Origin of the sequence: Tamlana sp. s12 (assembly GCF_016767215.1) — a bacterium.
GTDB classification, from domain to species: domain Bacteria; phylum Bacteroidota; class Bacteroidia; order Flavobacteriales; family Flavobacteriaceae; genus Pseudotamlana; species Pseudotamlana agarivorans.
Map to the genome: position 1 here is coordinate 1,960,829 of NZ_CP068547.1, position 115,343 is coordinate 2,076,171.

Annotated in this window: 103 protein-coding genes, 5 tRNA genes, 3 rRNA genes and 1 pseudogene (1 of these 112 cut by a window edge); 63 read left to right on the top strand and 49 right to left on the bottom strand. The window is 35.3% G+C overall.

Going from position 1 to position 115,343, the window contains the following annotated elements:
• A protein-coding gene (locus JJL45_RS08555; RefSeq protein ID WP_068602886.1) for a DUF502 domain-containing protein crosses the window boundary here: on the top strand, positions 1-16 show its 3' portion. It extends 599 nt beyond the left edge of the window; the window shows 16 of its 615 coding nt (coding positions 600-615); its start codon lies off the left edge, out of view; it ends in the stop codon at positions 14-16.
• A gap of 85 nt (positions 17-101) precedes the next feature.
• Here the strand turns inward: JJL45_RS08555 and JJL45_RS08560 are convergent, their stop codons facing one another.
• From JJL45_RS08560 to JJL45_RS08575, 4 genes are all read right to left on the bottom strand, one after another.
• Entirely contained in the window at positions 102-740 is a 639-nt protein-coding gene (locus tag JJL45_RS08560) for a DUF937 domain-containing protein (protein WP_068602885.1), read from the bottom strand.
• A 146-nt stretch (positions 741-886) separates the two neighbouring features.
• Complete coding sequence (locus JJL45_RS08565) at positions 887-1,837, bottom strand: D-2-hydroxyacid dehydrogenase (protein ID WP_067150707.1); 951 nt, start codon at positions 1,835-1,837, stop codon at positions 887-889.
• 182 nt (positions 1,838-2,019) lie between these two features.
• On the bottom strand, positions 2,020-3,084 hold the full coding sequence (gene serC, locus JJL45_RS08570) for a 3-phosphoserine/phosphohydroxythreonine transaminase (protein WP_068602884.1): 1,065 nt from the start codon (positions 3,082-3,084) through the stop codon (positions 2,020-2,022).
• A 76-nt stretch (positions 3,085-3,160) separates the two neighbouring features.
• Entirely contained in the window at positions 3,161-4,219 is a 1,059-nt protein-coding gene (locus JJL45_RS08575; RefSeq protein WP_068602883.1) for an acyl-CoA reductase, read from the bottom strand.
• A gap of 67 nt (positions 4,220-4,286) precedes the next feature.
• On the opposite strand from JJL45_RS08575, the gene JJL45_RS08580 reads away from it, so the two are divergent.
• The gene (locus JJL45_RS08580; RefSeq protein ID WP_068603129.1) at positions 4,287-4,640 is read left to right on the top strand and encodes a 4Fe-4S dicluster domain-containing protein; all 354 of its coding nucleotides are present in this window, start codon (positions 4,287-4,289) and stop codon (positions 4,638-4,640) included.
• Positions 4,641-4,718: 78 nt separating this feature from the next.
• Here the strand turns inward: JJL45_RS08580 and JJL45_RS08585 are convergent, their stop codons facing one another.
• A complete protein-coding gene (locus tag JJL45_RS08585) occupies positions 4,719-6,188 on the bottom strand; it encodes a carboxypeptidase-like regulatory domain-containing protein (protein ID WP_068602882.1) in 1,470 nt (489 codons plus the stop codon).
• 180 nt (positions 6,189-6,368) lie between these two features.
• Here JJL45_RS08585 and ychF point away from each other — a divergent pair, with 180 nt between their 5' ends.
• Together ychF and JJL45_RS08595 are read left to right on the top strand one after the other, a co-directional pair.
• Entirely contained in the window at positions 6,369-7,463 is a 1,095-nt protein-coding gene (ychF, locus tag JJL45_RS08590; protein ID WP_067150719.1) for a redox-regulated ATPase YchF, read from the top strand.
• Positions 7,464-7,584: 121 nt separating this feature from the next.
• Positions 7,585-8,073 carry an SRPBCC family protein gene (locus tag JJL45_RS08595; protein WP_068602880.1) on the top strand — a complete coding sequence of 163 codons (489 nt, stop codon included), beginning with the start codon at positions 7,585-7,587 and terminating at the stop codon, positions 8,071-8,073.
• 69 nt (positions 8,074-8,142) lie between these two features.
• Here the strand turns inward: JJL45_RS08595 and moaA are convergent, their stop codons facing one another.
• From moaA to JJL45_RS08645, 10 genes are all read right to left on the bottom strand, one after another.
• Complete coding sequence (moaA, locus tag JJL45_RS08600; RefSeq protein ID WP_068602879.1) at positions 8,143-9,150, bottom strand: GTP 3',8-cyclase MoaA; 1,008 nt, start codon at positions 9,148-9,150, stop codon at positions 8,143-8,145.
• 89 nt (positions 9,151-9,239) lie between these two features.
• Entirely contained in the window at positions 9,240-10,151 is a 912-nt protein-coding gene (gene moaCB, locus JJL45_RS08605; RefSeq protein WP_067150728.1) for a bifunctional molybdenum cofactor biosynthesis protein MoaC/MoaB, read from the bottom strand.
• 357 nt (positions 10,152-10,508) lie between these two features.
• Positions 10,509-10,862, bottom strand: a complete 354-nt coding sequence (locus JJL45_RS08610; protein ID WP_202664099.1) for a four helix bundle protein — start codon at positions 10,860-10,862, stop codon at positions 10,509-10,511.
• 107 nt (positions 10,863-10,969) lie between these two features.
• Entirely contained in the window at positions 10,970-11,413 is a 444-nt protein-coding gene (locus JJL45_RS08615; RefSeq protein WP_202664100.1) for a molybdenum cofactor biosynthesis protein MoaE, read from the bottom strand.
• Positions 11,414-11,542: 129 nt separating this feature from the next.
• Entirely contained in the window at positions 11,543-12,637 is a 1,095-nt protein-coding gene (gene moeB / locus JJL45_RS08620) for a HesA/MoeB/ThiF family protein (protein WP_242521378.1), read from the bottom strand.
• 113 nt (positions 12,638-12,750) lie between these two features.
• Positions 12,751-12,984, bottom strand: coding sequence for a MoaD/ThiS family protein (locus tag JJL45_RS08625; protein ID WP_202664102.1), 234 nt, complete (start codon positions 12,982-12,984; stop codon positions 12,751-12,753).
• The gene (locus JJL45_RS08630; RefSeq protein ID WP_202664103.1) at positions 12,968-13,555 is read right to left on the bottom strand and encodes a molybdenum cofactor guanylyltransferase; all 588 of its coding nucleotides are present in this window, start codon (positions 13,553-13,555) and stop codon (positions 12,968-12,970) included. Before JJL45_RS08630 ends, JJL45_RS08625 begins: the two co-directional genes overlap by 17 nt.
• The gene (locus tag JJL45_RS08635) at positions 13,556-14,296 is read right to left on the bottom strand and encodes a sulfite exporter TauE/SafE family protein (protein ID WP_068602873.1); all 741 of its coding nucleotides are present in this window, start codon (positions 14,294-14,296) and stop codon (positions 13,556-13,558) included.
• Between the two features lie 265 nt (positions 14,297-14,561).
• The gene (locus tag JJL45_RS08640) at positions 14,562-14,900 is read right to left on the bottom strand and encodes a winged helix-turn-helix domain-containing protein (protein ID WP_202664104.1); all 339 of its coding nucleotides are present in this window, start codon (positions 14,898-14,900) and stop codon (positions 14,562-14,564) included.
• 12 nt (positions 14,901-14,912) lie between these two features.
• Complete coding sequence (locus tag JJL45_RS08645) at positions 14,913-16,091, bottom strand: molybdopterin molybdotransferase MoeA (RefSeq protein ID WP_202664105.1); 1,179 nt, start codon at positions 16,089-16,091, stop codon at positions 14,913-14,915.
• A gap of 181 nt (positions 16,092-16,272) precedes the next feature.
• On the opposite strand from JJL45_RS08645, the gene JJL45_RS08650 reads away from it, so the two are divergent.
• The 18 genes from JJL45_RS08650 (at position 16,273) to JJL45_RS08735 (ending at position 35,066) form a co-directional block, all read left to right on the top strand.
• Positions 16,273-16,509, top strand: a complete 237-nt coding sequence (locus tag JJL45_RS08650) for a hypothetical protein (RefSeq protein WP_068602870.1) — start codon at positions 16,273-16,275, stop codon at positions 16,507-16,509.
• A 7-nt stretch (positions 16,510-16,516) separates the two neighbouring features.
• Positions 16,517-18,844: a molybdopterin-dependent oxidoreductase gene (locus tag JJL45_RS08655; RefSeq protein ID WP_202664106.1), complete on the top strand. Its 2,328-nt coding sequence runs from the start codon at positions 16,517-16,519 to the stop codon at positions 18,842-18,844.
• A gap of 2 nt (positions 18,845-18,846) precedes the next feature.
• Positions 18,847-19,545: a multiheme c-type cytochrome gene (locus JJL45_RS08660; RefSeq protein ID WP_067150762.1), complete on the top strand. Its 699-nt coding sequence runs from the start codon at positions 18,847-18,849 to the stop codon at positions 19,543-19,545.
• Between the two features lie 7 nt (positions 19,546-19,552).
• Positions 19,553-20,161 (top strand): cytochrome c3 family protein, encoded by a 609-nt coding sequence (locus JJL45_RS08665; RefSeq protein ID WP_068602868.1) that lies wholly within the window; start codon positions 19,553-19,555, stop codon positions 20,159-20,161.
• A gap of 38 nt (positions 20,162-20,199) precedes the next feature.
• Entirely contained in the window at positions 20,200-21,345 is a 1,146-nt protein-coding gene (locus tag JJL45_RS08670; protein ID WP_068602867.1) for a 4Fe-4S dicluster domain-containing protein, read from the top strand.
• 148 nt (positions 21,346-21,493) lie between these two features.
• The gene (gene dsrP, locus JJL45_RS08675; RefSeq protein ID WP_202664107.1) at positions 21,494-22,726 is read left to right on the top strand and encodes a sulfate reduction electron transfer complex DsrMKJOP subunit DsrP; all 1,233 of its coding nucleotides are present in this window, start codon (positions 21,494-21,496) and stop codon (positions 22,724-22,726) included.
• Between the two features lie 136 nt (positions 22,727-22,862).
• Complete coding sequence (locus JJL45_RS08680; protein ID WP_068602865.1) at positions 22,863-23,612, top strand: Crp/Fnr family transcriptional regulator; 750 nt, start codon at positions 22,863-22,865, stop codon at positions 23,610-23,612.
• A 193-nt stretch (positions 23,613-23,805) separates the two neighbouring features.
• Positions 23,806-24,219: a globin family protein gene (locus JJL45_RS08685; protein ID WP_068602864.1), complete on the top strand. Its 414-nt coding sequence runs from the start codon at positions 23,806-23,808 to the stop codon at positions 24,217-24,219.
• A gap of 19 nt (positions 24,220-24,238) precedes the next feature.
• Positions 24,239-25,048, top strand: coding sequence for a DUF3365 domain-containing protein (locus tag JJL45_RS08690; RefSeq protein ID WP_068602863.1), 810 nt, complete (start codon positions 24,239-24,241; stop codon positions 25,046-25,048).
• Positions 25,049-25,163: 115 nt separating this feature from the next.
• Positions 25,164-25,616 carry a hypothetical protein gene (locus JJL45_RS08695; protein WP_242521379.1) on the top strand — a complete coding sequence of 151 codons (453 nt, stop codon included), beginning with the start codon at positions 25,164-25,166 and terminating at the stop codon, positions 25,614-25,616.
• A 7-nt stretch (positions 25,617-25,623) separates the two neighbouring features.
• Positions 25,624-26,652, top strand: a complete 1,029-nt coding sequence (locus JJL45_RS08700) for a ferredoxin--NADP reductase (protein WP_068602861.1) — start codon at positions 25,624-25,626, stop codon at positions 26,650-26,652.
• A gap of 20 nt (positions 26,653-26,672) precedes the next feature.
• The gene (locus JJL45_RS08705) at positions 26,673-27,380 is read left to right on the top strand and encodes a cytochrome c3 family protein (RefSeq protein ID WP_068602860.1); all 708 of its coding nucleotides are present in this window, start codon (positions 26,673-26,675) and stop codon (positions 27,378-27,380) included.
• A 320-nt stretch (positions 27,381-27,700) separates the two neighbouring features.
• Positions 27,701-29,095 (top strand): CmpA/NrtA family ABC transporter substrate-binding protein, encoded by a 1,395-nt coding sequence (locus JJL45_RS08710; RefSeq protein WP_068602859.1) that lies wholly within the window; start codon positions 27,701-27,703, stop codon positions 29,093-29,095.
• Positions 29,096-29,122: 27 nt separating this feature from the next.
• A complete protein-coding gene (locus JJL45_RS08715) occupies positions 29,123-30,229 on the top strand; it encodes an ABC transporter permease (protein WP_067150796.1) in 1,107 nt (368 codons plus the stop codon).
• 87 nt (positions 30,230-30,316) lie between these two features.
• On the top strand, positions 30,317-31,165 hold the full coding sequence (locus JJL45_RS08720; RefSeq protein ID WP_068602858.1) for an ABC transporter ATP-binding protein: 849 nt from the start codon (positions 30,317-30,319) through the stop codon (positions 31,163-31,165).
• 8 nt (positions 31,166-31,173) lie between these two features.
• A complete protein-coding gene (locus JJL45_RS08725; protein WP_067150866.1) occupies positions 31,174-32,007 on the top strand; it encodes an ABC transporter ATP-binding protein in 834 nt (277 codons plus the stop codon).
• Positions 32,008-32,157: 150 nt separating this feature from the next.
• On the top strand, positions 32,158-33,432 hold the full coding sequence (locus JJL45_RS08730) for an alginate export family protein (protein WP_068602857.1): 1,275 nt from the start codon (positions 32,158-32,160) through the stop codon (positions 33,430-33,432).
• Positions 33,433-33,530: 98 nt separating this feature from the next.
• A complete protein-coding gene (locus JJL45_RS08735; protein ID WP_068602856.1) occupies positions 33,531-35,066 on the top strand; it encodes a YifB family Mg chelatase-like AAA ATPase in 1,536 nt (511 codons plus the stop codon).
• 127 nt (positions 35,067-35,193) lie between these two features.
• Here JJL45_RS08735 and JJL45_RS08740 read toward each other — a convergent pair whose 3' ends face one another.
• A complete protein-coding gene (locus JJL45_RS08740; RefSeq protein ID WP_068602855.1) occupies positions 35,194-35,760 on the bottom strand; it encodes a DUF5004 domain-containing protein in 567 nt (188 codons plus the stop codon).
• 213 nt (positions 35,761-35,973) lie between these two features.
• Here JJL45_RS08740 and JJL45_RS08745 point away from each other — a divergent pair, with 213 nt between their 5' ends.
• The 7 genes from JJL45_RS08745 (at position 35,974) to JJL45_RS08775 (ending at position 45,762) form a co-directional block, all read left to right on the top strand.
• Positions 35,974-37,095: a DUF2891 domain-containing protein gene (locus tag JJL45_RS08745; RefSeq protein WP_068602854.1), complete on the top strand. Its 1,122-nt coding sequence runs from the start codon at positions 35,974-35,976 to the stop codon at positions 37,093-37,095.
• A gap of 32 nt (positions 37,096-37,127) precedes the next feature.
• Positions 37,128-38,357, top strand: a complete 1,230-nt coding sequence (locus tag JJL45_RS08750) for an Nramp family divalent metal transporter (RefSeq protein ID WP_068602853.1) — start codon at positions 37,128-37,130, stop codon at positions 38,355-38,357.
• Positions 38,358-38,359: 2 nt separating this feature from the next.
• Positions 38,360-39,097, top strand: coding sequence for a 5-oxoprolinase subunit PxpA (gene pxpA, locus JJL45_RS08755; protein ID WP_068602852.1), 738 nt, complete (start codon positions 38,360-38,362; stop codon positions 39,095-39,097).
• 2 nt (positions 39,098-39,099) lie between these two features.
• Positions 39,100-39,828 (top strand): 5-oxoprolinase subunit PxpB, encoded by a 729-nt coding sequence (pxpB, locus tag JJL45_RS08760; protein WP_068602851.1) that lies wholly within the window; start codon positions 39,100-39,102, stop codon positions 39,826-39,828.
• Complete coding sequence (locus JJL45_RS08765) at positions 39,821-40,663, top strand: biotin-dependent carboxyltransferase family protein (protein WP_068602850.1); 843 nt, start codon at positions 39,821-39,823, stop codon at positions 40,661-40,663. Before pxpB ends, JJL45_RS08765 begins: the two co-directional genes overlap by 8 nt.
• Positions 40,664-41,116: 453 nt before the next feature.
• Positions 41,117-44,173, top strand: coding sequence for a SusC/RagA family TonB-linked outer membrane protein (locus JJL45_RS08770; RefSeq protein WP_068602849.1), 3,057 nt, complete (start codon positions 41,117-41,119; stop codon positions 44,171-44,173).
• A 20-nt stretch (positions 44,174-44,193) separates the two neighbouring features.
• Positions 44,194-45,762 (top strand): RagB/SusD family nutrient uptake outer membrane protein, encoded by a 1,569-nt coding sequence (locus JJL45_RS08775; protein ID WP_082935899.1) that lies wholly within the window; start codon positions 44,194-44,196, stop codon positions 45,760-45,762.
• A 95-nt stretch (positions 45,763-45,857) separates the two neighbouring features.
• Here JJL45_RS08775 and deoD read toward each other — a convergent pair whose 3' ends face one another.
• From deoD to clpB, 4 genes are all read right to left on the bottom strand, one after another.
• Positions 45,858-46,556, bottom strand: coding sequence for a purine-nucleoside phosphorylase (deoD, locus tag JJL45_RS08780; RefSeq protein ID WP_068602848.1), 699 nt, complete (start codon positions 46,554-46,556; stop codon positions 45,858-45,860).
• An 11-nt stretch (positions 46,557-46,567) separates the two neighbouring features.
• A complete protein-coding gene (gene deoC, locus JJL45_RS08785) occupies positions 46,568-47,233 on the bottom strand; it encodes a deoxyribose-phosphate aldolase (protein ID WP_068602847.1) in 666 nt (221 codons plus the stop codon).
• Positions 47,234-47,365: 132 nt separating this feature from the next.
• Positions 47,366-48,127 carry a deoxyribose-phosphate aldolase gene (gene deoC, locus JJL45_RS08790; RefSeq protein ID WP_068602846.1) on the bottom strand — a complete coding sequence of 254 codons (762 nt, stop codon included), beginning with the start codon at positions 48,125-48,127 and terminating at the stop codon, positions 47,366-47,368.
• Between the two features lie 347 nt (positions 48,128-48,474).
• Positions 48,475-51,081 carry an ATP-dependent chaperone ClpB gene (gene clpB / locus JJL45_RS08795; RefSeq protein WP_068602845.1) on the bottom strand — a complete coding sequence of 869 codons (2,607 nt, stop codon included), beginning with the start codon at positions 51,079-51,081 and terminating at the stop codon, positions 48,475-48,477.
• 238 nt (positions 51,082-51,319) lie between these two features.
• Here clpB and ytxJ point away from each other — a divergent pair, with 238 nt between their 5' ends.
• The 3 genes from ytxJ to JJL45_RS08810 all read left to right on the top strand — a co-directional run bounded on the left by ytxJ (position 51,320) and on the right by JJL45_RS08810 (position 52,974).
• Complete coding sequence (gene ytxJ / locus JJL45_RS08800) at positions 51,320-51,715, top strand: bacillithiol system redox-active protein YtxJ (protein ID WP_068602844.1); 396 nt, start codon at positions 51,320-51,322, stop codon at positions 51,713-51,715.
• 10 nt (positions 51,716-51,725) lie between these two features.
• Entirely contained in the window at positions 51,726-52,148 is a 423-nt protein-coding gene (locus JJL45_RS08805; protein ID WP_082935898.1) for a gamma-glutamylcyclotransferase, read from the top strand.
• Between the two features lie 91 nt (positions 52,149-52,239).
• On the top strand, positions 52,240-52,974 hold the full coding sequence (locus JJL45_RS08810) for an ion transporter (protein ID WP_068602842.1): 735 nt from the start codon (positions 52,240-52,242) through the stop codon (positions 52,972-52,974).
• 95 nt (positions 52,975-53,069) lie between these two features.
• Here the strand turns inward: JJL45_RS08810 and fahA are convergent, their stop codons facing one another.
• On the bottom strand, positions 53,070-54,356 hold the full coding sequence (gene fahA, locus JJL45_RS08815; protein ID WP_068602841.1) for a fumarylacetoacetase: 1,287 nt from the start codon (positions 54,354-54,356) through the stop codon (positions 53,070-53,072).
• Between the two features lie 199 nt (positions 54,357-54,555).
• Between fahA and glyA the strand changes: the two genes are divergently transcribed.
• Positions 54,556-55,827, top strand: coding sequence for a serine hydroxymethyltransferase (gene glyA, locus JJL45_RS08820; RefSeq protein WP_068602840.1), 1,272 nt, complete (start codon positions 54,556-54,558; stop codon positions 55,825-55,827).
• Between the two features lie 124 nt (positions 55,828-55,951).
• On the opposite strand, the gene JJL45_RS08825 is transcribed toward glyA, so the two are convergent.
• The 6 genes from JJL45_RS08825 to JJL45_RS08850 all read right to left on the bottom strand — a co-directional run bounded on the left by JJL45_RS08825 (position 55,952) and on the right by JJL45_RS08850 (position 62,317).
• Entirely contained in the window at positions 55,952-56,443 is a 492-nt protein-coding gene (locus tag JJL45_RS08825) for a flavodoxin family protein (RefSeq protein ID WP_068602839.1), read from the bottom strand.
• A gap of 82 nt (positions 56,444-56,525) precedes the next feature.
• On the bottom strand, positions 56,526-58,088 hold the full coding sequence (locus JJL45_RS08830; protein ID WP_068602838.1) for a hypothetical protein: 1,563 nt from the start codon (positions 58,086-58,088) through the stop codon (positions 56,526-56,528).
• A 134-nt stretch (positions 58,089-58,222) separates the two neighbouring features.
• The gene (locus JJL45_RS08835; protein ID WP_068602837.1) at positions 58,223-59,245 is read right to left on the bottom strand and encodes a UDP-glucose--hexose-1-phosphate uridylyltransferase; all 1,023 of its coding nucleotides are present in this window, start codon (positions 59,243-59,245) and stop codon (positions 58,223-58,225) included.
• Between the two features lie 15 nt (positions 59,246-59,260).
• Positions 59,261-60,409 carry a galactokinase gene (gene galK, locus JJL45_RS08840; protein WP_068602836.1) on the bottom strand — a complete coding sequence of 383 codons (1,149 nt, stop codon included), beginning with the start codon at positions 60,407-60,409 and terminating at the stop codon, positions 59,261-59,263.
• A gap of 12 nt (positions 60,410-60,421) precedes the next feature.
• Positions 60,422-61,312, bottom strand: coding sequence for an aldose 1-epimerase (locus tag JJL45_RS08845; RefSeq protein ID WP_202664108.1), 891 nt, complete (start codon positions 61,310-61,312; stop codon positions 60,422-60,424).
• A gap of 12 nt (positions 61,313-61,324) precedes the next feature.
• Positions 61,325-62,317 (bottom strand): GntR family transcriptional regulator, encoded by a 993-nt coding sequence (locus JJL45_RS08850; protein WP_068602834.1) that lies wholly within the window; start codon positions 62,315-62,317, stop codon positions 61,325-61,327.
• 134 nt (positions 62,318-62,451) lie between these two features.
• Here JJL45_RS08850 and JJL45_RS08855 point away from each other — a divergent pair, with 134 nt between their 5' ends.
• The 4 genes from JJL45_RS08855 (at position 62,452) to map (ending at position 66,083) form a co-directional block, all read left to right on the top strand.
• Positions 62,452-64,080, top strand: coding sequence for a sodium/sugar symporter (locus tag JJL45_RS08855; RefSeq protein ID WP_068602833.1), 1,629 nt, complete (start codon positions 62,452-62,454; stop codon positions 64,078-64,080).
• A gap of 194 nt (positions 64,081-64,274) precedes the next feature.
• Positions 64,275-64,348, top strand: a tRNA-Arg gene (locus JJL45_RS08860).
• A 92-nt stretch (positions 64,349-64,440) separates the two neighbouring features.
• The gene (locus tag JJL45_RS08865) at positions 64,441-65,163 is read left to right on the top strand and encodes a hypothetical protein (protein ID WP_068602832.1); all 723 of its coding nucleotides are present in this window, start codon (positions 64,441-64,443) and stop codon (positions 65,161-65,163) included.
• A gap of 155 nt (positions 65,164-65,318) precedes the next feature.
• Positions 65,319-66,083: a type I methionyl aminopeptidase gene (map, locus tag JJL45_RS08870; protein ID WP_068602831.1), complete on the top strand. Its 765-nt coding sequence runs from the start codon at positions 65,319-65,321 to the stop codon at positions 66,081-66,083.
• Positions 66,084-66,299: 216 nt separating this feature from the next.
• Here the strand turns inward: map and JJL45_RS08875 are convergent.
• Positions 66,300-66,372, bottom strand: a tRNA-Lys gene (locus JJL45_RS08875).
• Positions 66,373-66,514: 142 nt separating this feature from the next.
• Here JJL45_RS08875 and JJL45_RS08880 point away from each other — a divergent pair.
• Positions 66,515-67,036 carry a shikimate kinase gene (locus JJL45_RS08880; protein WP_067150918.1) on the top strand — a complete coding sequence of 174 codons (522 nt, stop codon included), beginning with the start codon at positions 66,515-66,517 and terminating at the stop codon, positions 67,034-67,036.
• Here the strand turns inward: JJL45_RS08880 and JJL45_RS08885 are convergent.
• Both JJL45_RS08885 and JJL45_RS08890 read right to left on the bottom strand, forming a co-directional pair.
• A complete protein-coding gene (locus tag JJL45_RS08885; protein WP_067150915.1) occupies positions 67,028-67,531 on the bottom strand; it encodes a phosphoribosyltransferase family protein in 504 nt (167 codons plus the stop codon). The genes JJL45_RS08880 and JJL45_RS08885 overlap by 9 nt on opposite strands.
• 38 nt (positions 67,532-67,569) lie before the next feature.
• The gene (locus tag JJL45_RS08890; RefSeq protein ID WP_067150912.1) at positions 67,570-67,959 is read right to left on the bottom strand and encodes an RNA-binding S4 domain-containing protein; all 390 of its coding nucleotides are present in this window, start codon (positions 67,957-67,959) and stop codon (positions 67,570-67,572) included.
• A 171-nt stretch (positions 67,960-68,130) separates the two neighbouring features.
• Here JJL45_RS08890 and JJL45_RS08895 point away from each other — a divergent pair, with 171 nt between their 5' ends.
• Positions 68,131-69,120, top strand: coding sequence for an FKBP-type peptidyl-prolyl cis-trans isomerase (locus JJL45_RS08895; protein ID WP_068602830.1), 990 nt, complete (start codon positions 68,131-68,133; stop codon positions 69,118-69,120).
• Between the two features lie 57 nt (positions 69,121-69,177).
• On the opposite strand, the gene JJL45_RS08900 is transcribed toward JJL45_RS08895, so the two are convergent.
• Positions 69,178-69,795, bottom strand: a complete 618-nt coding sequence (locus JJL45_RS08900; RefSeq protein WP_317191920.1) for an outer membrane beta-barrel protein — start codon at positions 69,793-69,795, stop codon at positions 69,178-69,180.
• Between the two features lie 194 nt (positions 69,796-69,989).
• Here JJL45_RS08900 and tgt point away from each other — a divergent pair, with 194 nt between their 5' ends.
• The 6 genes from tgt to JJL45_RS08930 all read left to right on the top strand — a co-directional run bounded on the left by tgt (position 69,990) and on the right by JJL45_RS08930 (position 76,942).
• Positions 69,990-71,120 carry a tRNA guanosine(34) transglycosylase Tgt gene (tgt, locus tag JJL45_RS08905; protein WP_068602829.1) on the top strand — a complete coding sequence of 377 codons (1,131 nt, stop codon included), beginning with the start codon at positions 69,990-69,992 and terminating at the stop codon, positions 71,118-71,120.
• 5 nt (positions 71,121-71,125) lie between these two features.
• Positions 71,126-72,202, top strand: a complete 1,077-nt coding sequence (locus tag JJL45_RS08910) for an LptF/LptG family permease (protein WP_082935897.1) — start codon at positions 71,126-71,128, stop codon at positions 72,200-72,202.
• Positions 72,203-72,492: 290 nt separating this feature from the next.
• Positions 72,493-73,446, top strand: coding sequence for an acetyl-CoA carboxylase carboxyltransferase subunit alpha (locus JJL45_RS08915; protein ID WP_068602827.1), 954 nt, complete (start codon positions 72,493-72,495; stop codon positions 73,444-73,446).
• A 168-nt stretch (positions 73,447-73,614) separates the two neighbouring features.
• Positions 73,615-75,168: a replicative DNA helicase gene (gene dnaB, locus JJL45_RS08920; protein WP_068602826.1), complete on the top strand. Its 1,554-nt coding sequence runs from the start codon at positions 73,615-73,617 to the stop codon at positions 75,166-75,168.
• Between the two features lie 68 nt (positions 75,169-75,236).
• Complete coding sequence (locus JJL45_RS08925) at positions 75,237-76,493, top strand: asparagine synthetase B (RefSeq protein WP_202664109.1); 1,257 nt, start codon at positions 75,237-75,239, stop codon at positions 76,491-76,493.
• Positions 76,494-76,519: 26 nt separating this feature from the next.
• Positions 76,520-76,942, top strand: coding sequence for a secondary thiamine-phosphate synthase enzyme YjbQ (locus tag JJL45_RS08930; protein WP_068602824.1), 423 nt, complete (start codon positions 76,520-76,522; stop codon positions 76,940-76,942).
• 1,001 nt (positions 76,943-77,943) lie between these two features.
• Here JJL45_RS08930 and rplT read toward each other — a convergent pair.
• From rplT to thrS, 4 genes are all read right to left on the bottom strand, one after another.
• Positions 77,944-78,288 carry a 50S ribosomal protein L20 gene (gene rplT / locus JJL45_RS08935; protein WP_067150884.1) on the bottom strand — a complete coding sequence of 115 codons (345 nt, stop codon included), beginning with the start codon at positions 78,286-78,288 and terminating at the stop codon, positions 77,944-77,946.
• A gap of 174 nt (positions 78,289-78,462) precedes the next feature.
• Positions 78,463-78,660 carry a 50S ribosomal protein L35 gene (gene rpmI, locus JJL45_RS08940; protein WP_067150881.1) on the bottom strand — a complete coding sequence of 66 codons (198 nt, stop codon included), beginning with the start codon at positions 78,658-78,660 and terminating at the stop codon, positions 78,463-78,465.
• Positions 78,661-78,750: 90 nt separating this feature from the next.
• Positions 78,751-79,296 (bottom strand): translation initiation factor IF-3, encoded by a 546-nt coding sequence (gene infC, locus JJL45_RS08945; RefSeq protein ID WP_262509421.1) that lies wholly within the window; start codon positions 79,294-79,296, stop codon positions 78,751-78,753.
• Between the two features lie 35 nt (positions 79,297-79,331).
• Positions 79,332-81,266 carry a threonine--tRNA ligase gene (gene thrS / locus JJL45_RS08950; protein WP_068602822.1) on the bottom strand — a complete coding sequence of 645 codons (1,935 nt, stop codon included), beginning with the start codon at positions 81,264-81,266 and terminating at the stop codon, positions 79,332-79,334.
• 1,098 nt (positions 81,267-82,364) lie between these two features.
• On the opposite strand from thrS, the gene JJL45_RS08955 reads away from it, so the two are divergent.
• From JJL45_RS08955 to JJL45_RS08995, 9 genes are all read left to right on the top strand, one after another.
• Positions 82,365-83,885: ribosomal RNA gene (locus JJL45_RS08955) — 16S ribosomal RNA — on the top strand.
• Positions 83,886-83,975: 90 nt separating this feature from the next.
• A tRNA-Ile gene (locus JJL45_RS08960) sits at positions 83,976-84,049 on the top strand.
• Between the two features lie 174 nt (positions 84,050-84,223).
• A tRNA-Ala gene (locus JJL45_RS08965) sits at positions 84,224-84,297 on the top strand.
• A 213-nt stretch (positions 84,298-84,510) separates the two neighbouring features.
• A 23S ribosomal RNA gene (locus JJL45_RS08970) occupies positions 84,511-87,336 on the top strand.
• Positions 87,337-87,490: 154 nt separating this feature from the next.
• Positions 87,491-87,598 (top strand): 5S ribosomal RNA (gene rrf, locus JJL45_RS08975).
• The 16S, 23S and 5S rRNA genes sit together here with 3 tRNA genes alongside, the layout of an rRNA operon.
• Positions 87,599-87,735: 137 nt before the next feature.
• Positions 87,736-87,808 (top strand) — tRNA-Lys (locus tag JJL45_RS08980).
• A 457-nt stretch (positions 87,809-88,265) separates the two neighbouring features.
• Positions 88,266-88,673, top strand: coding sequence for a VOC family protein (locus JJL45_RS08985; RefSeq protein WP_317047674.1), 408 nt, complete (start codon positions 88,266-88,268; stop codon positions 88,671-88,673).
• Positions 88,674-88,692: 19 nt separating this feature from the next.
• Entirely contained in the window at positions 88,693-88,995 is a 303-nt protein-coding gene (hpf, locus tag JJL45_RS08990; protein WP_068604564.1) for a ribosome hibernation-promoting factor, HPF/YfiA family, read from the top strand.
• Between the two features lie 27 nt (positions 88,996-89,022).
• Positions 89,023-89,175, top strand: coding sequence for a hypothetical protein (locus JJL45_RS08995; RefSeq protein WP_202664110.1), 153 nt, complete (start codon positions 89,023-89,025; stop codon positions 89,173-89,175).
• A 93-nt stretch (positions 89,176-89,268) separates the two neighbouring features.
• On the opposite strand, the gene JJL45_RS09000 is transcribed toward JJL45_RS08995, so the two are convergent.
• Together JJL45_RS09000 and gntA are read right to left on the bottom strand one after the other, a co-directional pair.
• Positions 89,269-89,862 (bottom strand): DUF1989 domain-containing protein, encoded by a 594-nt coding sequence (locus tag JJL45_RS09000; protein WP_068604562.1) that lies wholly within the window; start codon positions 89,860-89,862, stop codon positions 89,269-89,271.
• Between the two features lie 7 nt (positions 89,863-89,869).
• Positions 89,870-90,547, bottom strand: coding sequence for a guanitoxin biosynthesis heme-dependent pre-guanitoxin N-hydroxylase GntA (gene gntA / locus JJL45_RS09005; RefSeq protein ID WP_068604560.1), 678 nt, complete (start codon positions 90,545-90,547; stop codon positions 89,870-89,872).
• A 276-nt stretch (positions 90,548-90,823) separates the two neighbouring features.
• Between gntA and JJL45_RS09010 the strand changes: the two genes are divergently transcribed.
• Positions 90,824-91,360, top strand: a complete 537-nt coding sequence (locus JJL45_RS09010) for a hypothetical protein (protein ID WP_068604558.1) — start codon at positions 90,824-90,826, stop codon at positions 91,358-91,360.
• 9 nt (positions 91,361-91,369) lie between these two features.
• On the opposite strand, the gene JJL45_RS09015 is transcribed toward JJL45_RS09010, so the two are convergent.
• The 3 genes and pseudogenes from JJL45_RS09015 to JJL45_RS09025 form a co-directional block, all read right to left on the bottom strand.
• Complete coding sequence (locus JJL45_RS09015; protein WP_068604556.1) at positions 91,370-92,218, bottom strand: SDR family oxidoreductase; 849 nt, start codon at positions 92,216-92,218, stop codon at positions 91,370-91,372.
• Positions 92,219-92,242: 24 nt separating this feature from the next.
• The gene (locus tag JJL45_RS09020) at positions 92,243-92,524 is read right to left on the bottom strand and encodes a SemiSWEET transporter (RefSeq protein ID WP_068604554.1); all 282 of its coding nucleotides are present in this window, start codon (positions 92,522-92,524) and stop codon (positions 92,243-92,245) included.
• A gap of 19 nt (positions 92,525-92,543) precedes the next feature.
• A pseudogene (locus tag JJL45_RS09025) lies at positions 92,544-94,678 on the bottom strand (catalase).
• A gap of 411 nt (positions 94,679-95,089) precedes the next feature.
• Here JJL45_RS09025 and JJL45_RS09030 point away from each other — a divergent pair.
• From JJL45_RS09030 to JJL45_RS09040, 3 genes are all read left to right on the top strand, one after another.
• Positions 95,090-95,257 carry a lmo0937 family membrane protein gene (locus tag JJL45_RS09030; protein WP_157614146.1) on the top strand — a complete coding sequence of 56 codons (168 nt, stop codon included), beginning with the start codon at positions 95,090-95,092 and terminating at the stop codon, positions 95,255-95,257.
• 331 nt (positions 95,258-95,588) lie between these two features.
• The gene (locus tag JJL45_RS09035; RefSeq protein ID WP_068604575.1) at positions 95,589-96,884 is read left to right on the top strand and encodes a PQQ-dependent sugar dehydrogenase; all 1,296 of its coding nucleotides are present in this window, start codon (positions 95,589-95,591) and stop codon (positions 96,882-96,884) included.
• A gap of 49 nt (positions 96,885-96,933) precedes the next feature.
• Positions 96,934-99,201, top strand: a complete 2,268-nt coding sequence (locus JJL45_RS09040) for a TonB-dependent receptor family protein (protein WP_242521380.1) — start codon at positions 96,934-96,936, stop codon at positions 99,199-99,201.
• Between the two features lie 47 nt (positions 99,202-99,248).
• Here the strand turns inward: JJL45_RS09040 and JJL45_RS09045 are convergent, their stop codons facing one another.
• From JJL45_RS09045 to JJL45_RS09060, 4 genes are all read right to left on the bottom strand, one after another.
• Positions 99,249-101,465, bottom strand: a complete 2,217-nt coding sequence (locus JJL45_RS09045) for an FUSC family protein (protein WP_068604550.1) — start codon at positions 101,463-101,465, stop codon at positions 99,249-99,251.
• A gap of 196 nt (positions 101,466-101,661) precedes the next feature.
• Positions 101,662-102,270, bottom strand: coding sequence for a DUF4468 domain-containing protein (locus JJL45_RS09050; protein WP_068604548.1), 609 nt, complete (start codon positions 102,268-102,270; stop codon positions 101,662-101,664).
• 179 nt (positions 102,271-102,449) lie between these two features.
• On the bottom strand, positions 102,450-103,259 hold the full coding sequence (locus JJL45_RS09055; RefSeq protein WP_068604546.1) for a hypothetical protein: 810 nt from the start codon (positions 103,257-103,259) through the stop codon (positions 102,450-102,452).
• Positions 103,260-104,252: 993 nt separating this feature from the next.
• Complete coding sequence (locus JJL45_RS09060) at positions 104,253-104,603, bottom strand: helix-turn-helix domain-containing protein (RefSeq protein ID WP_068604544.1); 351 nt, start codon at positions 104,601-104,603, stop codon at positions 104,253-104,255.
• Positions 104,604-104,762: 159 nt separating this feature from the next.
• On the opposite strand from JJL45_RS09060, the gene JJL45_RS09065 reads away from it, so the two are divergent.
• The 5 genes from JJL45_RS09065 to JJL45_RS09085 all read left to right on the top strand — a co-directional run bounded on the left by JJL45_RS09065 (position 104,763) and on the right by JJL45_RS09085 (position 108,279).
• Positions 104,763-104,996 (top strand): hypothetical protein, encoded by a 234-nt coding sequence (locus tag JJL45_RS09065; protein ID WP_068604542.1) that lies wholly within the window; start codon positions 104,763-104,765, stop codon positions 104,994-104,996.
• Between the two features lie 124 nt (positions 104,997-105,120).
• Positions 105,121-107,451 (top strand): DUF5906 domain-containing protein, encoded by a 2,331-nt coding sequence (locus tag JJL45_RS09070; protein ID WP_068604539.1) that lies wholly within the window; start codon positions 105,121-105,123, stop codon positions 107,449-107,451.
• Between the two features lie 24 nt (positions 107,452-107,475).
• Positions 107,476-107,727, top strand: coding sequence for a hypothetical protein (locus tag JJL45_RS09075; protein ID WP_068604537.1), 252 nt, complete (start codon positions 107,476-107,478; stop codon positions 107,725-107,727).
• Positions 107,718-107,939, top strand: a complete 222-nt coding sequence (locus JJL45_RS09080) for a hypothetical protein (protein WP_068604536.1) — start codon at positions 107,718-107,720, stop codon at positions 107,937-107,939. Before JJL45_RS09075 ends, JJL45_RS09080 begins: the two co-directional genes overlap by 10 nt.
• 4 nt (positions 107,940-107,943) lie before the next feature.
• On the top strand, positions 107,944-108,279 hold the full coding sequence (locus JJL45_RS09085) for a hypothetical protein (protein ID WP_068604534.1): 336 nt from the start codon (positions 107,944-107,946) through the stop codon (positions 108,277-108,279).
• A gap of 13 nt (positions 108,280-108,292) precedes the next feature.
• Here JJL45_RS09085 and JJL45_RS09090 read toward each other — a convergent pair whose 3' ends face one another.
• From JJL45_RS09090 to JJL45_RS09110, 5 genes are all read right to left on the bottom strand, one after another.
• Positions 108,293-111,499 (bottom strand): type ISP restriction/modification enzyme, encoded by a 3,207-nt coding sequence (locus tag JJL45_RS09090; protein WP_068604532.1) that lies wholly within the window; start codon positions 111,497-111,499, stop codon positions 108,293-108,295.
• 284 nt (positions 111,500-111,783) lie between these two features.
• Positions 111,784-112,317 carry a hypothetical protein gene (locus JJL45_RS09095; protein ID WP_068604530.1) on the bottom strand — a complete coding sequence of 178 codons (534 nt, stop codon included), beginning with the start codon at positions 112,315-112,317 and terminating at the stop codon, positions 111,784-111,786.
• Positions 112,271-112,924: a hypothetical protein gene (locus JJL45_RS09100; protein ID WP_068604528.1), complete on the bottom strand. Its 654-nt coding sequence runs from the start codon at positions 112,922-112,924 to the stop codon at positions 112,271-112,273. Before JJL45_RS09100 ends, JJL45_RS09095 begins: the two co-directional genes overlap by 47 nt.
• Complete coding sequence (locus JJL45_RS09105; RefSeq protein WP_068604526.1) at positions 112,917-113,684, bottom strand: TIGR04255 family protein; 768 nt, start codon at positions 113,682-113,684, stop codon at positions 112,917-112,919. The genes JJL45_RS09100 and JJL45_RS09105 overlap by 8 nt, the downstream gene beginning before the upstream one ends.
• 267 nt (positions 113,685-113,951) lie before the next feature.
• Entirely contained in the window at positions 113,952-115,307 is a 1,356-nt protein-coding gene (locus JJL45_RS09110; protein ID WP_202664111.1) for a hypothetical protein, read from the bottom strand.
• Positions 115,308-115,343: the final 36 nt, after the last annotated feature.

The following is a 115,343-nucleotide window of genomic DNA, read 5'->3' on the forward strand; positions in this document are numbered from 1 at the left end:
TTTTTCAAAAAAATAAATCGGAGCTGGTAATTAAGATATAAAAAAAGCTGTGCGAATCAAAAATTGTATCACACAGCTTTTTTCATTTATAATAGATTGGATTATTTTCCGCCAAATAAACCGCCCAATACTCCTCCAAGGCCACCTTTATTTTTATCACCACCAAGCATCATACCGGCCACATCATCAATAACGCTACCATCACCATCGGCATCTAGCATGCTTTCTAAGAAGTTTTGTTCATGTCCTGAATCGTTTCCTGCTAATAGACCTCCTAAAAGGCTTCCCATATCATTTGGAGTGTTTACATTTTGTTGCCTAGTTTGCTTGCCTAACAAACCCATTAATAGAGGTGCTGCTATTTTCAAAATCTGACTCACGGAATTGGAATCCATACCAGATTTAGCTCCTAGGGTATTCTCAATGTGTTGTTGTTTAGATCCTAAAACATGACCTAAAATGTTTCCGCCGTCATTAATAACATCGGCGTTTACTCCACCTTCAAATAAACTACCTAGATTATCTAGAATACTGCCGTCATGTTTGCTGTTTAAAGCATTCATAAGTCCTTCGGCACCTTGAGGAGAATTGGCATTACGTTTCATGGCAGCAGTTAATAAGGGTAGTGCCATGGTTAAAACATCTTGTGTTTTGTTTTGAGGTTGGTTCGTTTCGCCAGCTACGCCGTTTACAATGGATTTACCGAGGTCGCTGTTTAATAAATCTAATATTCCAGACATGATTTTAAAGTTTAATGGATTAATTTAATATATAGGTTTAAGGTACAAAAAAAAGTCCCAACCATAAGGTCAGGACTTTTTAATATCATTTAGAATTTTAAAAAAGGTTTTATTTATTTAATAAAGCTCACCCTTTTGATAAAATATTATCCAAGAATACTAATAATTTGCTCAGCTAACTCGGTTCCAATACGGTCTTGCGCTTCGTTAGTTGCAGCACCTGTATGTGGTGTTAATGATAATGCAGGGTTCATTAAAAGTTGAATTTCTGGCTTAGGTTCTTTTTCAAAAACATCTAAAGCTGCTCTAGAAACTTTTCCGCTTTCAAGAGCTTTTACTAGTGCTACTTCATTAACTACACCACCACGAGCCGCGTTAGCGATAATAACACCATCTTTCATGATGTTAAATTCTGCTTCGTCAATTACGTAGTTATCTTGAGCAGGAACGTGTAACGAGATGAAATCAGCTTGTTTTAAAACTTCTTCTTTAGAAATCGTTTCAATTTCGAAGTTTACGGTTTGTCCGTCGAAAAATTCTAATTCTAAATTAGCTTTTTCTAAGAAAGGATCGAAAGCAACAACTTTCATTCCGGCACCTAAAGCCACTTTAGCAGTTGCTTGACCAATACGACCAAAGCCTAAAACACCTAAAGTTTTTCCTTTTAACTCGGTTCCTTTAGCGTAAGCTTTCTTTAAACCTTTAAAGTTTTGATCACCTTCTAGTGGCATATCTCTATTAGAGTTATGTAAGAAACGTGCTAATCCATAAAAGTGTCCGAATACTAACTCGGCAACCGAGTGCGAAGAGGCAGCAGGCGTGTTAATAACACTAAGTCCTTTTTCTCTAGCGTATTCAACATCAATGTTGTCCATTCCAACACCACCACGACCAATAATTTTTAATCCTGGACAAGCGTCTATTAAGTCTTTACGTACTGTTGTAGCACTTCTAACTAATAAAACAGTGATGTCTTTTTCGTTAATATAATTAATTAATTGTTCTTGGGCTACCGTGGTAGTAATGACTTCGAAACCACCTTTTTCAAGTGCGTCGATACCACTTTGAGAAATCCCGTCGTTTGCTAATACTTTCATTTTTCTAAGTTAAAAGTTAAAAGTTAAAAGTTAAAAGTCCTTTAAACGAACGATAAACCATTCAACTTAAAATTAAATTTTATTTTGTTCATTCCCACGAAGGTGGGAATCTTAATATATTTATTTTTTTTGTTAGCTTAAAGCGTTTTCCACTTTCGTGGAAATGAAAAAGCAAACTATAATTACGCTTTGGCTTCTAATTCGCTCATAACCTCTACAAGAGCTTTTACGCTATCTAAAGGAAGTGCGTTGTACATTGAAGCTCTATATCCACCAACACTTCTGTGTCCGTTTACACCGCTAATTCCAGCTTCTTTAAGCATGGTTTCAAAAGTGTCTTTTAAGCTTTCATCAGTTAAGTTGAAAGTCGCATTCATTGGCGATCTATCTTCCTTAGCAGCGAAACCTTTAAATAATGGATTTAAGTCAATTTCAGAATACATAACCGTCGATTTCTTTTCATTTTCTGCTTCGATACCAGCAATACCACCTAAACCTTTTAACCACTCTAAAGTTAACATAGAGGTGTAAACAGGAAATACAGGAGGTGTGTTGTACATACTACCTGCTTTAATGTGTAATTGGTAATCTAAGATAGAAGGAATATCGCGAGATACTTTTCCTAAAATTTCATCTTTAACAACAACAAGCGTTGTTCCTGCAGGACCCATGTTTTTTTGAGCTCCAGCATAAATTAAAGAGAATTTTGAATAGTCCATAACACGAGAAAAGATATCACTACTCATATCGCATACTAAAGGTGCGTTAGTTTGAGGAATGTCTTTAAATTGTGTTCCGAAAATGGTATTGTTTGATGTGTAATGTAAATAATCTAAATCTGAAGGAATTTCGAATCCTTTAGGAATATAGTTAAAGTTGGCATCGGCAGACGAAGCTACTTCGATAATCTCACCTACTTTTTTGGCTTCTTTTATCGCTTTACCGCTCCAAGCTCCAGTGTTTAAATAACCTGCTTTTTTATTTAAAAGGTTTAATGCCGTCATTAGAAACTGTGTACTTGCTCCACCTTGTAAAAATAATGCGGTATAACCTTTTCCTTCTAACCCTAAAAGCTCTAATGCTAAAGCTCTTGCGTTTTCCATAATTTCAACGAAGTCTTTGCTTCGGTGAGAGATTTCAATTAAGGATAAGCCACTATTATTATAATCTACAATTGCTCCAGAAGCTTTTAATAAAACTTCTTGTGGTAAAATACTAGGTCCTGCACTAAAGTTATGTTTTTTCATTTTTCTTGGTAAAAATTAAGATGTAAAGGTCTTAATTAATTCCATATTTTTAATTAAAAATTCTTTAAAAGTTTGGTCAAATCGCTAATAAAAATTCAACGGAATCTACATCATCTGCATAATCCCAAAGTTGGGGTGTTTGAGTGGCTCCAAACGGGATTTCATTTTTTGTAAATCCGTTAGACACAATGCATTGAATTTGCTGTTTATTTGCATTTAGTTTTTCTTCTAAAAGGGCTTTATTTTCGTAATATTCATAGAAAACAGTCGCTATAGGTGAAGCTAAACTTTCGTCTTCTTTAATCATGAAAAATCCATTTTCTAGCATGTCAAATTCACTCATTAAATACACAGCTTTATTATAGTCGTAATTATTGGCGTATTTGGCTTTTTCGATAATAGGATGCCAATGATAGAGGCCTTCAAAAAAAGCATCGAATGTATAGTCTTTTGGGACGTATATTTTTGATACATTACGACAACCCAAACCATAATATCTGAAAATGTCTTCAGCAAGATTTTTTAAATCGTCTTCGGATTCTTCGCCACTAAGTACGGCAACCGAATTTCTGTTGTTTCGTATAATAGAAGGTTTGTCTTTAAAATAATATTCAAAATAACGCGCTGTGTTATTACTACCTGTTGCAATTACAGCATCGAAATTTTCTACCTTACCTTCAGTAAAAGTGATACAGCCTTTAAATTGGGGTTCTACATATTCAAGATATTTTGCTAAGTAGGGCAGGAGGTGTTTATCATTAGATGATTGTTTTACCAATACATGATGCCCGCTAATTAATACCGATAAAAAATCATGAAACCCCACCAAAGGAATATTTCCAGCCATGATAATAGCTACTTGTTTTGGTGTGATATTTTCAATGATATAAGGTTTTAACCAGGTATTAATATTTTCAAGGGTTAAAGCATCGGCCCAAGATTTTAAAGCAAAGCGTATGTTTTCTTGAGTAAACCAACCATTGTGTTCTTCTGCTAATTTTAATTGATGTTTAAAGCCGTCGAAGAAAATATCGTTATGTTCAACAATATGATCCTTTTGGATAACTTCGTTAGAAAATTGCCTTAAAAAATCTCCTAATTTTATAAAAGCATTAATTCTTTCTTGTAATTGCATTCTGAATTTGGTTATGAAAGGTTTAGGCGTTATTTTTGCTGTTGCAAATTTAGAAAGAAAAAACGCTATGGCAATTATAATAACAGACGAATGTATAAATTGTGGTGCATGTGAACCGGAATGCCCGAATACGGCAATTTACGAAGGGGCAGATGATTGGCGCTACAAAGATGGTACTAGTTTGGATGGAAAAGTAGTATTAACAAACGGAACAGAAGTTGATGCCGACGAGGCTCAAGAACCTATAAGTGATGAGGTTTATTACATCGTTCCAGATAAATGTACAGAATGTAAAGGGTTCCATGATGAACCACAGTGTGCTGCAGTATGTCCTGTAGATTGTTGTGTTCCTGATGATGATCATGTGGAAACAGAAGACGAATTATTAGCGAAACAACGCTTTATGCACCCTGATGGGTAGAGCGATGTGCCGTTACAACATATCAAAAAAAGGTCTCAAGCATTGTTTGAGACCTTTTTTTTTGTGTTAAGTTAAAAGTTAAGGATTAACATTAAAGTTTTTCATCTCATTAAGCGGTTCTAGAATTTCTTCATTTCCCCAAAAGCTTTTATCAAAGGCGTCTAGTTGTGTGTACTCAATGGCTTTATTTTGTTTCATATTTTGGAATTCTTCGGAAGTTAAATTAGAATGGGACGTGAAAAGGATTTCCTGTTTAAAACGATTATCACCTTCCAGCCTACAACTAAATCTTACTTTGTATCTATCGCTACTGTTTTCTATAAATTTTACATCTCTATTAGCATAGAAATAACTGCCATAATTATGTTTTATATACTTTGGTTGGTAAAGGTTATGGTTGTTTTTTTCGAATATAATCGTGCCGTTGCTAATGGAATGGATGTACTTTAGACCTAAAAGGAATTTGAAATTTATTTTTTTACCGTGTCGATCTTCATAAAAATCGTAATCGACTTGGGTAATAGCAAACGAGTCGCCATTTATATAAATTAAGCCCGTGTATTTAGCTCTTTCCTTACTTGGTGTAAATTGTATAACATAGGTAAGGGTCTCGTTAAATGTGGTTGTTTTAAGTGTGTAATCGTATAATTTCGGGTTTATTAATTTGTCTATAAACGAGTTTTTATAAAAAAGGGCACGTCGTAACGTTTTTCTGGTAGAGCTGTTTAAAGCATTTAATTGATATTCTTTTTTTTGAAGATCTTGAACCTTGTCGTCGTTCAAATCGAGAGAATCTTCGAGCTTAAAAAAGCCTGATTTTATTTTGTAGGTTTTTGAGCTGTCTAAGTATTTCAGTACGATGCGTTGTGATTTTTCTTGAATGTCATCGAGTGAAAAGTTATTCTTAGAATCTAAGATTTTGGTAGCTTTACTAGCTTCTATTTTGGTGCTGTCCTTGTTCAAAACATATAAACTCCCTTTAAAATCTTCAAATTGAATGATGTTCCCCTCCTTGACTTCTTTAGCCATGGCTTCCAATTCGCGATTCGCAGATTGTAAATTTCGTTTTTTAATATGTGAGGCTTTTTCAATTTCAAAGTCTAGCTTTTTAAAATCGGCATAATTGGTCGTACGACTGAAAATACCATGATTAATGAGATGGTTTTTATAGTTTGAGCTGATGTTTTCTCGAACCTTAGCTATAATACTCTCGGCGTTTAGGGGTTTATTACTAATAATAACTTCATCCAATTGATTAATAGCTGTTTTTAATTCAATAATAGCATGTTCGGTTTTTATCTGGTCTACCGGAATTGTTTTTTGTTCAAAACCCAAACATGAAATGGTAAGTGATGTTATAGAATCGCTTATAATAAGGGTGAAAAAGCCTTCTTCATTAGAAATAACACCTGTATTTACATTGGTTTTTACCGTGGCATAGGGAATGGCTTTTTTATCGTCTTCAGCTACAATTTGAGCACTAAAATTTTGAGAATAGCTTATGAAACTAGTCACGTTAAGTAGGAGAAGAAGCAATAAATATTTCATTGAAACTAGTTTATAGGCATTCAGCAATTAAAGCTTAAAATTGTTACAAAAAATAATAAAGGAATTAACTACATTTGCACTCGCAAAACAAGTTGCTATCTAGTTAGTAACTTCTTGAGCTAAATTATTATTTAAAAAGAAGATTTCCGATGTCTCGGAAATAAAAAATACATTTTTCAAATGAAAGCAGGTATAGTAGGATTGCCAAACGTAGGAAAATCAACATTATTTAATTGTTTATCTAATGCCAAAGCGCAGAGTGCTAACTTTCCGTTTTGTACTATAGAGCCTAATATAGGTGTTGTAAACGTACCAGATCCTCGTTTAGAGAAGTTGGAAAGCTTGGTTAATCCAGAGCGTGTGCTTCCTGCTACCGTAGAGATTGTAGATATCGCAGGTTTAGTAAAAGGCGCTAGTAAAGGTGAAGGTTTAGGAAATCAGTTCTTAGCTAATATTCGTGAAACTGATGCTATTTTACACGTTTTACGTTGTTTCGATAACGATAATATTGTTCACGTTGATGGTAATGTGAACCCTATTCGTGATAAAGAAACGATCGATATGGAGCTGCAATTGAAAGATTTAGAGACTGCTGAAAAGAAGTTAGATAAAGTGAAGCGTGCTGCTAAAACAGGAAATAAAGAGGCTCAAAAGGAAGAAGCTGTTTTATTAAAAATTAAAGCAGGTTTAGAGGCCGGAACATCGGTGCGAGCTTTAGAATTTTCTGAAGAAGATTATGAGGATTTTGTAATACCATCGCAGTTTATTACCGATAAACCTGTAATGTATGTATGTAATGTCGATGAAGGTGCAGCTGTTACAGGTAACGCTTATGTGGAGCAAGTTAAAGAAGCTGTTAAAGATGAAAATGCCGAAGTACTTGTTTTGGCTGTTGGTACGGAAGCAGATATTAATGAATTAGAAGACTACGAAGAGCGCCAAATGTTCTTACAAGACATTGGTTTAGATGAAGCTGGATCGGCGAAACTAATTCGTGGGGCGTATAAATTATTAAACCAACAAACGTATTTTACAGCAGGTGTGAAAGAGGTTCGTGCTTGGACGGTTGATATAGGAGCTACCGCACCTCAAGCTGCTGGTGTGATCCACACTGATTTTGAAAAAGGATTTATTCGTGCCGAAGTAATTGCTTATAACGATTATGTAGAGTACGGTAGTGAAGCTAAAGTTAAAGAAGCTGGTAAAATGCGTGTTGAAGGAAAAAATTATATCGTTAAAGATGGCGATGTCATGCACTTCTTATTTAACGTATAAACTAAACGTTAAGTTAACGGGAATTTTATGTAAAGTTGGTGGGTTCGAGTCAAGTTCTATTTTTTCTCTAATGGAATTTGACTATGTTTGCGCACCAAATATTTTAGAACCAACCAACTAAATGCCAACCATCGTTCTTGAGTCGGAGATACATTCCGATATTAAAACCTGCTTTGATTTAGCAAGAAGCATCGATATGCTTAAAGAATCTTTAAAGCAGACTAAGGAAATTCCTATTGCTGGAAAAACTACAGGACTCATTTCTGAAGGGGAGTGGGTGAGTTGGGAAGCCAATCATTTGGGTGTTGTTCAGCACTTAACTTCAAAAATTGTAGCGTTTGAAAGTCCGTATTATTTCGTAGATGAAATGGTTTTAGGTGCTTTTAAATCCTATCGTCACGAGCATCGTTTCAAAGAAAAGAATGGTATCACCATTATGACGAATACATTCCATTTTGAATCACCGTTAGGTATTTTGGGGAGAATAATCAATAAGTTATTTCTAAAGCGGTATATCACCAACCTTTTGAAGACGAGAAACAAAATGCTAAAGTTTGTTGCCGAAAGTGAAAACACTCTAGATTTTCTTCAAATGATTGGTAAGGGGTAGGTTTATTATTATTGATTCTGATTTTTAAGTGTTTATGTTGTTGAGTCAACAGTTTATCTCATGCTAAAATCATCCTCCAATAGCCGTCATACTCCTGTTATTAGTATGCAATTCCGGTTCTTGAAGTTTTTTTAAGGTATCCATACCACCGCGGACTTTCAATTTAGCCCACACCGCTTTTTGAATCACAGGTTCAATAGGTTTTCCAGCACGTAGCGTGGTTAATAAATCCGATTCGGTTGAAGAAAACAAACAGTTTTTAAGTTGGCCGTTTGCTGTTAAACGCAATCTGTTACAAGAATCGCAAAACGGATTGGTAACCGAGCTTATAATAGCAAAAGAACCTTGATAGCCTTTAATTCTATAGTTTTTAGAGGTATCGTTAGGCGCATCTTGTAAGCGTTCTACTTCGTCTTCCGCGAAAGCGTCGTGAACATAACGCATCACTTCAGCATAAGAAATCATTTTGCTCATATCCCATTTGTTGCCATCAAAAGGCATGAATTCTATAAAGCGCACCGAAACAGGTAAATCTTTGGTGAAGTTGATAAAATCGATGATTTCATTTTCATTAAAACCTTTCATTAAAACGGCATTAACCTTTAAGGTAAAGCCTTCTTTAACTAAAAGTAAAATGTTGTTGTACACCTTTTTAAACTCATGACGGCGTGTAATGTGTTTAAATTTACCTTCATCTAAAGAATCTAAACTTACGTTAATTTTATTAACGCCATTGGCCTTTAATACATCAATGTATTTGTCGATAATCACCGCATTGGACGTGATAGAAAGTTCTACCGGTAAAGTGGCGAGTTTTTCCAAAATAATAGGAATGTCTTTTCTAATTAAAGGTTCGCCACCTGTTAATCTAATTTTGGTAACGCCGTTATCTACAAAAGTTTTGGCGATTTCGTAAATCTCCTCATAAGTCATTAAGCTACTTTTCGGAGATAACTTTACACCTTCTTCTGGCATGCAATAGGTACACCTTAAATTACAGCGTTCGATAAGTGATATGCGCAAATAAGCGTGATCTCTACCGTGTGAATCTTGTAATATTTTTGAAACTTCTGTCATACTATAATTTAATGATTTTTACTTTAACCAACAACCAACAACCAACAACCAACAACCAACAACCAACAACCAACAACCAACAACCAACACTAATCGTGTCTAGCTCCCTTCAATATTCTAAAACTATGCAAAACCCCAGGGAAAATAGCATCCATTGATTCTTTAGCCCCGTTAGTCGATCCAGGAAGCGCCAAAACTAACGTGTCTGAAATCGTGCCAGCAACACTTCTTGAAAGCATGGAAAACGGCGTACGTTCTTGTCCGTAACCACGAATGGCCTCTTCAATTCCTGGTATGCGTCTGTCTAAAATTGGAAGTAAAGCCTCAGGTGTAACATCTCTACCCGAAAGCCCTGTGCCTCCCGTGTAAATCACCATATCGATACCTTGTTCTTGGTAGTTTTTAGCTTTTTGCTGAATGATGTCTTTTTCATCAGGGATAATCACGTATTCCGATATTTTAACCCCAGATTCTTCAAGCTTTTTAATAATGGCTTTTCCAGCTTTATCTTCTTTATGTCCCGCCGAAATGGTATCACTACAAACCACAACAGCTGCGGTTAAATCTTTACGGAAGCGGTCTTTAAAATCAGATTTTCCACCTTTTTTATTAAGGAGTTTGATGGCGTGAATTTCAATGCCTTTATCAATAGGTTTAAGCATATCATACATGTTAAGCGCTACAACACTTGCACCATGCATAGCTTCCACTTCAACGCCTGTTTTATAGATGGTTTTCACGGTAAAAATCACCGAAATCTCCAAACCATTGATTTCATATTCAACGCCTGTAAACTCTATAGGTAAGGGGTGGCAATCAGGCAAAATATCTGGCGTACGTTTTACGCCCAAAAGCCCTGCAGCTTTACTCATAGCAAATACATGCCCCTTAGGAACCGTATCGTTTTTTATAGCTTCTATAGTTTCTGGTTTACTAACTTTTACCACAGCTTGTGCTACCGCTGTACGTAATGTTGTGTTTTTATGTGTGATATCGACCATTTCGGGATTGATTAATTATTATTTTTTATTGATTATTTGTGTTTGCTGGTATTCTAGAGACCTCAAAGTTAGTTTTTAATTTTCGTGACTTTATTTAGAAGAGTTCTCTGTTTAATTTTAGAATTAAGTTCTGGCTTAAATGAGTTCTATTTAAAGAGTCAACGAGATGATATTTTTTTAATTTATTTTTTATTGATTATTTGTGTTTGCCGTTTTTCTAGAGATCTTAAAGTTTGTTTTTAGTTTTTGAGATTTTATCAAGTTTAGTTCTCTGTTTTATTCTTGAATTAACTATTGACTTAAAGCGAATTCTATTTAAAAATTATACATATTGCCCCTTTTTCTGATTCATTATTTTTATTGCCTATTTATGCTTGCTGTTTTCCTAGAAGCCATAAAGATTGCTGTTAATTCTCGTGATTCTTTCAAGATGCATTCTACGCTTTCTTTCTGAATTAAATTTTCATCTAAAGCAAATTCGATCCAAAAATTCGATTCATCAACTTCTTCAATTACGATACTTATTTTGGAAATAAAACTAGCTTTTGATTGAGCAATACAAGTCGCTCTATAATTTGCTGCAATAGATGTAGAACATCTAATTAATTGCCCTTTTATATGATTTGCTAAATAATTGTTAGGGAATTGTCCTGTGATTTTAATGCAATTATGTGCAAAAATTTTAGTTCTATTTTTTAAGGCTTCCTTCATAAATAATCATTTTTTTTCAGGGTTTTAGTGGAATAATCAATAATCAATAAAAAATAATCAAATCCTTAAGGGTTTCAATGGAATAATCAATAATCAATAAAAAATAATCAATTATTAACCTTCCATTTGTGACTGTCATCCTCAAAAATTTCTTTTCCAAAAACAGGAACATCGGCTTTAATGGCTTCAACGATGAATTCTAGGGCTTCAAAAACTACTTTTCGTCTTGGTGAGGACACAAATACGAATAAGCATATTTCGCCTGCTTTTACAGTGCCTAAACTGTGGTAAATGTGCATGCAGGTTAAATCAAATTTCTCGAAAGCAGCTTCACGAATGTCGTGGAATTTCTGATTCGCCATATCCTCGTAAGCTGTGTATTCTATGGCAGAAACGGTTTTTCCGTCAATCTCATCGGCGCGAACTTGTCCGAGGAAAATATTGTGGGCGCCAATGCTTGTTTTTGTTTGGTGTTTGTAAATAGAATTCCCAATAAAATCGGACGTTATTGCGCCTTCTTGAAATACGTTTTTAGGTTTTTTTGGTTCCATAATGTATGTTTTTCAGATCTTCTAGGTTTTAAAAACCTAGAAGGTTTTATTATTATATATTTTATGATGGTATATTTTTTTCAGACCCTTCAAGTTTCAAAAACCTGAAGGGTCTTGTTATTATAAATTTTATGATTTCACTGATTTAGCCTCCAATTGCTCATTCAAATAATCATTAATTTCCGCAGCGCCTTCAATCAGACTAAAACAATTAGTAATGCCCAATTCTTGAAGGCGTTCTACAGCATGTTCGCTACGTATTCCTGCTTGACAAAAAACATAAGCCTTTTTGGAAGGATCAATGTTGATGTATTCTTCTTCTAATTCTGATAACGGTACATAGGTTACAGGAATAGCTTCAACTTTTGGTTGTTCGTGGTCTTCTCGTACATCGATAAATTGCATGTCATCTCCTAATGAAACATCGTATATTGAAATGTTTTCCGTTTGTACTTCACAGCCTATATTGATGTGTTGCTTTTGAAAATTGGCTTTGTCGTTTAAAACCGATTCAATGGCGCTTTCCGAACGGTTGATTTTTAAAATCGTGTTTTGAAGCGTTAATGCATTGTAGCATAAAAGTTGTCCTGAAAGCACGTTACCAATCCCTAAAATAATTTTTAAGACTTCGTTGGCTTGCATGGTGCCTATAATGCCTGGAAGCACGCCTAAAACACCAATTTCAGAACAGTTGGGAACAGCGCCTTTTTCCGGCGGATTAGGGAAAAGACAGCGGTATGAAGGGCCGTTTTGATAATTAAATACCGAAACCTGACCTTCAAATTTAAAAATAGAACCAAAAACGAGTGGTTTGTTGGTGATTACGCAGGCATCGTTTACTAAATAGCGTGTTTCAAAATTATCGGAACCATCTACAATAATATCGTACTGTTCGAAAAGCTCTAAAGCATTTTGATGTGTTAAGCGCTCAGGGTAGGTGTTTATGGTAATATCAGCGTTTAAATCGGATAAACGTTCCTTAGCCGCAAGTGCCTTATTTTTACCTATAGAAGCGCTGCCAAATAAAATTTGACGTTGTAAGTTTGATAAGTCTACCGTATCAAAATCGATGATGCCAATGGTGCCAACACCAGCTGCTGCGAGGTATTGCAAGATTGGGCAACCTAAACCGCCAGCACCAATAGCTAATACTTTGGCTTTTGATATTTTATCTTGTCCTTCCTGACCAATTTCTGATAAAATGATATGTCTGTTGTATCTCATTTTCATTCCTGCGAAGGCAGGAATCTCTTCCTACCTAATTGTGATTTATATTTTTACTTTTCCAGACCTTTCAGGTTTATAAAACCTGAAAGGTCTTTAATAACCGTTATAAATTACCCGCCCGCAAAAGGAGGTAACAATGCAATTTCTTGTCCGCTTACAATAGCATCCGTAGCAACCAATTCCTGATTCTGGGCCACTTGAAAATCTTTGGTTTTCAAAGCTTCATATTTAGCATACAAAAGCGTTAAAAGCTCCGAAATTTGTTTCCCTGAAAATTCTAAAGTTTCTTCGCTTATTTGTGTGACTTCAGCAATAAGTCCGAAATATTTAATGGTTAAAAGCATGTTTCAATTGTTTAAGTTCTTCTTGTGTGTTTACATTCATAGTACTTTGCTGTTCTTCTTCCGTATTTAAAACCACATTTTTAACTTTACAGTTATTCACGGCAATACGTAAGCGTCTTTCATTATTTTCAACTAAATTCTTAAAAATAGGCGCACAGCGCTTGTGATACATAGCAATGAGTGGCATGGATTTATTGTTGCTTTCAATTTGAATGATATCGAAATCGGTATCCATATTCTGTATAAGCTTTTCTAAAATAGATGTTTTAATCAATGGAATATCGCAACTTAAAACCAAGTTGTAATCGGTTTTTGAAGCTTCTAATCCAGCGGCAATACCTGCTACGGGTCCCGCATTTTTAATATTATCACTAACCCTTTTATAGTTTAAAGCATCGTGAGATGCATGGTCTGAAACAATGATAATTTCAGAAACCAAAGGCTTTAAGGCATCAATACTGTATTGCATGAAGGGTTTTCCGTTAAGGCTTAAAAAACCTTTATCGGTACCCATCCGACTACTTTTTCCGCCAGATAAAACAAGGCCTGTTATGTGTTTTTTATCTATCATTTATGTGAAAAATAATTTAGCACAAGCTATAATGAGTACGAAGGCTAAAATGTATCGTAATTTGGTGTTATTAATTTTTTTACTGCCGTAATAACCGCCTAAAACGCCACCAATTAAGGCGATGGCGACTAATAAAAACGATTCTTTTTCAATAGTTACGCCACTGCTTATTTGTCCGATTAGACCAGCTGCAGAATTCACCCAAATAAAAAGGGCAGAAACGGCTGCGGCTTCCTTCATTTTACCCCAATGCAAGAGTAAAATAACAGGCGTTAAAATAATGCCGCCACCAATACCAATCAGTCCTGAAAAGAAACCGATAATTCCACCAACAACTAAACCTTGCCAAAGCTTAACTTCTTTAATTTTGTCGTTTTCTTTCCCGAATACATTCAGCATTTTTAGAATGGCAAAAATTAATAAAACGGCTAGAATTTTTTTATAAATAGATGCATCAACCTCAATAGTGCCTCCCAAAAAAGCCAAAGGAATAGAAGCGATGGCGAAGGTTATAAATAGTTTTTTATTGAAAAAACCGGCCTTATAATAGTAGTAAAATGAAATCCCTGCAACAAATAAATTAAGCAATAAAGCGGTAGGCTTCATGGTTTCTGGAGCAAATGAAAACAAAGCCATAAGCGCCAAATAGCCACTCGCACCACCGTGCCCCACACTTGAGTATAGGAAAGACACAATGGGTAGGATTGCTAGGAATATGTATATGTTTTCGGTTTGGAGCATGTTTTTTGAGTTTCAAAGTTTCAAAGTTTCAAAGTTTCAAAGTTTCAAAGTTTCAGAGTTTCGAAGCTTCAGAGTTTCAAAGGCTCAAAGAAATGTTTGGGCTTTTTATCTTAGTGTCTCTGCAGCTTTGCGGCTTTGTCACTTTGCAACTATTTCTCAATTCAACTTTAATCTTATTTTTATTTCTTCTATTCAACGTTTATATTATGTTGTAACTCTGTAACTTTGTGGCTCTGCAACTTTGAAGCTCAACAGAGAAAGTAACTCAAAGCAACTCCAACTTCTCCATCTGTTCATCTAAAAAGTTCCAGCAATTCTGATTGATTTCATCAAAGGTTTTAATGAGTGCTTGTCCGTAGGGAGTGAGTGCTACACCGCCGCCGCCTTTACCCCCAATGCTATTTATGGTTACTGGTTTTTTAGCCGATTTATTTACCGAATCCAATAGATGCCATGCTTTTTTATAAGACAGGTTTAAAGCCTTAGCGCCTTTTGAAAGCGATCCCGTTTCATGAATGGCTTTTAATAAATGCACGCGGCCTTCACCTAATAGGACATTATTATTAGATTCTATCCAAATGCGGCTTTTTATTTTATAACTCATGTGAAAAAGGGTTTAGTTTGGTAAAAGAATCACGTTCACTTTATCGTTTTCTGAAATTACATTCAGTTTCCCAGGCATAAACACTAAGGCGTTGGAAAGTGCAAAGGTGTGGAGCATGGATGAATTCTGACCTTCTAAGATATCAACCTGACCATTATTATAAATCGCCTTTAAAAATTGAGGTCTATCACCACGTTTATTAAATGTAGATCTTGAAATTCCTTCTGTACGAGATAATTCCAATTCATGGCGATTCATAAATTGTTGTAAAGCGATATACACATACACATAGAAACAGGTTAGGGCAGCGGCAGGATTTCCTGGTAAGGCAAAAATTTGAGTGGCTCCTTTTTTTCCGTAGAAAAGTGGTTTTCCTGGTTTTTGAGCTACCTTATAAAAGTGTTCTTCAACTTCTAGTTCCTTTAAAGCTTTGCCAACAAAGTCGTAATCGCCTACTGAAATGCCTCCGGTTATAAGCACCAAATCATTTTCATCAACCGCTGCTTTTAGCGTTGATACGGTTTGCTTATAATCGTCTTCCACTTTATAAGAAGTGATGTCGTAAAACTTTAAGTTGTAAAGCGCGCTTAAAAGCATTTTAGAATTACTCTCGTAAATTTTGCCGTAAGTCAGGTCTTGACCAGGTTCTATAAGTTCGTTACCTGTGGTAACTAGTGCTATTTTAGGTTTTCTATAAACATTAACATGGGTAATCCCTAGTGATAGTAAATAGCCAATAGCTGCTGGAGTTAATTTGGTGCCTTTTTTAAGGGCGATATCACCCGTTTTAACCTGTTCGCCAAGCGGACGAATATTCAGCTCTAAATCAATTTGATGCTCAATTTGGATTGTTTTTCCGTGATTTTCTACTTTTTCCTGCATCATCACAGCATTTGCCGTATCGGGAACTGCAGCACCTGTAAAAATGCGAACTGCTTCGCCGGGTTTTAAGGTCGGATTTAAAGCATCACCAGCTTTAATTTCACCAATCAATTGGTAAGTTAAATCATCATGAAGATGTAACGCATAACCATCCATGGCCGATTGTCTAAAAGGCGGCATGCTTATAGGTGATTTTACATCTTCAAAAAGTATATAGCCTCCAGCTTTTTCTACGGACTTATTACAGCTTTCAGGTAGCGAATTGCTGTTGTTTTTAACTATTGAAATGGCTTCAGAAATAGAAATCATACAGTTTGTTTTCGTTATGTCTTTGCAAATATAACGAAAATTTAAAAGTACGTATCGTATGATTCTTTTGAAGGTGTATTATTTAGATTTTGTCTAAATAATTGAGAATATGATAATTGTCATGTTTTATTTTGCTAATTTAATAGAGTTTTAAACTCAATTTTAACAAAATGCTAATGCTATGCCGATAAAAAGTTATTTAGCTTATCCCCAAGACGGTAAAAAGGATGTTTTAATTTCCGAACTGCTAAATATTTCTTACTGCGACGTCATTCCTTCAGAGAATGAAGACCTCATTATAGTGGTAACCGATACCGAAAATCAAAAACAAGACGATACTTTAAAAGCAACCATAGAAGGCCTAGATAGTTTAAAACTTTTGGCTATGGTTTCTGGCTTCAATACACCAAAAAACTAATTGTATTATGCACGATACTTTATTAAACCGACGAAACTTTATTAAAAAAATGGCCATCATGTCGGCTATGACAGCCGCAGCAACGATGTTCCCAGGCATTATTTTTGCAGATGAACAGGAAAAGAATTTACCTGAAGGAGGTGATTTGGAATGGAAAAAGGGACCTTGTCGTTTTTGCGGTGTTGGTTGTGGTGTTTTAATTGGGATTGATAAGGGCAAGGCTGTTGCTGTTAAAGGTGACCCTAATTCGTCAGTAAACAAAGGTTTGTTATGTGTGAAGGGCTATCACCAAATTATGTGTATTCAGGCCGAAGATCGTTTAACACACGCACTGGTAAAGAAAAATGGTAAATATGTTCAAACACCTCTAAATGAAGCTTTAGATATTGTAGCTAATAAAATGAAGGAGACCATGGATAAACATGGTAAAGATGCTGTGGCTATGTATACGTCTGGGCAATCTACTATTCCTGAAGGCTATGTGGCTTCGAAACTCATGAAAGGTGCTATCGGGACAAACAATCTCGATTGTAATGCGCGTTTGTGTATGGCAAGTGCTGTAACGGGGTTTTTAACCACTTTTGGGGCCGATGAGCCTATGGGCTGCTATGAAGATATCGATCACGCCGATTATTTCATCACTTGGGGTAATAATATGGCAGAAATGCACCCTGTATTGTTCTCAAGAATGTTGGAAGAGAAAAATAGGCGTGGGGCTAAGATTATTGATTTCGCAACCAGAACGACGCGATCTAGTATGGCTTCTGATAGATCTATATTGTTTGAACCTCAAACCGATTTAGCAGTTGCTAACGCGATTTGTTATGAGATTATAAATAACGGTTGGGTGAATAAGGCATTTGTAGAAAATCATGTGAATTTCAGCAAGGGCTTAACGAATATAGGTTATGGTTTAGAAGATAATTTTGCATTTACTGATAAACCAACTAAAATCGATTTTGAAGATTATAAAGCGTTTTTGGAGGATTATACGCCTGAAAAAGTAGCGAAATATTCTGGGGTCTCCGTAAAGGACATCAAATTTTTAGCTGATATATATGGTGATCCTAATAAAAAAGTAGTCTCATATTGGTGTATGGGTATGAATCAACACACCCGTGGAACGTGGATCAATAATTTAGTATACAACATCCATTTATTAACAGGGAAAATTTCCCAGCCAGGTAATGGTCCGTTTTCATTAACCGGACAACCTTCGGCCTGTGGTACAGCCAGAGAGGTTGGTACATTCACTCATAAATTACCTCATGGCGTAGTAACCAACGCTAAGGATAGAGCCTTAGCAGCGAAAATATGGAAGGTGCCGGTTGAAAGAATTCCGTCGAAACCTACATACCATGCTACCGAAATGTTTAGAGCGGTAGATCGGGGCGATATTAAGTTTATTTGGACTCAGGCTACCAATCCGTTGGTGTCCTTACCTAAAACAAGTCGTTACCGTCCTGGCATGGAGAAGGAATCTTGTTTTGTGGTGGTTTCAGATGTGTTTCCTACACCAACTTCCGATGTGGCCGATGTGATTTTACCAGCGTCTTGGCATATCGAAAAAAGTGGTCTCTATGGAAATTCGGAACGCAGAACACAGCATTGGGATAAAATGGTTGATGGCCCTGGTGAAACAACTCCAGATGCTTGGATGTTTATTGAAGTTGCTAAACGCATGGGCTATGGTGATTTATTTCCATATAGTCGAGAGAATCATGTTGAAGAGATTTTTAACGAATACAGACAGTTTCACGAAGGGGCAAAACACGGTATGGCACCGTTAGAGGTTCTTAAAAGAGAATCGGGGGTTATTTGGCCATACGTAGATGGGAAATCGACACAATGGCGCTTTAATTCTAAGTATGATCCGGCTTGCGATCCTAAAAAAGATTTTGATTTTTACGGAAAACCAGATGGTCGAGCTGTTATTTGGCAGCGCCCGTATGAGCCCGCTCCAGAAGTTCCAGATAGCGAATATCCTTTCTGGTTAAATACAGGACGTGTTATAGAACATTGGCATACAGGCTCCATGACCCGCCGAATACCCGTATTGCATAAAGCCATGCCACATGCTTATGTAGAACTGCACCCCGATGATGCCGCTCGTTTAGGGATTGTTAATGGTGAAAAGTTAAAAGTGACATCACGACGTGGCTCTTGTGTTTTACCGGCTTCTATTAACGAAAGAGGCTTGCCAACAAAAGGACAGGTTTTTGTGCCGTTTTTTGATGAAAATATGCTGATTAACGATGTGACTTTAGATGCTTTTTGTCCGATTTCTAAAGAACCCGATTATAAAAAATGTGCTGTTAAAGTTGAAAAAGCTTAGTCATGAGAAAAAGGTTAGGTATCATATCGTTTTTCGTTCTGCTCTTTGTAGCCTTTATTGCTATTTGGGGTTATAGTTATCAAACAGGTCTCGAAGAGGCTTATATTCCTCTTGAAACCAATGAGCATATAACGGCTATTCCTTCGGAAACAGGTGTTTTTAAACGCGCCGAGTTTGCCTTAGATTATGCCAATATGCCTATTGATGAAACCCACCAAAGGTCTATAGAAGATTATTATGATAATAGAGCCTTTCACGGGGCACCACCAAGTATTCCACACCCTGTTGCTATCGAGCGTAGTATGGGAGAAAATGTGTGTTTAAAATGTCATCAAAACGGTGGTTATGTCGATAAATTTTCAGCTTATGCTCCGGTAACGCCGCATCCAGAGATGGTGAATTGCAGACAATGTCATGTGGCTCAAAAGACTGAAAAGGTATTCAAACCTAATCATTTTGAAAAGGTAAAAGCACCTGCTGTAGGTGTGAACAATGCACTAACTGGGAGTCCGCCAATTATTCCACATCAAATTCAAATGCATGAAAATTGTTTGTCATGTCATGGAGGACCAGGGGCGCCTAAAGAAATTAGAGTCACACATCCCGAGCGGATTAATTGTAGGCAATGTCACGTGCCTAACAACAAAGAAATGACCGATATAGGAACTTTTAAAAGAGCGAATACTAATGCTGTGCAATAGATATATTATGAATAGAATCCTTTTAAGCTTTGTTTTATTAGTCAGCTTTTTTTCGTGTAAGCACGGGGAAGGTGAATACCATGGGGTTATCGAAAAGATAAATGCTGAAGGCGAACATTATAAAGGAACTTCCATTTCATCTGAAAAATATTTAGAAGATATGGAGATGTTACAAATCACTGAAGGTGGACATACCTTTTTAATACCCGAACGTAAGGGGCAAATTCGATCTTATGCTTGTACCGAATGTCATTCGAAACCTTTAGAAGATATGCATAGTGAAGCCATGAAAAAAGCACACTGGGATATTAAAATAGTTCACGCCAATGAAAATACCATGAATTGTGTGACGTGCCACAATCCTAATAATATGAATGAGTTAAAAAGTCTAACAGGGAGAGATATCGATTTCAATAAAAGTTATCAATTATGCAGCCAATGTCACACCAAGCAATTTGAAGATTGGAAAGGTGGCGCGCATGGAAAACGCCTTGGAGGTTGGGCACCACCAAGAGCTGCAATGACCTGTGTAAATTGTCATAACCCACACAAACCACACTTCGAGTCTAGGTGGCCAGCACGTTTTAATACCACTGTGGACGAAGAGCGTAAATAATAAACGAACCAAACAAGGATTATAAAAACATTTAAACTATGAGCACTAACAAAAAGTGGTATTCTTTAAATTTTGGTAGAAATAACGAAAAGTCGTCTGGCGCTTGTGGTTGCGGTAAAACTTCGGGTGGATGCGGTTCTCATGGAGCCAAAGGACATCAGGAACCAGATGTTAATCAAATGACAGACCAAGAGTTTGCCGAAGCTGCTATAAACGCGTCCATTGGAGAGGAAACTAAAAAAGATGGTTTTGATCAGGTTTTTGATGTGAAAATGGATAGACGTACAGCCTTTAAAAAATTAACGGCGAGTTTATTAATTGGAGCAGGTGCCGTAAGCACATCTTGTAGTGTTATAAGTGGAGATGATAGTAAGGAAAAGGCACAAATAGACTGGGAAGAGCAGTTTAAAGGGAACTATAAGTTAATGTCGGATGATGAAAAAAGTGCTACGGTCGATCGTTTGATGCGTTCTTATGAGTTGCGTACCGGTAAAAACTTAAGCATGTCTTCAAAAAATGCCGAAGAAGACGTGTTGTTTGGCTATGCTTTTAATATTTCAAAGTGCCAAGGGTATATGGATTGTGTGAATGCTTGTGTTGAAGAAAACAATCAAGATCGTAATTCGGAAATGCAATACATACGAATTCATGAAATGAAAGATGGTCAAGGCTTTAATTTTAATGAAGCCGACGATAATTATTATCATGAAGTACCTGCCGAAGGACACTTTTATATGGGAACACAGTGTTTTCATTGCGATAATCCACCATGTGTTGAGGTGTGTCCTGTACAAGCCACTTGGCGCGAAGCTGATGGTTTAGTGGTTGTTGATTACGATTGGTGTGTTGGGTGTCGTTATTGTATGGCTGCTTGTCCTTACGATGGCCGCCGATTTAACTGGAGTAAACCAGAAGTGCCAGAGGAAGAGGTTAATCATAATCAGCACTATTTAGGTAACCGTATGCGTAAAAAAGGCGTTATGGAAAAATGTACTTTTTGTGTGCAGCGTTCGCGTGCAGGGAAAAATCCTGCTTGTGTTGAAGCTTGTCCAACTGGAGCACGTGTTTTTGGAAATTTATTAGATCCTAAAAGTACCATTCGATGGGTTTTAGAAAATAAAAAAGTATTTCGATTAAAAGAAGATTTAGGAACAGAACCGAAGTTCTGGTATTTCATGGATTAGAGTGTTGTGGAATCGTTTAATTGTTGAACTGTTTAATCGAATACTTCGGTTTAGGCAATAAACATTCACTAAAAAATTAATAGAGCAGAGTCGATTAAACAAATAAACGATTAAACGAATAAACATTTAATAAAGTATAATTAGAAACATGAGTGTATTTAAAGTTTTTGGAAGTTTAGTTAAGGATAGTCTAGCGACCATCACACGTGGTTCTTTACGATACCATATTTGGATGGGGGCATTAACCTTTGTGATGTTAGTGGGGATGTATTGTTATTCTATTCAGTTATCTGAGGGCTTGAGTGTTACTGGGATGAGCGATCGTGTGAGTTGGGGCTTGTATATCTCTAATTTTACCTTTTTAGTAGGGGTCGCCGCGGCGGCAGTCATGCTTGTTATGCCCACTTATGTTTTACATGATGTAGATTTTAAGCAAGCTGTTTTAATTGGCGAAGGGCTTGCGGTTGCAGCATTAATTATGTGTTTGGCCTTTGTGGTTGCCGATATGGGAGGGCCATCGGTTTTATGGCACATGATTCCCGGAATAGGTGTGTTTAATTTTCCCAATTCCATGCTCACATGGGACGTAATCGTACTTAATGGTTACCTGTTTTTAAATATTACCATACCACTCTATATTTTATTTAGACATTACCAAGGTAAGGAAGCGAAATCTAGCGTTTACGTGCCTGGCACCATTTTATCGGTATTTTGGGCTGTTGGAATTCACTTAGTTACCGCCTTTTTATATCAAGGATTGCAGGCGCGTCCGTTTTGGAATAATGCGCTTTTAGGGCCACGATTCTTAGCATCGGCTTTTGCTGCAGGACCAGCACTCATTATATTGGTATTGGCTATAATTAGAAATTTCACCGCCTTTAAAGTGCAGGATAGAACACTAAGAAAAATTGCTATGGTAGTAACTGTAGCCGCTCAAATCAACTTAATTATGTTGATTTCGGAGTTGTTTAAAGAGTTTTATGCACCAACTCACCACAGTGAAAGTGCTTATTATTTATTCTTCGGATTGCATGGGAAAGATGCCTTGTTACCTTGGATTTGGACCGCCATTCCTCTGAATGTTCTAGCTACCGTGTTGTTGACTTTTCACAAGCTCAGAAATAACTTTAAAGTGTTATTCTTTTGTTGTTTTATACTTTTTATTGCCATTTGGATTGAAAAAGGCTTTGGTTTAATTGTGCCAGGTTTTATTCCTGGGCCTTATGGAAAAATTGTGGAATACACCCCAACTGGTATTGAAATAGGTGTGACTTTAGGAATTTGGGCCATGGGAGCTTTTATTTTTACCATTCTTGCAAAAACCGCTATTGGAATTGAATTAGGCGAGTTGAGGTACAAGGGAAAAAGTAAAAACGTTTGATATTTCTGAATATAAAGCATCTAAAACATCAATTGAATAATTTCGGTTGGTGTTTTTTGTTATACTCTTAAAAATAAGGGGTTTGTTTATAGAACTAAGTATTATTACTTACTTTTGAAGGAGATATTAGTTCTATATGCCTTTAACACCTTCACATACACATTCTAAAAATAAAGCACTTAGCAGCGTCTCTTGTGCGTCATGTGAAAATGTGAATTGCATCATTCATAGAAGTCTACGTGGTAATAGCGATGCTGAATATATTAAAAGCAAAAGTACATTAAGATGTAAAAAAGGACAGCAATTTGTCATGGAGGGTGCTCCTGTAAATGGTCTGTTTTTTATTTTAAAAGGTGTTGTTAAAGTATTCAGAACAGGTATAAACGGACGAGAGCAAATCGTACGTTTTGCAAAGGAAGGCGAGATTGTTGGTCATCGTGGATTTGGTACCGAAGAGTATTATTCTATCGGAGCTATTGCTTTAAAAGATACGGTTTTGTGCTATTTTTCAAAGGATGTACTTCAAGAAGCCTTGCTTGAAAATCCTTCGTTTGCTTATGACATGATGCTGTTTTATGCCAATGAATTAAACCGTAGTGAGAACAAGGTAAAGTCTATTTCTCAAATGACCGTTCGTGAGCGTGTTATTGATACCTTGTTGTATATCCATAGAAAATTTGGTGATCTCCGCGGATTTATAAACTTACCCCTTAGCAGAAAGGAATATGCCGATTACGCAGGTACTACCGAAGAGCAGGTTATTCGTGTGCTTTCAGCTCTCAAAAAAGAAAAACTAATCAGCACGCAAGGCAAGAAAGTAGGTATCAATGATGCTCAATTACTTAAAAAAGAGATTAGTGAGCACAATTTCTTCTTAGATACTTAGTTTTTAAAACTTTACGTTTAATAAACTCATAAATAGGATTTTTCTATTAAAAACTGTGTTTTCGTAGTTTTTATACTGTTATAAAAGATGGTTTTCTACTGTTTTATAACATGATAATTTAGAGTTTCAACTTATACATTTGTTACAAATAAGTATTAATACTTATTTAATTTAACCTAACAAACTATAAAATATGGAGCCAAAAACAATTACACTAGTTCAAGATTCTTTTGCTAAAGTGAAGCCAATCGCATCGACTGCAGCTGAAATTTTTTACAAGAAACTTTTTGAATTAGATCCCCAGTTAAAACCACTATTTCCTAGTGATAAAGAAGCCATGAGTACGCAGGGAAATAAGCTCATGACCATGCTTGGTGCGGCTGTAGCTGGATTAAATAATTTAGATGCCTTAATCCCTGTTTTAAAGGATTTAGGTAAACGCCACGTAGGTTATAACGTAAAACCAAGTCATTACAATACGGTGGGTGAAGCGCTTCTTGATACGCTTGCTGTTGGTTTGGGTGATGATTTTACCCCCGAAGTTAAAACGGCCTGGGCAACGGTATACGGTACCATGTCTGGCGTTATGATCGAAGCCGCTTATTAATTAACAAATCTTAAAGCTTATGAAAGTAATAACTACCTATATAATTATATGTTTTTCAGTGTTAATCGTGTCTTGTGGAGGTGTTCCAGAGGAAAAATCGGAGTCTGCTGGCGAAGAAAAAGTCTTTGCTGTTGATGAGGTTTTAGAAATGGTATCCAAAGAAAACGATGTTACCCGAACCTTGTATACCAAAGCTATTGTTGGTACAGGAAAACTTCAAGGTATGAAGTTTGATGAAGACTGGCGTAAGGATGATGTAGAAGCAGGGCCGCTACCAGCCCTGTTTTTAAGAGGTGTGGCCTCAAGTATTAGAAAAGGTCCTGTGCCACTAGGCTTGTATTTAGGTTCGGATTTCCCAGTAAATGCTGCTAATAAATTTGAAGGCAAGCAAGCCGATTTATTTCAGAAAATAAAAAAGGATCAGAAACCAGAATTTTTTTATGATGAAGAACAAAAGCTGCATACCGCTATGTTTGCCGATTTAGCGAGTGCCGATGCTTGTGTAACTTGCCACAATAAACATCCTCAAACCACAAAAACCGATTGGAAATTAGGCGATGTTATGGGGGCAACCACTTGGCAGTATCCTAAAGACTCGTTAACCTATAAAGAGACGGTTGCTGTTTTAAATGCTTATGCTAAAGGTACTGTAGATATTTATATGGCATACTTAGATGAAGTTGAAGATTTTAAAACCAGCGAGAAACCAGAAATCGGAGACAAATGGCCTGAAGACGGCAAGTATCTGCCATCTGCTGAAGTGTTTTTAGATAGTGTTAAAAAGCTGTCTTCCTATGAAACTATGAAGCATTTAATGGTGTCGAAATAGGGCGTAAATCCTTAATTGACTGTCCTTTTTTTATGGATTAAAGGGAAGAACCTATCGCATATTTAATAAAAAAATCATCTAAATATTTATGGTCGTCATTAATAAATCCACGCTAGTGGGATTGATACTATTATGTGCCTACCTCTTGCAATATTTTTTGAATTTGCAGTGGGCATGGTTGTTTGAGCTTCAGCAACAAGAGTTATTCAAACGTTGGTCGGGTCTTGTGTTGGCTTTGTTTATCGCATTCCAATGGCTTTTAACTTTCACTAGGGTTATTAAAAAACTTCGAAAGCACGCCATGACAACACAAAGCATGCATAAATGGATTGGAGCCATCAGCCCTTTAATATTTTACATACACAGTATGACTTTTGGTTATGGATATTTGCTCATGTTATCATATATATTTTTCACAAATACACTCATTGGATATTTCAATTTAGATGTTATAAAAAATAATAGCGATTTATTGTTTAAAAGTTGGATGATTGTTCACGTAGCATTATCCATAATAGTTACCATAATCATGGTATTTCATATCACGATGGTATTCTATTATAAATAAACTAGATATGAAATTACTTATAAAAGATATTATTAAAGAAACCAATGATGCCGTAAGTCTGTGTTTTAAAAACGGAAATTTCTTTAAAAAGTTAAAGTATAAACCAGGACAATTTCTAACTATTCATGTACCTATTGATAAAACGGTTCATAAACGGGCTTACTCCTTTAGTAGTAATCCTTATACCGATAAAGATTTAAAAATAACCATCAAAAGAGTTGAAAATGGTTTGGTTTCCAATTTTGTACACGATTATTTAAGAGTTGGAGACAAGTTGGTGGTTGATGATCCTGCGGGGTCATTTTTGGTTGAACCTCAGGTGCATGAACGAAACCAATATGTATTGTTCGCTGGTGGTAGTGGTATTACGCCCATGTTTTCAATAGTGAAATCTATTTTATCTGAAGAAAAACAGTCTAAAATATTATTGGTGTATGCCAACCAAAACACGGAGTCCATTATTTTTCATGAAGAAATTAAAGCCCTAGAAGTTAGTCATTCAGATCATTTTAAAGTTGAGCATATTTTGTCTTCTGTTGATGAGTCAAAAGAAAATTACCATTCAGGTTTAATCAATGCAGGCTTGTTAATCAAAATATTCGCTAAACACCAACTAGATTTTGCCGACCATGTGTATATGATTTGTGGCCCTTCAGGTTATATGGAAAAAGCTAAAGAGCTATTAAAAAATCAAGGCGTCACAAGAGAACAAATAAAAATTGAAGTTTTTAAGGCAGCACCTGTTAAAGTTACTGGTAAGAATCTAGTTAGTGACGTCACTTTAAAAATTAATGGCGATATAAAACAATTTAAGGCTAGGGGGGATCAATCGATATTACAACAAGCCATGTCTGAAAATATTGTGATTCCCTATTCTTGCCGTTCCGGTATGTGTTCCACTTGTAAAGCCCAGTGTGTTTCGGGAGAAATAACCATGACCGAGGGACATCTATTATCTGATGAAGAGGTCTCTCAAGGTCAAATTTTAACCTGCGTGAGTTACCCTGCAAGTGAAGAAGTTATGATCGAATTTTAATTATCAAAAAAACAAATGACATGTTTAAAGTAAGTCCGTTGCGAAAAAGACAAGTTATAGGAAGTGTTATAGGTGTGGTTCTGGGGGCTGTGATGTTTTATGTTTTAACCTTAGATTCAACTGAGCATTATGTGTCTATAGGACCGATGAATACGGGGCATCAGGAATTATCATGTTTTGCTTGTCATGCCGATGCTAGGGGGAATCTCCTTCAGCAAATACAATCAAACATATCGCATGCTGTTGGAGCTCGGGAAGATGGTGTCGATTTCGGAACCCAAGATGTAACAGTAGATAATTGTATTCAATGTCATGATCGGGCAAACGATAGGCATCCTACACACCGTTTTAAGGAGCCTCGATTTAAAGATGCTGTTAAAGAAATAAATGCTACCACTTGTATAACCTGTCATACCGAACACCAAGAAGAGCGCGTTTCGGTAGCCTCGATCGATTATTGTAAAAATTGTCATCAAGAATTGGAAGTTGAAAACGATCCTCTAGATATCTCTCACAAAGCTATTATTGCTAAAAAAGATTGGTTCACCTGTATTCAATGTCATGATTTTCATGGTAATCACCGTTACGATGTTCCAGAAAAAATGTCGGATACCATTCCTTTAAAACAAATTCAACAGTATTTTGATGGAGGAGCAGATCCTTATGGTGATAATAAAAAGTACAAAGCACTCTCTCAGGAAGCTTGGCTAGAATCTTTAGAAAAATAATATCATGAAAATTTTTCTACGTATTTATAGGTGTTCATGCTATAATTATAGTAGGTTTTAAGTACTTAATTTAAAAAACTACGTATTTATCAAGAAAATTAGAAGCATTACTTAGTAATTTAAGTAATGCTTTTTTTGTATACTTAAGAGTTTATTTCGCTGTTAATCAAGTTTTTATGATTGCTTTATGTGTTTTGGCAGGTTTATTACTGTTAAAAAAGAGGATTGTACATGTGTAATCACATGATCTGTCACGTAGACTACTTATATATTTGTCGTGTATAAGTATTAATACTTAGTTTAATCAAAATCAAACACAGATGAAATCATTATTCAAAAAATCAACATTAATCTTACCAGTAGCAGTTTTACTGTTTTCTTGTGGTAATAAAGAGAAGAAGCAAACGATTGCCGAAAACGTTGTTGCTGAAACTTCAAAAACAAAAACATTAGATATTGAAAAGCCACAATTAACTTTTGGTTTTATCAAATTAACAGATATGGCACCTTTAGCGATTGCTAAGGAAAAAGGTTTTTTCGAGGATGAAGGTTTATTTGTGTCTGTTGAAGCACAATCAAACTGGAAAAATGTTTTAGACCGTGTAATTGACGGACAATTAGATGGTTCGCACATGTTAGCAGGACAGCCAATTGCAGCTGGTGCAGGATTTGGAAGACAAGCGAAATTAGTAACTACCTTTTCAATGGATTTAAATGGAAACGGGATCACAGTTTCAAACGATGTTTGGTCTAAAATGAAGCCAAATGTACCTACCGATTCAGATGGTAAGCCAGTACATCCTATTAAAGCAGATGCTTTAAAACCAGTGATTAACGAATATAAAAACTCTGGAAAGCCTTTTAAAATGGGTATGGTATTCCCGGTATCAACACATAACTATGAAATTAGATATTGGTTAGCAGCAGCAGGAATTAACCCTGGTATGTACACAGCCGATAACGTACAAGGACAAATTGATGCTGAAGTTTTACTTTCTGTAACGCCTCCGCCACAAATGCCAGCAACTTTAGAAGCAGGAACCATTTACGGATACTGTGTAGGTGAACCATGGAACCAGCAAGCGGTTTTTAAAGGTATTGGAGTGCCAGTAGTTACTAACTATGATATCTGGAAAAACAATCCTGAGAAAGTGTTTGTAATGACTGAGAAGTTCATCGAAGAAAACCCAAATACAGCTATCGCTGTTACTAAAGCCTTAATTAGAGCAGGAAAATGGTTAGATGAGCCAAGCAATAGAGCTGAAGCTGTAAAAATCTTATCAATGTCTCAATACGTAGGAGCCGATGAAGCCGTAATCGCAAACTCTATGACAGGTACTTTCGAATTTGAAAAAGGAGATAAGCGTGAGATGCCAGACTTTAATGTATTCTACAAGTATAACGCCACCTATCCATTCTACTCAGATGGTGTATGGTTCTTAACTCAAATGCGTCGTTGGGGACAAATTCCTGAAGCGAAGTCAGCAGATTGGTATTCTGAAACCATTAAAGATATTTACAGACCAGATGTTTGGAATAAAGCAGCAAAACTTTTAGTAGAAGAAGGTCATATTCCAGCAGGAGATATCCCAACTACCGATGGTTACAAACCAGCAACAACAGATTTTATAGACGGAAAAGTATATGATGGTAAAGATCCAATTTCATATATCAACAGTTTCTCAATAGGAAATAAAGATAAAGCAGTACAGTAATTAGTTAGACATTAAAATTTTAGAATTATGAAGCAAAGTATAACATTAGAAAAAGTATCCAAATTCATGGGATTCGGTTTTTTAACAACCTTAAAAGATTTATTTACAGGAAAACTAGAGAAGGAAGATTTTATCAACTTCTTACGTAAAGTTGTCGTACCTCTTGCTTCTATTCTATTATTTATTGGACTGTGGCAGTTGGGTGCAGAGGCGCTTTACAACCGTGAAGCCGAATATAAAATTCAAACGGCTTTAACCGACCAAGGTCCAGAAGCTGCCGAAGCGATGAAAGCCTGTATTGCCTCAGGCGATGTTAGTTGTCAGCCAAACACTTTACCATCGCCTGGTCAAGTATGGGATTCTTACCAATCGTTGTTAAGAGATCACCAAATTATTAGAGCTGATAAAGCGGCATTTATTGAAAAAACAGCGGCTTTAAACGAAAAGCGTATTGCTGCAGGAAAAGACCCCATTACCTATACGGGTAGACCATCATTTATCGATCAAATTGTAATGAGTTTAAAAACGGTATTCGCAGGGTTCTTATTAGCGTTATTTATTGCGATTCCAATCGGAATTCTAATCGGATTAAGTCCAACATTAAAAAGTGCTTTCAACTGGTTTATTCAAATTTTTAAACCTGTGTCTCCAGTAGTGTGGTACTTATTAGTGTTTATGATTGTAAAAACGATTTTAATCGATTCAACCGAAGATAGTTCGTTCATCATCTCATTCATAAGTGTAGGATTTTGCTCGATGTGGGCCACTTTAGTAAACACAGCAATGGGTGTGGCATCGGTAGATAAAGATTATATCAATGTTGCCAAAGTATTGAAATTAGGACCTGTACAAAAGGTGTTTAAGGTGATTTTACCATCGTCTTTACCACTAATTTTCACCGGACTTAAAATTACATTATCTGTAGCTTGGATGGTATTAATTGCAATCGAATTATTAGCACAGAGTCCAGGTTTAGGATTATTTGTTTGGGAAGAATTTCAAAATGGAGCAAACGATTCAAATTCAAAAATTATTGTAGCCATGTTTGTTATCGGAATCATCGGATTCTTATTAGACCGCATCATGTTAACCATTCAAAACTGGGTGTCATTCAATAAATCGGAAGCTATTTAAAGGGATGTGGAATCGTTGAATTGTTTATCGTGTAACTGTTAAACAATTCAACAAATAAACGAATCAGCAAATAAACACATAAAGAAAATGGCATACTTAGAATTAAATAATATATACAAATCTTACGGTCAAGGCGACGCAGAAACCGAAGTGCTTTCAAACATCAACTTAACTATTGAAGAAGGCGAGTTTGTAGCCATCGTAGGGTTTACAGGAAGTGGAAAAACAACGTTAGTAAATTTAATAAACGGACTTATTCAGCCAACAAGCGGTGAGGTTTTATTTAAAGGCGAGCCTGTCGTAGGAACCAGTCATGAACGTGGTGTGATTTTTCAAAATTACTCGCTATTGCCATGGTTAACCGTAGGACAAAATATTTACATGGCCGTTAAGGAAGCTTTTCCGAAGAAAACAAAAGTAGAGCTAAATGAAATCGTAAAAGATTATGTTGACATGGTGGGGTTATCACATGCGATTAATAAACGTCCTGGTGAATTATCTGGTGGTATGCGTCAGCGTGTTGCCGTAGCCAGAGCCTTATCGATGAAACCAGAAATGATTATTATGGATGAACCTCTTGGTGCTTTAGATGCCTTAACACGTGGAAATCTTCAAGATGAAATTTTAAATATCTGGGGAAAAGATAAACGTACTGCCTTATTAATTACCAACGATGTGGATGAAGGTATTTACATGGCCGATCGTATTATTCCGCTTAAACCAGGTCCAAAAGCCACTCTAGGGCCAGAATTTAAAATTGATATAGAGCGTCCTCGTGATAAAACCGAGATGAATGATAATGCCAATTTTAAGGAAACTAGAAATGCGATTATCGAGTACTTAATGGAGATTGGAAACGATCGTAAAGCAGAAGCTCAAGAAGCTATTGTATTACCAGAATTAGAACCAAAAAGTTTTGTTGGACGCTTTAATTAATGAGAGATATGACTACAAATATTATAGAAAATACGCCAAAAAGAGTGATTACAGAAGCTGAAGTTTTTCCTTCATCTGAAGTGATGTTAGATTTAAAAAACTTAAAGAAAGTTTACCCAACACCTAAAGGAGATTATGTGGTGTTGGAGGATTTAAATCTTCAAATTAAAAAGGAAGAATTTGTTACCATTATTGGGCATTCAGGTTGCGGAAAAACAACCATGTTGTCGATGATTGCAGGATTGAATCCTATTTCTGGCGGCCATATTTCAGTTTTAGGAAAGCATATTACAGGACCAGGACCAGATCGCGGTGTGATTTTTCAAGCGCCTAGTTTAATGCCTTGGATGACGGCCCTTCAAAATGTACTTTTAGGAGTAGATCAAGTTTTTCCTCATGCTACCAAAGCCCAACGTCACGATATTGCGAAATACTATTTACAGAAAGTAGGCTTAGAAGATGCTTTTCATAAAAAAGCAAGTGATTTATCGCAAGGGATGCAACAACGTGTTGGTATTGCCAGAGCTTTCGCTATTAAGCCTAAAGTGCTTTTACTAGATGAGCCTTTCGGGATGTTAGATTCTTTAACACGTGGTGAACTTCAAGATATTCTCATTGAAATCTGGAATAAAGAAAAAATTACGGCGGTTATGATTACCCATGATGTGGATGAGGCTATTTTTCTTGCCGATCGTGTCGTGATGATGACCAGCGGACCTAAAGCTAAAATTGGGGATGTTTTAAATATCGATTTCGAAAGACCTCGTACTAGAAAATCGGTACTTGAGCACGACGATTATTACACATACCGAAAGCATTTAATCGATTTCTTAGAGCATTAATAAAATACTTCTAAATTTTCAATACAAATTATCAAATCTAAAATATAGCGATTGTTTCAATCGCTGTGTTTTAGTATCTTTAAACTGCATAAGTTTAAGTTAGTTAACAAATAAAAAACCAAAAATCAAATCAAACTTAAAAACAAACACATGAGAAAACAATACTTAATTTTGGCGCTATTTTTAGCATCTATACAGTGGGCACAAGCACAATTTTCATTAGATGGCGAATTGAGACCCCGTACAGAATACCGTCATGGATTCGGATCTTTAATTCCAGAAAATGTAGAGCCAGGATACGGAATTTCTACCAGAGTAAGGTTAAATGCAGGCTATAAAACAGATCATTACAAAGTATTTGTTAGTCTCCAAGATGTTTTTGTTTGGGGAGAAAACCGACAAATCAAACCAGAAGATGCTAATAATTCATTTTCCATCTTTCAAGCTTGGGCAGAAATTAAATTGGGTGAAGGCTGGTCTACCAAATTAGGTCGTCAAGTTTTGTCTTACGATGATCAACGTATTCTAGGAGGATTAGATTGGGCGCAACAAGGTCGTAACCATGATGCAGGATTAATTAAGTACAAGAAAAATGATTTTGCTGTAGATGTGGCTTTAGCTTTTAATCAAGATTATTCAGATCCAACAGGTTTTCAATCCGTAGGGAATGAGTATAATACTTCTGGATTTTTCTCTTATAAAACCATGTATATGGCGCATTTAAGTCAGAAATGGGGTGCTTTTTCAGGAAGTTTATTATTAATGAACAATGGTTTCCAAAATGATGCTATTGGTCTAAATGATATCGCTAACTTACAAACTATGGGTGTGCATTTAAAATATGGTAAAAAGGCTTTTTCTCTTGCAGCAAATCTATATCTACAAACAGGAGAAGCGATTTACGGAGCGGGATATCAAGATGTAAAAGGCGGTTTCTTATCTAGTTTAGATTTCGGATTTAAAGCCTCAGATAAAATTAAGTTAGGTGTTGGAGCAGAAATTATTAGTGGTGATGATAAAAGCAGTACTGAAGAAACTGGTGCCTTCTTTCCTTTATATGGAACCAATCATAAATTCAACGGTTTTATGGATTACTTCTACGTAGGGAACCATGCGAATACTGTTGGTTTGATAGATGTTCACGCAAGTGCTAATTTTACATTTAACGAGAGCTCTAGTCTTTTGGTAAAAGTTTTAAATTTCCATGGAGAGCAAGCTTTACCTAGTGGTGAAAAATCACTTGGAACTGAGGTTGATTTAGTGTTTTCTAAAGCATTTAAAGGTTATGCTTTAAAAGTAGGGTACTCGCAAATGTTCGCGGCCGATGGTATGTATGAATTAAAGAAAGTTCCAGAAGCTGATGCGGCTAAGGTTCAAAACTGGGCTTGGGCGATGTTAGTTTTTAAACCTAAGTTTTTAAACTAAACCATAACAAATTATTTAATGATCGAAATCCCGCTTTGGCGGGATTTTCTGTATTTATAGAAATACTTTTCTTACATTTGAGCTGTTAATTTTTAATTATGCTTAAAAAAGTATTTGCGAGCGCCGTGTTTGGCGTTGAGGCTTCAACCATTACTGTTGAAGTGAATGTTGATGGTGGTATCGGTTATCATTTGGTAGGACTACCCGACAACGCCATTAAAGAAAGTAATTTCCGTATTGCTGCGGCGCTTCAAAATAATGGTTATAAAATCCCCGGAAAAAAAATAACCATAAATATGGCACCTGCCGATTTGCGGAAAGAGGGTAGCGCTTACGATTTAACTTTAGCCATAGGTATTTTAAGCGCTTCAAATCAAATTAAAGCCGAAAACTTAGAGCAGTATTTGATTATGGGGGAATTGTCTTTAGATGGCAGTATTCACCCTATAAAAGGTGCACTTCCTATTGCGGTTAAGGCTCGTGAAGAAGGTTTTAAAGGGTTTATTTTACCTAGTTCTAATGCTAAGGAGGCTGCTATAGTTGATAATTTAGAGGTTTATGGCGTAGATAATATCAAACAAGTTATCAATTTCTTTGATGAAGGCGAACCGCTAGAACAAACCATTATTAATACCCGTGAAGAGTTCAATAAAAGGTTAGAGTTTCCAGAATTCGATTTTAGTGATGTAAAGGGTCAAGAAAGTATCAAGCGTTGCATGGAAATTGCGGCTGCAGGAGGTCACAACATCATTTTAATCGGCCCTCCGGGTGCGGGAAAAACCATGTTGGCTAAACGTTTGCCAAGCATATTGCCTCCAATGACGCTTCATGAAGCTTTGGAAACTACTAAAATTCATTCGGTGGTTGGTCGGGTGAAAGACACAGGGTTAATGGCGCAACGGCCCTTTAGGAGCCCACATCACACGATATCAAACGTCGCCTTGGTCGGCGGCGGAAGTTACCCACAACCTGGAGAGATTTCATTATCGCATAACGGGGTCTTATTTCTAGATGAACTCCCAGAATTTAAACGTGAAGTTTTAGAAGTGATGCGTCAACCGTTGGAAGATCGAGAGGTTACCATTTCACGAGCAAAATTTACGGTAACTTATCCGTCTTCATTTATGTTGGTAGCCAGTATGAACCCAAGTCCTGGAGGTTATTTTAACGATCCCAATGCACCTGTCACTTCGAGTCCTGCCGAAATGCAAAGGTATTTAAGTAAGGTTTCAGGACCTTTATTAGATCGTATTGATATTCATATCGAAGTAACCCCAGTACCTTTTGAAAAGCTATCTGATGAACGCAAAAGTGAAACGTCTGTAGAGATTAGAAAACGAGTAACAGAGGCTCGAGTGATTCAAACTCAGCGTTTTTCAGAATCTGAAACTGTGCATTATAATGCCCAAATGAATAGCAAACAAATTAGGAAATACTGTGGGTTAGACGGGGCTTCAAAGGAATTACTAAAAACGGCCATGGACCGATTAAATCTTTCAGCAAGAGCCTACGATCGTATTTTAAAAGTATCCAGAACTATTGCCGACTTAGAAGGTTCAGATAGTATTAATGGTACTCATATTAGTGAGGCTATTCAATATAGAAGTTTAGATCGCGAAGGTTGGCTGGGCTAATAAAAAAGCGACTGCCTAACAGTGAATATAACTTCAGCTGTTAGGCAGTCGCTTTAGTTATGGGTTTGTGAGATAAACCCATTTTGCCTTCCTAAGTGTATTGTATTATCAAAAAAAATAACTGGTCTTACTCAGCTTCTTCTTCCTCTACATCTTCCCCTGCAGATTTTGCATAGGTAGTTGTGATTTTTAGAGTCATCTCCTCGTCGTTAACATCGGTAAAAACTACAGTGTTTTCTACAGTAAACTCTGTGTTTTCTTCATTAAGTTCAAGAGCTGTACGCGATTCTACACAATTAGAAAGGATAGTTAACATATTTTCGTCACTTAATTTCCAAGTGCCTTCAACTTTTTGTTGGTCATCACAATCTGCTGCATTTAAACCTACTTCGAATATGTAAGCTCTATCCGATTGGAAATCATGAACAGCGTCTTGTTGACATTCATCATATTGAGCGAAAATATCTGTGCTTGGGTTGTCGGTATCATCATCAGTTAAATCAATTTCTTCATCTGCAACAATGCTTTTTAGAATCCATTCACCAGCAAATGCTGTTTCATGTTCTGTTAAATCTCCTGTTATTTCTTCTTGACATACCATATCATTATCGTCGTTGTTATCGCAACTAAAAATTAAGCCACTTATTAAACATAGAGATACGATACTTTTTACTGCTAAAATTGATTTTTTCATGATTTTGGGTTTTTAATTTGTTTGATTAAGAGATGTGAGATTTTATGATTAGTTGCGTGAAAAAATCAAAAAAAACGAATAAAAAATGTAACTATTTTAGCTTTAGAGTATTAAAAGTGTAAATTTTTTAGAGTAATTCATTGAAAACCTATATTATTTCTTTAATAATATGTTTTAATTTAATAGTTTCGGCTTTTAAACTTTTTTACGCTTATGAAATATTTATATACTTTACTGGCTATGGCTATATTTTTGGGATGCCAATCCTCAAAAAAGAAAGAGGAAGTGATCGCTACAACCACGCTACCAGAAGTTGCTATTGCAGAAGTTCCAAAATTAGACCTTTCTCATGCAAATAAATTGGCTGAGTTGCCTTTACACTGTATTAATATTGAATATCCTAACCGATTGTCTCAAACCCTTGGGGCTGATAAGGATTTAAAAGCGCCTCATGTTTTGCATCCCGCATTTTATGGTTGTTTTGATTGGCATTCGGCAGTTCATGGTCATTGGAGTTTGGTAAGTTTATTAAAAAACTTTCCTGATCTAGAAGACGCCGATCAAATTAAGCAGCGTTTGCTAAACAACATATCTAAGGAAAATATAAAAGCTGAAGTGGCTTACTTTCATGGAAAGCATAATAAAAGTTACGAGCGTACTTATGGTTGGGCTTGGTTGTTAAAATTAGCTGAAACATTACATACTTGGGATGATGAGACGGCAAGAACCCTAGAAGCTAACTTACAGCCCTTAACCGATTTGATAGCTGATAAATATATCGAGTTTTTACCAAAATTAAACTATCCTTTACGTGTAGGAACGCATCCTAATACAGCATTTGGATTATCTTTTGCATACGATTATGCCGAAGCAGTAAACCACGAAGTGCTTAAATCAGCCATCGCCGAACGTGCTAAATCGTTTTATATGAATGATGAAAATTGTCCGATGAGCTGGGAGCCTAGCGGAAGTGATTTTTTATCACCATGTCTTGAAGAAGCAGCGTTAATGAAACGTTTACTGTCTAAAGATGAATTTTTAGTGTGGATAGATAAATTTCTGCCAGAACTTAAAAATAAAAACTACAATTTAGAACCCGGAAAAGTGTCTGATAGAACCGATGGTCATTTGGTACATCTAGATGGGGTGAATTTTTCGAGAGCATGGAATTTTTATAAAATTGCTGAAGACTTACCAGAGTTTAATCATCTTAAAAATATAGCCAACCAAAGCATCAATTATTCTTTACCTAGTATTTTTGAAGATAGTTATGAGGGCGGACATTGGTTAGGAAGTTTTGCTATTTATTCCCTAAACGCTGTTTCTAACAATTAAACCAATAAAATAGTTAACACCCAAACATCCATTTGAAAAACTGGTTTAAAAATATTGGCCCAGGTCCTTTGGTAGCAGCTGCGTTTATTGGCCCTGGTACCGTGACTGTATGCACATTAGCTGGTGTAGGATTTGGTTTTTCCTTATTGTGGGCTATGGTTTTGTCTATTTTGGCAACTATTGTTTTACAGGAAATGTCGGCTAGATTAGGTATTATTTCTCAAAAAGGGTTGTCGGAAATTATTCGCGATGAAATAAAACATCCTGTAATAAAAGTATTGGCTTTACTTTTAATACTCTCGGCCATCGTTATTGGGAATGCCGCCTACGAAGCCGGAAATATAAGTGGTGGCGTTTTGGGTTTAGAGGCTATTATCGGTAAAAAAAGTTTGGCTATAGGAGGTTTCTCTTTAAATGGTTTAAGTGTTTTAATTGGAGTCATTGCTTTTTCGTTATTGTACATGGGCAATTATAAAATTCTTGAACGGGTTTTAGTGGCTTTGGTAACTTTAATGAGTTTGGCTTTTCTGCTTACAGCCGTTATTACAAAACCAAATCTAGGCGAAGTTTTTAAAGGTGCCTTCATTCCAAATATTTCAAAAGAAAATTTACTCACGGTTATCGCTTTAATAGGAACTACGGTGGTGCCCTATAACTTATTTTTGCACGCCTCATTGGTTAAGGAGAAGTGGCAAAAACCTACCGATTTAAAATATGCCAGAAAGGATACCATTGTAGCTGTAGTTTTAGGCGGAATGGTATCTATGTGTATCATGATTTCGGCAGCATCCATTCAAGCGACTGAGGTACACAGTGCTGTAGATTTAGCAAAAGGTTTAGAGCCTTTGTTTGGGTGTTTTGCTAAATACTTTTTAGCCATAGGCTTGTTTGCCGCTGGAATTACAAGTGCCATTACGGCCCCATTAGCCGCTGCCTTTGTGATGAGTGGTTGTTTGGGCTGGAAAAGCGATATGCGCACCATAAAATTTAAAAGTGTATGGGGGAGCATTATTATTTTAGGGGTTCTGTTTTCTTCGTTAGGCATAAAATCCATTGAGATTATAAAATTTGCTCAGGTTACTAATGGTGTTTTATTACCTATAATTGCAGGGTTTTTAATTTGGGTAATGAATAAATCTGCCGTATTAGGCGAACATAAAAACAGTTTTAAACAAAATGTATTAGGTGCTATTGTTTTAATTATTAGTATCTTGTTGTCTGTTGCTACCTTAAATAAGGTGTTCGATTTAAATATTTTTTAATCATGCAAACCCGTATAGATCTTAATGCCGATGTTGGCGAAGGCCTTGGCAACGAAGCCGAGCTCATGCCTTTCATTTCCTCTTGTAACATTGCTTGTGGTGGTCATGCTGGTGATATTGAAACCATGACTATAGTGTCTCGATTAGCAAAAAAACACGGTGTTAAAATAGGGGCACACCCCAGTTTTCCTGATAAAGATCATTTTGGAAGAAAAGCTATAGACATGCCTAGTGTAGCCCTGTACACCTCTATTAAAAATCAAATAAAAGATTTAATTCGAATTTTAGAGGCCGAACATCTGCACCTTCATCATGTGAAGCCTCATGGCGCTTTGTATAATTTAGCTGCTGTAGATGAAAAAATTGCTCAAGTGATCATTGAAGTTATGAAATGTTTGATGTTACGAGTACATTTGTATGTGCCTTATAATTCGGTAATCGCTAAATTGGCTATTGAAAACCGAATTCCAATTATGTACGAGGCCTTTGCAGATCGTAATTATAATGCCGATTTAACATTGGTTTCTAGAAGCGATTCAAAGGCTTTGATAAGTGATTCTGATACCATGGTTGATCATGTTTTTAATATGATTTCCACTGAAAAAGTAAAAACCATTACTGGCGATTTTCAATCTATTAAAGCGGATACTTTTTGTGTGCATGGCGATAACCCTGAAGCCTATCATTTAATTTCTAACCTAACAAAGCAGTTAAACGCTAAAGGCATTCAAATTATTTAAAAATGAGTTTTAAGCTTTCGTACAAACCCTTTGGTGAACAAGGGATTTTGGTGGAATGGCCAAATCAAATTTCAGAGTCTATTCTGGAAGATGTGTTAGGTTTTAAATCAAAAATTGGAATTGCTGATGATACCGATATTGCTGAGGTGCGAACAGCTTATCAATCCTTGTTGATACTATTTTATACACCCGTTAATTTTCAGAAAAAAATAGAAGTTTTAAAGAACATTTATACTTCAGCTGAAAACGAAGAACAAAGAACGTCACAGCTTTGGCGAATTCCTGTTTGTTATGAAGATTGTTTTGCTTTAGATTTAGAGCACCTATCAGAAGTAAAAAACATAACGAAATCAGAAATCATTAAACGCCACACGCAAGTCATTTATACCGTTTATTTTATTGGGTTTTTACCCGGATTTTTATATTTGGGCGGTTTGGACGATACCCTAAGTATGCCAAGAAAATCGACGCCTAGATTGGCAATAGAAAAAGGTGCTGTTGCCATTGGCGGAAACCAAACAGGTGTGTATCCATCCGAAAGTCCTGGAGGTTGGAATATCATTGGGAAATCTCCCATTCCTTTTTTTGATAAAAAGTTAAATCCCCCTTGTTTTGCATCACCCGGTGATCGTATTCAGTTTTATGCTGTGAATTTAAAAGAGTTTAATGATATAAAAGTATTGGTTGATGCTGGCGTGTATCAAATAGAAAGTGAGGTGACCATTGATTAAGGTTTTAAATAGCGGATTGTATTCTAGTATTCAAGATCTGGGTCGTTATGGGTTTCAGAAATATGGAGTGCCGTATTCTGGAGCTATGGATAAACAAGCTATGCTATTCGCTAATACGATTCTCGTAAATGCCGAAGACTCTGCAGTTTTGGAAATGACCATGCTTGGTGCTAAACTAGAATTTCAATGCGACACCTTTATTTGTATTTCGGGAGCCGATATGCGTGCTAAATTAAATGGTACGCGTATTCCTAATTATAAAATGATAGCGGTAAAAGCTGCCGATGTATTAAGTTTTTCATCAGCAATTGGCGGAATAAGAACGTATTTGGCGGTTAAAGGCGGCTTTAAAACCGATGTGGTTATGCGTAGCCGAAGTATGTATCAGGGCGTTACTCATAGCCATGTGATTCAAGACGACGATTTGCTGGCTATTGAACCTCAATCAGATCAAAGTTATCCTAAAAATGCACGTTTAAAAATAAGTAAAGATGATTTTCTTCAAAGTCAACTAGGCGTTTTCAAAGGGCCAGAATTTGATTTATTGTCTGAAGCACAACAGAAACTACTAATAGGAAAACCATTTACTATATCTAAAAATAATAACCGAATGGCCTACCAGTTGGAGGAACCTATAGTAAACACTTTAGAGCCCATAATAACAGGGCCTGTTTTACCGGGTACGGTGCAATTAACACCTTCTGGCAATTTAATTATTTTAATGAGAGACTGCCAAACTACAGGCGGCTATCCTAGAGTGTTACAGTTGAATCAAGAAAGTCTTAATTGCCTTGCACAAAAATATGCTAGTCAAATTATAGTCTTTGCTTTATAGTAAGGACGTGTTTTGGGATTACCATGTGGGAATTGCGTAGCACTTCATGCTACATGGTATAGGACTGCTGTCTAAAAACACGCTTAATCTCTGCCACTTAAATATCATCTTTTTGTCAACTTTCCTTTGGTTTTATTAGTCCTGTAATAAAAAAGTTACAATTTAAAATTTAACAATTTTTTAAAGTAAGATTAACAATTTAGTTATTCTTAGTTCGGGTAATAAGCTATTCCCTAACCATGAATGTATTAAAGGAACTGTCGTGATGGGAAAAATGTCTTCAATTTATTGTTATATCTAGATTTTTTCGAGTTGATTTTTAGATTTCTTTAAAATTCATTGTGATTTTAACATAATAATAACATATATTAGCATCGCCAAATTGGTGCACCAATTTAAAAAACCAGATTGGTTTACCATAACTAAGTATTTATTAACAAAAAAAATTAACAAATGAATTTAAAAACTAAACTAGCTTTAATGTTAATGATGATATTTAATATATCATTGTTTGCGCAGGACGGATACCAGGTGTCCGGTACTGTAACAGATGAGAACAACACACCCATTCCTGGTATCAATGTTATCATTGCTAAAACAACAACAGGAACAGCAACAGATTTTGATGGAGGGTTTCAATTAGAGGTGAAGCCAGGGGATGTACTTCAATTTTCTTATATTGGATATGTTTCGCAAAGTGTTAAAATTACAGGTCAAAAAACCATTAGTGTTGTAATGGCTGAAGACACTAGTCAACTTGATGAAGTTGTAGTTGTAGGATATGGTGCTCGTAAAAAGAGTGATATTACAGGAGCGGTTTCTTCTGTAAAATCTGAAGAATTAACAGCGTTTCCTGTATTAGATGCTTCACAAGCCTTACAAGGTCGTGCAGCAGGTGTTGATGTACAAACTAACAATGGTGGTGAGCCAGGTGCGCCTATCAGTATTAAAATTAGAGGTAACACTTCTATTAATGCTAGTAGTAATCCACTTATCGTTGTAGATGGATTCGTAGGGGCTAACATGCCTCAAGCTGGAGACATCGCTTCAATGGAAGTATTAAAAGATGCTTCTGCAACAGCAATTTACGGTTCACAAGGTGCGAATGGTGTAATCATGATTACCACTAAAAAAGGTAAGAGTGGTAGACTAAGTGTAGAATTAAACTCTACGTATTCTGTACAAAATACATCTAACCGTTTAGATTTATTAAATGCTGATGATTTTGCTGATTACCAAAATCAAATTAGAGTAAATCAAGGTAACACTAACGCATATGTACAAGATGCTTATGATACTGATTGGCAAGATATGATTTACAGAACAGGTGGAACTGCTAACCACCAGTTGTCTTTTTCAGGTGGTACAGATAAAGCACAATTTTATGCTTCAGGTACTTATTATAACCAAGATGGTATTTTAGTAAATTCAGGTTACGAAAGAATTACTTTCTTAACTAATGTAGATGCTCAAGTTACTGATAAATTAAAGTTAGGTGTAAACTTAACAGGTGGTATTAGCCAAAAAACTGGTGTAACTACACAATCTAACGGTTCGGTAACTGTAGGAGGTGATGACGTTGTTACATTAGCAATGCGTTTTGCTCCAGACAAAGGTGTGTATAACAGCGATGGTTCTTTTTCAACCAATGATAAAATTGGTGATGAAGTAGATAACCCATATGCGGTTGCAACTCAAAGAGATGACGATACTGAAATTGAAACTTTTAGAGCAAACATTTTTGCTGAGTATGAAATTATTGAAGGTTTAACTTTCAAAACTACATTTGGTATGAGCTCTAGAAATCAATTTAGAGGGATCTATATGCCAAGAACTTTAACTGTAACTGCTGGTAATGGATTAGACGGTAGAGCAATTATTGACCAAACTAAGAGCACCTCTGTTTTAAGTGAAAACTACTTAACTTACAACAAAGAAATTGGAAAAGGAACGTTAACATTATTAGGAGGTTACTCTTATCAAAATAATCAAAATAACGCTACCTATAATGAAGGAACTGGTACGCTTTCTGATTCTTTCTCATATTACGGTTTATACTCTGCTAGAAACTTAATCCAACCAACTGTTGGTGATATTTACAAGAATGAAAGAGAAATTCAATCGGTATTTGGTAGAATTAACTACGATTTAAACGATAAATATTTATTTACAGCTACAGTAAGACGTGATGGTGCTTCAAACTTTGCTAAAAATGAAAAATATGCAACATTCCCTTCAGGAGCTATTGGATGGAAAATCTCTAACGAAAACTTCTTAAAGGATAGTAATACTATTTCTAACTTGAAATTTAGAGCGAGTTATGGTGCTACAGGAAATCCTTCAATTTCACCTTACCAATCTTTAGCACTTTCTGAAATTTTATATGCATCAAGTGGTGGAAGTACAGTTTCTGCAATTACGCCTTTCCAACCTGCTAACCCAGACTTAAAATGGGAAACGTCTATCCAATCAAACTTTGGTCTTGATTTAGGTTTATTTAATAACAGAGTAAGTCTTTCTGTTGATTACTATAACATCGACACTAAAGATCTTATTATGGCTGATAGTGGTATGCCTCAATACTTAGGTTTTGGAAATGACCAAATCTTAAAGAATGTTGGAGAAATTAACAACACAGGGGTAGAGGTATTCTTAACAACAAGAAATATTGTTAAAGATAACTTCAGCTGGACATCTGATTTTGTATTCTCTAAAAACAAAAACACAGTAACAAGATTAAATAAAGGTCTTGATATTTTTGGTAACGGTGCGCCAAGTTATTTCAGTGTAAACAACACTTACATTTTACGTGAAGGTGAGGAAGTTGGTCTTTTCTGGGGTTATGAATATGCTGGTGTTTACCAGGGTGGAACTTTACCAGATGGTACTGTTGCTATTGCTGGTGCTCAAGCTGGTGATCCTTTATTCGTAGATCACGATGGTAGTGGTGATTTCTCGACTGGTGATAGAGATATCATTGGTAATCCAAACCCAGATTTCACTTGGGGTTTCACAAACAACCTTTCACTTAAAAACTGGGACTTAAACGTATTCTTCCAAGGATCTCAAGGAGGTGAAATCTTTAACATGACTCAAGTACAACTTAATAATGGTGATTCTAACACGACTTATGATTATTATAACAACGCTTGGTCATCTACAAACACAGGTTCTAACGAACCACGAGTTGGAAATAACAGTTCTAGAGAAATGTCATCTCGTTTTGTAGAGGATGGTAGTTATGTTAGATTGAAAAACTTATCACTTGGGTATAACTTCCCAACTAAAGTTTTAGATAACATTGGTGTAGAAAGATTAAGATTATCTGTAAGTGGTCAAAACTTATTAACGTTTACTAACTACTCAGGGTTAGATCCAGAAGTAAGTTATTTTGGTGCACAAGGTGGTGCTAACGGTAACAACTTAGCAAGTAACACGACTAGAGGTTTCGATTTTGGATCTTATCCAACCGTGAGATCGTTTACTTTCGGTCTTAACTTAACATTTTAAGAATAAAAAAAATAGACAACATGAAAAAAAATAAATATATATTAATATTGTTATTGTTGGTAGTAGGTCTACCAATGGTAGGATGCTCTGATTTAGAAGAAGAGCCAGTAGGATTGTTATCTCCGGATGGGTTCTTTTCAACGACTCAAGATATTCAAACAGCTGTTAATGGTGCGTTAACACATGCGATTAATGAGGAGATTTGGGGAAGAAAACTTTCTATCTCCTTATTGTTACGCTCAGATATGGTTAATTTACAATCTGCGCAACAGCACAGGGTAGAGATGGATATGCACTCTATTACTGGCGATAATGAAATGGTTTACGATCCATGGTATAGAATCTATAAAGGAATCGCGGCAGCTAATAATGCGATTGCTGGAGCAGAAGCTGTTAATGATCCTGCTGATATTAAGAACCCAGTAGTAGCTCAGGCTTATTTTGCACGTGCATTTTACTATTTCCACTTAGTGCGTTTATTTGGATCTGTTCCTTATATTGATGCGCCTATCGAAGATGTGGAAGTTGCTAGTACAATTTCTTGTTCTTCAGTGTCGGATATTTATTCTCATATTATATCTGATTTAGAATATGCTGAACAATGGTTGCCTGTAAGTCACAGTGTTCCTCAAGGTGCAGCTGCTATTCCTACAAAAGGTGCTGCTAGTTCTTACTTAGCTTTAGTGTATTTAACAAGAGCAACTACAGATTTAGCTGGTGGTAGTTCAGCAGATTTTACTACAGCTTACAACTATGCTAAAAAAGTAATCAACAGTGGTGTATATTCATTAGATGATAATTTCCAAACGTTATTTAATGCAAATGATATCGATACTTCTCCAGAGCCTATTTTCGCATTAGATTATAACAATGTAGAAGCTGATGATAATGCTTACGATCAAACTGCGCCAATGACAGGTATTAGAAGTGATGACGACGATCAAGGTTGGTCGGTTGCTGTACCAGTAATGGCTGTTTATGATTCTTTTGATCCTCAAGATTATAGAACTCGTGTGAGTTTCCAAACAGAAGTTACTATTGGAGGTACTACAGTTGATTATACTCAGTTTGATATTAGTGGTCATGAGCATGCGGGTAACATGCCGTATATTGCAAAATACACGCGTTTCCCAGGACCTTACGCTCGTGGTAATAAAAGAGCAACTAGTCATAACTATTCTATGATTCGTTATGCTGAAGTATTATTAATCGCAGCTGAATGTGCTGTTGAAACTGGAGATAATGCTGCTGCTTTAATGTACATTAATGAAGTTAGAGCAAGAGCTCGTAAAGGTGGTGCTTCTACTAATGGTGGATATGTTGCAGAAACAGTTCCTGCCAGTGCCGTACCTGCAGATTTATCTGGAACAGTAACAGTTGCTGATGTTATCGAAGAGCGTCGTATTGAACTTGCTTTTGAAGGTAAAAGATGGTATGATATCAAAAGAAGAAAATTAGGTGATGTTGTTTTTGGACCTACTGGTTTAGAAGGTGCTAAACCTGATTGGAATTCTTCAGTAGATTATGATACCCCAATTCCACAAGATGAAATTCAAAGAAATTCAAACTTAAAGAATGCTGATTTCTAAGTTTTAGTTTTTATAATATCTCTTTGTAAAAAAGACCGATCTAACATCTAGATCGGTCTTTTTTTATACCCTTATTTTAAATCAAACATTTTGGTTTATGCAAGTTCTAAAGCAATGTCAATCATATCTTTAAAAGTCGTTTCACGTTCTGCACTTGTGGTGCGCTCGCCAGTTACTAAGGAATCAGAAATAGTTAATATAGATAGGGCATTGACACGGTGCTTTGCAGCAACCGTATATAGTCCCGCAGTTTCCATTTCTACACAAAGTACTCCGAATTTGGACCATTTCTTATAAGATTTAAAATCGTCGGCATAAAATTCATCAGAACTAAAAATATTCCCTGCTTTTACTGGGATGTTCTGCGCTTCAGCAGCTTTTAATGCTTTCTTAAATAAGTCGAAATTTGCGGTTGGCGCATAATCAGCACCGTTAAAACGTATTTCGTTTAAGCCTGAATTCGATGAGGCAGCCATGGCTAAAACAATATCTCTAATTTTCACATTTTCCTGATAGGAGCCAGCACTACCTACTCGAATTAAATTTTTTACATCATATTCCGTAATAAGTTCGTGTGCATAAATAGAAATAGAGGGGATGCCCATGCCAGTTCCCATAACAGAAATGCGTTTTCCTTTAAAGGTTCCTGTATAGCCAAACATGTTTCTTACTTTGTTAAAACAAACGGGGTTTTCTAGAAAAGTTTCTGCAATCCATTTGGCGCGTAAAGGGTCGCCAGGTAGTAATATGGTTTCTGCGATGTCTCCTTTTTCGGCTTCAATATGAACACTCATACATGTATTTTTTAATAATTAGAATTTGAAGTGGTACCGTTTACAATGGCAATTCCTGATGAAGTACCTAATCGTTTTACACCTAGATTGATATAGTGTAAGGCGGATTCGGCAGCTCGAATGCCTCCTGAAGCCTTGATTTTAGTATTCGTAGTACAGGCACTTTTCATAATTTTAATATCATTGGTGCTTGCACCACGTGTACCAAAACCTGTAGATGTTTTTATAAAGTCGGCTCCTGCTTTAATAGCAATCTCACTAGCTTTTAAAATTTCAGAATCATCTAAATAACAAGTTTCTAAAATGACTTTTAAAATTTTGTTGGGCATGATGCTTTTAATGGCTGCAATATCCTGCTCTACGGCTTGATAGTCTTTGCTTTTTAATAAGCCGATATGGATAACCATATCAATTTCATCGGCACCATCTTTTAAAGCGTTCTGTGTTTCGGCAACTTTCGCTTCTGTACTCATGGCGCCTAAAGGGAAACCTACCACCGAACAAACTTTAACCTTCGACTTTTCTAAAGTTTTTTTGGCAAGTGAAACAAAACTGCTGTTTACACAAACCGAGAAAAAATGATATTGTTTGGCTTCTTCACAAAGCGTTATAATGTCATTTTTTGTAGCCGTTGCTTTTAATAGGGTGTGATCAATGTATGGACTAAATGGATTCATGCGTTAATTTTTTATAACGGTGTATGCTACGTAAGGGTATTAGGTAGCCGTACCAGTTATAAAGGTATTAACATTTTTCTATTTAACCTTGTTTTACTGTTAAATAGAATGTACCTGTTTAGTAGATTTATGCTAAAATTTGCTGTGAGTTGTGGTAGATTCCTTTAAGGATTCGGAATTCGTAGACTCAGACTTTTTAGCAGCAGATTCTAAGTATTGTTTGTAGATTTTACTATTTCTTTGTTGCCGACTGTTATTGTTTAAGCCTTTAAATGCGGGAGTTACCCCAAGACGATCAGCACCAACTTCAAGAAATTTAACAGCTGAATCAAAATCAAGAATGTCACCTGAAGCTTTAATTTGAGCCGCATCTTTAATAGTTTTTTTAATGATTTTTATGGCTGTAAGTGTGGCTCCACTTTTTGTAAACCCCGTAGATGTTTCTATAAAATCGGCTTTAGCATCGATGCAAATTTCACTAATTCTAACAATCTCATTTTTGTTTAATTCAGAAATCTCTATTATGACTTTAAGTGGAATATTACCAATAGCCATTTTTACGTCGCTAATATCTTTTAATACCGAAACATAATTTTTACTCTTCACATAACCTAAGTTTACAACCATGCCTATTTCTTCAGCACCATCTAAAATGGCTTGTTTTGCCTCGTAGATTTTAGATTTAGTCGTAGCACAACCCATCGGAAAACCAACAACAGTAGTTACTTTAATTTCTGTATCCTGTAGAAATTGTTTCGCCAATGATACGTACGAACCGTTTACACAAATGCTAAAACAATTGTTTTCTCTTGCTTTATTGCATAAGTCGATAATTTCACGTTCTGTACTTGTCGATTCTAGGAGGGTGTAATCCAGGTAAGGTGAAATGTTCATGAAGCTGATAATTAGGTTTTTACTGTGAGTTTTTCATTAAAACATTAAAGTTTTAGTAGAAAAAGTCCATTTAGAGAGTTAATTATTAAAGCTAATCTAGAAATAAAAGGGGGGTTACACTTAAAATACTTAGTTTTTTAGATTAACGGTAGGGGATTTATGTAAATTGTAGAAAAGAAGCTTTAAAATTTTATTTTTCAACTTTTTTTTACTAAATAATTATTAAATTATTTACAAAACGTTAAAAGCAACGAGAATATTGTAATTGTTCTCGTTGCTTTTCTGTGGGTAACTAATTGGTGTTAAAGGGTTTGAGAGGTCTTTTAACTCTAAAAAATCGTTTTACCTTAAACTTCTTCATGTATTAAATCGCCTTGATTTCTAAAAACCAATTGCTCATCAAAGGCATCTAGTAGAATAATACTATCTGTAGTTACTTTTCCTGCTAGAATTTCTTTACTTAACGCATTTAAAACTTCTTTTTGAATCACGCGTTTTACAGGTCTAGCACCATATTCAGGGTTGTATCCTTTGTCTGCTAAATATTTGATGGCTTCAGCTGTTGCATCAAATGTTATACCTTGTGCTGCAATCATTTTAGTGATGCTTTTTAATTGTAAACCTACAATTTCAACGATGTTTTCTTTGCTTAATGGTGTAAACATAATGGTATCGTCAATACGGTTTAGAAACTCTGGTCTTACCGTTTGTTTCAGTAAAGCCAGTACATCAACCTTAGCACCTTCAATAGCGGTTTGAATGTCTTTGACAGCCTCAAATCGTTCTTGAATAATCTGACTTCCCATGTTTGAAGTCATTATAATAATGGTGTTTTTAAAATCTGCAATGCGTCCCTTATTATCTGTTAAATGGCCTTCATCTAATACTTGTAAAAGAATATTGAAGGTATCTGGATGCGCTTTTTCAATTTCATCCAAAAGTACCACAGAATAAGGTTTACGTCTAACGGCTTCGGTTAACTGTCCGCCTTCATCATAACCTACATATCCTGGAGGTGCACCAACTAAACGGCTTACAGCATGACGTTCTTGATATTCACTCATATCAATTCTGGTCATCGCGTTTTCATCATCAAATAAATATTCCGCTAACGCTTTGGCTAATTCAGTTTTACCAACTCCCGTGGTTCCTAGAAATAGGAAGGTACCAATAGGTTTTTGCGGATTTTGTAAACCAGCACGACTTCTTCTCACGGCATCACTAACGGCTTCAATAGCTTCTTCTTGACCTACCACACGCTTGTGTAATTCTTGTTCAAGTTTGAGAAGCTTTTCGCGTTCGCTTTGTAGCATTTTAGTCACGGGTATGCCAGTCCATTTAGCAACCACTTCAGCAATATCATCATAAGTTACTTCCTCCTTAATTAAAGAGTTCTCGGCGTGCTCTTGTAATTTTTGCTGATAGGTTTCAAGCTGCTCTTGGGCTTCTTTTATCTTACCGTAACGCAATTCGGCTACTTTTCCGTAATCGCCTTCACGCTCGGCTTTTTCAGCTTCAAGCTTAAAGTTTTCAATATTTTGTTTTGTGTTTTGGATGTTATCTACAACTTCCTTTTCACTTTTCCACTTGGCATTAATTTCATTTCTAGATTCCTTAAGATTGGCTAAATCGGCACGAAGTGATTTAAGCTTAGTTTCATCTTTTTCACGCTTTATGGCTTCAATTTCAATCTCCAACTGCATGATTTTTCGATCTAACACATCTAATTCTTCAGGTTTAGAGTTGATTTCCATACGTAGTTTCGATGCCGCTTCATCCATTAAATCAATGGCTTTATCTGGAAGAAAACGATTGGTGATATATCTTGAAGATAATTCAACTGCGCCAATAATAGCCTCGTCTTTTATACGAACCTTATGGTGTGTTTCATATTTTTCTTTAATACCTCTTAATATAGAAATAGCACTTTCGGTGTCTGGCTCGTCCACCATCACTTTTTGAAAACGACGCTCTAAAGCCTTATCTTTTTCAAAGTATTTTTGGTACTCATCCAAGGTAGTCGCACCAATAGCACGCAGTTCGCCACGGGCTAGGGCAGGCTTTAAAATATTTGCCGCATCCATAGCGCCTTGTCCGCCACCGGCACCCACAAGGGTGTGTATTTCGTCAATAAATAAAACGATATCACCTTCACTAGTTGTTACCTCTTTAATTACGGCTTTTAGTCGTTCTTCAAATTCACCTTTATATTTAGCTCCAGCAATTAATGCCCCCATGTCTAAGGCGAAAATTTGCTTGTCTTTAAGGTTTTCTGGGATGTCGCCATCAATAATTCTATGCGCTAATCCTTCGGCAATGGCTGTTTTTCCTGTTCCAGGTTCACCTACTAGAATAGGATTGTTTTTAGTTCTTCGCGATAAAATTTGAAGAATACGTCTAATTTCCTCATCACGACCAATAACAGGGTCTAATTTGCCGTCTTTGGCTAACTGATTTAAGTTTTTAGCATATTTGTTTAACGAATTATAGGTGTCTTCCTGACTTTGAGAGGTGACATTTTCACCCTGACGTAATTCGTTAATGGCTGCCGTGAGACCTTTTTCGGTAACCCCTTGGTCCTTTAGCATTTGTGCAATTTTACTGTTCGATTTTAAAACAGCTAGAATTAAATGTTCTATAGAAACATAATCATCCTTCATTTTTTTAGCAATGATAGCTGCTTCATTTAAGGTTTTTCCAGCTTCACGAGACAACATGAGTTCGCCGCCTGATACTTTTGAAAAACTTTCAATTTGTTTGTCTAAAGCTTGTTCAAGAATGGAAACATTTACATTTAATTTTTTTAATAGAAACGGAAGTACGTTTTCATCGACTTCAGAAATACCTTTAAATAGGTGTTCATTTTCAATTTGTTGATGCCCGTAGCCTTGCGCAATTTGTTGCGCTTGCTGAATGGCTTCTTGCGATTTTATGGTATAATTATTCAAGTTCATAATATATTTTTTTATTTCTTTAACTTCCGTGAAAACGGAGATCTTAATTATTTTACATTTACAAGCACATAAAGTCAATAATCTTACCAATAGGATTTGTCTGACAAAATGTCTGTTATTACTTGTTTTTTGCTGACTTATTGTCTTTTGTAAGGTTGTAAATAGATGCCGACTTACTGTAAAATTAAAAATAATATTTCAATTTTCGCTTTCGCGGAATACTATAAATCTGTTGATTATGAGTTTATTAAATAAATTATTTGGTTCGTCTGAAGCAAAAGAGAAAAAGGAAGAAAAGGTATTACCATGGATTCCTTTAACCGAAGTGTCGCAATTAGAAACCATTAAAGAAAAATCGAATACAAAAACACAAGCTATTTTTAAGCACTCTACAACATGTGGTATTAGTAGGATGGTTATGAAGCAATTTGTAGCTGCGTATAATGTAGCGGAAAGTGATTTGGATTTGTATTATTTAGATTTATTGAATTACCGAGAGGTTTCAAATGAAACAGGTTATAAGTTTCAAGTGAGACACGAATCACCTCAATTATTAATCATAAAAAATGGCGAAGTTGTTAAGCATGATTCACATGGTTCGATTAATGCTATTGATTTGAGTCCGTTTATTTAATAGCGTGAACTTGAGACCAGATTATTTATTTGTTTATGGTACCTTATTAAAAGGTGTTAAAAACGACATGTCTAGATTTTTAGTGGCTCATTCGCAGTTTGTTGGTACGGGCAGTTTTCAAGGGAAGCTTTACCAAGTGTCTTGGTTTCCAGGTGCTGTTGTTAGTTCTAATACTCAAGAAAAAGTCTATGGTTCTGTTTTTAAAATAGATGATTTTGAAAATGTTTTTAAAGTTTTAGATGCCTATGAAGGTATTACTCCCGTTCCAAGCGAATCCGATTTGTTTAAAAGGGAAAGTGTTCAGGCTAGGTTAGATGATGGAACGCCAATTGAAACTTGGGTGTACCTTTATAATCGTTCTGTAAACCATTTAAAATGGATTTCTTCTGGAGATTTTTTGAAGTTTTCTGAGCAGGGGGATAAGCTGTTTTAATATGAAATAGACATAATTTTGTGTTCAGTTTTAGATTTAATATGACACTTTTATGATTTTTATGTAATATTATGTCATAATATGATATTAAATGGGAAACAAATTACGCGAACTAGTTGAAGACAATACCTCTAAAAACGGAAAAATATTTGATTATTTTATTCAGATTTTAATCCTTTTGTCGCTTATTTTATTTGCTGTAGAAACCTTACCAAGTAACTCAAAAAGCACCATTGCATTTATTGAAGGTTTCGAGATATTTTGTGTTCTTGTTTTTACTATAGAATATATATTAAGAATTTATGTGGCTGAGCATAAATTGAAATATATTTTTAGTTTCTATGGGATTATTGATTTTCTCGCTATTTTTCCTTTTTACATTAGTAGAGTATATGATTTACGGGCTTTGCGAGCGTTTCGTTTGTTTAGAATTTTTAGAGCCTTAAAGTTAATTCGTTATAACAAAGCCCTTAACCGATTTCATATAGCGGCCCGAATTGTAAAAGAAGAAGTTATACTCTTTTTAATTGTAACTGGGATTTTTGTGTTCCTAGCTTCTGCAGGTATTTATTATTTTGAAAATGAAGCGCAACCCGAAGTGTTTTCTTCGGTGTTTCATAGTGCTTGGTGGGCTATTGTTACTTTAACAACGGTAGGGTATGGCGATGTTTATCCCATTACAGATGGTGGTAAAATATTCACCTTTTTTATTCTTATTATTGGTGTTGGTATTGTAACGATTCCTGCAGGGTTGGTGGCAAGTGCTTTGTCTAAAGCCAGAGAGATTGAAGATGAGGAAATCCTTGAAAAATCTAAGCATAAATAAAAAAGCCATCATAAAAAAAGGTTATTTAAGCGCCTAACTGAATAGGAAACCTAAATAACCTCGAATTATATTCTAAAGAATGAATCTTTAGTGTGTTACTTTTTCTTTTTATAAACAGGAAGTAGTTTTGTTGAAACTTCGCCAAAACCGATACGTGTACCATCTTTTTCGCAAAATCCACGCATGATTACTGTGTCATTATCATTGATATATTTTCTAGTGCTGCCATCCTTCATTTTTATTGGTTTTTCTCCATTTTTGGTAAGTTCAAGCATCGATCCGAAACTGTCCTCTGTTGGGCCAGAAATCGTTCCACTACCCATGAGGTCACCAGAATTTATCGGGCAGCCGTTTATGGTATGATGGGCTAATTGCTGTACCATATTCCAATACATGTATTTGAAATTGGATTTGCTAACCACTGTTTCTTTAGCGCCTTTTGGTTGGATAGCAACCTCTAAATTAATATCATAACTCTTTTTGCCTTCGTATTTTAGGTATTCTAATTGTGGCTTAATTGGTTTCGGACTCTCAACACGGTATGGTTCTAAAGCATCTAGAGTAACAATCCATGGCGATATCGATGAAGCGAAATTTTTCGCTAAGAAAGGTCCTAATGGAATGTATTCCCATTTTTGAATGTCTCTGGCGCTCCAGTCATTAAACAATACCAATCCGAAAATGTATTCTTCAGCTTCTTTTATGGGGATTGGCTCTCCTAAATCATTAGCATCAGTGGTGATAAAGGCCATTTCTAATTCGAAATCTACCGATTGACTCGGGCCTAAAACAGGTTCTGTAGCGCCTTCCGGTAAGGTTTGTCCTTTTGGTCGGTGTACAGGAATTCCTGAAGGAATAATAGAAGAACTTCTACCGTGATAGCCAATAGGAATATGTAACCAGTTAGGTAATAACGCATGATCATGATCTCTGAACATTAAACCGACATTGGTAGCGTGTTCCATGCTTGAGTAGAAATCGGTGTAATCGCCAATTTGAACTGGCAATTGCATTTCAATTTCATCCAATCTAAATAGAATGGTTTCCTTATGTTTTGTATTGTTTTTTAACGTATCGTTGTCTGCATCAAAAATTTGAGAAATTCGGTTTCTAACGGCACGCCATGTTTTTCTGCCGTCGGCAATAAAATCATTTAATGAATCTTGAAGAAAAATATCATCGGTTAATGGGATGCCTTCAAAATAACCTAATTGATGAAGCGCTCCCAGGTCTATAGCGGTATCACCAATTCGAGTACCTATAGTTATAATGTCGTCTCGTGTTAAGAATACACCAAACGGAATATTTTGAATAGGGAAATCTGAATTTTTATCGACGTGTAACCACGATTTTCTATCTGGATTGTTAGCTGATAGTGGCATAACTTATTTTTTAAGAGTTATTGTATTCTTATCAAACCTACACATTTTTTTTATTTTAAAAGGAAAAATCGAATAAAATATAAGTAAGCTTTAACAGTTAACAAATTGGTTAAAAACTTACAAGTTAATATTCTTTTTTTAATGCTTTTAACTAATCAATTTCCTATTTTTGCGCCATATTTAATCAGAATTTAATTTTATGCAACGCGACGAACAAATTTTTGAACTCATTGAAGCTGAAAAAGAACGCCAATTACATGGTATTGAACTAATTGCATCAGAAAACTTTGTAAGCCCACAAGTTATGGAAGCTGCAGGATCTGTGCTTACTAATAAATACGCCGAGGGTTATCCTGGAAAGCGTTACTATGGTGGCTGTGAGGTTGTTGATGAAGTAGAGCAAATTGCGATTGATAGAGCAAAAGCATTATTTGGAGCTGAGTACGTTAACGTACAACCACACTCCGGAAGCCAGGCTAATACAGCGGTATATCACGCATGTTTAACGCCAGGTGATAAAATTTTAGGTTTTGATTTATCTCATGGTGGACACCTAACTCATGGTTCGCCAGTAAACTTTTCTGGAAAACTTTATAACCCTGTGTTTTACGGTGTAGAACAAGAAACTGGGGTTTTAAACTATGATAAAATTCAAGAAATCGCGACTAAAGAGCAACCAAAATTAATTATTGCTGGAGCTTCTGCTTATTCTCGTGATATCGATTTTAAACGTTTTAGAGTCATTGCCGATAGCGTTGGAGCGATTTTAATGGCTGATATTTCACACCCAGCTGGTCTTATTGCAAAAGGTATTTTAAACGATCCGTTACCTCACTGTCATATTGTAACCACTACTACACACAAGACCTTAAGAGGACCTAGAGGTGGTATGATTATGATGGGGCAAGATTTTGATAACCCATTTGGTATCAAACTTAAAAATGGAAGCTTACGTAAAATGTCTTCTTTATTAGATTCTGCCGTTTTCCCAGGAAACCAAGGTGGTCCATTAGAGCATATTATTGCTGCTAAAGCCATTGCTTTTGGTGAAGCTTTAACTGACGACTTCTTACATTACCAATTACAAGTGAAGCAAAATGCAGCGACTATGGCCGATGCATTGGTTGCTAAAGGTTATAACATTATTTCAAATGGTACCGATAACCACTGTATGTTAATTGATTTACGTAACAAAAACTTATCGGGGAAAGATGCTGAACAAGCTCTTGTAAAAGCTGATATTACTGTGAATAAAAACATGGTGCCTTTTGATGATAAATCACCATTTGTTACTTCTGGAATCCGTTTAGGTGTTGCTGCTGTAACAACGCGAGGATTGAAAGAGGATGATATGTTGGCTATTGTAGAATTACTTGATGAAGTAATCACAAACTTTGAAGATGAAACCGTATTAGAAGCGGTTAAAGTAAAAGTAAACGACATGATGAAAGGGAAGCCTTTGTTCGTGTAATTTAATTTTAATAAATCCTGAAAAATCCTGTTCAATTACTTTGAGCAGGATTTTTTGTTTTATGTAAAGTCCAGTTATTTATAAGTTGAAAATGTTTCTTCTAGCAAATTCATTCGCAGTCATTTTATTGGTCTACAGTTCTGATGAAATTTTTAAGAATTATATCGTTGGATGCCATCGAAATCGTGTGTGCATGTCCTAGATAATTCATGCCTAAATATGTTGCAGTAGATTGAAATGGGAGCCAAAAATGCTCACCAAGGTTTTCGCCATGGGAACTACTTATAACGGCCATGTTTTTACCACGTAGTTTTCTGCCAAGTTCTTTTTCTATGGTTATTAAGTCAGTAAGCCGATCGAAAAATACTTTCAAAATGCCACTCATAGCATACCAATAAACGGGCGTAGCAAAAACGAGCGTGCCGTAGTTTGCAAGGAGTTCTTGAATCAAATTCAGATAATCATCTTCTTTGTTGGCATGGTCGTAGTCGAAGTAACCAATATTATAATCATTAAGATTGATAAGATCCCAATTGGTGTGGTTTACAAGTTGATTTGTTAGCGCATTCGTATGGCCATCGTTTCTAGAGCTTCCTGAAATAATTACAGTTTTCATGGTTTACAGAACAAACGATTTTGATTTTTAATGCTTAACTAGAGTTCTTTTGGAGCGTCATTATTAATTGATACGCTTCATGTTAATCTTCATCAAAAGTAATGTGTTGATAAGCTCCTAAATCTGGAGAAGTAAGTCTACTCACATTTAAAATATCGGTTGGTACTCGTAGCGCATAGCCTATGTCGCCTTGGTCGTTGGCCGCCGATTCATCACCAATAATGAGCTCATTTAAATGCGGATCTTTAAAGTTTGGGTCATTGTTTAAAATGACATTAACGTAGTGGTCGGTATTGGTGAAATCGTAATTCGGTCCATCATAAGTATCGTTATAATCATCAAAACGAATTAGACAGTTTGTAAATTTAAAGTTGAATGCTACTTGATCAGCTTCGACTTCATCTGCTAAAATTTCTATGTTTTCATCGCCGTATATGATGCAATTACTGAAATTAGCTTCGGTTAAATCGGTAACAATCACATTATCGTCTTCATCTATAGTGTAATTATTTAATAGTAAAGAAGGAAATTGCCTGAAGCTGCTATCCCAATAGTTAGCAATGGTGCAATGAATAAAATTATATTTTCCACCAATAACCCCAGCAAAAGAAGAGAGTCCGGAATTATTTATAACCACATTTTCAGCATTAATAGAGCTGTTTCTTCCTAGTATGCCGTAGCTGCTAGAATTATATATTTTACTGTTTGAAATGCTTAGTTTGTCTGGTCCTCCTAAAGGATTTCCATCACTAATAATTCCTGCAGTCGCATTCTTTATAGTGGCGTAGTTTATAATGTTATTAACGCTTCCCTCGAAAAGCCAAATGGCACTCCATTGTCCCGGAATGTCAGAAAATCCTGGTTCTAAACGATCACTTTCAAAAATAACTTCGTTTTCCAATATGTCTTGATCACTACTAAATTCACCATTTACATGAATAGAAGCGCTGTTGAGTACTAAAATCCCTGAATTTTCATGAAAGTGAATGCGCGATCCGGCCTCAATGGTTAAAGTTTCTTGTTCAGGAACCGCGGCAAAGCCATAAATTACATAAGGTTTGTCGTTTGTAAAAGTGAGTTCAGATGGTGAAAGTTCACGACCTTCAATATCGGTTTCAACAGCTTCACCATTAATATTTATGGTTAAAGTTTCTATAACTTTAGTGGTGTCATCTCGATTAGGATATATAAATACAGCGTCCTGAACCAGAGTTACTAACTCGACGGTTTGAAGGTTAGAATCGGTGTCAAATTCAATTTGATCGGTGTATAAAAAAGTGCCGTCTAAACTTGGTAAGGTATTGATATCTATGGTCGTTTCTACAAAGATAAATACACTGTCCTTAGCTTGAATTTCTATATTCTCGAAAGTTTTTCCAGAAATACCATCGACACTTAAACGATAATTTGACGCTTCACCTAAAGCCAAGCGCACGGAAGGAATAGAAATATCCTGATCACTTCTGTTATAAACTTTTAAATTATAGGTGCTCGATCCTATATCGGTGAAAACGGTATCTAAATAAACGGTATCTTTTGAAAATTGAAGATTTCCAGTACTTGGTGAAAATTCAAAATCTTTACGGCAAGAGCTCCAAAGCATTAAAAAAGTTAGGGTAAGAAAAAAATATAAATAGCGTTTCATGAAAGGCTTGAGTTTTTGGATGGCTAAAAATATAACTTTTGAAGCTAGAATTTAGTATTTAATGCTGTAAAATAAACAAACCTGATGGGTGTACATCAGGTTTGTTAAAGCGTTTTTATTTTATCGCGTTTAAATTAAAGTAAATCACGTAGCATTTTTACAGCGGTTTCAGCAGTAATATCACGTTGTGGTGAACCGAACATTTCGTAACCTACCATGAATTTTTTAACGGTAGCACTTCTTAAAAGTGGCGGATAAAAACTCATGTGCCAATGCCAATGCTTGTTTTCATTTCCATCGGTTGGCGCTTGGTGAATTCCGCTAGAGTAGGGGAATGAGGTATTGAATAATTTATCGTATGCTTTAGTAATTACCGAAATGGCTTCAGCATATTGCAGCGCTTGTTCAGCACTCATATCCAATATATTTGCTTGATGTTTTTTAGGAACAATCATAGTTTCAAAAGGCCAAACGGCCCAAAATGGAACTAAAACAACAAATTCATCATTTTCAAAAATGATACGTTCTTGTTTTTCTAATTCTTGTGCTAAATAATCGCCTAATAAACTGCTGTTATTTTTGTTGAAGTAATTAAGTTGCTGGGTGTTTTTTTTGTCAACTTCGTTTGGAAGTGTAGACTGACTCCAGATTTGTCCGTGAGGATGCGGATTACTACATCCCATTACAGCGCCTTTGTTTTCAAAAATCTGTACGTAATTAATGTCTGGGTTTTCAGCAAGGTCTTTAAATTCTTTTTGCCATGTGTAAACAACTTTTTCAATCTCTTTAGGTGTCATATCGGCCAAACTTTTTGAATGGTCTGGACTAAAACATACCACTTTGCAAATGCCTGTTTCACTCTGTGCAACTAAAAGGCCGTCGTTTACAGCAAAAGTTTTGGAATCTTTTTGTAACGCTGCAAAGTCGTTTGTAAATACAAAAGCATCGGTGTAGTTGGGGTTAACTTCGCCATTAATTCGCGTGTTTCCAGCACATAAATAACAGGTTTCATCATAGCTAGGGCGTTTTTCGTTTGAAACCGCTTCATTTTGTCCTTGCCATGGGCGTTTGGCACGATGCGGAGAAACTAAAACCCATTCTCCTGTTAGGATATTGTATCGTTTGTGTGAGTAGTCTTGTAAGTTAGTGTTTGTCATTGTTAAAGGAATTTTTTAGTTAACCAGATGTGTGCCTTCTGCGAGTTCAATAAAATAAACAGAGCAGTCTTTGTTAAATGCTTTTTTGTAGGCATTGGAAGCGTGTGCTGCAAAGGCTTTGGCTTCCGATTTTGCAATTAAATTAATGGTACAGCCACCAAATCCGCCGCCCATCATTCTAGCACCTAAAACATGTGGGTTAAATTTAGCTTGGTTTACAAGAAAATCTAATTCCTCACAGCTTACTTTATATTGGTGTTGCAGTCCGTGGTGTGAGTCGTAAATTAAGGCGCCTAAAGTTTCTAAATCGTTATCCTTAATAGCTTCAGCAGCTTTTTGTGTACGTTCATTTTCTTGAATTACAAATAAGGCTTTTTGGTAGTTCTCTGGTGTTACTTGATCTTTTATGGTTTCTAAATCTTGTTCGGTAGCATCTCGAAGAGCTTTAATGTTCAATAATTTTGAAATGCTTTCGCAAACAGAACGGCGGTCGTTGTAAGCGCTATCAGATAAACTATGCTTCACATTAGTATTAATAAGCATAAGCTGATGATCTTTAAAATCAATTTTATAAGGTTTCGCTTCAATGCTTCGGCAGTCTAAATGAAGGGCGTGATCTTTAACACCAAACATGCTAGCATATTGGTCCATGATTCCGCAGTTAACCCCGGCATAATTGTGTTCGGCTTTCTGTGAAATATAAATCATGTCTTCCTTAGAAAGGCCTAATTTGAAAAGTTCATTAAGTCCGAAAACCACCGAATTTTCCAAAGCCGCCGATGAAGACATGCCTGCTCCTCCAGGGATATCACCTTTAAAAACAATATTAAAGTTACCAACCGTTTTATTTCTATTTTGAATTTCAGCAACAACACCAAGTACATAATTTTGCCAATGTCCTTCTGTAGAGGGTTTTATTTTGTCAAGTTCAAATTCTATTTTACTTTTTTTATCAAGCGCGTAGGCGGTAGATATGTTTGAGTCGCTTTTTTCTATAGCTGCGGCAATACCTTTGTTTACAGCTGCAGGAAAAACAAAGCCATCATTATAATCGGTGTGCTCGCCAATAATATTGATTCGTCCTGGGGAAAAAATAAGAAGAGGTTCTTTGTTAAACGTGTCGATGTAAACCTTTTTAACATCATTAATTAGTGCTGTGCTCATTTTAGTAGACTTTTAATTAAGATTTAGTTGTAAACTCCAGCTGATGCTGAATTGGTTGTTGGGTTCTAGAACCTGAAGTCCTATTTTATTGTTAAAGCTATCGGATACACCAGTTGTAGGTTCGATAGCAATGATGTTTTCAAATGGAGGCGTGTAGGCCTGCATAAAGTTATTGTCGCCATCGGAGGCTATTTTTAACTCGTAACCAGGTGTTTTAAAATTTACATCTCCAGAGTTTAAAACCCAGCAATCATCAAGTTGTTGGTGTTTTAGTTTGAAGTTTTTAATAGGTTGAATGGTTTCAACGCCAGTGCCGATATTGCGTTCGCCGATTATAATTTTCTTGGTACTATCAAATTGTAGAATACTTTGGTCTAAATCTTCGCAAACAAAGTATGGATGCCAGCCAACCGTAAACGGAAAGGATTTTGAACTGGTGTTTTTTACTGAAAATTCTAAGCTTAAGCCTTGATTGCTAATCGTGTACTTTAGCTTGATTTGGTAGGTGTAAGGAAAACCATTTGACTCATTCTCTTCTTTAAACTTTAATACCACCGAAGCTTTATTTTTTGAAACTTCAGTATCACTAATATCAAAGCGTTTGTTATAAATCAATCCATGAAGGGCATTATTTTCCTGCTTTTGATTGATTTCAAATTGATAGTCTTGGTCGTTAAATGTGTATTGCCCATCTTTTATTCGGTTCGCAAAAGGAAAAAGAATCGCCGAGGCATACGTGTTTTCGTAAATTAGCGGTCTTAAATTCTGAATGATTTGTTGACCGTTTAATGTTAATTCTTGTAAGGATGCACCTTGATTTAGGTGAATTTTAGCATATGTTTTAGAAGTTGAATCTTCAATCTCTAAAATCTGTTCTTCTGGATGATGATTTATGTTATACACAATAATGTGGTTTTATAATGAATGTCTAATGAATATGTTATGCGGATTTTTAACTTGAGTATGTTCGTTGTTTAGAATCATCTCGGCCAAACGTTTCCCCATGTATTTAAAATCTGTTGAAATTGTAGTGATACCCCCTTCAACAACCTCTTTTAAGAGCGTTTCGTTGTATGAAATCACGCCAATATCTTTAGAAATCGCGAGGTTTTCATTTTTCAAAACTTTAATGATATTTAATAAACTCCTGTCGTCTGGTGTGATGAATAAATCGCCTTTTTTTAGAGTTTCAGGCTCAAAAACGGCGGTAATTTGGTAAGGTATCTCGTTTTGCTTACAAAACTTCACGAAGCCCTTTTTCATACCAGAAGGTTGTTTTTTGGGGTCGAAAACCAAAACGAATTGTTTGTATTTTTTTATTAGATCCTTTACTTTACTCAGACTGGAGAATATATCTTTTTCAAAATCCTGATAAATCGCAGCGTAATCTTTGAGGTCGCTATGAAGCTGATCTAATATGAAAACTTTGTCCTTAGGCAACACGTTAATAACTTTCGATGTGTTTTTTAGTAGCCCAGGCATGATGATGTAGTAATGATAGTCGTCTATGTGATCGTTAATCAATTTACTAAAGGTGTTTTCGTTAAAATGATGAAAGAAAATATCAACTTGAATGTTTTTGCCTAATTCTGTAAGGAAAGTATTGTACAAATCTTCCTTAAAACTGTTTAATTCATCAAAAAGTAGAAATACTTTTTGTTGAATATGAACATGTTCACTAGCAACAAAATAGCCCTTACCAACAACTGACTGAATAATGCCTCGGTTTTTTAAATCGTTATAGGCCATTAAAACTGTGTCTCGAGAAAGTTTGTGGGCTTCTTTAATACTGTTAATGGAAGGTAGCTGCATACCTAGGGTTAAATCCCCATTAGAAATAGCCTGTTCTACAGCTAAAATGATTTGCTTATACTTAGGTGTTCCTGTATTTGTTTTTATTTCTATCATAATGCGAAACAAAGATATGAAAAAATATTTTATACCTACCACACCCTACCAGTAGGTTATTTGAAGATTGTTCTAATTTAGTTGTAAATAAATTTTATATTTGCTTTTCAACTTAACTAAAAAACTAACTTATTATGACAGCAGGTTTCGATTTCTGGGATTATGTAGTATTTGTAGCTTACGCCATTTTGATACTAGGCGTAGGTTTATGGGTCTCCCGAGATAAAAAAGGCCACCAAAAGAACGCCGAAGATTATTTTCTAGCAAGTAAATCACTACCATGGTGGGCTATTGGAACATCACTAATTGCAGCTAATATTTCTGCAGAACAATTTATTGGGATGTCAGGCTCCGGGTTTGCCCTAGGTATTGCCATTGCATCTTATGAGTGGATGGCAGCATTAACACTAATTATTGTAGGTAAGTATTTCTTACCTATTTTTATTGAAAAAGGACTGTATACCATTCCTGAATTTGTAGAAAAACGTTTTTCGACAAACCTTAAAACCATCTTAGCCGTTTTTTGGTTAGGACTTTACATTTTCGTGAACTTGGCTTCGGTACTCTACTTAGGGGGATTAGCTATTGAAACGATAATGGGTGTAGATATGATGTATGCTATAATTGGACTGGCATTGTTTGCTGCAGCATACTCTTTGTATGGCGGTTTATCGGCTGTAGCTTGGACCGATGTTATTCAAGTGGTATTTTTAGTATTGGGTGGTTTAATTACAACTTATCTGGCTTTAAATACAGTTTCTGGAGGTGAAGGCGTTATACAAGGTTTTGCTAAAGTATGGGAAGCCGCACCAGAGAAATTTCATATGATTCTTGATGAAACTAATGATAATTACAACAATTTACCGGGTATTTGGGTATTAGTTGGCGGACTATGGGTCGCGAATTTATACTACTGGGGATTCAATCAGTATATTATACAACGTACCTTGGCGGCAAAATCATTACGAGAGTCTCAAAAGGGTATTTTATTAGCAGCCTTTTTAAAGCTAGTTATTCCTTTAATTGTAGTTATACCAGGTATTGCTGCTTATGTTATGGTTAACGATCCATCTATTATGGCTAATTTAGGTGAAGTAGGGCAGTTGAATGTGCCTTCTGCAGCTCAAGCCGATAAAGCATACCCATGGTTACTACAGTTCTTACCAGTTGGATTAAAAGGTGTGGCCTTTGCTGCTTTAGCCGCTGCGGTAGTGTCCTCATTGGCATCGATGCTAAATTCGACGTCTACTATTTTTACCATGGATATCTATAAACAATATATCAATAAGAATGCGACCGATAAAGCGACCGTTAATGTTGGTCGTATCTCTGGAGCAGTAGCTTTACTTATCGCTGTTATCGTTGCTCCACTATTAGGGGGGATTGATCAAGCTTTTCAATTCATTCAAGAATATACAGGAATTGTGAGTCCAGGAATTTTAGCGGTATTTTTACTAGGTTTATTCTGGAAGAAAACTACTAATAACGCTGCGATCTGGGGCGCTGTAGCATCTATTCCGATTGCATTAGCTTTAAAGTTTTTACCTATCCCTATATTTGAGCCTTGGATGCACCAAATGGGAATCACGGCCTTACTTACCATGGCAATAATTATGATATTAAGTCATCTTCAAAATAAAGGTGCTGATGATCCAAAAGGCATTGAATTGTCTAAGGAGTTGTTTAAAACATCTCCAACATTCAATATTGGATCTTTCGTAGTATGTATTTTACTTACTGTGCTTTATGCCTTATTTTGGTAGAAATAAATAATTGATAATTAACAAAAGCATCATAATTATGATGCTTTTGTTGTTTAAGGCACTTTCTAAAGTTCAGTAAATCAAGGTGTTTTTTATAATTTATAATTTTAGTAAAAATTAAGAAGATTTCTTTTGGTTACATTTAAAGTTAATTTATATATTTGCACACCGGAAATCAAAAATGATTTTCTTGAGGGCTCTTAGCTCAGCTGGATAGAGCACCTCCCTTCTAAGGAGGCGGTCGCAGGTTCGAATCCTGCAGGGCTCACAAAAAGCTTCACTAGCAATAGTGGAGCTTTTTTGTTTTAAATACCTTTGTTGCCAACAATACGAGAAAAGCACGAACCATAAAAACAAACAATGAAAAAAACATTACTTATTGGAATTGGAATTGGAATTTCACTTTTAATAGTTGCTTGTGGAACACCACTTTCTACTTTGAGAACTGTAAAGTTTAGTGATAAGAAAGACGAAATCACTACAACACCATCTTTATCTGAATATCTTTTAGCCAATCCAAATCCTAAAATCGTTTTGCGAACAAGTGCAAGATTAATTTCTGATAACGTAACTGAGAAAGAACAGAATAATTACTTATATAATACCATAGAAAGCGAATTGTTGAAAAGTGGATTTATAGTTCGAGACAGGCAACTATTTGAAAAAATTGTTACGAATTCTGATAACAATACTAATTACGAAAACTTAAAACAAAAATCCGATACAGATTTAATCATTGAGTTGACAAATTTGGACAGAAGTATTGTATATCAAACTAATACTTATACTGACGAGAAAGGTCAAGAGAAAACTTCCTCAATGTTGGCTGAAAGAATTTTTTACGGAGCAACTATCGAATTTAAAGTAGTTATGATTAATACTAACGAATTTGCGGGAATTTATAAATTTAATTATGTTCCTTGTGTTGACGGTTGCGAATATAGACCAGCTAAGCGACTTACGAAACGTGAACTTGATGAAGCGAAAAATATTTCATACGAAGCCGTTGAAGAAGATAAATTAATTGAATTTGTGAAAGATGCTACAAAACAATTAATAATGGAAATGAGAAACAAAAATTAAGTATTGTTGGCAACAACGTGTATAGTTAATAGCTATTGTTGGCTAATCGCAGGATTTTTTCTCACAATTTACTATATTGCTTATCACAGAATAACAGCGTACTTGCACGCAACAAACCATCCACAAACACGTTCTAGTCAATTAAAAAAAACAAAATGTCAATAACCAAAGAATCTGAATTAATCGGAATGAAAAAAATTAGTGAAGTTGTTGGAACTACACTAAAATTAATGAGAGAATATGCTAAAGTTGGAATGACAACTAAAGAATTAGATGAATATGGAGGTGAAATTTTAAAGCGTTATGGCGCTAAATCTGCACCTTATGAAACTTATGGGTTTCCTGGTTATTCCTGTATAAGCATAAACAAAGAAGCAGCACACGGTATACCTTCAAATAAAAAAATACTGAAAGAAGGAGATTTAATTAATATTGATGTTTCTGCCGAACTTAGCGGATTTTGGTCTGACAATGGTGGCTCTTTTGTTCTTGGAAAGGACATTTACAATCACCAACCTCTTGTAGATGCTTCTAAAAACATTTTACGTAAAGCTATAAGCAACATCAAAGGTGGAGTAAAAATTTCTGAAATTGGCTATTTAATAGAAACTGAAGCAAAAAAGTCGGGATTTAAAGTTATTAAAAACTTGGCTGGTCACGGAGTCGGTAGGAGTTTACATGAGGAACCTGAAAATATTTTAAATTACAGAGTTAAAAGTAACAAAGAAAGATTCAAGAAAAACACTACAGTTGCAATAGAAACTTTTATTTCAACTAATTCAACTGTTGCTGTAGAATTGAATGACGGTTGGACTTTAGTCGGAAATAAAGGTGGCTATGTAACCCAACACGAACAAACCATACTTGTAACGGATACATATCCTGTCATTTTAACAAAATCGAATGAAATTTGGAATTAAATATCGAGCTACAATAATGTATGAAAATAATTGCTTAATTTAAGGTTGTTGCAATTTTGTTACAGCAATAATTCTAAACTTTCTATGAGATTAGTAGCTTCAATAATTTTAATTCTATAGCTTCTCACAAAATATTTTATTAGAACAAATAGCGATTATATATAAAAAATACAACCCATAAAAAAAGCCTAAAACAAATGTTTTAGGCTTTTACTGTGACCGGGCTGGGGCTCGAACCCAGGACCCTCTCCTTAAAAGGGAGATGCTCTACCAACTGAGCTACCAGGTCAATATTTCAATACAAACTAATTCCTGTTTGCGGGTGCAAATATAGTAGCTTTATTTAATAAAACAAGGCTTTTTTTGAATAAATTTTCGTTTTTTTGTCTCACTTAATTCTATGTTTTTAAAAATCAATTTATAACAGAAAAATGATTATCGTATTAATTGGATATATGGCTTCTGGAAAGACGTCAATTGGAAAAAAATTAGCTGATAAATTAGACTATACCTTTGTGGATTTAGATGAGCTTATTGAAGAAAAGGAAAATGCATCTGTAACTAAGGTCTTTAAAAAGCGCGGTGAGGTTTATTTTAGAAATCAAGAAACGCGATATTTAAAAGAGGTTTTAGCCATGCCAGGGAATATCATTTTGTCTGTTGGAGGAGGTGCTCCATGTTATGGAAATAATATGCAAGAGATTTTAAATGCCGAGAACACGAAAAGCGTATACCTTAAAGCATCGATTCCTACTTTGTCGGAAAAATTAATGCGTAAAAAAGCAAAACGTCCTTTAATAGCTCATATTGAAACCGAAGAAGCTATGGCAGAGTTTATCGGGAAACATCTATTCGAACGATCACCCTTTTACAGTCAGGCCGAATTTATCGTATCGATAGACCATAAAACAAAAGAAGAGGTTGCAGAAGCTGTACTTTCGGAGCTATTCTAAAACAGCTTCGTAGTTTTTACCTTCAAAACTTACTTGAACATGTTCTTTCAAGGAAGTTGATAAAGAAATGCCCTTAAAATCTGCTTTTATAGGGTATTTTTTGTGATTTCTGTTAACGAGTACCGCGGTTTTAAATTGTTTTAATGGCACATTTAAAAAATGCTTGACACCATAGATTAAGGTGGTACCCGAATTTAAAACGTCATCCACTAAAACTAAAGATTTGTTTTGGTAGTCCTCTGGTTTCAACGATGTAGAAATCTCTAACCATGGCTGTTTCTTATCCATGGTAACTTTACAAAGTACAGGTGAAATATCAGATATTTTTTGAAGTACGGTTTTTAGCTTTTTAGCAAAAATATAACCGTTAGTTCCAATCCCTGCAAGAATAACTTCTTTCTCATCAACATTGGTTTCATAAATTTGGAAAGCAATACGGCGTATTTTATGAGTGATTTCGTTGTGATTAAGGATTACATTATTCTTAACAGTCATACCATTTAAATTTAAGCCATAAAATTACTCATTTTTATTTAAGATTCTGTATCCTCAATAAAATTTTCATCGGTATAATTGTCTATGTCTCGGCGGTCTTTTTTAGTAGGGCGACCAGTTCCTTTTTTCCTGTAATAGTCTTTAGAATATTTTAAAAGCTCTTTGGCCTCAAACTGTTCTTTAGGTGTGATATCCGTACGGTAAAGATCTACAATTTTAGCACCCACACGGTTTGGAGGCAAGTCGTTAACCTTAATTTTGTAATTAATTTGATCCTTTCTTAATTCAACAATGTCTAAGGGGTATACATCCCGACTAGGTTTTACAATATCATCATTAATACGTACCTGACCTTTTTTGCATGCAGTGGTAGCCAAAGTTCTGGTTTTATAATATCTAACACTCCATAAGTACTTATCTATTCGCATATAATTAATACTAAAAACTACGTTAATCTTATTGGGCAAGATTATATTAAAATCGTATCTTGCGCCTTCAAAAATAAGGAATATTGCCCTTTGTTTAGTATAATTCGGTCAGCTATGTGTTTAGACCATATATTAAGCTGTTTTCCTTCTATTTAATAAATGACATCGACAATGAAATTAATAAAACTAAGTTTGTTTGTTCTAGGTTTAGCGACCTGTTTTTTATCATGTAAAAAAGATGATGATAGTGATGATGATTCGACTATAGAGGTGCGCGATCGTACAGAACAACAAGCAGAAGACAAAGCCTTACTATTGGATTATCTAGAAACGCATTATTATAATGCTTCCGATTTTGATGGTTCAAATCCAGATCCTAAATCTAAAGACATTGTCATTACTGAACTTAAGGAAAATGAAACCGTGCCTACAGGACATCGTTTGTTAATTCAGGATACAATCATGAAAAACGTGACTTATTATGATACCAAATATGAAATTTATTATTTGGATTTGAATAAAAACGTTAATAAAACAAAGCCGTCTCCACATTTTTGTGATGATGTCGTAACTAATTATAAAGGTTTTACTTTAGATAATGAAGTTTTTGATAGATCGGATAATGGAGCTTTCAATTCCGATTTGTTAAATAATATAGATGCTTGGCAAATTGTAATTCCTGAATTTTATACCGCTGAAAATTTTACCGAAAATACCGATGGGACATCAAACTATATAAATCATGGGGTAGGTGCAATGTTCGTGCCTTCTGGTTTAGCTTATTTTAGTTTTGGTAGCGCCAATATTCCTTCATACACTTGTATTGCTTTTACTTTTGATGTATTGCAAATGTTTGAAAACGATCATGATGGTGACAATGTGCCTTCATATAAAGAAGATCTTAACGGCGATGGCCAGTTTACTTATAATTCGGCTGAAGGTGTGTTTGATGGTGATGATACTGATGGGAATGGCGTTTTAGATTTTCTTGATGCCGATGATGATGGCGATGGGATTTTAACCATTTATGAAGATATTGATGGCGATGGCGATCCTACAAATGATATTGGTAAAAACGGGATTCCTAAATATTTAGACCCCGAAGAGACGGAGGCTAATTACGATGTTGCTGAAGTGACTGAAACTAATTCTGGTATATAAATCATAAAAAAACCTCGATTATCGAGGTTTTTTTATGGCTTATAATGAAGGTTCTAATTAAAGCAACAACGACAAACTCAGTATCAATTGATTTGATCGGGTGTCTAATCTATTTTGAACCCCAGGAATGTTATTATTAATAATAGTGGCTTCGTTTTTAGTAAAGGCGCGTTCGTATCTTAAATCAATACCTATTCTTTTTAAATTAAAACCGAACCCAATATTAAGTCCAACGGTAAAGTCTTTCTCCATATCATCAACCGTTAAACCTTCAAAATCGGTGTCTAAAATGTATTGAAATGATGGGCCTGCAAATAAGCTCAATGGTCCAATAAGATCAAGACCGGCTAGCATCGTAGCGTCAATTTTTTGCATTTTAAAAGCATCACCATCATAATCACTTTTGGTGTTGGTGTAAACCAGTTCGGGTCTTAGAAATATAAAACCACCTGTTTTTCCAAACACACCAATATGAAATCCAGCATTAGCCTTTGGATCTTCATAGGCATTTTCTATAGCATCAAAATAATCGCCGTTAGCGTTATAGTTTAAACCGCCTTTAATTCCCCAGCCAGATCCAGATTGTGCCATGGAAAGACTCGGAATTACAGCGAGTAATAGTACAAACAATATGTTTTGATGCCTTTTGATTTTAAGATTTTTCATGTTTTTCATAATTCTTAAGTTTATTTTCAAGTTTAATTTTTGTTCAAATATAAATTCTAAAACGTCCTGAAAACAGTATTATTTTCTTTTTATAACAATCGTTTTCATTTTTCAGTTAATTATCTTTGCGCTCTGCATATTGTATTTGGTTGTAAAAAGTCAATACAAGGCGGTGTCATATTTTCAAAAGATAATAGAATATAATGAAGTTCGAGATAAACGCACAAGATTCACAAAGTAAGGCGAGAGCTGGTAAAATTACTACAGATCACGGGGTTATTGAAACGCCAATTTTTATGCCTGTAGGAACGGTGGCAACAGTTAAAGGTGTGCACCAACGTGAATTAAAAGATGAGATTAATCCAGATATTATTTTAGGAAATACGTATCATTTGTATCTGCGTCCGCAAACTAATATTATTGAGAAAGCTGGCGGCCTTCATAAATTCATGAATTGGGATAGAAATATTTTAACCGATTCTGGAGGATACCAAGTGTACTCACTTTCAGCCAATAGAAAAATTAAGGAAGAAGGGGTGAAGTTTAAGTCGCATATCGACGGAAGTTACCATACGTTCACACCTGAAAATGTTATGGAAATTCAACGTAGTATAGGTGCCGATATCATCATGGCATTTGATGAATGTACACCATATCCTTGTGATTATAACTACGCAAAACGTTCTATGCATATGACGCATAGGTGGCTAGATAGATGTATTAATCATCTAGAAAAAACACCTTTAAAATACGATTATAACCAAGCATTTTTTCCAATTGTTCAAGGAAGTACTTATACTGATTTACGAAAGCAGTCGGCGGAATATATAGCTAATGCTGGTGCTGTTGGAAACGCTATTGGCGGATTATCGGTAGGAGAGCCAGCCGAAGAAATGTATGCCATGACCGATGTAGTTTGCTCGATCCTTCCGGAAGATAAACCACGTTATTTAATGGGCGTAGGAACCCCAATAAATATTTTAGAAAATATAGCTTTAGGGGTTGATATGTTCGATTGTGTGATGCCAACACGTAACGCTAGAAACGGTATGCTTTTTACAGCACATGGTACTATTAATATTAAAAACTTAAAGTGGGCTGAAGATTTTTCACCTATTGACGAAATGGGGATCACTTTTGTTGATACCGAGTATTCCAAAGCTTATTTACGTCATTTGTTTACGGTTAACGAGTTGTTAGGTAAGCAAATAGCGACTATTCATAATCTAGGATTTTATTTATGGTTGGTTCGAGAAGCAAGAAAACATATCTTAGCAGGAGATTTTAGAACCTGGAAAGACATGATGGTAAAACAAATGAACAACCGCTTGTAAGTGTAATGAAAATTTTAGATTGGTACATACTTAAGCGTTATCTGTTTACATTTTTCATGATGTTACTGCTCTTTATTCCTATTGGAATAACCGTGCATTTGGCAGAGAAAATTGGTAAGATATTAGATAATAATGTGCCTCTTAACGAGGTACTTTGGTACTTATTAGATTTCACCATTTACTTCGCTCATTTATTATTTCCGTTATTTTTATTCTTATCTGTAATCTGGTTTACTTCAAAACTAGCCAATAATACCGAAGTTATTGCATTTTTAAGTTCAGGAGTGTCCTTTTCTAGATTTTTACGCCCTTATATGATTGGTTCTTTTATAGTAGCCATTTTAGCTATAATTATGGGACTATTCTTGGCACCTAAGGCTAGTGAAGGGTTTAACGACTTTAGTTATAAATATTTTAAAACCGGAAGAAGTGCTGTTGAAAATACCAATGTATATAGACAGATTAACGATAAAGACATAATTTACGTAAGTAGTTTTGATGTTAAAAATAGTGTTGGTAATAATTTTACCTTAGAACATTTTGAAGACAATAAACTCAAATTCAAAATTAACGCTACTAGTATTCGTTACATTGAAAGTGATACCACCTACCGTTTAACAAATTATGTGAAACGAGATATTGGTGAAAATGATGATGTTTTAGATATTCAACGTCGAAAAGACACTCTTTTTAGTTTTGATGTAGATGATCTCATTCCTGTTATTTATGCAGCAGAAACTAAAATGTATGGCGATTTAAAAAACTTTATAGCTAAAGAAGAAGCTCGAGGCTCAAGTAATGTGGGGCGTTTTAAATTGGTATTGTACCGTAAATGGAGTTTGCCTGTATCCGTATTTATTTTAACCATTATTGCTGTTGCCGTTTCATCTATGAAACGTCGTGGAGGTATGGGGGTAAACCTAGCCTTAGGAATTTGTATCGCCATGGTATTTGTATTTTTCGATAAAATATTTGGTGTTATGGCCGAGCAATCCGATTTCCCTCCTTTAATTGCTGTTTGGTTCCCTAATGTATTATTTGGCATATTAGCCGTTTTCCTCCTAATTAAAGCCAAACGTTAAGTATAAAAACTATCGTAACCTATTCTCAAGAATTACCATAGTAATGGCCTTAATTATTTGTAAAATATCATTTAATAATGATTGCAAAAACTGCAGATTATCATTTTCAGAATAAAAAATAAAAGCCTTAAATTAATATGTAAATTATTGATTTTGTTGCATTAAAGATGTGCAACATGTTATTTACTAGAGGATAATCCTTAAAAAGAAAGCCAACTTAACATATAACACCATTAAAGTTTTTATATTTGCATACTAACCTAGAATTAAATTACAATAACTAAATTCCTATGGAATATTTAGAATTTGAACTACCTATAAAAGAACTTGAAGACCAGTTGCAAAAATGTGCAATTATTGGCAAGGAAAGCGATGTAGACGTTTCGGAAACATGTTCTCAAATTGAAAAGAAATTAAAAGATACGCAAAAGGAACTGTATAAAAACTTAACACCTTGGCAGCGTGTACAATTATCACGTCACCCAGACAGACCTTATACATTAGACTATATTAAAGCCATTTGTGGCACTTCTTTTTTAGAATTACACGGCGATAGAAGTTTTAAAGATGATAAAGCCATGATTGGTGGCTTAGGTAAAATTGGCGATCAAAGTTTTATGTTTATCGGTCAGCAAAAAGGCTATAACACGAAAACACGTCAGTATAGAAACTTCGGGATGGCAAATCCAGAAGGCTACCGTAAAGCTTTACGATTAATGAAATCTGCCGAGAAATTTGGTATTCCTGTTGTGACCTTTTTAGATACGCCTGGAGCTTATCCTGGTTTAGAGGCTGAAGAACGCGGACAAGGAGAAGCTATTGCTAGAAACATATTAGAAATGACACGTTTAAAAGTGCCTGTAATTACCGTTGTAATTGGTGAGGGTGCTTCTGGAGGTGCTTTAGGTATTGGTGTTGGTGACCATGTTTTTATGTTAGAAAACACGTGGTATTCTGTAATTTCTCCAGAATCTTGTTCTTCTATTTTATGGCGTAGCTGGGAGTATAAAGAGCAAGCTGCTGAAGCGTTAAAGCTAACAGCTTCTGATATGAAAAAATTAAAACTGGTTGACGGTATTATCAAAGAACCTCTTGGAGGCGCGCATAGAAACCGTGAAAAAACTTTTGAAACCGTTGGTGACACGATTCTGAAAAGTTATGAAGAACTTAAAAAGTTATCACCAGAAGATTTAGTTTCTCAACGTATGGATAAATACGCTAATATGGGGGTCTTTAAAGGCTAAACCTATATATACTAAAATATATCAAAATCTGAAGTCATTCCAACTTCAGATTTTTTATGCTTATTAACAAAATAATTAATTTATTAACAGCCGATTGTTGACGATTAGTGAACAATCATAAGCGTTAAAATTCATCAAAAGACTTTCTTTTTATTTACTTTCGTAGTTATGAAACAACCAAATCAATTAGCCTCCTATAAAGTAGACAAAAGCACGCTTATAAGCCTGGAAAAAGGTAAGATACCACCTCAAGCAATTGACTTAGAGGAAGTTGTGCTTGGTGCGATGATGATCGATAAGAAGGGGGTAGATGAAGTTATTGATATTTTAAGTAACGATGCGTTCTATAAAGAATCGCATCAATATATCTTTGAGGCTATTTTTCAATTGTTTGAAAATAGTGAACCTATCGACTTATTAACCGTTTCAACCCAATTGAAGAAAAACGGGAAACTAGAATTAGCTGGAGGCGATTTTTACTTGATTGGTTTAACAAATAAAGTGTCTTCTTCTGCACATATTGAGTTTCATGCCCGTATTATTTTACAGAAATTTATTCAGCGTAGTTTGATTAAAATTTCTAATGAAATTATTGAAGATTCATACGATGAAACTAAGGATGTATTTGATTTATTAGATACCGCCGAATCTAAATTATACGAAGTTACCCAAGGAAATATTAAAAAATCTAGTGAATCGGCATTAGATTTAGTTATTCAGGCCAAGAAGAAAATTGAGGAAATTTCTAATAAAGAAGGTTTAAGTGGTATTCCAACAGGGTTTCATAAATTGGATAAACTAACTTCGGGGTGGCAGCCTTCGGATTTAATTATTATTGCTGCACGTCCAGGTATGGGAAAAACGGCATTAACCTTATCCATGGCAAGAAATATTGCTGTTGATCAAAATATCCCTGTTGCATTCTTCTCGTTAGAGATGGCTTCTGTACAGTTGATTACACGTTTGATTTCGAGTGAAACCGGACTGTCTTCTGAAAAATTACGTACAGGAAAATTAGAAAAACACGAGTGGGAACAGCTTAATGTTAAAGTAAAAGGCTTAGAAAATGCCCCTTTATATATTGATGATACACCATCGCTTTCTATTTTCGATTTAAGGGCTAAAGCACGTCGTTTGGCTTCTCAACATGGCATTAAAATGATCATGATTGATTATTTGCAGTTAATGACGGGTGGTTCTAATCACGGCGGAAATCGTGAGCAAGAGATCTCGATGATTTCTAGAAACTTAAAAGCCTTAGCAAAGGAACTTATGGTTCCGGTAATTGCCTTATCTCAGTTGTCTCGTGCTGTAGAAACCCGTGGTGGAAGTAAAAGACCTTTATTATCCGATTTACGTGAATCTGGTGCGATCGAGCAAGATGCCGATATCGTATCGTTTATTTACAGACCTGAGTATTATAAAATTGATGAGTGGGATGATGAAGAACGCTCGCCAACAGAAGGACAAGGGGAGTTTATTGTAGCTAAACACCGTAATGGTGGCTTGGAGAATATCCGTTTAAAATTCTTAGGACATTTAGGTAAGTTTGATAACCTTGATGAATATGATTCGCCGTTTGGTGATAACGATAACGAATTCCATTCTAAAATGAATGCTGGTTCTCCTGACAATGCTTTCAGTTCCGATGATTTTAAAGCCAGTCCAGATCAAGCTTTTGGAAGTTCATTTAATGATGATGATAACGAAGTGCCTTTCTAGGAGATTTTAATATTTAAAATTTTTATAAAAGGTTTAACCCGCTGTATTTTTTGAGTATCTTTCAACCTATGAAGAAGGTTTTATGTATTCTATTGCTATTTATTTCGTCGCAAGCATTTGCTTCTTACGTTTTAATTCCCATGGATGCCGAGAGTCAAAAAAATCATCTTAAAGCTTATGGCATTACGTATTGGACACTTAATAAAGATTTAAAAGTTAAGTGGCTACTAAATTATCGTGGTGGTTCTTTTTTATTACCCGATACCGAAGCGGTACGTAGAGAATGTCAAATTCGAGGCGTCTCCTTTGAAGTTATTTCCAACGCTAAAACCGAAAGTATTTTAGAAGAAATTAGCAGTCCGAGTCAAAATATGGAGGCTGTTGTGTTAGAAAAGGCACCTAAAATTGCTGTTTACACACCCAAAGGGAAATTACCTTGGGATGATGCGGTAACCATGGTATTACAATATGCCGAGATTCCTTATGAAACAGTTTACGATGAAGAAGTGCTTAATGACGGCTTATTAGTTTTCGATTGGTTACACTTACATCATGAAGATTTTACTGGACAATATGGAAAGTTCTACGCGCAATACCGCGCAACATCTTGGTATATCGAAGAGAAAAAAGAAGCCGAAGCCTTGGCTCTAAAATTAGGATACAATAAAGTTTCTGAAGAAAAACTGGCGGTCTCTTTAAAAATTAGAGATTATGTTATTGGTGGCGGATTTATGTTTGCCATGTGTAGTGCTACCGATAGTTTTGACATTGCTTTGTCGGCCGAAGGTGTTGATATTTGTGAGCCGATGTTTGATGGTGACGGGAGTACAGCCAACTATCAGAACAAAATTGATTACCATAAAACCTTTGCGTTTTCCGGCTTTTTATTAGAACGCAGTCCTTTGGTTTATGAGTTTTCATCTATTGATACGACTAGAAAGCGACATGTGCCCAAATCAGCCGATTATTTTACTTTAATGGATTTTTCGGCCAAATGGGACCCTATTCCAACCATGTTATGTCAAAATCATACAGCCTTGGTAAAAGGTTTTATGGGACAAACAACGGCCTTTACAAAGGATGAGATTAAGTCGAATGTTTTGGTTTTAGGAGAAACCAAATCTAACGGCGAAGCCAAATACATTCACGGGATAAAAGGCAAAGGCTTTTTTACGTTTTATGGAGGTCACGACCCCGAAGATTATCAGCATCGGGTAGGGGATGCTAAAACCGAATTAGATCTACATCCTACATCGCCTGGTTACCGCTTAATTCTGAATAACGTTTTGTTTCCAGCGGCTAAAAAGAAGAAACAAAAAACCTAATAGACTGCTATTATAATTGTTTTGATATGAATGTTTTTCAAAAAGAAGTGCGATTAAAACCGTATTCAAGAGGTTTTCATCTTATTACTGAAGCTGTTTTAAGTGCCATTCCTGAAATAAAAACCATAAAAATAGGTCAGTTACAAGTTTTTATAAAGCATACTTCGGCGAGTTTAACCATTAATGAAAATGCCGATTTTACGGTTAGACAAGATTTTGAAAGTCATTTTAATAAAGTGGTACCCGAAAATGCACCGTATTACAAACATACTTACGAAGGACCAGATGATATGCCTGCTCATATTAAAGCTTCTTTATTAGGAGCGTCGGTTCAAATTCCAATTACAAACGGGAAACTTAATTTGGGGATCTGGCAAGGTATTTACCTTTGTGAACACCGCGATTATGGTGGTGAACGGAAGTTGGTGGTTACGGTTTTTGGGGTGTGATTCTTGTAATACCATTAATTAATGGTTGTTGCTAAACCTTGTCATTTCGACGATAGGAGAAATCTGTGAACGCTTTGTTTTAAGATAAAACCGATCTGAGTAGAGATTCCTCACTTCGTATCGGAATGACATTATATTTATTTTCTTCATTTTAAAAATGACTTGTGTTAAATAAGACCCTTCAGGTTTTTAAAACCTGAAGGGTCTCTAGAAGGTATTAATCTGATAGCTTCAATATAGAGCATTTGTTGTTTTATTTGATTAAAGAATGAATTGTTTTGAAAGAATCCATATTTACCAAATTAATCCTTCAAACTATTAATCATAAGTAATTCACAATCTTGTCATTTGGACGATAGGAGAAATCTCTGATCCCATTGTTTTATGATTAAAGCTGCCTGAGAATAGATTCCTCACTTCGTATCGGAATGACATAACATCTCATTCTAAGATTTTAATAATGACTTGAGTTTAAAAAGACCCTTCAGGTTTTTAAAAGCTGAAGGGTCTCTAGAAGGTATTAATCTGATAGCTTCAATATAGAGCATTTGTTGTTTTATTTGATTAAAGAATGAATTGTTTTGAAAGAATCCATATTTACCAAATTAATCCTTCAAACTATTAATCATAAGTAATTCACAATCTTGTCATTTCGACGCTAGGAGAAATCTCAGAACCCTTTGTTTTAAGATAAACCCCTCATGAAAGGAGATTCCTCACTACGTACAGGAATGACATATCCAATTGGAGTGTCACAGTTCCCTTTTTTAAAATCGGCATGTGTTAACTATAACAACGAATTCTCCGCGTTAGGGATTGCAGAGGAAAGCTTTTGGCGAGGCGAGCATCGAGCCAAAACTTGTAAAGGAAAGCCCGACCAACTGACCTGAGCGGAGACGAAGTGCAGGTGGTAACGCCCAAATTAGTCATAAAAAAAACCGACTCTTTCGAATCGGTTTCCTTTATTAAGCGAATAATATGTTATACAATAGGCAAAAGCCTTATTTTACTTTTTCAATTACAGCTTTGAAAGCCTCTGGGTTATTCATAGCTAAATCGGCTAAAACCTTACGGTTTAATTCGATATCGTTAGCTTTTAATTGTCCCATGAATTGAGAATAAGATAAACCATGTTCTCTGGCTGCTGCGTTAATACGCGTGATCCATAAAGCACGGAATGTTCTCTTTTTGTTTCTACGGTCTCTGTACGAGTATTGCATCGCTTTGTCAACCGCATTTTTTGCTACTGTCCAAACGTTTTTACGTCTTCCAAAGTAACCTTTTGCTTGTTTAAGAACCTTTTTTCTTCTGGCTCTTTTTGCTACAGAATTTACTGATCTTGGCATAATTTTAAATGTGTTTTGTAGTAGGCGGTTAAACTTTGTTATTGGTTTCTAGTTATTGGTTTTTGGTCTATTGCTAGAGGTCAAACTTTTAACTTTTAACTTTTAACTTTTAACTCTTTTAAACTGGCCTAACTCCAGGGTTTATAAATTGTTTTAACCGATTAAAACCGATGCTTATTTTAAACGCATCATGGTTTTAATGTTATCCTCATCTGCTTTGTGTACCAAACCATCATGAGTTAACTTAAGCTTACGCTTTTTAGACTTCTTTGTTAAGATGTGACTCTTAAAAGCGTGCTTTCTTTTAATCTTACCAGTACCCGTTAACTTGAAACGTTTTTTGGCACTAGATTTTGTTTTCATTTTAGGCATTTTCTTTTCCTAGATTATAATTACTTCGCTTAATTATTTTTACGCTAGATACTTTTGGTATCAGCTTTTACTTTCCCTTGAACCGATGTATTACTTTTTTGGAGCAATAAACATCGTCATACGTTTACCTTCTAATCGAGGCATTTGCTCTACTTTTCCAAATTCTTCAAGATCTTGAGCTAATTTTAATAGCAAAATCTGACCTTGTTCTTTGAAAATGATCGAACGTCCTTTAAAGAATACGAAAGCTTTTAACTTAGCGCCTTCTTTTAAGAATTTCTCGGCATGTTTCTTTTTAAACTCGTAGTCGTGATCGTCGGTTTGTGGACCAAAACGAATTTCTTTAATGATAACCTTAGTGGCTTTCGATTTTAAAGCTTTATCACGTTTCTTTTGTTCGTAAAGAAACTTCTTATAATCCATAACCTTACAAACCGGTGGGTCTGCATTAGGAGATATTTCTACAAGATCTAACTCTTGCTCGTTAGCGATTCTTAAGGCATCACCTTTAGTGTAAATACCAATCTCAACGTTATCACCTACAAGGCGTAACTTTTGAGCAGTAATTTTAGAGTTAATTTTATGCTTGTCTTCTTGCGAAACCCTTCTTGGTTGCTGTCTTCTTCTAATTGCTATGGCGTTATGGTTTTAAATTAAACTTATATTATTTGTTAAAACGATTTCAACGTTTTTTTAATGTCTTCTTTTATAATTTCAGAGAAAGCTTCAACGGAAATCATTCCTAAATCTGCTCCACCATGCTGGCGTACAGTAATTTTGCCTTCTGCCTCTTCTTGCTCCCCGATAATGATCATATAAGGATGCTTCTGCATTTCTGCTTCACGAATTTTCTTCCCTATAGTTTCATTTCTATGATCTACAAGGGCGCGAATTTCGTCATTTTCTAGCAAATTTAAAACTTTTTGTGAGTATTTTTCATATTTCTCGCTAATTGATAATATAATTACCTGTGTTGGCATGAGCCAAAGCGGGAAATTACCCCCTGTATGTTCTAACAATAAAGCTACGAAACGCTCCATACTTCCAAACGGCGCACGGTGAATCATTACTGGGCGGTGTGACTCATTATCGCTGCCTTTGTAAGATAATTCAAAACGTTCTGGTAAGTTATAATCCACTTGAATGGTACCTAGTTGCCAGCGTCTTCCCAGGGCATCTTTAACCATGAAATCTAACTTCGGACCGTAAAAAGCAGCTTCACCTTCCTCAATAACGTAATTTAAACCTTTATCGGAAGCGGCGTTAATAATTGCTTGTTCTGCTTTTTCCCAGTTAGCAACATCACCTATATATTTATCTGGGTTTTTAGGATCGCGTATAGATACTTGTGCTGTAAAGTTTTCAAATCCTAATGAACCGAATACATAAAGCACCAAATCGATAACATCTTTAAATTCTTTATCCAATTGATCTGGAGTACAGAAAATATGAGCGTCATCTTGAGTAAAACCTCGAACACGGGTTAAACCGTGCAATTCACCACTTTGTTCATAACGATAAACGGTACCAAATTCAGCAAAACGTTTTGGTAAATCTTTATAACTCCATTGGGTACTGTTGTAAATCTCACAGTGGTGCGGACAGTTCATTGGTTTTAATAAAAACTCCTCATCTTCCTTGGGTGTTAAAATAGGTTGGAAGCTGTCTTCACCATATTTAGCATAATGCCCAGAAGTTTCATAAAGCTCTTTTTGTCCAATATGTGGTGTGACCACCATTTCGTAACCAGCTTTTTTCTGAGCCGCTTTTAAGAAATTCTCTAAACGCTCACGTAAAGCAGCACCTTTTGGTAACCATAATGGTAAACCTTGGCCTACACGTTTTGAAAAAGTAAAAAGCTCAAGCTCTTTACCTAATTTTCTATGGTCACGTTTTTTTGCTTCTTCAAGCATTTCTAGGTATTCGGTCAATTCTTTTTGCTTCGGAAATGAAATACCATAAACACGTGTTAACTGCGGGTTGTTTTCATTACCTCTCCAGTAAGCACCGGCAACACTTAAAATTTTAACAGCTTTTATAATCCCTGTGTTAGGGATATGTCCGCCACGACATAAATCGGTAAACGTTGAATGGTCACAAAACGTAATGGTTCCATCCTCTAGGTTTTCGATTAATTCCGTTTTAAACGGATTGTTTTTATATAAATCTAAAGCTTCTGCCTTACTCGCCGAGCGCATTTTAAAATCATGCTTTCCTCTAGCGATTTCTAGCATTTTAGTTTCAATAGCTTTAAAATCCTTTTCAGATACATTATGATCTCCAAAATCTACATCATAATAAAACCCGTTTTCAATAGCAGGACCAATGGTAAGTTTTGCGCCTTGGTATAGTTCTTCTATGGCTTGCGCTAATACGTGAGCCGAACTGTGCCAGAAAGCTGTTTTACCTTCGTCGTCTCTCCAGGTGTATAAAACTAAAGATCCATCCGTGGTTAAAGGTGTAACTGTTTCAATGTTTGTACCATTAAAATTTGCCGAAATCACGTTTCTTGCAAATCCTTCACTAATGCTCTTAGCAACATCCATAGGTGTAACGCCTTCATCAAACGTTTTCACACTGCCATCAGGTAATGTAATATGTATCATATAAAAATTTAAAATCAGGTTGCAAAGATAATGGTATAAACAAATACTCACAATATATATATAGGTATAATTTGTGTTAAGGATTATTCAAAATTAAAATGATGTGCTACTCCTATATATAATGTATATGTTATATTGTGTGTTTCTATATACCTATATATAAGGATACCATTAAAATATATGTTAAGCATATGTACGGGGACATAGTTGTTAGAAATTAAGTGTTAGTAAACCATATATATAATAGGATAGTTGTGCTAGAGTAGGAGTAGATCTAAATAAAACTCAGCTTTATATTGGTAAGTGAATATTATTATCAAAGTTTAAGCTAGTGTAAGGTGTAATTTTGATTAATAAGGGAATGTTACTATTTTTAAAATCATTTTTTCTGTTAGAACATACTAGTTTTCTAGTTGAATTCTCAATATTAGCCTTTCGGCGGAAGGCTCTTCAGGTACATGATGGTTACCATTTATAGTAATATCTACGACAAGCATCTAGATTCTTTTAATGAGTATGACATCTGAAGCGATTATTTTAAAGTGTAAACAGCACGTTTACTGAAAGTTAAAATCATCATCAAAAAAACTTCAAAAAAAAGCGCTAAAAAGTTTGTTTGGGATTAAGAAAGGTTTGTATATTTGCACCCCGCTAACAAAGGCATGTGCCTTTAAAGCGGAAGTTCATTGAGTGATTTTGGTATTAAGATAAGGTTAAAAAACTTTAAAAAAATAATCAAAAAAAATGTTGCTAGGTTCTAAAAAGGTTGTATGTTTGCAGCCGCTAAAAACAGCAGGTCTGTTGGAGGTGAGAAGTTCATAAAGTGATATTGGTTATTAAGATTTAAAGCGAAAAAAAACTTTAAAAAAAATATCAAAAAAACATTGTGAGTTAAAAAAAAGGGTTTTACATTTGCACCCGCTTAGCAAGGAAACGAGCTAAAGAAAAGAGAAATAAGTTCATAAACATATTGAATTGACAGCGTAAGGATTAAATTGGAAACGATTTAATTCAACAAAGAGAATAGACCATTTTGAGTACTAGAGATTCTAATTAGTTGTTAAAGTTGTTACCTTATAGGTAGCACATAAAAATTTAACGATGAAGAGTTTGATCCTGGCTCAGGATGAACGCTAGCGGCAGGCCTAACACATGCAAGTCGAGGGGTAACATTGGTTGCTTGCAACCAGATGACGACCGGCGCACGGGTGCGTAACGCGTATGCAATCTACCTTTTGCTACTGGATAGCCCAGAGAAATTTGGATTAACACAGTATAGTATCATATTACTGCATGGTATTTATGATTAAAGGCTACGGCAAAAGATGAGCATGCGTCCTATTAGCTAGTTGGTGTGGTAACGGCATACCAAGGCAACGATAGGTAGGGGCCCTGAGAGGGGGATCCCCCACACTGGTACTGAGACACGGACCAGACTCCTACGGGAGGCAGCAGTGAGGAATATTGGACAATGGAGGCAACTCTGATCCAGCCATGCCGCGTGCAGGATGACTGCCCTATGGGTTGTAAACTGCTTTTATACAGGAAGAAACTGCTCTACGTGTAGAGTTCTGACGGTACTGTAAGAATAAGGATCGGCTAACTCCGTGCCAGCAGCCGCGGTAATACGGAGGATCCAAGCGTTATCCGGAATTATTGGGTTTAAAGGGTCCGTAGGTGGATGATTAAGTCAGGGGTGAAAGTTTGCAGCTCAACTGTAAAATTGCCCTTGATACTGGTTATCTTGAATCATTATGAAGTGGTTAGAATATGTAGTGTAGCGGTGAAATGCATAGATATTACATAGAATACCAATTGCGAAGGCAGATCACTAATAATGTATTGACACTGATGGACGAAAGCGTAGGTAGCGAACGGGATTAGATACCCCGGTAGTCTACGCCGTAAACGATGGATACTAGCTGTTCGGATTTATCTGAGTGGCTAAGCGAAAGTGATAAGTATCCCACCTGGGGAGTACGTTCGCAAGAATGAAACTCAAAGGAATTGACGGGGGCCCGCACAAGCGGTGGAGCATGTGGTTTAATTCGATGATACGCGAGGAACCTTACCAGGGCTTAAATGTAAGTTGCATTAGTTAGAGATAGCTATTTCTTCGGACTACTTACAAGGTGCTGCATGGTTGTCGTCAGCTCGTGCCGTGAGGTGTCAGGTTAAGTCCTATAACGAGCGCAACCCCTGTTGTTAGTTGCCAGCGAGTCATGTCGGGAACTCTAACAAGACTGCCAGTGCAAACTGTGAGGAAGGTGGGGATGACGTCAAATCATCACGGCCCTTACGTCCTGGGCTACACACGTGCTACAATGGTAGGGACAGAGAGCAGCCACTTCGCGAGAAGGAGCGAATCTATAAACCCTATCACAGTTCGGATCGGAGTCTGCAACTCGACTCCGTGAAGCTGGAATCGCTAGTAATCGCATATCAGCCATGATGCGGTGAATACGTTCCCGGGCCTTGTACACACCGCCCGTCAAGCCATGGAAGCTGGGAGTGCCTGAAGTCCGTCACCGCAAGGAGCGGCCTAGGGTAAAATCGGTAACTAGGGCTAAGTCGTAACAAGGTAGCCGTACCGGAAGGTGCGGCTGGAACACCTCCTTTCTAGAGAAAGACGACTAATAAGTATCAATAACTATTACGAAAAGATAGTTTATTCTCATTGCTGTTAATTTAAAATAAACAATTTAGTAGAGTCTCATAGCTCAGCTGGTTAGAGCGCTACACTGATAATGTAGAGGTCGGCAGTTCGAGTCTGCCTGAGACTACAAATTGAAGTTAAAAGTTATAAGTGAAAAGTTAAAAGTTCACGAGTAGTTTTTAAAACGTTCATTAAAAAAAGGAAATTTTAGAAGTTGGGAAACCAGTTTGCAGTACGCAGTTGCAGTACACAGTACATCACTAACTGATTACTGGATACTGATACTGAATACTAAAAAAACGGGGGATTAGCTCAGCTGGCTAGAGCGCCTGCCTTGCACGCAGGAGGTCATCGGTTCGACTCCGATATTCTCCACAAAAAATTGATAATTGTTAATTTACAATTGTTAATTATAAACGTTCATTGACATATTGAAACAAGATACATGAAAATAAACTAGGTAAAACTAGAATTTATTTAAGTAATAATAATTTGGATTAATTAGAATCACCACGAGCGATATCTAATTAATCAATAATCAATAGGAAATATTCAATTGATTATAACTCATTAAAAAAGCAAAAAGTACAATAAGCTAAATAAGGGCGTATGGGGAATGCCTAGGCTCTCAGAGGCGATGAAGGACGTGATAAGCTGCGAAAAGCTACGGGGATCGGCACACACGAATTGATCCGTAGATATCCGAATGGGGCAACCCACTATATTGAAGATATAGTATCCGCAAGGAGGCGAACCCGGAGAACTGAAACATCTAAGTACCCGGAGGAGAAGAAAACAAAAGTGATTCCGTTAGTAGTGGCGAGCGAACGCGGATTAGCCCAAACCAATGTTGTTACGGCAATATTGGGGTTGTAGGACCACGAGATTAGAAGCATGATGAATTAGAACCCTTTGGAAAGAGGGGCCAAAGACGGTGATAGCCCGGTATAAGTAAAGATTGTGGATATAGTGGTATCCTGAGTAGTGCGGGACACGAGTAATCCTGTATGAAACAGTCGGGACCATCCGATAAGGCTAAATACTCCTGAGAGACCGATAGTGAACTAGTACCGTGAGGGAAAGGTGAAAAGAACCCTGAATAAGGGAGTGAAATAGAACCTGAAACCATACGCTTACAAGCGGTCGGAGCCCATTGGGGTGACGGCGTGCCTTTTGCATAATGAGCCTACGAGTTACCGTTGCTAGCAAGGTTAAGTACTTCAGGTATGGATCCGTAGCGAAAGCGAGTCTGAATAGGGCGTATAGTTAGTAGTGGTAGACGCGAAACCGTGTGATCTACCCATGGGCAGGTTGAAGCTGTAGTAACATACAGTGGAGGACCGAACCGGTTGACGTTGAAAAGTCTTCGGATGACCTGTGGGTAGGGGTGAAAGGCCAATCAAACTCGGAAATAGCTCGTACTCCCCGAAATGCATTTAGGTGCAGCGTTGCAACATAGTTTTATAGAGGTAGAGCTACTGATTGGATGCGGGGGCTTCACCGCCTACCAATTCCTGACAAACTCCGAATGCTATAAAATGTTTTGCAGCAGTGAGGGCATGGGTGCTAAGGTCCATGTCCGAGAGGGAAAGAACCCAGACCATCAGCTAAGGTCCCCAAATGTATGTTAAGTTGAAATAACGCGGTTGAACTGCTTTGACAGCTAGGATGTTGGCTTGGAAGCAGCCATTCATTTAAAGAGTGCGTAACAGCTCACTAGTCGAGCGGTTCGGCATGGATAATAATCGGGCATAAACATACTACCGAAGCTATGGATCACGCCTTAGGCGTGATGGTAGGGGAGCATTGTAGTGTCGTCGAAGGTGTTCTGTGAGGGATGCTGGAGAAGCTACAAAAGAAAATGTAGGCATAAGTAACGATAATGCGGGCGAGAAACCCGCACACCGAAAGACTAAGGTTTCCTCAGCTATGCTAATCAGCTGAGGGTTAGTCGGGACCTAACGCGAACCCGAAAGGGGTAGTGGATGGACAACTGGTTAATATTCCAGTACCTGCTCACAATAAAAGTGACGGAGGCGTATATTTGGTGCGAACTGACGGAATAGTTCGTTGAAGCGAGTAGTAATACCGCGATAGTACACTAAGACTTCGGTCACGGTGATAATCCAGAGAAGCGACTTCCAAGAAAAGCGAGTGAAGCAGCCCGTACCCTAAACCGACACAGGTAGTTGGGATGAGAATTCTAAGGTGCTCGAGAGATTCATGGCTAAGGAATTAGGCAAAATAGACTCGTAACTTCGGGAGAAGAGTCGCCACCCTTCGGGGTGGCCGCAGTGAAAAGGTCCAGGCGACTGTTTATCAAAAACACAGGGCTATGCTAAATTGAAAGATGATGTATATGGCCTGACACCTGCCCGGTGCTGGAAGGTTAAGTGGAGGGTTTAGCTTCGGCGAAGATCTCAAATGAAGCCCCAGTAAACGGCGGCCGTAACTATAACGGTCCTAAGGTAGCGAAATTCCTTGTCGGGTAAGTTCCGACCTGCACGAATGGTGCAACGATCTGGACACTGTCTCAGCCATGAGCTCGGTGAAATTGTAGTATCGGTGAAGATGCCGATTACCCGCTGTGGGACGAAAAGACCCCGTGCACCTTTACTATAGCTTAGTATTGGTTTTGGATAAGTAATGTGTAGGATAGGTGGGAGACTTTGAAGCGGCGTCGCCAGGCGTTGTGGAGTCATTGTTGAAATACCACCCTTTGCTTATCTAGAGTCTAACCTTCTTGTGAAGGGACAGTGCTTGGTGGGTAGTTTGACTGGGGTGGTCGCCTCCAAAAGAGTAACGGAGGCTTCTAAAGGTTCCCTCAGCACGCTTGGTAACCGTGCGTAGAGTGCAATGGCATAAGGGAGCTTGACTGAGAGACCTACAAGTCGATCAGGTACGAAAGTAGAGCATAGTGATCCGGTGGTTCCGCATGGAAGGGCCATCGCTCAAAGGATAAAAGGTACGCCGGGGATAACAGGCTGATCTCCCCCAAGAGCTCATATCGACGGGGGGGTTTGGCACCTCGATGTCGGCTCGTCACATCCTGGGGCTGGAGAAGGTCCCAAGGGTTGGGCTGTTCGCCCATTAAAGTGGCACGCGAGCTGGGTTCAGAACGTCGTGAGACAGTTCGGTCTCTATCTACAGTGGGCGTTAGAAATTTGAGTGGATCTGACTCTAGTACGAGAGGACCGAGTTGGACAAACCTCTGGTGTATCTGTTGTTCCGCCAGGAGCATTGCAGAGTAGCTACGTTTGGAAGGGATAAGCGCTGAAAGCATATAAGCGCGAAACCCACCACAAGATGAGATTTCTTTAAAGGGTCGTGAGAGATTATCACGTTGATAGGCTATAGGTGTAAAGGCAGTAATGTCATAGCCGAGTAGTACTAATAACCCATAGGCTTATTGTACGCCTGTTTTTTTAAAAGTTCAATATAATTATTAAGTATTCATGATCTTATTTCAATATGTTAAAATATTTATTCCCGTGTAAACGGGAATCTTTTCCAAGCTAAGGTAAAGGTTCTTTAAAGAGATTCCTGCCTACGCAGGAATTGAACAATTTAAGGTGGTTATAGCGATGGGGCTCACCTCTTACCATTCCGAACAGAGAAGTTAAGCCCATTAGCGCCGATGGTACTACATTAGTGGGAGAGTAGGTCGTTGCCTTTTTCAAATCCTCAACATTTATTTGTTGAGGATTTTTTATTCTTATTGGTTACTAGTTTGAAGTTTAAAGTTTCAGGTTGTTAGTACTTGAAACAAGAAACTTAAAACCAATAGTAAATAATAAATAATCAATTAACACTGACCTGGTAGCTCAGTTGGTAGAGCATCTCCCTTTTAAGGAGAGGGTCCTGGGTTCGAGCCCCAGCCCGGTCACAATACTACTAAAGCCTCATCCTTCTTGGACCGAGGCTTTTTTTTTGTTTGATACTTTAGTGATACTGGATGGAAATGCATTTTGAATTAGTTCCTAGCTTATCATTAACAACCAAATTTTCATAACCTTTTTATCTCAATTTTTTCATATAAAGTTTTTAAAAACCGAAACCTGCAAAATTTCCCGTATTGCAACCAATGGTAGCTATTTTGTATTCATCGTTTTTGAATATAAATTATGAATCAAAATTGGAGGATTTAAAAGGTATTCACTTTTCCAAATCAAAAGAACCTGCGGTCAAATCTATTCACCTTAAGATTATTAAATGTATTCTCATAAGATTTGGTGATATATCATGAAGAACTTATACTGAAGCTTTTCAGCTAAAAGAAAAATTCTTTGGGTTAAGACTTTCAAGGCAAAGGCCTTAGTTTAGATATAAATTAAAAACAAAACATGATGAACGTACAAGCATATTTAGCCTTTAATGGAGATTGCCATGAGGCTCTAAATTTTTATAGTGATATTTTCAATGCAGAAATAAAAAACAAGCAAACTTATGAAGATAGTAAGATTGATTTACCTAACTCGTATCGTAAAAAGCTACAACACGCCGAGTTAAAAGGAAAAGGAGTGCATTTTATGGCATATGATGCGGCTCCCGATACGCCTTTAAATCAAGGAACCAAAATTCATATGAGTGTCGATTTAAAAACACCAAATGAAGCCAAAAAGTTATTTCATGAACTATCGTCATCAGGTCAAGTACATCATGAATTTGAAGAAAGATCATGGGGTCATTTTGGACGATGTACTGATAAGTATGGAATCAATTGGATGGTAAATTGTAATAATCCGGATTAATTAAAAAAACATAAATCTTATGCAAATTATATTTGAGTACCACGATGTACAAGCTAGTGACTCGTTAGAAACATTAGCGCGTGAAAAGCTTGAAAACCTAGGAGAGAAATACGATATGGTTATTCGGGGCGATGTGTTTTTTAAATTAGAAAATACAACTTCGAATGATACAGGTAAAATATGTAATATCAGATTAAGTCTTCCTGGACCACGTTTATTTGCCGAATCGAGTCATGATAATTTTGTCGATTCCTTAACTGAATCTATAAGAGATCTAGAACGTCAGTTGCAAAAACGTAAGGAAAAAATGAAAACATTTTAATAAAATCAAACACTAAAATAATAATAGATGAACCCATCAGCAGTATTAGGAGCAACATCCAAACTTTTCAAAAATGAAAAAATGAAAATTGCATTTGTTGCATTACAACTTGGTTATTTAACCTATAAGTTTTTTCAAAATAAAAAGGAAATTCAACATTCAAAGATTTTAAACAAATAATAATATCAAACTTGTAAAATATAAATCCTGATATGCGATATTATAGTATCTCCTATCAGGATTTTTTACTTTTATTGAAGGAGGTAATCATGGTTAGTTTTTGGAATGTATTTCAAAATGAATGGGTTTGAAGGATCCACCATTACTGTCTTCAGCAGAACAAGCGGTTAGACAAACTATGAGATCCATAAGCGCTTCAAATGTCACATAATCACCAGCCCTAGAAGTTGGTGGTAATACGGATAACTTGCCTTTTTCATCAAATTGAACATTCATAAAAATATTAAATGCAGTTGGAATTTCGTCTTGTGTAATACCAAAAGGTTTCAAATTAGTGGTTAAATTTTCTAAACAACTTGGATGATAATCTGGGTTATTATACAAGATTATAAACGTTTCTGCACTGCAAGGCGCTAATAAAAAGTCGTTTCTTCCATTGGTGTCTTCTAAAATCTTCATCATTTTATGAGACCTATTACTCCACAAAAAATTCCCTGTTGTTAATAATATAGACGCTTCAAAATCTAAAGTTTTTCCAGATGATATTTTTTCTTTGGTATCACTAGAATTGAATAATACCATATCACTTACTTGTTGGCCTTGTGGATCTATAACCTTGAGAATATCACCTTTCTTTAAATGTATGGCTTTTCCGCTTTGCTTATTTATAATGTGTTGTTTGCTCATAAGATAATTAATGTTTAGATTGAAAAGGGCATATCCAATCTTTATCAACAGCCCGTCCGCTGTATTGTTTTGTTTCCGATTCCTGGCCGAAATCTTTTAAAACCGGATTGATATGTCCCTGCCATTCTTTATCACGGTTTCTAATGCGCTGTTTTATTTGATCGTAAGCTCCCATATCTCTTAATTTTTCAAATTGACTATGTAAGTTAAAAACTAGAGCAGGGTATGGGCTTTGTCTTGCTTTTCGTGAACTATTGGGATGTAAACCAATAATATAAAAGGCTTTGCCTTTAAGACTAAAGCTAAATTTTGGAGATTCTGGATTTTTACTCACTAGAGGATTCCAATCTGTATCATCTAAATCATGTAATTGTTGGAGTAGTGTCCATAATTGGGTTTCGAAGGCTATTTCTGTAGAAAATTCAGCTGAAGGAAAAACAGCTATAAACGATTCAAAAGTATTCGAATTGAAATTGTACTGTCTGATGTAATGTTCCAAATCCGATAATAAGGTTGACGCACAAGACTTATCGTCCATGCTTTCATAAATTCTGATGTGATGAGCACTTTTTGAAAATACAGCCTTAGCCATCACACAAGGATGTTCTTTATTGAGAATGAAATTTTTGAATTCGGTTTCAATCCGTTTGGTTTCAAGAATGGTATATTTATTTAAAGTCCCCATAATTTATAGTGTTTTTCTTTAGATCCATTTACAGGTGCAACATCATTAAAAGTGGCCAGTGTTGCTCTGTGAATTCTAATAGTGTATAGCACTAAATTATAGGAATATGTTATACTTTATAAATGCTAATGGGTTGATTATTAGCTCAAAACAGTTGTGAGGGTTAATTCGTTTTTTTCTTGCATAGCGTTACATTTAAGCGCAATACAGCAAAATTGTGTGTTTTTGTTTTGTTAATTTTAGCAGCAAACTAACTAAAGAAAAAGCATTTTAACCATGGCATTTAATAGATATATAAAACGAGCCGTTGTAGGTGGCGTCATTTCAATGGTTATTATCTTTTTGGGGACATTATTACTGGGGCAGTTATCAGGATACAAAGCCAAAATACTTATTGAAAATTCTATCGATGGTATAAACACTTTGTGTAACACAATTACTTTAGCTTCCGCAACGATTTTAGCATTATTATTAACCCTTCTTGGGGTTAGCAACACATCAAAGATTAAATCGGAACATTACAAACACATCCTGTTCATAGCCAAACTAGATACCATTGTTTTTGTAGCTTCCATGATATCTTTTCTATTATTTAATTTGCCCATCACAGATTCGGAGGAAATACCAGCATCATGGTTTTCAGTTATGTATTATAGTTCATTGACGCTTTCGAGTATTTTAAGCTCGGCATTAATTGTTGTAGTTTTAATGCTTAATAGCACTATAGTAAGTATTATACAAATTATGGGATTGGGTATAACCGATCATCCTTTGGCTATAGATAAAAAAAAGGATGAAAAATTAGAGGAGTAATCGCAATGATTAGCCTCCAATAATTTCCCCTCCATTTACATGAATAAATTGTCCGGTTATATAACTACTATCTTCACATGCTAAAAACACATAAGCGGGACCAACTTCACTAGGCTGGCCAGTACGACCTAAGGGTGTGTCTTTACCGAACTTAGAAACCTCATTAAAAGATGATATCACTAAAGGTGTCCAAATAGGTCCAGGAGCAACACCATTTACTCTAATTTTTTTCTCGGCCAACTGCGCCGATAATGATCGGGTGAAACTTACAATAGCACCTTTAGTACTTGCATAATCTACTAGGTGAGAGCTACCTCGGTAAGCTGTTACAGAACTCGTGTTTATAATAATATCATGGGCTTTAAGATGCTTTAGTGCGGCTTGTGCTAAATAGACGTATGGATAAAAATTCGTTTCAACAGTTTTGTGTAAATCTGCTTTAGTAATATCTAAAATAGAATCTTTAGGAAAATGTGTTGCCGCGTTATTCACCAATATATTCAATTGCCCGAAGGTTTTCAGGCACTTTTTCACGCTTTTTATACAATTTTCCTCCATTTTTAAATCGGTTTTAATAAGTAAACATTTGCGACCTTCATGTTCTACTTGTTCTTTAATTAAGTTGGCATCTTTATCTTCTTCGAGATAAACAAGGGCAATATCGGCGCCTTCTTTAGCAAAATGTAGTACTACGCTAGCACCTATGCCACTATCGCCGCCAGTCACTAAAGCTACTTTTCCTTTTAGTTTATTAGAACCCTTGTAATTTTTACGTATTAATTCGGGTTCGGGAGTCATTTTATGTTGCATTCCAGGTTTGGATTGCTCTTGCTCTGGAAATTTGTCTGGTTTTGCCATTTTTTATTTGTTTTAATTTGAATTTTATTTTGAAGTGCTCACGTTTTTATTGAGTCTTGAGCTTATTAAAATGTAAAGCATGATACCATTAAAAATTAAAGAAATGGCGTTACAAGTTATAATAGGCCAATCGTGTTTTAAAATACCATATACGACCCATAGGGCAACGCCAAGACATAAAATAATGTACATCCACGGACTCACATCTTGTACCTTACCTGTGCGTATGGCCTTTATAATTTGAGGCAATACGGCAACCGTGGTAAAAATGCTGGCTAAAATACCAATGGTTTGATCTAAGTCCATAGATGCTTGTTGCTTAATATTAAACAGGAATAGCCTCTACAACATCTAATCGTTTCCAATTACGGTGCTTTGCGATAGCTTCAATAAAGTCTTTTGGTTCGGTGTTTAGTGTAATACCGCTTCATCGTTTTTATATTCAGAAACATAGGTTTTATCAATTAAATCTTCCCCCTCATGATCGGCAGCAATAGCTTTACAGTGTTTAAAAGCTTCATTAATAAATTTGATATACTTTTTAGAAACTAAAAGGGATTCGATAGATTTTGCTCCACCGGGAATATACACGGCATCAAACAATACACTTTCTGTAGTACTAATGGCAGCATCTACTTTGTGTTTCATACCGTCGGTACAGGTTATGTTTCCGCCATGTGGCGCTATAATTTTTATGATAGCATCTTCGGCCTCTAACGCTTTAGTCATAGAATCAAAATCTTTCATCGAAAAACCATCGGCAGCCAATACGGCAATTTGTCTCGTAGCAATACTATTAAAATTGGTTTGAGATTGGCTTAAAGTAGGAGCTTTATCTAAATAGATTTTCTTTTTACTTGGTTGAAATTTTTCAACTTCAGCATCGGCACCTATGGCTTGGTTTATAGGTTGTTCTATAGATTTTGGAACCTCTAAACCTAAACCTTTAGATACATCTGCCGCTAGTTTTTCATCTACTTGCGATACCACCCATAGCATACGTTCCTGTATGTGCTGATGTTTACATTTTCCTAATTCAAAGGTATAGGCTTCCATAACATGCTTCTGTTCCCAGTCTGATAAACTGCGGTAGAATAAAGCGGGTTGTGAAAAGTGATCACTAAAGCTTTCACTTCGCGTACGTATTTTTTTTGCATCGATGCGCTCTTCGTAAGATGTGAATCCGCCTTCGGCCATTTTTGCTAGATGCGGACAACCACCACCCAAACTATTTGGAAAATAAGCTGTTTGTCCCTTAGGAATTTCGGTTTGCATGAGTCCGTCACGTTGGTTGTTATGAGTATCGCCAACTGGGCGGTTAATAGGAATTTGATGAAAATTGGGTCCGCCTAAACGTGATAATTGGGTGTCGCGATACGAGAATAAACGCCCTTGTAAAAGCGGATCGTTTGTAAAATCGATACCAGGTACGATATGTCCGGGTAAAAAGGCCACTTGTTCGGTTTCAGCAAAAAAGTTTTCAGGATTATGGTTTAAGGTCATTTTACCCACAATCTTTACCGGTACCATTTCCTCTGGAATCAATTTGGTAGGGTCCAACAAATCGAAATCGAATTTATGCTCGTCTTCTTCCGGAACAATTTGCAGTCCTAATTCCCATTCGGGATAATGTCCAGCCTCAATAGCTTCCCATAAATCGCGACGATGAAAATCGGCATCGGCACCACTAATTTTCACAGCCTCATCCCAAGTTACCGAATGCACGCCTAATTTCGGTTTCCAATGGAATTTTACAAAATGAGATTTTCCTTCCTTATTAATTAATCTGAAGGTATGAATACCAAAACCTTCCATCATACGTAAACTACGCGGAATGGCGCGGTCGCTCATTACCCAAATTTGATTGTGAAGCGTTTCGGTAGAACGGGAAATAAAATCGTAAAAGGTATCGTGTGCCGAAGCTGCTTGTGGGATTTCATTATTAGGTTCTGGTTTCACCGAATGAATTAAATCTGGAAACTTCATAGCATCTTGAATAAAAAAGATAGGCATGTTATTACCTACTAAATCCCAGGTTCCTTCATCAGTATAAAACTTTACGGCAAAACCTCTTACATCTCTAGCTAAATCGGTAGAACCTTTAGATCCTGCAACGGTTGAAAAACGTACAAACACGGGTGTTTTTCTAGAAGTGTCTGTAAAAATACCGGCTTTGGTGTACTCTTCGATACTTTCATACAATTCAAAAATACCATGAGCTCCGCTACCACGGGCGTGAACAATACGTTCTGGAATGCGCTCATGATCGAAACTGGTAATCTTCTCACGAAGTAGAAAGTCTTCTAATAAGGTTGAGCCTCGTTCTCCAGCTTTTAATGAATTATTGGTATCGTTAACTTTTAAGCCTTGATTGGTGGTCATGGTTTTTCCTTCCGATTCCTTATATGCAGATTTCAAGTATTTTATTTTTTTTGATTTTTGATTTTTTTCCTTTGCCATTGGTTCTAATTTTAAAGTGTTCTACAAGTCTTAATAATATGTTTGATTCACTTTCGAAAGTCTTAATTACCAGTGAGATATATTAACACGATGCATATTTTAATTAGCGCAATCAAAAAGAAATTTAAAAAACATATTTTGGCTTCATATTGTCATGATTTAGTAATTTGATAGCTACTATTTTTTGGACATATTAATATGTGTATGGCTTAAAATAAATAATAGGGAAGATGCTAAAAAGGGTCGCTAGCATTTTTGATATTCACAAAATAGCTCATCAGTATAAAAACGGATTAGGGCAAAACCGTTTGCTTTACAGTTAAAGACGTAAAGTGAATTACTGTAATTTTATCCTACATCCTAACAGATATTTAGGATGGATGAATAATTTAACTTTAAAAATTAAATATTATGAGAAGTCTAATTTGGTTAGTAGCCGTTATTTGTATTGTCGTTTGGATGTTAGGATTTTTTGGTATTGTGGCAGGATTAGCTACTGGTAGTTTAATACACATCCTATTAGTATTAGCTGTAATCGCTATTTTATATAACATTATTACTGGAAGAAAACCTTTATAATTTCTATAAAACTCTACCTCTAAAATATAAATGCGCTATGGCATTATAAAAAACCTGATTATCAGGTTGTGTTATAGCTGTAAAAGGATAGGCTGTCTGAAAAGTGAATAAAATTTGATGTATCCCATTGATCTTGCCGAATTTGTAATTGATTATTAATCAGTAAAATACAATGCGATAGGTTCAATACGTTGTCAAGTTACTTTTCAGATAGCTTTTTTTATGGATAAAAGGGGCAAAGATTTATTATGAATGTTAAAATTATTTTAAAAACGCGATTGAGTTAAAGTCCTTATTTCGAATGTTTTATTTTCAAAAAAAAGCTAGAATTATGAAAAGAATTACCCACCTTTTAATGTTAATAACAGTGATAACTTTTGCAGCCTGTAAATCTGAGGCCAAGAAAAAGCTAGAAGTTCCTGAACAAGAAAAAGAGATGATTTCTCAACAACCTGTCGATACGGTTCAGACGGCTATAGGTCCGCTAATCTTGCCCAAACCTTACGCCACAGAATCTGTAAGAAAGGAAAATAAACTTGTAGATTGGCCGGATGGCAAATTACCAACAGCACCCGAAGGTTTTACGGTAACCAAATTGGCTGATGGATTTGAGAATCCGCGATGGACGTACATTGCGCCAAATGGAGATATGTTTGTGTGTGAATCCAATACTAAAAACAGTGCCGGACGCATCACCTTATTAAGAGATGAAAATAATGATGGAACCATCGAATTGCGAGAAACCTTTCTCGACGAATTAAAACAACCACTAGGGATGTTAGTGATTAAAAATCATTTCTACGTGGCCAATACCGATGGCCTTTATAAATACCCTTATAAAAAAGGACAAACGAAATTAAAACCAAATAGTGGCGAAAAAATAGTAGAACTTCCTGCTGGTGGTTACAATAACCACTGGACGAGAAATATCATCACGAACAAAGCCCAAGATAAAATTTACATTTCTGTAGGTTCGGCAAGTAATGTTGGCGAATATGGGATGGAAGAAGAAATTCGTCGTGCCAATATTTTGGAAGTTGATTTAAATGGAGAAAATGAAAAAATATATGCTAGCGGATTAAGAAATCCGGTTGGGATGGATTGGAATCCTGTTAACGGTGCACTTTGGACTGCCGTAAACGAACGTGATAAAATTGGCGATAATTTGGTGCCCGATTATGTAACCAGCGTTAAAGAAGGTGGTTTTTATGGGTGGCCTTACGCTTATTATGGTGCCATTCCAGATCCGAGATTAAAAGGGGAAGCACCAGAATTAGTTGAAAAAACCATAGTGCCCGATGTATCTGTAGGACCACATACCGCATCTTTAGGCCTAACGTTTTACGATAAGGATAGCTTTCCTGAAAAATATAAAAATGGTATGTTTGTAGGACAACATGGTTCTTGGAACCGTTCGGTGCTTTCGGGGTATCGCGTGGTGTTTATTCCTTTTGAAAATGGTAAACCTACCTCGAAACCAGAAGATTTCCTTACCGGATTTATAGCCGAAGATAGCGATACCGAAGTTTATGGAAGACCCGTTTGTGTTGCCGTGACGCCATCAGGTGATTTATTAGTAAACGACGATTCTGGTAACACGGTTTGGAAAGTAAGTTACACCAAGTAGTTTTAATAACTAATTTTGAAATTCTATGACATGTTTACCATTAAACATCATGGCATTTATTTTTTTAATCGGACTTACAAACCCATTATGCGCACAACAGATTAGCGGGACGGTGACAGATAATTTAGATGCCCCCATTCCAAATGTGATGGTGCTTTTGAATGATAGAATGATTTCGGAAACAGATTCTGAAGGTGTCTTTACCTTATCCCATTCGTATCAACTGCCTTTAGAATTAAAATTTAAGCACCCCGATTTTTATATCAAATCATTTACCGTATCAGAAAATAATGAGGTGTTTAGGCTTACTGCTTTAAATCATAGTGAACATCTTAACGAGGTGATTATTTCATCAATCTATCAAAAGGAAAGTCAAGTTATTATTCCAACTTCTAAAATAACATCGGCTAAGTTTGAGGAGTATAGTCCCATTGATTTGGTTTCAGCCATGAATGAAACACCTGGCGTTTACGTGCAAAGCGGCGCTTTAAATACCAATAGAATAGTTATTCGTGGTGTGGGCTCTCGAACTTTGTATGGTACTAATAAAATTAGGGCTTACTACAACGGCATTCCCATAACTAACGGAACAGGATCAACCGATATAGATGCTTACAACCCTGAAGATATTGCCAATATGGAAATTGTAAAAGGGCCAAAAGCAACACAGTATGGCACCAATTTAGGTGGCACATTACTACTTAACTCGAAACAGGCTTTAGCAGGTGAAACTTTTGCTAAAAATGATCTTACTGTAGGTAGTTTTGGTTTAACAAAAAATAGTATATCGGTCGCTACGGCCAATGAAAAATTGGCTTTTAACTTGAATTACGACTACATGACCTCTGATGGTTTTCGGGATAATAACGCATACAACAGACAAACCGTGTTGTTAACCTCGCGATATAATTTCAATGAGAAAAATGACATTGGGGTCCTATTTAATTATACCGATTACGATGCGCAAATACCAAGTTCTATCAGTAAAACGGCTTTTGATGAAGACCCCACACAAGCGGCTTACACCTGGGGTGCTGCTCAAGGTTACGAAGCCAATAAAATTGTATTAGTAGGGCTAGATTATACCCATCGATTTTCGGAAACTTTTAGTAATACCACTTCAGTTTTTTACAATTACTTAGACCATTATGAGCCGCGGCCATTTAACATTCTAGATGAAATTACAAACGGTTACGGAGCAAGAACGCTTTTTGCCAAAGATTTTAATTTTTTTAAAAACACCGCAAATTTGAGCTTTGGGGGCGAACTTTATCAGGATCAATACCAATGGAAAACTATAGAGAATTTATATGAGGATAATAATGGAAATGGAAGCTTGGCAGGAGATTTACTAAGCGATAATATTGAAAATCGTAGTAATTTAAATGTGTTTGCCACGTTAACCTTGCCATTCACTCAAAAATTAAAAGCACAGTTGGGTATTAACATTAATAAAACTCAATATGATTTTATTGATGAATTTAATATAGGAGCAGATAATAAGGATGCTAACCGCAATTTCGACCCTATCTTTGCACCCAACCTCAATGTGTTATATCAATTTACTTCCAATGCTGAAGCTTATGTGAATGTAAGCCGCGGTTTTAATTACCCTTCTATTGAAGAAACACTAACACCCGAAGGTGTTATTAACCCAGATTTAGGTCCGGAAAAAGGTTTCAATTATGAAGTTGGAACCGAAATTTACTTCATTAAAAGAGCGATGCACATGCAGTTGTCGGCTTATTTGCTGGATATAGACGATTTACTCGTGGCCGATAGAGTAGGTGAAGATCAATACATTGGAAGAAATGCAGGTAAAACCCAACATAAGGGTATAGAACTCGCTATGTCTTACACGCACCATTTTAAAAACGGATTAAGAGTGTCACCATATATAAATGCTGAAATTACCGATAATAAATTTATAGATTTCGTAGATCGAGATCATGATTACTCAGGGAATGACCTTACCGGTGTACCTGATAACAAAGTTAACGGAGGAATACGTTTAGCATATAAAAACCTGAACTTCAATACTAATTTTCTACATATAGGCGAGATGCCAATGAACGATGCCAATACGCTTTATACCAATCCGTATACCGTTTTTAACGCCAAATTATCTTATAAAAATCATATTACCGATCACTTTTTTATAGGCGCAAACGTTGGTGTAAATAATTTCACTAACGAGGTTTATGCTTCATCCATTCTTATTAATGCTGTAGGATTTGGTGGTTCCGAACCACGTTATTATTACCCTGGAATGCCAAGAAATTGGTATGGAGGTATTAAAATAGGTTATGATATTTAAACTAGTAGATGGCTAACTCAATAAAGGAAAACTATAATAAAGTGGGTTTAGATATGTTTTACTTTTTTTACTAGATTTTCCGAAAGGTTAAACAGCCACTTTACTTGATCTGATACTAATTGTGTTTCGTGTAATTGGGATCGCATGGCTTCTGTAATAGGTAGACCTTCTTCTATTTCCTTGTCGCGCTCTTCGATTAAGTCATGAAAATAGTTTTCGTAACTACGCATAGCGTAATCTAATTCCTGACTTTCCAAATCTTGCTTTGAATCTTCGTTGTTTAATATCGCAATAGAATTAATTAAATTGAATAATATGTGTTTCACATATATTTCAAAATGCTTTGGTGCTTCTCCTGTTTCGTTCGTTCTTATATACATACCCAAAGAAGATAGTGAAGATAAGAAGGTGTTAAGAATGGTCGTTAATTCATATACCGTGGCACTGTCTTTTTGTTTAGACTTAGGTTCTTGTACTAGTCTTTGGTAAGCAGCATTTAGGTTGCCTATTTGTAAAAAGGCTTCCTTTCTGGCCAAACTATAGGTGGTTGGCGCTTCTCCTTTTTTATGATATAGTTTGTCTACTTCTTTTAAAAATTCCGATAAGCCTTCAATACTATGAGCGAAGAATTCCTTAATGTTTTTGGATTCCCAAGCTGGCCAAAAAAAGTAGTTCGCCAGGTAGGCTAATGTCGATCCTATGAGCGTGTCAATAACTCTAAATTTTATTACGGTTAATATATTGGGAGTCATTAGAGCATACATGAATATCACATAGAGCGTAATGAAAGCTGCGCCATTTCTATAGTTTTGCTTTACTAGTGAAAAACCTATAATTAATGATAAGGCCGCAATAATACCATAAACAATTGTATTTTGTGTGAGCAGGACTATGCCTACACCTACAGTAGCTCCAATAAGTGTGCCCACCACACGATGCTTGGTTCGCTCCTTGGTTAAACTATAACTTGGTCGCATGATTACTACAATGGTGAGTAAAATCCAATACGGTTGTTGCATTTCAATGACATGTCCTATTATAAATCCAATTAACATGGTTAATGTTAAGCGTATGGAATGTCTAAAGATTGGAGATTTAAAGCTAAAATTAGCCTTTAGCTTTTTAAAGTCGTAATCTTGTGGCGTTATAAACTGTTCGGCATCCTTAACGCCTCTAATTTTATCGTTTTTGGAGTAATTGTTTAAAATCCTCGCCATATCATTAAGATTGCTAATTTGCTTATCTTGATATGCTTTATAATTCAATAAAAATATTGTGCCTTCCCTTGATTCTGGTAATCCTACACTAAATTTATACTCATTAATATGATTTTCTATATTGTAAAGTAAAATTTTGAAATTGGTATGAAAGGAAAGTTTTTCAGCTTTTAAAATCACTTTAGATATATGATCTAATCGGTTTGAAATTTCAAAAATCAAATTTTGAAATTCATGTATGAGTTCTGAATGTTTCTCGAACAAGCCATCTAACTTATCATAATCAATAGTATTAGAAATGGCTAATTCATAAATCTCCATGATTTTTGCAAAGAAAAGCTGTTGCCTACGGGTTCTATTACTAAACCCAGAACTTAATCTTTTTTCAAATATGAGTTCTCTAATGGTTTCATGAAGCTCATTGATTTCGGTCTGTAGTTTGAATATTTCTTCAAAAAGAGCCGTTCTATCTTGGCTTTCCTCTAGGAGCTTTCCTCGTATTTTAATAAACGCAGATGTTTTTTCGAGTAACTGAACAAACATCGAATCTACTTCCACTTTAGGAAAGGTAATTTGCATTACAATCGTTAGGAATAGAAACCAAAATCCTCCTAAAGCTATAAATACAGAATGCTCAAAATTAGAGGTTTCTGTACTGTGTTGGGCAAAAGCTAATACGAGGGATAATAATCCAGATAAAGACACCAGGGAAGCTCTAAATCCGAAAACAGAGATGTAAGAAATTGCGAAAACAAGTACAACGAGTACAGGAATGAGAATATATAAATAGGCGCTAAAATAGCCTACTAAAAACGTTGTTATAAAGGTTAATATTATTGAAGCTAAAATGCCATAGAATTTATGCTTTAAACTTCCAGCTACATCAGATGGGGCACATAAAATAGCACCTAAAGCCATGCTAAAACCTATATCTAGTCTATCGTAAAAATAAATAGAAATAAAGACAGGGATTGCCATAGCAAAAGCGACTAAAAAAGCTTTTGTAAAATGGATGCTCTTAAAATATCGAAGTAAATTTTTAACCATATGCTACTTTATCCTTCAAATTTAAGAAGTAAATATTCAATCCATACATAGTTCATGTAAATAAATGTGTATGAAACCTGAATCGTACTTGTAAAAAGCGTGTGTATGAATTTTGAAGGATATTAGTATGTTTTAAATTTTATTAGGCAGTGTAATTGGTTGTTAATTAGTTGTATACGATGGTTTTAAAGGCTCTTTACCAATCATCTGTTTCCAACGATTTTGATGTATTTCCTTCTTTTATAGCTTTTTCTATTGAATCTAAAGTTAAGATTGCACGAAGATGAGATTTATAAAAAGTCTTTCCCATTACTGTTCTTTGTAAGGCTTTAGGATTAATAGGAAATGATTGTTTTACGTTTACAGATGAATTAGAAGTATAACCAAGACCATCACTAATATTTTTGTCATAAGTGGTTAAGGTTAGGATTACTCTAGCTCGACCTTCTTTAACATCGACTCTTGTAACATGCCAACAATTAATATAGGTAGTAAGTAATGATTCACTAATATGAATATTTTTATAAAGGCCTTTTCCTATTATAGTACCTAATTCTTTGTCCTTAGTTTCAATAACGGATTTTCCACTTCCATAGTTGTAAATAAAATAGCTTAAAGCTCTGGTGTAGATTTTCTCTTTTGATAATTCTGGCACTTCAATTATTCTTAAATAAGAGACATTCCCATTATCGTCTAACGACCATTGACCTTCAATTTCTGCTAACATTTTCTTAGTAGTCCTACTTTGGGCATTTGAGACTATTGTGAAAAAAGATAAGATTATAATAAGTGAAATATTTTTCATAATAATTTCTTTCTGATTTTAGCTAACAAATAAATAATCCAAAAAATGGATATCGATATGAAATCTCTATCAGAGCGAAAAACTCGGATTAATAGATGGAAATATTTAAGTTTGAATTCTTGTAAAGTCCCTAAAATTAATGCTTTGGAAAGCCTAATCTAACAATTATAGAAATAAGTTTAGTTCATAGGGATGTACCATCTAAAACCAAAACGAATTCCAAAGTTACTTAGGTTTCTGGTATAGCCTTCAGAGCGGTAGGCCATAATTTCTGGTTCTATATAAGCGTTATATTTTAGTTTTCCCGACCAGATGTAACCTACTCTAAAATCTATAGGCATAGCAACTTTTCCTGTGTTATAGTCGAATTGCCATTCTGGTTCTATACCAGCGTAAATACCATTGGCCCAGGTATAAAAAATATTAGGTTGTAAAACTGCGTAGTTGCTGTGTCCGTAGGTATCATTTTTGCTAATAGAAAAGAAATTTTCTAAAATCCAATACATTTGCCAGTTTCCTAGATCTGTAAAGGTAACGGTAAAGGCTGGACCAATAGACCATTGTGGAGAACCTAGTTTGTGGGAGGTGTTTGTTGGTGCAGTTAAATTCCAACCGGCACCAAATTGTCCCCATTTTTTCTTACTTACAATAAAGAACTGGTTAAGGGTTAAATCTCCTAAACCCGTAGTGCCGTCTGAAGCAGTATTTACAAAAGCAATGACTCTAATAAGTTGTGGTAAAGGAATAAGAAGTCCCTCTTTTACAGGTATGATACCTCTAAATCGAAAATTCTGAGCAAAGCCATCTTGGCCTTCAGTATCAAAAATAGCATATTCTTCTAATTGTAATTGCCAAGCCAATGTTGTAGGGTTCATAATCTCTTGAGACTGCTTAACCGATGTTTTAGATTCTGGAGAAGCTTCTTTTGATTCTTGGGCACATAAAGGCAGACTAAAAAGAATGAAAAGTACTATAAGATTTAGTTTCATAAGTATAGGATTATATACAAAGATATTTAAATTTATTTTTTTAACGCGTTAGGATAAACAATCTTTCAGTCTTATGCCATATCTGTGATATTCACTCTTATATGTGGCTTTGTTTAAAGCATGGTCAAACTTGTTTATATCGATTTTTGTAGTATTTACTAATGAAGTGGCTCAAAGATCTCCATAACATTAAACTAATCTACTATTCCTAAAAATAGTACTTAATAAAAGTAAAAGCTTTAATGGAATCCTTCTAATGCTAATCTATACATCTTTAGAACTTAGTCAATAACTATCAGAATGAGCGGGCAGAAAATATGGACTTCATCCTTCTATGAAATGCTACTTTTTCAGTATAAATATAGCCTTTGGTCTTGATCCTAGAGTTATTCACAATGAAAATCCAAATAAATACTTTAAGAAAGAATTTAAAAGTGAAAGAATTTAATTGACTAACAATTTTTAGATTACCGGATTTAAACCTGTAAAAACTTAATTTGCTACAGACAAATCAAGTACATAATACTTTTAAACATCAAAAAAAGGCAATTAAAGACAATTAGTATGAGTTGCTATAAAAAATATAAATGTTGTACCTATGTTGTACCCATACTATTTTTTAGAATAAAAAAAGGGCTTCAATTTCTTGAAACCCTTTTAGTACTTGTAGCGAGAGCGGGGATGTATCAACCCTATTTCATTACTATTTAATACCGTTCTATAGGGGTTTCAGATGTTCTTTAATGCTGTTTTGACACAAAATCAACACAGGTCACACCCTGTTTTCCCTTATTCTCTTTATATATTTATTTTTTTAATAGTTTTTTTTAAAAGACTAATAAGACAAAGTAAGACAAAGTTTGTAATTTATTGATTTAAAGTGTTTTAAAATGTATTTTTTTGTCTTGTTACTTTTTTACAATAAGACAAGATAAGACAAAACTAGTCTTATTGTCTTTTTTTGTAGCTTCTTTTTGTCTTATTTGTTGATTTTTAGATTAATTCCTTGCCTTTTTTTAGCAATTCATCATCACTTTTTCGCCTACATTCATCCAATCGGATCTCTAATTCAAATATTTTTCGTTCTAGGTTTTTAGCATCTTCGATGTTATCTGGAATAGTATTTACTTCTTTAAGCATTTTGCCTTCTTCATAAAATAACCAGTTTAAGTTAATATCATTGTAAACGGTTAGAAATTTTTCTAACGTGTCTACGCTTATATTTTTATTAGTTGAGATAGCTTTACTTAAAGTGCCATTTGATAAGCCTGATAGCCTTTCGGCAGTAGCTGGCTTAGTGTTTTTTTCTTCTAAATAAGCTTTTATACGGCTGATAAAATTCATAAACAATAGATATATTTCTATTTAAATTAGGTTTTATTAGATAAATTTCTACATTTGTAATGTTAAAAGTAACAATCAAACGTATGTTTTAACTTTTAAATGTATAAAATCACTTTTAAATAAGCAAAAAGAAAGTGTTTAACTTTTCACACACACCCTATGGAAACTTCAACAAAAACCAAAGCAGCTTTAAAATTAGAGAAAGCTCGTAAAATGTACATTGAGCTACATATACACCAAAAAATTAGACGAGACTTTGCGCTTCAAGAAATAAGTGAGAAATATTTCTATTCTATTGATCGCTTAAAACGTTTGTTACCAATTTCAGAATTTGAAAAAATTGAAATGACTTATTTAAAAAGAACAAAAAGGTATAAAAAAAACCCGAAATAATTCGGGCTTAGTTCAATGTTAGCTTTTATAAAAATAAGCGTTTTTCACACACACCCTATCATTATTTAAGCAACAAATTTAGTACACTAATCAATTAGTACACCTCTAATACGAATATAGTTCAATGAGTTATAACAGCCAAACTAATTCTGAAAAACCGCATAACCAGTATCTTAATGAAAGGTTAAAGGTTTTAAGTATATCAAGTAAATCTAATCTATTTCAATCTAAGACCGATAAGAACATCGATGAAAAGGTGTATTTCGAAGCTGACCAGTTCGGAAACATTTTAATAAATTATTTTAATCTTCACGGCAATAGAGCGCAGTTTAGAAAAAAAGGAAATAAATGGGAAGAACGTTTTGTTCGAACTCGTTTATTACAACCAAAACCCGATGCAACTGGTAAAATAAATAGATATTTATCTCCCAAAGGCAGTGGTTTGTTTCCGTTTTTTCCACCACAAATATTAGCTAAAGTTGTCAAGAAAACCAAAATAGAAACGCTGGTAATAACCGAAGGCGAGTTTAAAGCCTTTAAAGGAGCAATGCACGGCATAGATATTATTGGCATACCTAGTATTCATGGGTTTTACGATACAATTAAACACCAAAACGAAAAAATTAAGCTCCTGCATTTTGAAATTGAACAACTCATTGAAATTTGCCAAGTTCAAAACATTGTATTCCTTACCGATGCCGATACTTTAACCGTTAAATGGGAAAAGAACAAAGATTTAAAAATGCGACCACTTGCTTTTTATTCTTCTGTAAAAAATATACGCCAAGCTCTTAATCCGTTATTAACTACTGGGAAAATTAAAGGGGTTTACTTTAGTCATATTCAAAGCAGTTATAATAATGTAGGCAAAGGGTTAGATGATTTATTAGTGCGCTTAAAAGACAAAGAAAAAGACATTGCAGCCGATTTGTTGAAGCTTACTAAATCACGAACTTACTTTTCAACTCAAAATATTACAGAACACGATTATAACCGCCAATTATTAACCTATTTCGGGTTAAAATCGGTAAAGACCTTTTATGATGTTTATGGCGATTATATTGACGAACGAGAATTCAAATACAACAACGCTATTTATTATCACAATCACGAAGAAATTGTATTCGTTTATCATAACGACGTTGACGATTATATGAGAGTAGGTGGAAACTGGTACAAAGTGATACACCAGCCTAACCATTTAGGCGAATTAGAACGAGACATTGTGCCATACCCAAAAACTGAAATCGTTATGGATTATGGAAAATTTAAAGGCTTTTTAACTGGTGTAAAAAAATATGATGCCTTTACAGTTTATCCCAATTGGACTAGCGAACACGTTCAAGAAATACATAGTAGTTTTAATCTTTATGCACCAATGGCTTATGAGGCTAAAAAAGGCAACTGGATCAATACCTACAATTTTCTAAAACACATTTTTGGAGGGGTTTCGACTATTGATTTTGAAAAAGAGATTGAGCATAATACTAAAGGCGATCAGTTTTCTGTCTTTTTAGACTACCTCACGATACAACACAGAAAACCTATGCACATGTTACCAGTACCAATTTTAGTGAGTAAGCAGCAAGGAACTGGAAAAACTACCGTGTTAAAATGGTTAGCGGAAGTTTACAAAGGAAATTCGGTTGTATTGAGTGATTCGCAGTTTCAGAATAATTTTAATGCGCACTATATTTCAAAATTTGTTATTGGTATTGATGAAGCCATTATGGGAGCAGACAATGTAGAAGCTAAGAAAAATAAAGAACGTTTAAAACAACTGGTTACAGATAATACCGCACAGTTAGAAAACAAGGGCGTTAATTTAAAGAAAATACCATTTTACGGTAAAATTTTGATGACCAGTAATGACGAGGATAATTTAATGAAAATTGATGATGAAGATACGAGGTTTTTTATTGTGAAAGTGCCTCAGATTCCAACTAAAATGAAAGATCCCGATTTGTTCCTGAAAATGAAAGAGGAGATACCAGCAGTTTTACATTATTTGCAAAATCGTAAAATTTACCATAAACGCTCAGATCGTTTTTGGTTTGCTACTGAGGATATTTTAACCGAACATTTTCATACGTTAAAGGAAGCTACTAAATCACCGCTAGAAAAGGCTATCGAAGATACTATTAAAGAAATGTTTTTCCGTTTCGATAATCTTGATATCATAACCATGCACCCCGAATATTTATTGGAGAAAATAAATAAATCACGTTCTCGTAAATTTCAAATCACGCAATTAAAAGACAAGCTTAAAACAGTTTACAAGCTAGAAACTTACAAGCAAAACCGTTTTAAAGTGCCTATAAAATGGATTAAAAGAGAAGTAACAAATGTTGAAGAAATATACTTCATGGATCACAGGAGGCGATACAACGTGTACAGTAAAACAGACTGGTTAAATGAAGCTGAATTAATACCAGTTGAGCATAAAATATTTTAAAATTTTCACACACACCCAATCAATATGACAACAGAAAAACCAATGCATCCACAACCGTTAAACGATTACGAAGCTCAGATTTACGAGTATTTAAACAATTTACTACCGCATGATACCATCGTAATAAAAAGCCTTGTAAAAGAGGGTAATATTGAAAACTTTACAGAGATCGTTAAAAAATATATGCGATTCCATGTAGATACAGGAACAACGCCTTATATGAATGGTTTTTCTTTTTCTAACGATTACACTAAAATAACAAAACAATGGCAATAACAGCAATTACAACTAATGCAGAAACGGCAAATGCATTGGAAAATCATATAAAAAGAGAACAACGATCTGGACTGTCTCGTTCGTTTAATTTAAAGTCGATTACTCGTGAGGAAAACTATGTAGTTGTTTATCTAGAACCTAGTCACGATCATAAAGAAATAGATCCTACCGATATTTTTTTCTTAGGGTTTTATACTTGTTTAAATACTTAAAATTATGAGCGAAATACATATATTCAAGTCTGATAGCCATGAAAACGGCTATTTTATAGGTAATAAGTTTGTTTTTTCAAGCAACTGGTCGTTATTTAAATACAATTGTACAGAAGCAGAAATTGAAGCCTTTGAAGCCAAAGTGCCAACCAAAAAACTAAAATATTTAGAGTGGTGTCAAGCTTTTAAATTTTCAAGTACAGGTGAAGTTTATAAGGTAGGAGCTATAGAAAAAGGTAAACGTATTAGTTGTTATATAAAAAATCAAAGTAAAGAAAAAGCCTTATATATAGACTCTCAAACACTTGTTATTCCACTTGCTAAACTTTTTGGTGATTGATTATTATTTTAGTTTATTCAATTTCTATTTTATCAATTTCTTTCATCAATCTATCCGTTTCGTAAAGAGCAACAATGATTTTTTGATAATGTAAAATATCATCAAATTCTAAGGTTCTTTCTTTACGGTCTTTTAGCCATTTTTGAGCAGGTTGATAGCCACCAATGTAAAACTCCCAAGCTGTTAAAGGAACGTTGTCAAAATATTTGCTTTCGTTAATCCAAATTCTACCAAGTTGTTTATCGGTGTCGATTATTTCCCAATCTTTTTTTCCGATTTTCGTGGTTATTACATTATGGTCGTTTTCTGCATTTACTGCCATTTCATAACTGGTAATGTAATTCTCAACTTTGTTGCTTTCTAACAAATGAATTTCTCTTACTTCTTTACCAAGTTTTACTAAACTCCAAAACGTTTTCACATCTTTTGGATATGGCACTCTTGGAAAATCTATTTTTAGAAACTCTTTGTATTTTTCTCTGTAAGTAGGGGAGTGTAACACAGCATAGATGTAATCTAAAATGTCTATTGGCGCAAAAGTACCTTTAGTTTCTTCCTTTTCGTTAGTAAAAGTTAAGCCTAATTTCTCTGCAATTTCTTTTACTATTGCTTGGTTTAGGTTTGGGGTTCTCTCTGATGTTTCTTCAATAGTTTGTTGCTCACTTTTTTCTAGATATAGATATAGAGGGAAAATGCTATTAGTATTGTATGCACTGCAAGATTTGTGACCACTTTTGTATTTTGTAATGAAACAACTTGCTACTTCTCGTTCTGGTACTTGCTTAGGTAATATCAAAGCATTATTAGCTCCTGAAATATCTTTCATTATTTCAGGCTGTGGACTTGAATATAAGCCTCTGGAATTACCAGTATAACAAGACCACCTGTAATCAAACGGACGATATGTTACTTTCTGAAAGTCACTATCTTTTGAATTAAATGCATCACTCTTCGCTGTGACATAAGTCCAATCTCTTGAATCTTTAAGCCTTTTATATTTTACTCTCCAATTTGATTCTTCAAGCAATTGCAATTCCTCAATTTTTAATTTTTGTTCTTCTTTGCTAAAAGAAATATTAACTAAGTCATTAGCAGAAACAAAACCTGCGGATCTTGATTTAAAGATATTATTTATAGAAAATCCTTTTTCATAAGTTTCTCTTCCCTCTTCATTATTATTTACGAAAAAGAAATTTGGTTTATTTGGCTCAAGTTTTTCGAAACCAATTGATTTCAAATCATTATCAAACAAAAAATCATATTTTAATTCTCGTTTTCCGTACAAATCGTAATGAAACACTGTTCCTAATTCATTCATTTTTTTCTTACCTGTTTTCACAAACATAGTAATGGCAACACCTTGCATAATGTCAAATACATTTTGGTCGGGCGAACCATCGGGGCAAGTTTCTTTTTTCTTGCTATTACCGTGAAGATCTATGGTATAAATTTTATCATAGGTTTTAAGCAAATTCCAACGCATTCCTCTAAAGGTTGGGTTGTCTAAAAAACCGTGAGGATTAATAAAGGCTAAAACACCACTTCCGTTTTTTTCTATATAATGTTGGCTGTAACGTATAAATTTTACATAATCATCATTTAACCAATGTTTACGCTCTTTGAAATGAACTCCATCTACATACTTATAATCTTCAATTAAATCACTTATCCATTTTCCATTGTTGGAAGATAAACCACTATAAGGCGGATTTCCAATAACACACATTACGGGTGTATCACGTTTAATATGATTGGCTTCATTGGCTTCACTACTTAACCAATTAGAAAATAAAGTTCCTGTATCTTTATGATGTTCTTCTAAAGAGTTAGTTAAGAAAATATTTAAACGTTGGTTTTTAGTTGATTTATAACCAGTTTCGGTTAATAACATATCTAATTTTAGATGTGCCATCGAGTAGGATGCCATTAATAACTCAAAACCGTTTAGTCTTGGTATTAAATGTGCTTCTACGTAGCCACTCCAAGCACCTTTCATTGCTTTGAAGTTTTTATTGTAAATGAATTTAACAACTTCTGCTAAAAACGTTCCTGTTCCTGTTGCTGGGTCAAGTATTTGTACTTTATGTACTTCTTTTTCTATTTGTTTGTAACCAGTTGCAGAACGTTTATCGGCAACATCTGTATTAATTTTAATTTTTGTTTTACTGGTATCTGCCAAACCTTGTGGTAAATCAAATTCCGTTTTTAAAATATCATCAACTGCTCGAACTATAAAATTTACAACTGGTTCTGGTGTGTACCAAACACCTCTTGCTTTACGTAATTTTGGGTCGTATTCTGCCAAGAAGGTTTCGTAAAAATGAATTATAGGGTCATGCATTTGAGTTGCCTTTCCAAAATTCTTTAAAAGTTGTTCAACGTTTGTAGCTCTAAAAACTTCTGCAAGGTTGTCAACTACAGTTACAATTCTTTCATCAATATCTGGTCCAGCGATATAGCCAAAAAGTTTACGTAAAAAAGGATTTGATTTAGGTATTAACTCCGCTGCTTCTTGTCGGCTAAAATCGTCTAAAGTATGGTCGTGTAATCTAGCAGCGAACATTCCGTAAGCCAAAGTTTGTGCGTAAATGTCCGCAAAATCTTTAGGTTTTAAATCGTGAATTAATATCTGTTTGAAGGTGTCGTATTGTCCTTTTAAGGAAGTGTTTTCTTGTGTTTCTTCATCAGATGTAATTGCTCTTTCTAGAATGTCTTGTAATAAACGAGCTTTTCCAGCCATCATTTCCGCCAATTTTTTTGACGATTTAATGGTTTGTCCAATGTGAGTAGAAAAGTCTTTTATTAAGTTCTCAAACTTTGAAAAGTTTTCGGGAATTGGTTTAACTGAATTGTTTTCAATTTCTCCAATTTTGATTTCGTGAACTAATTCTCCGTTTTGGAAGAATTGAAACCAGATGTAATCTGTAATTATTAGATTGTCAAGTGCTTTTTTGTAACGACCAAATTGTTCTTTGTAAGATTTACTGTTTAGGTCTTTACCAATATCTTTTGCCTCTATATAACCAACAGGGATTTTTCCTTTTGTAATTACATAATCTGGGTTTCCGCAATCGGTTACGTTTGCAGGTTCGTTTGTTATTTCAATTCCTTTTACTAATTCTCTAATTAGTGTTTCTAAATCTCCTCTATACGAATGTTCTCTTGATATTCCAGATTGAAGTCTTTTACTTACTATTTCTACGTATTCTTTTATTGTCATTTTCTATTTTCAATCTTTGGTCAGCGTTGGCTAAAAATAGCTCTTTTGTTTTTTATTGCGTTGGCTTTTGCGAGGAAAAAAACAAATGTGCTATTTGTGCGGTGGCTTTTTTCAGCTTGTTGTACAACGGTCTTGTGTATGAAAAGTAGCGCTGAAAATAAGCGATAACTTTTCGGATGAAACACAAGCCAAATTTAAAAATTTGGCGATTTCCTAAAAACGCCCGAACCTTTGTGTTAGCAACGACTCGCGCTATTTTTATATACTTTGTTGGCAATAGTTTTTTATATTAATTCATTCCCATTCCATTCTTTAGACTCAGGATTAGGGTCAGAATAAAACCTTGATTTTACTGTGATGTTTTTAATCTTATAGCTTATTTCAGAAGGAAGTTGAACACCTTTTTCCACAACGTAATCAATTTTTATATCTGCGTGATAAGGATTTTCTACAGGTTTTGCAAGTGGACTATAAACAGTTCTTAGTCCACTATCTTCTATTTCAGAAGCTTTTAATAGGGAAAAGCCAAAATAACTTCGTCTTTCACTTGTGTTCTCAAAAATTTTTGCGAGTTTTTTTAAGAAAATTGGTGTCGTAAAATCTAATCTGTTTACTGAAATTTCATCTTCTCCAGCTTTAGGTTTATAAAAACTGTTGTTTAATTTTTTTCCGTTCTTGTGTAGGTTTATAGGCGAATAAACAGCACGAATTATTGACTCAGTTCCACTAATTTTATTTGGAAGAGATATTTTTTGATTTTTATTCTTAGAATTAAATAGCTTGAATAAATTCAGAAAGTTTTTTAGCCTCTTTAGCATTAATTAATTTATTGTTGAAAAACATAACATTTGTTGAAGCCATTTCTACAAAATAAGAAAATGAATTATTTCCTATTTCTAATGAGACCATTTCATTTTCTGAATTTTCCCATTCAAAAGTAATAGTACCATTAGGGTTTGGATGAAAGTCACTTACAGTACAAAAAATATTTTCTCCAATCAAATCTAAAAGCTGAATTGAATTTGTTGCACTTTCTATTTCTAAAGGAACAGCACCATAACCATCCCAACTTTCAGTTAAAGATTTAAATGAAAGAATGCTTTTAAGTAAAGAGTTTTTTGAAATTTTTCTTTTGGAAATAACATTAATATTGTTAATGTACTTAACTAAACCTTGATTGATAGTTTCGTTATACTCAAAGGTTGTTGTTATTTCATTCTTATTTGAATTTTCAAATTTAAACGATTCAATAGCAGAAACCTCATTAGTTGATACTAAACTAGCACCAACTAATAAAGATGTTAGAAAGACGTTGTTTTTAGAAGCTATTGTAGGATTCAGTTTTGATTGTTCAAAAACATATCCAGAAAAACCTTGTACTTCTTCTAAAGTTCTTTCATTGTCTATAATTTCAATTTTAGCCATTTAAAAGTTGTTTTGTATTATCATTAATTAACCAATTAAAGATATTAAAAATTTCTGAATTCATTAATTTTGATTCAGATATAATATTTTTTGTTTCAATTACTTCTTGACTGTATAAATCAATGTCTATTATTAATTGTCCTAATTCGGCATTAAGTTGTGGTGGAATATTTAAACCATATTTAATATTAAGATATTTATCTTCTTCTTTATAATTTAAAGATTGTATACTATGGTTAATTAAATTTCTATTAGGAAAATCCTGAATATGTCCAACTAAATTTGGATTAATTAAGAAGTTTAAAATATCCGAAGGATTTTCATTATTCTTAAACTCAACGATATTAATCTTTCTTATAGCTAATCTCTTAATAGAATTTATTTTACATAAATCTAAAAAAGTGATAATATTATTTATATCCTGTATTAAATTTTCAAAGGAAACATAAGAACTCCCTCCAATTGTAAAACTTAATCCCGTTTCATTAATATCAATAATACGTTGTCCATTTTCGGATTTCATATTTATATTATGACCATTGTTTATCTCTTGAAAATTTGCATTTTCGTTATTGAGAATAATCTCAAAGCCTTTTCCTTTTCCTCCAGTTAGTCTAGGGAAATTATTTTTGAAAATTTGCCCTATTTCAGATTCTTTAGATTCTAAATTTAGACATTTTTCAAATTGTAGTTGAAAAACTACAGTTTTAAGAAAATTCTTGTTGTACTTTTTATGTTCTACTTTTGGAAATCCAAACACTTTTTCGATATAGTTTATAATTGTTTACAAAAATACATTTTAATATCTTAATAAAAAATCAAAATTTATTATCTTTAAATAGGGTTCTGTTAAATTATTGCCAACGTGTTTGTATATGGTTTGTTGCGTGGTTAAGCAACTAAGTTAGCAAATAAAAACCGAATAGAAAATTCGCGAGAATTTTCGTAAGTAGGCTTGAACTAGCCATTAATTATACACCTTGTTGCAAAATGTTATTTTCTCTAATTTTATCTGAATAATTAAAACTTAACTTTTATTTAAATTTAAAAAATATGAAAATGTATTTTCATATTTACTATTCTTTTTATCCTTTAGTTTATCAGATAGTTGTAATACACTTTCTGTTAAAATAGGACTAACTCCACTTAAAAATGAAATTAGTGCTGGTGATAAACCAGGAACAAATCCAACATAGGCGGAACTTGCTCCAACTGCAAATCTGATAGTGTTTTTTATGGATTTATTCAGAATTTTATTTTGAGATTGCTGATAATTATAAAATTCTGGAATTATTTTTTTTCCAATCAATTTGTTAATCTCAGTTAAATCATTTTTTGAGAAATTCGTATTTACTATATCATTGATTTCTTTAAATAATCCATTTCTCATATTATAAAGTTCTCTCAAACACCTTTCTTTATAATTTAAAATTTCTGAAATGGAAACTTGTCTAAGTTGATTGTCATTTATGAAAATGTTAGATGATTTAAAAAGTAAATTATTTAAATTCATCAATTTGTAATCATTCGTATTATTCCACTCAGTATTAAAGTCTTTATCGCTATTTAGTTTTGATTTTTCAATTTTATATTGATAATAATTATGAATGTTATCGTCAATAATAATTGGAATTAAATTGAATTTTTCTGTTAGCGCTAATTTTTTATTCACTTTGGCAACGATACTGAAAAATTGTCTTTCATATTCGTATTTAAGGCTCTCTTTATCATTTTTAAATGTAGAATTATATTTTACTTGGGGAAAGTATTTAAAAGTTGTGAGTTCAGGAAGTGATGGACTAGGAATGAACATATCGGGTGTTTTTGATATTTCATTTACAAATAGTGGTTTTACAATATCAATTGAATTAGAATCATTAACATCGAAGTCATATGCTATTTTTAATGGAATAGCATTTTTCATATAAAAATCAGTGCTTTTATAATCTATAATTTTTATATGCTCTTTGTTTATTGCTTTTTCAAACTTATCAAATAACCGATCCTCTTTTTTTTTAAACTTTTCACTGTTAAAATAAGGTAATACATCAGTTAAAACAATTGGGTCAGATCCATGTTCTTTAGAATTTTGAGGCATTCTTATAACACTTGCTATTGCAAGTTGGTCTTTTGTTAACTCAGGCTCTTTTAGATAACTATATTTTTTAAGAACTTGATGTCCATCCAAACTATACAAAGTCTTCGTGTCTTTCTCGATTTTATATTTGTAACAAATCGCGCCCTTTTCAAGAAAAAAATTATTATCCTCTGGAGGAGTAAAGTGAAGTTCATCAAAAATAAGTAATAATCTTTTTAATTGTAAATCGTTTAATGGTTTATGATGAACTATTGAACCTTTTAAGCCTTTATCAATGTCAAACATATTCATAGAATTTTTATCTTTTTGGTAATATTTTGA

What these genes read in the sequence shown, in the direction of transcription:
- deoC (WP_068602847.1), bottom strand. Translation starts at nt 47,233, where the DNA reads ATGAATCCATTTAGTCCATACATTGATCACACCCTATTAAAAGCAACG.
- JJL45_RS08720 (WP_068602858.1), top strand. Translation starts at nt 30,317, where the DNA reads ATGGCATACTTAGAATTAAATAATATATACAAATCTTACGGTCAAGGC.
- gntA (WP_068604560.1), bottom strand. Translation starts at nt 90,547, where the DNA reads ATGGGGACTTTAAATAAATATACCATTCTTGAAACCAAACGGATTGAA.
- JJL45_RS09085 (WP_068604534.1), top strand. Translation starts at nt 107,944, where the DNA reads ATGAGCGAAATACATATATTCAAGTCTGATAGCCATGAAAACGGCTAT.
- JJL45_RS08900 (WP_317191920.1), bottom strand. Translation starts at nt 69,795, where the DNA reads ATGAAAAACATGAAAAATCTTAAAATCAAAAGGCATCAAAACATATTG.
- JJL45_RS09020 (WP_068604554.1), bottom strand. Translation starts at nt 92,524, where the DNA reads ATGGACTTAGATCAAACCATTGGTATTTTAGCCAGCATTTTTACCACG.
- rplT (WP_067150884.1), bottom strand. Translation starts at nt 78,288, where the DNA reads ATGCCAAGATCAGTAAATTCTGTAGCAAAAAGAGCCAGAAGAAAAAAG.
- JJL45_RS08995 (WP_202664110.1), top strand. Translation starts at nt 89,023, where the DNA reads ATGAACCCATCAGCAGTATTAGGAGCAACATCCAAACTTTTCAAAAAT.
- hpf (WP_068604564.1), top strand. Translation starts at nt 88,693, where the DNA reads ATGCAAATTATATTTGAGTACCACGATGTACAAGCTAGTGACTCGTTA.
- JJL45_RS08640 (WP_202664104.1), bottom strand. Translation starts at nt 14,900, where the DNA reads ATGAGTTATAAAATAAAAAGCCGCATTTGGATAGAATCTAATAATAAT.
- JJL45_RS08985 (WP_317047674.1), top strand. Translation starts at nt 88,266, where the DNA reads ATGATGAACGTACAAGCATATTTAGCCTTTAATGGAGATTGCCATGAG.
- JJL45_RS09090 (WP_068604532.1), bottom strand. Translation starts at nt 111,499, where the DNA reads ATGACAATAAAAGAATACGTAGAAATAGTAAGTAAAAGACTTCAATCT.
- JJL45_RS08635 (WP_068602873.1), bottom strand. Translation starts at nt 14,296, where the DNA reads ATGCTCCAAACCGAAAACATATACATATTCCTAGCAATCCTACCCATT.
- JJL45_RS08880 (WP_067150918.1), top strand. Translation starts at nt 66,515, where the DNA reads ATGATTATCGTATTAATTGGATATATGGCTTCTGGAAAGACGTCAATT.
- JJL45_RS08740 (WP_068602855.1), bottom strand. Translation starts at nt 35,760, where the DNA reads ATGAAAAAATCAATTTTAGCAGTAAAAAGTATCGTATCTCTATGTTTA.
- JJL45_RS08685 (WP_068602864.1), top strand. Translation starts at nt 23,806, where the DNA reads ATGGAGCCAAAAACAATTACACTAGTTCAAGATTCTTTTGCTAAAGTG.
- JJL45_RS08910 (WP_082935897.1), top strand. Translation starts at nt 71,126, where the DNA reads ATGAAAATTTTAGATTGGTACATACTTAAGCGTTATCTGTTTACATTT.
- JJL45_RS08725 (WP_067150866.1), top strand. Translation starts at nt 31,174, where the DNA reads ATGACTACAAATATTATAGAAAATACGCCAAAAAGAGTGATTACAGAA.
- JJL45_RS08645 (WP_202664105.1), bottom strand. Translation starts at nt 16,091, where the DNA reads ATGATTTCTATTTCTGAAGCCATTTCAATAGTTAAAAACAACAGCAAT.
- JJL45_RS09000 (WP_068604562.1), bottom strand. Translation starts at nt 89,862, where the DNA reads ATGAGCAAACAACACATTATAAATAAGCAAAGCGGAAAAGCCATACAT.
- JJL45_RS08850 (WP_068602834.1), bottom strand. Translation starts at nt 62,317, where the DNA reads ATGATAGAAATAAAAACAAATACAGGAACACCTAAGTATAAGCAAATC.
- JJL45_RS09045 (WP_068604550.1), bottom strand. Translation starts at nt 101,465, where the DNA reads ATGGTTAAAAATTTACTTCGATATTTTAAGAGCATCCATTTTACAAAA.
- JJL45_RS08810 (WP_068602842.1), top strand. Translation starts at nt 52,240, where the DNA reads ATGGGAAACAAATTACGCGAACTAGTTGAAGACAATACCTCTAAAAAC.
- JJL45_RS08770 (WP_068602849.1), top strand. Translation starts at nt 41,117, where the DNA reads ATGAATTTAAAAACTAAACTAGCTTTAATGTTAATGATGATATTTAAT.
- ytxJ (WP_068602844.1), top strand. Translation starts at nt 51,320, where the DNA reads ATGAGTTTATTAAATAAATTATTTGGTTCGTCTGAAGCAAAAGAGAAA.
- JJL45_RS08890 (WP_067150912.1), bottom strand. Translation starts at nt 67,959, where the DNA reads ATGCGAATAGATAAGTACTTATGGAGTGTTAGATATTATAAAACCAGA.
- JJL45_RS08660 (WP_067150762.1), top strand. Translation starts at nt 18,847, where the DNA reads ATGAGAAAAAGGTTAGGTATCATATCGTTTTTCGTTCTGCTCTTTGTA.
- JJL45_RS08830 (WP_068602838.1), bottom strand. Translation starts at nt 58,088, where the DNA reads ATGAAACGCTATTTATATTTTTTTCTTACCCTAACTTTTTTAATGCTT.
- dsrP (WP_202664107.1), top strand. Translation starts at nt 21,494, where the DNA reads ATGAGTGTATTTAAAGTTTTTGGAAGTTTAGTTAAGGATAGTCTAGCG.
- JJL45_RS09060 (WP_068604544.1), bottom strand. Translation starts at nt 104,603, where the DNA reads ATGAATTTTATCAGCCGTATAAAAGCTTATTTAGAAGAAAAAAACACT.
- JJL45_RS09035 (WP_068604575.1), top strand. Translation starts at nt 95,589, where the DNA reads ATGAAAAGAATTACCCACCTTTTAATGTTAATAACAGTGATAACTTTT.
- pxpB (WP_068602851.1), top strand. Translation starts at nt 39,100, where the DNA reads ATGAGTTTTAAGCTTTCGTACAAACCCTTTGGTGAACAAGGGATTTTG.
- clpB (WP_068602845.1), bottom strand. Translation starts at nt 51,081, where the DNA reads ATGAACTTGAATAATTATACCATAAAATCGCAAGAAGCCATTCAGCAA.
- JJL45_RS08735 (WP_068602856.1), top strand. Translation starts at nt 33,531, where the DNA reads ATGCTTAAAAAAGTATTTGCGAGCGCCGTGTTTGGCGTTGAGGCTTCA.
- JJL45_RS08585 (WP_068602882.1), bottom strand. Translation starts at nt 6,188, where the DNA reads ATGAAATATTTATTGCTTCTTCTCCTACTTAACGTGACTAGTTTCATA.
- JJL45_RS08630 (WP_202664103.1), bottom strand. Translation starts at nt 13,555, where the DNA reads ATGATAGATAAAAAACACATAACAGGCCTTGTTTTATCTGGCGGAAAA.
- JJL45_RS09010 (WP_068604558.1), top strand. Translation starts at nt 90,824, where the DNA reads ATGGCATTTAATAGATATATAAAACGAGCCGTTGTAGGTGGCGTCATT.
- JJL45_RS08670 (WP_068602867.1), top strand. Translation starts at nt 20,200, where the DNA reads ATGAGCACTAACAAAAAGTGGTATTCTTTAAATTTTGGTAGAAATAAC.
- dnaB (WP_068602826.1), top strand. Translation starts at nt 73,615, where the DNA reads ATGAAACAACCAAATCAATTAGCCTCCTATAAAGTAGACAAAAGCACG.
- JJL45_RS08650 (WP_068602870.1), top strand. Translation starts at nt 16,273, where the DNA reads ATGCCGATAAAAAGTTATTTAGCTTATCCCCAAGACGGTAAAAAGGAT.
- JJL45_RS08705 (WP_068602860.1), top strand. Translation starts at nt 26,673, where the DNA reads ATGTTTAAAGTAAGTCCGTTGCGAAAAAGACAAGTTATAGGAAGTGTT.
- JJL45_RS09080 (WP_068604536.1), top strand. Translation starts at nt 107,718, where the DNA reads ATGGCAATAACAGCAATTACAACTAATGCAGAAACGGCAAATGCATTG.
- galK (WP_068602836.1), bottom strand. Translation starts at nt 60,409, where the DNA reads ATGAGCACAGCACTAATTAATGATGTTAAAAAGGTTTACATCGACACG.
- JJL45_RS09110 (WP_202664111.1), bottom strand. Translation starts at nt 115,307, where the DNA reads ATGTTTGACATTGATAAAGGCTTAAAAGGTTCAATAGTTCATCATAAA.
- JJL45_RS08565 (WP_067150707.1), bottom strand. Translation starts at nt 1,837, where the DNA reads ATGAAAGTATTAGCAAACGACGGGATTTCTCAAAGTGGTATCGACGCA.
- JJL45_RS09070 (WP_068604539.1), top strand. Translation starts at nt 105,121, where the DNA reads ATGAGTTATAACAGCCAAACTAATTCTGAAAAACCGCATAACCAGTAT.
- deoD (WP_068602848.1), bottom strand. Translation starts at nt 46,556, where the DNA reads ATGAGTGTTCATATTGAAGCCGAAAAAGGAGACATCGCAGAAACCATA.
- JJL45_RS09030 (WP_157614146.1), top strand. Translation starts at nt 95,090, where the DNA reads ATGAGAAGTCTAATTTGGTTAGTAGCCGTTATTTGTATTGTCGTTTGG.
- JJL45_RS09095 (WP_068604530.1), bottom strand. Translation starts at nt 112,317, where the DNA reads ATGCTAAAGAGGCTAAAAAACTTTCTGAATTTATTCAAGCTATTTAAT.
- JJL45_RS08895 (WP_068602830.1), top strand. Translation starts at nt 68,131, where the DNA reads ATGAAATTAATAAAACTAAGTTTGTTTGTTCTAGGTTTAGCGACCTGT.
- JJL45_RS09040 (WP_242521380.1), top strand. Translation starts at nt 96,934, where the DNA reads ATGGCATTTATTTTTTTAATCGGACTTACAAACCCATTATGCGCACAA.
- JJL45_RS08625 (WP_202664102.1), bottom strand. Translation starts at nt 12,984, where the DNA reads ATGCTTTTAACCATTAAATATTTCGGACTTATTGCTGAAGTCACACAA.
- JJL45_RS08885 (WP_067150915.1), bottom strand. Translation starts at nt 67,531, where the DNA reads ATGACTGTTAAGAATAATGTAATCCTTAATCACAACGAAATCACTCAT.
- JJL45_RS09055 (WP_068604546.1), bottom strand. Translation starts at nt 103,259, where the DNA reads ATGAAACTAAATCTTATAGTACTTTTCATTCTTTTTAGTCTGCCTTTA.
- JJL45_RS08610 (WP_202664099.1), bottom strand. Translation starts at nt 10,862, where the DNA reads ATGAAGGAAGCCTTAAAAAATAGAACTAAAATTTTTGCACATAATTGC.
- map (WP_068602831.1), top strand. Translation starts at nt 65,319, where the DNA reads ATGTCAATAACCAAAGAATCTGAATTAATCGGAATGAAAAAAATTAGT.
- JJL45_RS08835 (WP_068602837.1), bottom strand. Translation starts at nt 59,245, where the DNA reads ATGACAAACACTAACTTACAAGACTACTCACACAAACGATACAATATC.
- rpmI (WP_067150881.1), bottom strand. Translation starts at nt 78,660, where the DNA reads ATGCCTAAAATGAAAACAAAATCTAGTGCCAAAAAACGTTTCAAGTTA.
- pxpA (WP_068602852.1), top strand. Translation starts at nt 38,360, where the DNA reads ATGCAAACCCGTATAGATCTTAATGCCGATGTTGGCGAAGGCCTTGGC.
- JJL45_RS08700 (WP_068602861.1), top strand. Translation starts at nt 25,624, where the DNA reads ATGAAATTACTTATAAAAGATATTATTAAAGAAACCAATGATGCCGTA.
- JJL45_RS08925 (WP_202664109.1), top strand. Translation starts at nt 75,237, where the DNA reads ATGAAGAAGGTTTTATGTATTCTATTGCTATTTATTTCGTCGCAAGCA.
- JJL45_RS08825 (WP_068602839.1), bottom strand. Translation starts at nt 56,443, where the DNA reads ATGAAAACTGTAATTATTTCAGGAAGCTCTAGAAACGATGGCCATACG.
- JJL45_RS08915 (WP_068602827.1), top strand. Translation starts at nt 72,493, where the DNA reads ATGGAATATTTAGAATTTGAACTACCTATAAAAGAACTTGAAGACCAG.
- JJL45_RS08710 (WP_068602859.1), top strand. Translation starts at nt 27,701, where the DNA reads ATGAAATCATTATTCAAAAAATCAACATTAATCTTACCAGTAGCAGTT.
- glyA (WP_068602840.1), top strand. Translation starts at nt 54,556, where the DNA reads ATGCAACGCGACGAACAAATTTTTGAACTCATTGAAGCTGAAAAAGAA.
- JJL45_RS09100 (WP_068604528.1), bottom strand. Translation starts at nt 112,924, where the DNA reads ATGGCTAAAATTGAAATTATAGACAATGAAAGAACTTTAGAAGAAGTA.
- JJL45_RS08560 (WP_068602885.1), bottom strand. Translation starts at nt 740, where the DNA reads ATGTCTGGAATATTAGATTTATTAAACAGCGACCTCGGTAAATCCATT.
- JJL45_RS08930 (WP_068602824.1), top strand. Translation starts at nt 76,520, where the DNA reads ATGAATGTTTTTCAAAAAGAAGTGCGATTAAAACCGTATTCAAGAGGT.
- JJL45_RS09015 (WP_068604556.1), bottom strand. Translation starts at nt 92,218, where the DNA reads ATGGCAAAACCAGACAAATTTCCAGAGCAAGAGCAATCCAAACCTGGA.
- JJL45_RS08655 (WP_202664106.1), top strand. Translation starts at nt 16,517, where the DNA reads ATGCACGATACTTTATTAAACCGACGAAACTTTATTAAAAAAATGGCC.
- JJL45_RS08690 (WP_068602863.1), top strand. Translation starts at nt 24,239, where the DNA reads ATGAAAGTAATAACTACCTATATAATTATATGTTTTTCAGTGTTAATC.
- JJL45_RS08575 (WP_068602883.1), bottom strand. Translation starts at nt 4,219, where the DNA reads ATGCAATTACAAGAAAGAATTAATGCTTTTATAAAATTAGGAGATTTT.
- JJL45_RS08865 (WP_068602832.1), top strand. Translation starts at nt 64,441, where the DNA reads ATGAAAAAAACATTACTTATTGGAATTGGAATTGGAATTTCACTTTTA.
- JJL45_RS09050 (WP_068604548.1), bottom strand. Translation starts at nt 102,270, where the DNA reads ATGAAAAATATTTCACTTATTATAATCTTATCTTTTTTCACAATAGTC.
- JJL45_RS09065 (WP_068604542.1), top strand. Translation starts at nt 104,763, where the DNA reads ATGGAAACTTCAACAAAAACCAAAGCAGCTTTAAAATTAGAGAAAGCT.
- JJL45_RS08615 (WP_202664100.1), bottom strand. Translation starts at nt 11,413, where the DNA reads ATGGAACCAAAAAAACCTAAAAACGTATTTCAAGAAGGCGCAATAACG.
- JJL45_RS08665 (WP_068602868.1), top strand. Translation starts at nt 19,553, where the DNA reads ATGAATAGAATCCTTTTAAGCTTTGTTTTATTAGTCAGCTTTTTTTCG.
- JJL45_RS08680 (WP_068602865.1), top strand. Translation starts at nt 22,863, where the DNA reads ATGCCTTTAACACCTTCACATACACATTCTAAAAATAAAGCACTTAGC.
- JJL45_RS08855 (WP_068602833.1), top strand. Translation starts at nt 62,452, where the DNA reads ATGACAGCAGGTTTCGATTTCTGGGATTATGTAGTATTTGTAGCTTAC.
- deoC (WP_068602846.1), bottom strand. Translation starts at nt 48,127, where the DNA reads ATGAACATTTCACCTTACCTGGATTACACCCTCCTAGAATCGACAAGT.
- JJL45_RS08595 (WP_068602880.1), top strand. Translation starts at nt 7,585, where the DNA reads ATGCCAACCATCGTTCTTGAGTCGGAGATACATTCCGATATTAAAACC.
- JJL45_RS08580 (WP_068603129.1), top strand. Translation starts at nt 4,287, where the DNA reads ATGGCAATTATAATAACAGACGAATGTATAAATTGTGGTGCATGTGAA.
- fahA (WP_068602841.1), bottom strand. Translation starts at nt 54,356, where the DNA reads ATGCCACTATCAGCTAACAATCCAGATAGAAAATCGTGGTTACACGTC.
- JJL45_RS08775 (WP_082935899.1), top strand. Translation starts at nt 44,194, where the DNA reads ATGAAAAAAAATAAATATATATTAATATTGTTATTGTTGGTAGTAGGT.
- thrS (WP_068602822.1), bottom strand. Translation starts at nt 81,266, where the DNA reads ATGATACATATTACATTACCTGATGGCAGTGTGAAAACGTTTGATGAA.
- JJL45_RS09075 (WP_068604537.1), top strand. Translation starts at nt 107,476, where the DNA reads ATGACAACAGAAAAACCAATGCATCCACAACCGTTAAACGATTACGAA.
- ychF (WP_067150719.1), top strand. Translation starts at nt 6,369, where the DNA reads ATGAAAGCAGGTATAGTAGGATTGCCAAACGTAGGAAAATCAACATTA.
- moaCB (WP_067150728.1), bottom strand. Translation starts at nt 10,151, where the DNA reads ATGGTCGATATCACACATAAAAACACAACATTACGTACAGCGGTAGCA.
- moeB (WP_242521378.1), bottom strand. Translation starts at nt 12,637, where the DNA reads ATGAGATACAACAGACATATCATTTTATCAGAAATTGGTCAGGAAGGA.
- tgt (WP_068602829.1), top strand. Translation starts at nt 69,990, where the DNA reads ATGAAGTTCGAGATAAACGCACAAGATTCACAAAGTAAGGCGAGAGCT.
- JJL45_RS08745 (WP_068602854.1), top strand. Translation starts at nt 35,974, where the DNA reads ATGAAATATTTATATACTTTACTGGCTATGGCTATATTTTTGGGATGC.
- JJL45_RS08715 (WP_067150796.1), top strand. Translation starts at nt 29,123, where the DNA reads ATGAAGCAAAGTATAACATTAGAAAAAGTATCCAAATTCATGGGATTC.
- serC (WP_068602884.1), bottom strand. Translation starts at nt 3,084, where the DNA reads ATGAAAAAACATAACTTTAGTGCAGGACCTAGTATTTTACCACAAGAA.
- moaA (WP_068602879.1), bottom strand. Translation starts at nt 9,150, where the DNA reads ATGACAGAAGTTTCAAAAATATTACAAGATTCACACGGTAGAGATCAC.
- JJL45_RS08730 (WP_068602857.1), top strand. Translation starts at nt 32,158, where the DNA reads ATGAGAAAACAATACTTAATTTTGGCGCTATTTTTAGCATCTATACAG.